Origin of the sequence: Shewanella sp. S1-58-MNA-CIBAN-0166 (assembly GCF_040310085.1) — a bacterium.
In the GTDB taxonomy this organism is placed as follows: Bacteria; Pseudomonadota; Gammaproteobacteria; order Enterobacterales; family Shewanellaceae; genus Shewanella.
The window spans coordinates 115,344-207,940 of sequence record NZ_JBEOPN010000004.1 but is presented as its reverse complement, the minus strand read 5'-3'; the positions used below and the strand labels follow the sequence as shown (position 1 = coordinate 207,940).

The 92,597-nt window shown below is 41.4% G+C and carries 82 protein-coding genes and 2 other annotated features (1 of these 84 only partly in view); of the genes, 43 read left to right on the top strand and 39 right to left on the bottom strand.

Features of this window, described 5'->3' with window-relative positions; all coding sequences use genetic code 11:
• Positions 1-216: 216 nt before the first annotated feature.
• Both AAEY99_RS04735 and AAEY99_RS04730 read right to left on the bottom strand, forming a co-directional pair.
• A complete protein-coding gene (locus AAEY99_RS04735) occupies positions 217-483 on the bottom strand; it encodes an Lpp/OprI family alanine-zipper lipoprotein (RefSeq protein WP_011638433.1) in 267 nt (88 codons plus the stop codon).
• Between the two features lie 268 nt (positions 484-751).
• A complete protein-coding gene (locus tag AAEY99_RS04730) occupies positions 752-1,996 on the bottom strand; it encodes a multifunctional CCA addition/repair protein (RefSeq protein ID WP_351009383.1) in 1,245 nt (414 codons plus the stop codon).
• Positions 1,997-2,126: 130 nt separating this feature from the next.
• On the opposite strand from AAEY99_RS04730, the gene AAEY99_RS04725 reads away from it, so the two are divergent.
• Positions 2,127-3,794 carry an ExeA family protein gene (locus AAEY99_RS04725; protein ID WP_182744255.1) on the top strand — a complete coding sequence of 556 codons (1,668 nt, stop codon included), beginning with the start codon at positions 2,127-2,129 and terminating at the stop codon, positions 3,792-3,794.
• Complete coding sequence (locus AAEY99_RS04720) at positions 3,794-4,963, top strand: general secretion pathway protein GspB (protein WP_335692723.1); 1,170 nt, start codon at positions 3,794-3,796, stop codon at positions 4,961-4,963. Before AAEY99_RS04725 ends, AAEY99_RS04720 begins: the two co-directional genes overlap by 1 nt.
• Before the next feature lie 78 nt (positions 4,964-5,041).
• Here AAEY99_RS04720 and nhaD read toward each other — a convergent pair whose 3' ends face one another.
• The 4 genes from nhaD to AAEY99_RS04700 all read right to left on the bottom strand — a co-directional run bounded on the left by nhaD (position 5,042) and on the right by AAEY99_RS04700 (position 11,184).
• Positions 5,042-6,289, bottom strand: a complete 1,248-nt coding sequence (gene nhaD, locus AAEY99_RS04715) for a sodium:proton antiporter NhaD (protein ID WP_335692725.1) — start codon at positions 6,287-6,289, stop codon at positions 5,042-5,044.
• Between the two features lie 323 nt (positions 6,290-6,612).
• On the bottom strand, positions 6,613-7,899 hold the full coding sequence (hemL, locus tag AAEY99_RS04710; protein WP_162023705.1) for a glutamate-1-semialdehyde 2,1-aminomutase: 1,287 nt from the start codon (positions 7,897-7,899) through the stop codon (positions 6,613-6,615).
• A gap of 26 nt (positions 7,900-7,925) precedes the next feature.
• Entirely contained in the window at positions 7,926-8,945 is a 1,020-nt protein-coding gene (locus AAEY99_RS04705) for an aspartate carbamoyltransferase (RefSeq protein ID WP_101088833.1), read from the bottom strand.
• Between the two features lie 514 nt (positions 8,946-9,459).
• Positions 9,460-11,184: a chloride channel protein gene (locus AAEY99_RS04700; RefSeq protein WP_351009380.1), complete on the bottom strand. Its 1,725-nt coding sequence runs from the start codon at positions 11,182-11,184 to the stop codon at positions 9,460-9,462.
• Positions 11,185-11,505: 321 nt separating this feature from the next.
• Between AAEY99_RS04700 and AAEY99_RS04695 the strand changes: the two genes are divergently transcribed.
• Together AAEY99_RS04695 and erpA are read left to right on the top strand one after the other, a co-directional pair.
• Positions 11,506-12,279, top strand: a complete 774-nt coding sequence (locus tag AAEY99_RS04695) for a DUF6776 family protein (protein WP_162023704.1) — start codon at positions 11,506-11,508, stop codon at positions 12,277-12,279.
• Positions 12,280-12,300: 21 nt separating this feature from the next.
• Entirely contained in the window at positions 12,301-12,651 is a 351-nt protein-coding gene (erpA, locus tag AAEY99_RS04690; RefSeq protein WP_011638424.1) for an iron-sulfur cluster insertion protein ErpA, read from the top strand.
• 137 nt (positions 12,652-12,788) lie between these two features.
• Here erpA and AAEY99_RS04685 read toward each other — a convergent pair whose 3' ends face one another.
• The 4 genes from AAEY99_RS04685 to AAEY99_RS04670 form a co-directional block, all read right to left on the bottom strand.
• The gene (locus AAEY99_RS04685) at positions 12,789-13,253 is read right to left on the bottom strand and encodes a hypothetical protein (protein ID WP_182744259.1); all 465 of its coding nucleotides are present in this window, start codon (positions 13,251-13,253) and stop codon (positions 12,789-12,791) included.
• A 6-nt stretch (positions 13,254-13,259) separates the two neighbouring features.
• Entirely contained in the window at positions 13,260-13,646 is a 387-nt protein-coding gene (locus AAEY99_RS04680) for a DUF2750 domain-containing protein (protein ID WP_351009378.1), read from the bottom strand.
• Positions 13,647-13,760: 114 nt separating this feature from the next.
• Entirely contained in the window at positions 13,761-14,873 is a 1,113-nt protein-coding gene (locus AAEY99_RS04675) for an anhydro-N-acetylmuramic acid kinase (protein ID WP_351009377.1), read from the bottom strand.
• Positions 14,874-14,909: 36 nt separating this feature from the next.
• Complete coding sequence (locus tag AAEY99_RS04670) at positions 14,910-16,448, bottom strand: peptidoglycan DD-metalloendopeptidase family protein (RefSeq protein WP_351009375.1); 1,539 nt, start codon at positions 16,446-16,448, stop codon at positions 14,910-14,912.
• A gap of 125 nt (positions 16,449-16,573) precedes the next feature.
• Between AAEY99_RS04670 and tyrS the strand changes: the two genes are divergently transcribed.
• Positions 16,574-17,770: a tyrosine--tRNA ligase gene (gene tyrS / locus AAEY99_RS04665; protein WP_351009373.1), complete on the top strand. Its 1,197-nt coding sequence runs from the start codon at positions 16,574-16,576 to the stop codon at positions 17,768-17,770.
• A 95-nt stretch (positions 17,771-17,865) separates the two neighbouring features.
• Here the strand turns inward: tyrS and AAEY99_RS04660 are convergent, their stop codons facing one another.
• The 14 genes from AAEY99_RS04660 to AAEY99_RS04595 form a co-directional block, all read right to left on the bottom strand.
• Positions 17,866-18,276, bottom strand: coding sequence for a nuclear transport factor 2 family protein (locus AAEY99_RS04660; RefSeq protein ID WP_081430168.1), 411 nt, complete (start codon positions 18,274-18,276; stop codon positions 17,866-17,868).
• A 67-nt stretch (positions 18,277-18,343) separates the two neighbouring features.
• Positions 18,344-18,970: a trimeric intracellular cation channel family protein gene (locus AAEY99_RS04655; protein WP_101088841.1), complete on the bottom strand. Its 627-nt coding sequence runs from the start codon at positions 18,968-18,970 to the stop codon at positions 18,344-18,346.
• The gene (locus tag AAEY99_RS04650) at positions 18,967-19,356 is read right to left on the bottom strand and encodes a DUF2721 domain-containing protein (RefSeq protein ID WP_101088842.1); all 390 of its coding nucleotides are present in this window, start codon (positions 19,354-19,356) and stop codon (positions 18,967-18,969) included. The genes AAEY99_RS04655 and AAEY99_RS04650 overlap by 4 nt, the downstream gene beginning before the upstream one ends.
• Positions 19,357-19,554: 198 nt before the next feature.
• A complete protein-coding gene (locus AAEY99_RS04645; RefSeq protein WP_350978694.1) occupies positions 19,555-20,562 on the bottom strand; it encodes a cobalamin biosynthesis protein CobD/CbiB in 1,008 nt (335 codons plus the stop codon).
• A gap of 83 nt (positions 20,563-20,645) precedes the next feature.
• Positions 20,646-21,338 carry a 5'-methylthioadenosine/adenosylhomocysteine nucleosidase gene (locus tag AAEY99_RS04640; RefSeq protein WP_350978692.1) on the bottom strand — a complete coding sequence of 231 codons (693 nt, stop codon included), beginning with the start codon at positions 21,336-21,338 and terminating at the stop codon, positions 20,646-20,648.
• 332 nt (positions 21,339-21,670) lie between these two features.
• The gene (locus AAEY99_RS04635) at positions 21,671-22,756 is read right to left on the bottom strand and encodes a methyl-accepting chemotaxis protein (RefSeq protein WP_192114389.1); all 1,086 of its coding nucleotides are present in this window, start codon (positions 22,754-22,756) and stop codon (positions 21,671-21,673) included.
• Positions 22,757-22,973: 217 nt separating this feature from the next.
• Positions 22,974-23,786 (bottom strand): sterol desaturase family protein, encoded by an 813-nt coding sequence (locus tag AAEY99_RS04630; protein ID WP_182744264.1) that lies wholly within the window; start codon positions 23,784-23,786, stop codon positions 22,974-22,976.
• Positions 23,783-24,448 carry a CDP-alcohol phosphatidyltransferase family protein gene (locus AAEY99_RS04625; RefSeq protein WP_192114390.1) on the bottom strand — a complete coding sequence of 222 codons (666 nt, stop codon included), beginning with the start codon at positions 24,446-24,448 and terminating at the stop codon, positions 23,783-23,785. Before AAEY99_RS04625 ends, AAEY99_RS04630 begins: the two co-directional genes overlap by 4 nt.
• Before the next feature lie 167 nt (positions 24,449-24,615).
• Positions 24,616-25,284: an ATP-binding cassette domain-containing protein gene (locus tag AAEY99_RS04620; protein WP_351009370.1), complete on the bottom strand. Its 669-nt coding sequence runs from the start codon at positions 25,282-25,284 to the stop codon at positions 24,616-24,618.
• A 2-nt stretch (positions 25,285-25,286) separates the two neighbouring features.
• A complete protein-coding gene (locus AAEY99_RS04615) occupies positions 25,287-26,999 on the bottom strand; it encodes an ABC transporter permease (protein ID WP_351009367.1) in 1,713 nt (570 codons plus the stop codon).
• Positions 26,996-28,285, bottom strand: coding sequence for an ABC transporter substrate-binding protein (locus AAEY99_RS04610; RefSeq protein ID WP_351009397.1), 1,290 nt, complete (start codon positions 28,283-28,285; stop codon positions 26,996-26,998). The genes AAEY99_RS04615 and AAEY99_RS04610 overlap by 4 nt, the downstream gene beginning before the upstream one ends.
• A 115-nt stretch (positions 28,286-28,400) precedes the next feature.
• Positions 28,401-29,147: a DUF547 domain-containing protein gene (locus tag AAEY99_RS04605; protein WP_351009395.1), complete on the bottom strand. Its 747-nt coding sequence runs from the start codon at positions 29,145-29,147 to the stop codon at positions 28,401-28,403.
• A 295-nt stretch (positions 29,148-29,442) separates the two neighbouring features.
• A complete protein-coding gene (locus AAEY99_RS04600; RefSeq protein WP_351009364.1) occupies positions 29,443-31,596 on the bottom strand; it encodes a dihydrolipoyl dehydrogenase family protein in 2,154 nt (717 codons plus the stop codon).
• Positions 31,597-31,607: 11 nt separating this feature from the next.
• A complete protein-coding gene (locus AAEY99_RS04595; RefSeq protein ID WP_502959491.1) occupies positions 31,608-33,980 on the bottom strand; it encodes a TonB-dependent receptor in 2,373 nt (790 codons plus the stop codon).
• Between the two features lie 239 nt (positions 33,981-34,219).
• Between AAEY99_RS04595 and AAEY99_RS04590 the strand changes: the two genes are divergently transcribed.
• Entirely contained in the window at positions 34,220-34,633 is a 414-nt protein-coding gene (locus AAEY99_RS04590) for a hypothetical protein (RefSeq protein WP_101088851.1), read from the top strand.
• 128 nt (positions 34,634-34,761) lie between these two features.
• Here the strand turns inward: AAEY99_RS04590 and AAEY99_RS04585 are convergent, their stop codons facing one another.
• Positions 34,762-36,690 (bottom strand): cytochrome c/FTR1 family iron permease, encoded by a 1,929-nt coding sequence (locus tag AAEY99_RS04585; RefSeq protein WP_351009362.1) that lies wholly within the window; start codon positions 36,688-36,690, stop codon positions 34,762-34,764.
• A gap of 726 nt (positions 36,691-37,416) precedes the next feature.
• Here AAEY99_RS04585 and AAEY99_RS04580 point away from each other — a divergent pair.
• On the top strand, positions 37,417-38,085 hold the full coding sequence (locus AAEY99_RS04580) for a flagellar brake protein (RefSeq protein ID WP_101088853.1): 669 nt from the start codon (positions 37,417-37,419) through the stop codon (positions 38,083-38,085).
• A gap of 192 nt (positions 38,086-38,277) precedes the next feature.
• Here the strand turns inward: AAEY99_RS04580 and AAEY99_RS04575 are convergent, their stop codons facing one another.
• The gene (locus tag AAEY99_RS04575) at positions 38,278-39,684 is read right to left on the bottom strand and encodes a glutamate synthase small subunit GltD family protein (protein ID WP_162023696.1); all 1,407 of its coding nucleotides are present in this window, start codon (positions 39,682-39,684) and stop codon (positions 38,278-38,280) included.
• A gap of 5 nt (positions 39,685-39,689) precedes the next feature.
• Positions 39,690-44,138, bottom strand: a complete 4,449-nt coding sequence (gltB, locus tag AAEY99_RS04570; RefSeq protein ID WP_101088855.1) for a glutamate synthase large subunit — start codon at positions 44,136-44,138, stop codon at positions 39,690-39,692.
• A 522-nt stretch (positions 44,139-44,660) separates the two neighbouring features.
• Between gltB and mnmL the strand changes: the two genes are divergently transcribed.
• The 3 genes from mnmL to oxyR all read left to right on the top strand — a co-directional run bounded on the left by mnmL (position 44,661) and on the right by oxyR (position 47,403).
• Complete coding sequence (gene mnmL / locus AAEY99_RS04565; protein WP_101088856.1) at positions 44,661-45,629, top strand: tRNA modification radical SAM protein MnmL/YtqA; 969 nt, start codon at positions 44,661-44,663, stop codon at positions 45,627-45,629.
• 296 nt (positions 45,630-45,925) lie between these two features.
• Positions 45,926-46,291, top strand: coding sequence for an Hpt domain-containing protein (locus AAEY99_RS04560; protein WP_101088857.1), 366 nt, complete (start codon positions 45,926-45,928; stop codon positions 46,289-46,291).
• A 194-nt stretch (positions 46,292-46,485) separates the two neighbouring features.
• Complete coding sequence (oxyR, locus tag AAEY99_RS04555; protein WP_101086335.1) at positions 46,486-47,403, top strand: hydrogen peroxide-inducible genes transcriptional activator OxyR; 918 nt, start codon at positions 46,486-46,488, stop codon at positions 47,401-47,403.
• Between the two features lie 201 nt (positions 47,404-47,604).
• Here oxyR and AAEY99_RS04550 read toward each other — a convergent pair whose 3' ends face one another.
• Positions 47,605-48,627, bottom strand: coding sequence for an adenylate/guanylate cyclase domain-containing protein (locus AAEY99_RS04550; protein ID WP_220487333.1), 1,023 nt, complete (start codon positions 48,625-48,627; stop codon positions 47,605-47,607).
• Between the two features lie 524 nt (positions 48,628-49,151).
• On the bottom strand, positions 49,152-49,820 hold the full coding sequence (gene mutH / locus AAEY99_RS04545) for a DNA mismatch repair endonuclease MutH (protein WP_162023691.1): 669 nt from the start codon (positions 49,818-49,820) through the stop codon (positions 49,152-49,154).
• Positions 49,821-50,582: 762 nt separating this feature from the next.
• Here mutH and rppH point away from each other — a divergent pair.
• The 3 genes from rppH (at position 50,583) to AAEY99_RS04530 (ending at position 54,254) form a co-directional block, all read left to right on the top strand.
• A complete protein-coding gene (gene rppH / locus AAEY99_RS04540) occupies positions 50,583-51,101 on the top strand; it encodes an RNA pyrophosphohydrolase (protein WP_011638393.1) in 519 nt (172 codons plus the stop codon).
• Between the two features lie 24 nt (positions 51,102-51,125).
• Positions 51,126-53,366, top strand: coding sequence for a phosphoenolpyruvate--protein phosphotransferase (ptsP, locus tag AAEY99_RS04535; RefSeq protein ID WP_162023690.1), 2,241 nt, complete (start codon positions 51,126-51,128; stop codon positions 53,364-53,366).
• 87 nt (positions 53,367-53,453) lie between these two features.
• Positions 53,454-54,254 (top strand): sulfite exporter TauE/SafE family protein, encoded by an 801-nt coding sequence (locus tag AAEY99_RS04530; protein WP_101086339.1) that lies wholly within the window; start codon positions 53,454-53,456, stop codon positions 54,252-54,254.
• 81 nt (positions 54,255-54,335) lie between these two features.
• Here AAEY99_RS04530 and AAEY99_RS04525 read toward each other — a convergent pair whose 3' ends face one another.
• Positions 54,336-55,187, bottom strand: a complete 852-nt coding sequence (locus AAEY99_RS04525) for a thymidylate synthase (RefSeq protein WP_101086340.1) — start codon at positions 55,185-55,187, stop codon at positions 54,336-54,338.
• 216 nt (positions 55,188-55,403) lie between these two features.
• On the opposite strand from AAEY99_RS04525, the gene nhaA reads away from it, so the two are divergent.
• The 5 genes from nhaA (at position 55,404) to AAEY99_RS04500 (ending at position 58,802) form a co-directional block, all read left to right on the top strand.
• Complete coding sequence (gene nhaA, locus AAEY99_RS04520; RefSeq protein WP_101086341.1) at positions 55,404-56,579, top strand: Na+/H+ antiporter NhaA; 1,176 nt, start codon at positions 55,404-55,406, stop codon at positions 56,577-56,579.
• Positions 56,576-56,962 (top strand): hypothetical protein, encoded by a 387-nt coding sequence (locus AAEY99_RS04515; RefSeq protein ID WP_101086342.1) that lies wholly within the window; start codon positions 56,576-56,578, stop codon positions 56,960-56,962. The genes nhaA and AAEY99_RS04515 overlap by 4 nt, the downstream gene beginning before the upstream one ends.
• Positions 56,963-57,146: 184 nt before the next feature.
• Positions 57,147-58,070 (top strand): transcriptional activator NhaR, encoded by a 924-nt coding sequence (gene nhaR, locus AAEY99_RS04510; protein WP_101087191.1) that lies wholly within the window; start codon positions 57,147-57,149, stop codon positions 58,068-58,070.
• 29 nt (positions 58,071-58,099) lie between these two features.
• Positions 58,100-58,348: an FAD assembly factor SdhE gene (locus AAEY99_RS04505; RefSeq protein WP_101086343.1), complete on the top strand. Its 249-nt coding sequence runs from the start codon at positions 58,100-58,102 to the stop codon at positions 58,346-58,348.
• Positions 58,329-58,802, top strand: a complete 474-nt coding sequence (locus tag AAEY99_RS04500) for a protein YgfX (protein WP_101086344.1) — start codon at positions 58,329-58,331, stop codon at positions 58,800-58,802. The genes AAEY99_RS04505 and AAEY99_RS04500 overlap by 20 nt, the downstream gene beginning before the upstream one ends.
• Before the next feature lie 30 nt (positions 58,803-58,832).
• Here the strand turns inward: AAEY99_RS04500 and nadB are convergent, their stop codons facing one another.
• The gene (gene nadB, locus AAEY99_RS04495; RefSeq protein ID WP_101086345.1) at positions 58,833-60,449 is read right to left on the bottom strand and encodes an L-aspartate oxidase; all 1,617 of its coding nucleotides are present in this window, start codon (positions 60,447-60,449) and stop codon (positions 58,833-58,835) included.
• A gap of 234 nt (positions 60,450-60,683) precedes the next feature.
• On the opposite strand from nadB, the gene rpoE reads away from it, so the two are divergent.
• The 12 genes from rpoE to AAEY99_RS04435 all read left to right on the top strand — a co-directional run bounded on the left by rpoE (position 60,684) and on the right by AAEY99_RS04435 (position 71,633).
• Positions 60,684-61,262, top strand: coding sequence for an RNA polymerase sigma factor RpoE (gene rpoE / locus AAEY99_RS04490; protein WP_011638383.1), 579 nt, complete (start codon positions 60,684-60,686; stop codon positions 61,260-61,262).
• Between the two features lie 26 nt (positions 61,263-61,288).
• Positions 61,289-61,906, top strand: coding sequence for a sigma-E factor negative regulatory protein (locus AAEY99_RS04485; protein WP_101086346.1), 618 nt, complete (start codon positions 61,289-61,291; stop codon positions 61,904-61,906).
• 40 nt (positions 61,907-61,946) lie between these two features.
• Positions 61,947-62,879: a MucB/RseB C-terminal domain-containing protein gene (locus AAEY99_RS04480; protein WP_101086347.1), complete on the top strand. Its 933-nt coding sequence runs from the start codon at positions 61,947-61,949 to the stop codon at positions 62,877-62,879.
• Between the two features lie 199 nt (positions 62,880-63,078).
• Positions 63,079-63,549, top strand: a complete 471-nt coding sequence (locus AAEY99_RS04475; protein ID WP_192114455.1) for a SoxR reducing system RseC family protein — start codon at positions 63,079-63,081, stop codon at positions 63,547-63,549.
• A gap of 417 nt (positions 63,550-63,966) precedes the next feature.
• The gene (gene lepA, locus AAEY99_RS04470; protein ID WP_101086349.1) at positions 63,967-65,757 is read left to right on the top strand and encodes a translation elongation factor 4; all 1,791 of its coding nucleotides are present in this window, start codon (positions 63,967-63,969) and stop codon (positions 65,755-65,757) included.
• Positions 65,758-66,222: 465 nt separating this feature from the next.
• Complete coding sequence (lepB, locus tag AAEY99_RS04465; RefSeq protein WP_351009356.1) at positions 66,223-67,137, top strand: signal peptidase I; 915 nt, start codon at positions 66,223-66,225, stop codon at positions 67,135-67,137.
• A complete protein-coding gene (gene rnc / locus AAEY99_RS04460) occupies positions 67,137-67,817 on the top strand; it encodes a ribonuclease III (RefSeq protein ID WP_101086351.1) in 681 nt (226 codons plus the stop codon). Before lepB ends, rnc begins: the two co-directional genes overlap by 1 nt.
• Positions 67,814-68,818, top strand: a complete 1,005-nt coding sequence (gene era, locus AAEY99_RS04455; RefSeq protein WP_101086352.1) for a GTPase Era — start codon at positions 67,814-67,816, stop codon at positions 68,816-68,818. The genes rnc and era overlap by 4 nt, the downstream gene beginning before the upstream one ends.
• Before the next feature lie 45 nt (positions 68,819-68,863).
• The gene (gene recO, locus AAEY99_RS04450; protein ID WP_351009390.1) at positions 68,864-69,577 is read left to right on the top strand and encodes a DNA repair protein RecO; all 714 of its coding nucleotides are present in this window, start codon (positions 68,864-68,866) and stop codon (positions 69,575-69,577) included.
• Positions 69,578-69,686: 109 nt separating this feature from the next.
• Positions 69,687-70,424 carry a pyridoxine 5'-phosphate synthase gene (pdxJ, locus tag AAEY99_RS04445; protein WP_351009353.1) on the top strand — a complete coding sequence of 246 codons (738 nt, stop codon included), beginning with the start codon at positions 69,687-69,689 and terminating at the stop codon, positions 70,422-70,424.
• Positions 70,424-70,804 (top strand): holo-ACP synthase, encoded by a 381-nt coding sequence (gene acpS / locus AAEY99_RS04440; RefSeq protein WP_351009351.1) that lies wholly within the window; start codon positions 70,424-70,426, stop codon positions 70,802-70,804. The genes pdxJ and acpS overlap by 1 nt, the downstream gene beginning before the upstream one ends.
• Before the next feature lie 304 nt (positions 70,805-71,108).
• Positions 71,109-71,633 carry an Mpo1 family 2-hydroxy fatty acid dioxygenase gene (locus tag AAEY99_RS04435; protein ID WP_162023685.1) on the top strand — a complete coding sequence of 175 codons (525 nt, stop codon included), beginning with the start codon at positions 71,109-71,111 and terminating at the stop codon, positions 71,631-71,633.
• Positions 71,634-71,694: 61 nt separating this feature from the next.
• Here the strand turns inward: AAEY99_RS04435 and AAEY99_RS04430 are convergent, their stop codons facing one another.
• Together AAEY99_RS04430 and AAEY99_RS04425 are read right to left on the bottom strand one after the other, a co-directional pair.
• Entirely contained in the window at positions 71,695-72,975 is a 1,281-nt protein-coding gene (locus AAEY99_RS04430) for an HlyC/CorC family transporter (protein ID WP_101086357.1), read from the bottom strand.
• A 152-nt stretch (positions 72,976-73,127) separates the two neighbouring features.
• The gene (locus AAEY99_RS04425) at positions 73,128-73,916 is read right to left on the bottom strand and encodes a cytochrome C assembly family protein (protein ID WP_101086358.1); all 789 of its coding nucleotides are present in this window, start codon (positions 73,914-73,916) and stop codon (positions 73,128-73,130) included.
• A 281-nt stretch (positions 73,917-74,197) separates the two neighbouring features.
• Here AAEY99_RS04425 and ffh point away from each other — a divergent pair, with 281 nt between their 5' ends.
• From ffh to rplS, 5 genes are all read left to right on the top strand, one after another.
• Complete coding sequence (ffh, locus tag AAEY99_RS04420; RefSeq protein WP_101086359.1) at positions 74,198-75,571, top strand: signal recognition particle protein; 1,374 nt, start codon at positions 74,198-74,200, stop codon at positions 75,569-75,571.
• A gap of 229 nt (positions 75,572-75,800) precedes the next feature.
• A complete protein-coding gene (rpsP, locus tag AAEY99_RS04415) occupies positions 75,801-76,052 on the top strand; it encodes a 30S ribosomal protein S16 (RefSeq protein ID WP_011638368.1) in 252 nt (83 codons plus the stop codon).
• 21 nt (positions 76,053-76,073) lie between these two features.
• Complete coding sequence (rimM, locus tag AAEY99_RS04410) at positions 76,074-76,604, top strand: ribosome maturation factor RimM (RefSeq protein ID WP_011638367.1); 531 nt, start codon at positions 76,074-76,076, stop codon at positions 76,602-76,604.
• A gap of 15 nt (positions 76,605-76,619) precedes the next feature.
• Positions 76,620-77,366, top strand: coding sequence for a tRNA (guanosine(37)-N1)-methyltransferase TrmD (gene trmD, locus AAEY99_RS04405; protein WP_059744051.1), 747 nt, complete (start codon positions 76,620-76,622; stop codon positions 77,364-77,366).
• 33 nt (positions 77,367-77,399) lie between these two features.
• Positions 77,400-77,753, top strand: coding sequence for a 50S ribosomal protein L19 (gene rplS / locus AAEY99_RS04400; RefSeq protein ID WP_011638365.1), 354 nt, complete (start codon positions 77,400-77,402; stop codon positions 77,751-77,753).
• A gap of 3 nt (positions 77,754-77,756) precedes the next feature.
• On the opposite strand, the gene AAEY99_RS04395 is transcribed toward rplS, so the two are convergent.
• Positions 77,757-78,179, bottom strand: a complete 423-nt coding sequence (locus tag AAEY99_RS04395) for a hypothetical protein (protein ID WP_351009346.1) — start codon at positions 78,177-78,179, stop codon at positions 77,757-77,759.
• Between the two features lie 179 nt (positions 78,180-78,358).
• Between AAEY99_RS04395 and AAEY99_RS04390 the strand changes: the two genes are divergently transcribed.
• The 3 genes from AAEY99_RS04390 to AAEY99_RS04380 all read left to right on the top strand — a co-directional run bounded on the left by AAEY99_RS04390 (position 78,359) and on the right by AAEY99_RS04380 (position 81,076).
• Positions 78,359-79,450 (top strand): 3-deoxy-7-phosphoheptulonate synthase, encoded by a 1,092-nt coding sequence (locus AAEY99_RS04390; RefSeq protein WP_011638364.1) that lies wholly within the window; start codon positions 78,359-78,361, stop codon positions 79,448-79,450.
• Positions 79,451-79,461: 11 nt separating this feature from the next.
• Positions 79,462-80,601: a bifunctional chorismate mutase/prephenate dehydrogenase gene (gene tyrA / locus AAEY99_RS04385; protein ID WP_162023684.1), complete on the top strand. Its 1,140-nt coding sequence runs from the start codon at positions 79,462-79,464 to the stop codon at positions 80,599-80,601.
• Positions 80,602-80,731: 130 nt separating this feature from the next.
• A complete protein-coding gene (locus tag AAEY99_RS04380; RefSeq protein ID WP_011638362.1) occupies positions 80,732-81,076 on the top strand; it encodes a hypothetical protein in 345 nt (114 codons plus the stop codon).
• 106 nt (positions 81,077-81,182) lie between these two features.
• On the opposite strand, the gene pheA is transcribed toward AAEY99_RS04380, so the two are convergent.
• Complete coding sequence (pheA, locus tag AAEY99_RS04375) at positions 81,183-83,129, bottom strand: prephenate dehydratase (protein WP_351009343.1); 1,947 nt, start codon at positions 83,127-83,129, stop codon at positions 81,183-81,185.
• A 58-nt stretch (positions 83,130-83,187) separates the two neighbouring features.
• Positions 83,188-83,309, bottom strand: a sequence feature (Phe leader region).
• Between the two features lie 123 nt (positions 83,310-83,432).
• The gene (hpf, locus tag AAEY99_RS04370; protein ID WP_101086362.1) at positions 83,433-83,786 is read right to left on the bottom strand and encodes a ribosome hibernation-promoting factor, HPF/YfiA family; all 354 of its coding nucleotides are present in this window, start codon (positions 83,784-83,786) and stop codon (positions 83,433-83,435) included.
• A 495-nt stretch (positions 83,787-84,281) separates the two neighbouring features.
• Between hpf and AAEY99_RS04365 the strand changes: the two genes are divergently transcribed.
• The gene (locus tag AAEY99_RS04365; protein ID WP_182744772.1) at positions 84,282-84,947 is read left to right on the top strand and encodes a cytochrome b/b6 domain-containing protein; all 666 of its coding nucleotides are present in this window, start codon (positions 84,282-84,284) and stop codon (positions 84,945-84,947) included.
• A gap of 103 nt (positions 84,948-85,050) precedes the next feature.
• On the opposite strand, the gene AAEY99_RS04360 is transcribed toward AAEY99_RS04365, so the two are convergent.
• Entirely contained in the window at positions 85,051-85,500 is a 450-nt protein-coding gene (locus AAEY99_RS04360; RefSeq protein ID WP_101086364.1) for a c-type cytochrome, read from the bottom strand.
• Between the two features lie 315 nt (positions 85,501-85,815).
• Here AAEY99_RS04360 and trpR point away from each other — a divergent pair, with 315 nt between their 5' ends.
• Positions 85,816-86,094 carry a trp operon repressor gene (gene trpR, locus AAEY99_RS04355; protein WP_101086365.1) on the top strand — a complete coding sequence of 93 codons (279 nt, stop codon included), beginning with the start codon at positions 85,816-85,818 and terminating at the stop codon, positions 86,092-86,094.
• Between the two features lie 309 nt (positions 86,095-86,403).
• Here the strand turns inward: trpR and AAEY99_RS04350 are convergent, their stop codons facing one another.
• Both AAEY99_RS04350 and slyD read right to left on the bottom strand, forming a co-directional pair.
• Positions 86,404-86,781, bottom strand: a complete 378-nt coding sequence (locus tag AAEY99_RS04350; protein ID WP_351009340.1) for a hypothetical protein — start codon at positions 86,779-86,781, stop codon at positions 86,404-86,406.
• 246 nt (positions 86,782-87,027) lie between these two features.
• Positions 87,028-87,594 (bottom strand): peptidylprolyl isomerase, encoded by a 567-nt coding sequence (gene slyD, locus AAEY99_RS04345; protein WP_011638355.1) that lies wholly within the window; start codon positions 87,592-87,594, stop codon positions 87,028-87,030.
• 543 nt (positions 87,595-88,137) lie between these two features.
• Positions 88,138-88,260: a sequence feature (Thr leader region), on the top strand.
• A gap of 62 nt (positions 88,261-88,322) precedes the next feature.
• On the opposite strand from slyD, the gene thrA reads away from it, so the two are divergent.
• The 3 genes in view from thrA to thrC are tightly spaced (at most 46 nt apart) and all read left to right on the top strand, a layout consistent with a single transcriptional unit that may run on beyond the window.
• On the top strand, positions 88,323-90,791 hold the full coding sequence (gene thrA / locus AAEY99_RS04340) for a bifunctional aspartate kinase/homoserine dehydrogenase I (RefSeq protein WP_192114408.1): 2,469 nt from the start codon (positions 88,323-88,325) through the stop codon (positions 90,789-90,791).
• Complete coding sequence (gene thrB / locus AAEY99_RS04335) at positions 90,788-91,747, top strand: homoserine kinase (protein ID WP_351009336.1); 960 nt, start codon at positions 90,788-90,790, stop codon at positions 91,745-91,747. Before thrA ends, thrB begins: the two co-directional genes overlap by 4 nt.
• Positions 91,748-91,793: 46 nt before the next feature.
• Positions 91,794-92,597, top strand: the 5' portion of a protein-coding gene (gene thrC / locus AAEY99_RS04330) for a threonine synthase (protein WP_351009334.1). It continues 480 nt past the right edge of the window; the window shows 804 of its 1,284 coding nt (coding positions 1-804); the start codon lies at positions 91,794-91,796; its stop codon lies off the right edge, out of view.

Sequence of the window (92,597 nt, the reverse complement as noted above, 5' to 3'; positions counted from 1 at the left end):
ACCGCTTGATACCGCTTGATACCGCTTGATACCGCTTGATACCGCTTGATACCGCTTGATACCGCTTGATACCGCTTGATACCGCTTACTATTACTTTTCTACGCGAAGCACAAATAATTAAGGCTTGATGTTGAAGTACTACTTAGAGTAGTGGTATCAACAATCAAGCCCTAATAATCAACCTATGTAAATAAGCTAATTTTTAATAACTATTCTTACTTTTTGTAAGAAGAAGCCATGTTGTCTAAACGGTCGTTAGCACGTTTAGCTTCGGCTTGTGCGTCCATAGAAGCAGCTTTAGCGCCTTTAACATCAGCAGATAGCTTGCTTTGCTCAGACTTTAAAGAACCAACTTGTGCTGATAGTTGATCAACTTTGTTACCTAGGTTTGCTACGCTTTCTTCTAAAGCAGTAGTGTTAGCACAACCACCTAATAAAGCAGTCATCGCAACACCAGCAATCATCAGTACTTTCTTGTTCATGGGTAAATCCCTTAATATATAGGTTGTTAAATAGTGCAACGGCATGTGCCTTTGCAACGGCGTAATTATGTCACAGATTTTTTTATTTGCTATAGGCAAATATAAGATTGTTCATTTAAAATAGCGAAATAAATGAAAATTGCAAGTCTACCGGGCCAAAAGCATCATTAATTGCCGAATTTATATAAATCTTAGTGATTTATTGCTTATTCCCTGTTAAAAAATGCTTTTTTCCGCTTTTTTTCATAAAACCCTAAATAGGCAATAGCTAATGTAGCTGCTTGCTTTCAATGTATTGTATTTTATAGTTATTAATCGTTTCGGCTCGATTTAGCTGAAGTTGACTTTTAATCTGTGATCCTTGGTAACCCGCGGCAATAATCGATTGCACATCGACGTTGCTCGCTAACTCATAGCAATGTAGTAAATATTCGGCTTGTGGATAGGGTGCTTGTTCAAATCCAGTTCGTCCTCTTAAGTCGCCATGACAACATAATAGTAGCTCTGTTAAGCGTTGAGGTTTTCGCCAAAAATCACCTTTATCAAATAATTTGACGATGGTTTCTGCTCTTAGTTCAAACGCGTTATGAATGTTTTGGTGTTGATCGCTGACTAATAATGCTAAATCACGGTATTCGTTTGGCACTCTAATTCGTTCACAAAGCTTTTTAATGACCGGCAAACCTTTCTGCCCGTGGCCATAATGCTTCGGCCAATCTTGTTTTGGGGTCAACGCTTTACCTAGATCGTGAACTAGAGCGGCAAAACGTACTGCTTTGTTGTCACTTAACAGACTCGTTTGCTCGAGAACCATGAGGGTATGAATACCGGTGTCTATTTCAGGATGCCACTTTTCAGGTTGTGGCACGCCAAACAACGCATCAATTTCAGGAAATAACACTGTTAATGCTTGGCATTGCTTTAATACATTGAAAAAAACCTGCGGACTTTGACTGCTTAATGCTTTATCACATTCTTGCCATACGCGTTCTGGGGTGAGGTGATCTAATTCACCGCTATTAGCTATGTCGGTCATTAACTGTAAGGTTTCAGGTGCAATAGTAAACCCTAAGTGGTGAAATCGAGCGGCAAAACGAGCCACTCGTAACACGCGTAAAGGATCTTCAACAAAGGCATCTGACACATGGCGAAGTATTTTAGCGTTAATGTCTGCAATACCGTGGAACGGGTCCGTCAGTGTGCCGTGCTCATCTTGCGCGATGGCATTAATGGTTAAATCACGGCGCAATAAGTCTTCGGCGAGGGTGACATCTTTATTGGCGTCACAACTGAAACCTTGATAACCCTTACCGGTTTTTCGTTCTGTTCTGGCTAACGCATATTCTTGCTGAGTTTTAGGGTGTAAAAAAACAGGAAAGTCTTTACCGACTTGCTGATAACCCAATGTGAGCATTTCTTCTACGCTGCTGCCAACAACCACATAATCTTTATCAACGACAGTTTGTTTAAGAAGGGTATCGCGTACGGCCCCGCCTACTAAATAAATCTTCATGGCGTACCACAACGTGTAATAATAAGTTGCTTAAATCTTATCAGAGTTAGATTTTTACGGCTAACTTTTGACAAGCTGTCATACAAGCATTAACGTGAGCCGTCAGTTTCAAATAAGGATTTTTGGTCGAATGTATAAAGCCTTCTATGGATTAAACGATAATCCATTTTCTATCGCACCTAACCCTCATTATATGTTCTTAAGTGACCGTCATCGTGAGGCGTTGGCTCATTTAACCTACGGCCTAGGTGAAACCGGTGGCTTTGTATTATTAACGGGTGAAGTCGGCACTGGAAAAACCACTGTTTCTCGCTGTCTATTACAACAAATACCCGATAATACCGACACCGCGTTTATTCTAAACCCATCGTTAACAGAGCTTGAACTCTTAGCCACCCTATGTGATGAGCTGGAAATTAAATACGGTGAAAATCCGACGTTAAAGCAGTTGACTGATTTAATCAGCATGTACTTACTGAATAATCACAAAAATGGTCGTAATACGGTGCTGATTATTGATGAAGCACAGCATTTGCGTTCGGAAGTATTAGAGCAGCTGCGTTTATTGACCAATCTAGAAACCAACACCAAAAAACTGCTGCAAGTGATTTTGATTGGCCAGCCAGAATTACAACAACTGCTAAAGCGTCAAGACTTACGTCAGTTAGCACAGCGGATCACCGCTCGCTATCATTTATTACCGCTAAATAAAGATGAAATTGCTCTATATGTGTTGCACCGTTTGCAGGTTGCCGGTAGGCATGAACCGCTATTTACACGTAAGGCGATAACCGCGTTACATAAACATTCTGGCGGTATTCCGCGTTTAACCAACTTATTATGTGAACGTGCATTAATGGCTGGTTATGGGCAAGCTAAGGTTCCGATCGATCACAAAATGGTTAATCAAGCTGCGGTCGAAGTATTGGGTGATATTGATGTACCAGGCGATAAACGCTGGCCATTTATTGCCGCTACTGCGTTGGTGCTCGCTTTTGGTTTATCATTTTATCTGTTTAATCGTTCAGCCATTGAAAACAATATGAATGCGAATGCGGCGATAGCAGATGTTCAAGCGCAATCTAGCCTAGCCAATCAAACGCCTGCAGTTATGCCTAGCCAGATAAACCAAGCTGCACAAACTCAACAAGTACAAGCAGCAACTCCAGTTGCCAATGCACAACAACAAATTATGCGCCAAGCAATGCTACAAAGCAGTAGCATTGATAATGCCTTTGCCGGATTATTTGGCTTGTGGAATAAACAGCCTATTATCGGCTTGTCTGCCTGCCAAGCTGCGCAGCAACAAGATTTAGCCTGTTATCAGCAACAAGGTAATTGGCACAGTATTATGCGTCTTAATTACCCCGCAGTTGTTTACTTGCAAGATACGCAAACGAACGTGTTTTATGGCGTAATTGTTGAGCGTCAAGCCGAACAGATTTTATTGCAACTGGGCGAGCAACAATTTTGGGTGAATAAAGATTGGTTTGACCGCCACTTTAGCGGCACTTTTGAAATTTTGTGGCAACCAGATAGTGTCTTGCCGCGTGAGATTGGTCAGTCCTCTAGCTTGGCACAAGTGCAATGGCTCGAAAATAGCTTAGCGTTAGTCAACAAGCGACGTGCACGGCTACTGACGCAGTTTGATAGTGATTTAGAGCAACAATTAATGAATTTTCAACGTCAGCATGGGTTAAAGCCAGATGGTATAGCAGGCAATCAGACTTTGGTGCAACTTAACTTATATTTGAGCCAGCAAGGCCCACGTTTAAGTGCCTCTGAGGTGCGCAGTTAATGTCAATTTTATTAGATGCGGTTAACCGTAAAAAGCAGCAACAAGGTGATGTTGTCGATATTATGTCGACGCAGCCGCCTCAATATACATCGCAATCTAACAGCTCAAATAAGTTGAATAAGTATAGTGTATTGGCTGTAGCCATTGCTTTGGGCATTGGCGCTGCATGGGGCATGAGTGTGCTATTACAGTCACCGTCTGCATCGTTATCAACTATCCAGCATAATGGCGTTAATGCACAACAAACTGTCACGGCGCCAGTTGCTGTTGTTACACCACATAAAACACCTGAAGCATTAGCCGGTAACAAAAATGAATCTGCGGTACAAAATAACGATGATATTCGTTTAGCGGGTAAGGTGGCATTACCTATTGCCAAACCTTTCAATACGAATGCAATGAACACGCAAGCGGCAAGTTATAATAACAATGGTTACGCTGAGTCTTCTGGTGTGAATGAACCATATCTGCAAGCAAATGATGGCCAGCGCAATTTTCAACAAGCTAACTCCCAGCAATTCAACTCTCAACAATTTAGCTCTCAACAAACCAACGCCCAACAAGCCAATTTTCAGCAACCAAGCTATCAGCAGCAAGCAGGTTATGAACAGGATAATTATCAAAGCGGGCAAGATAGCAGCGTTGATGAATATCAGACACAAGAGAGCAATCGTCAACAGGCGCAGCAGCAAGAAGCTATTGCATTGGGTGCTAAGGCTAATCGCCGAGGTTTAGCAGAGCTTGAGGCATTGCGCTTGCAAGTAAATGCTGCCGCAGAAGACGTCGATTTTGCCTCTGTTAAAGCACCATCAATTAAAGAGCAGAGTAATTTGATTGCTGCGTTTGAAACTGCGCTTAAAGACGTTGAATATGAACAGTCGGCGAATCAGCAAGTGACGTCAGCAAAATTAGATCCTATCCCTCGACCTTCCAATCAGCAAATTCCTAAGTATGGTGACTTACCCGCGAGTGTGCAGTTGCAAGTACCGGAGTTTAATATTAATGCTCATGTGTATTCGACAGAACCAAGTAACCGTTGGTTAAATGTCGATGGGGTAGAATTACAACAGGGCGATATGATCAAGAATAAGCTGACGATTGTAGAAATTCGTCCTCGAGATATCGTATTAGAAATTGATGGTGAGCAATTTAGAGTGCCAGCAATTTAAGGCGATGTTGGAATGTTAGGCATAAAACAAAGGCGCTATTAGCGCCTTTGTTTTATCTGAAAAACCCTCGTACTAATATTAGCCGTGAATGTTATTGGCTAAAAACAGCGTTAATCCATAACCTATGCAGTAGCATAATAGTAATGCTGGAACATATTTTAAGTAGCTTACGAATGTCAGTTCTTCAACTTTACTCATCGCGATGATGCCAGATGCCGAACCGATGATTAATAACGATCCGCCTACACCAACCGAATAAGTTAAGCCTAACCATTGTGCTGTTGTCAGTACGGGATCTGCTTTTAATAATGCTGCGGTTAATGGCACGTTGTCTAATAATGCAGAACCGACACCGGTAAAGAAGTTAGAAATGCTTGGGTTATACATGCCATAGACTTCTGTTAATAGGTTAAGCGTACCAATCTCTTTAAGCATACCAACCAGTAACAAGATACCTAAGAAGAACAGCAGGGTATCGAACTCAACTTGGCGAATGTATTCTAATACCTGAACTTCTTCGGTTTTACTCTTATGGGTAGTGCCGACTAAGAACATTACTGATAAACCGAATAAAAAGGTCAATACCGGTGGAATACCAAACAGCACGTTAAGTACCATGGTTAATACGATGGTGGTGAAGAAAATCAAGCCAATGACGATATCAACGGTATTGTAGTTTTGCTCAATTGGCGATGTGCTCACATGCCCTTCGGCTTTGAGTGAGAACAATATTGCTAGGATCATAACGCTGATGCTGGCAGGAATGAACAGAATTAATAATTCAGAAATATGCACTTTACCGGCAAGGAAAATCATCAGAGTCGTTACATCGCCGGTGATTAATGCAACCCCACCAGAGTTCACCGCAAAGATAATGAGCACTGCCATACGGCGACGCATTTGTTTGTCTAAATTAAAGGTGGTCAGTAAACCTAACGACACCAGTGTGGCTGTCACGTTGTCACAAAAAGTCGACAGTACTAATGAAAACATCCCAACTTGTATCATCAACATGCGAACAGATACTTGCTGCGGAAATATTTTTTGCACCAGTACTTGGATCATACCTTTAGCGTTAAGGTAAGCAACAAAGGTCATAGTAGACATTAAAAACAGCCATAAGGTGGCAATTTCTAATAAGTTTTCATTGAGTTCGTCACCGACCAGTTTACTTTTCTCTGGGCTACCAGAGGCAATAAATAAGGTGATCCAAGCAATACAGCCAAGGAACAGGGTGGTTTTGGCTTTATTAATATGGGTAATTTCTTCGAGCACGATACTTAACAGCGCAAGCACTGCAAGTGAGATAAGAAAGGTATGTAGCATGACTGCAATTCCAACTTTGTGTTGTAGGTAATCAACATCATTACCATGAATTTTTGCTAACCTAATTCAGCCTTTTTTTTAAGGTTCAATTAAGCTTTCCGTTTGGCGGGGCGATCACATCACACCACGGGCATTTTCGCAATATAGATCACAGTTTTTTCGTCAATTATCGACCAAAGTCGTGGATAAAATAATTAACACAGAGAAAGGTAATAGGAATTTGTTAACATAAATAAAAATAGGATAAACAACGTAGTTATTTATCCTATTTTTGTTACCAACAGTTTGCTTAACCTAAAAAGAGGTTAACTGATGAAGTTGAGCTATTTCATTGCCGCAAAAACGCGATCAACAGCAGCTAAAGTATATTCAATTTCAGCATCACCATGAGCCATAGACATGAAGCCTGCTTCATAAGCACTTGGCGCTAAATAAATACCTTCATCTAACATGGCATGGTAGAAATGACGGAAATGCTCCATGTTGCATTTTGTGACTTGGGCAAATGACGTCATTGGCGTGTTATCTTCAGTAAAGAAGAAACCAAACATGCCGCCCACATAAGTAATATTTAATGGAATACCATGTTTGTCTGCTGCGGCTTTAAAGCCTTCAGCAACACGTTTAGTTTTGTCTGCAAGCGCTTCATACAAACCGGGTTCACATAAAGCGTCCATTTGCGCTAAACCTGCAGTCATTGCAATTGGGTTACCTGATAATGTACCCGCTTGATAGACTGGACCTGTTGGTGCGATAAATTGCATAACGTCTTTACGGCCACCAAATGCGCCTACAGGCATGCCACCACCAATGACCTTACCAAGTGTGGTTAAGTCTGGCGTTACGCCATAGTGACCTTGTGCGCCACTCATAGAGACACGAAAGCCCGTCATCACTTCATCGATAATCAATAATGCACCGAATTCGTCACAAATTGTACGTAAGCCTTGTAAAAAACCTTCTACTGGCGGGATACAGTTCATGTTGCCCGCAACGGGTTCAAGGATGATACAAGCGATATTGTCTGGGTTCTGTTCAAATATAGCGCGTACAGAATCAAGGTCGTTATACGTCGCGGTTAAAGTGTGCTTGGCAAAGTCTTCTGGAATACCAGGTGAACTTGGCTGGCCTAACGTTAATGCGCCTGATCCCGCTTTAACCAACAAGCAGTCAGCATGACCGTGGTAGCAACCTTCAAACTTTAAAATATCATCACGGTTAGTAAATCCACGGGCTAAACGGATTGCACTCATGGTAGCTTCGGTGCCCGAACTTACCATACGAACTTGTTCCATCGATGGCACCATTGAAATGACTTTTTCAGCCATTTTTACTTCAAGTTCAGTCGGTGCGCCAAATGATAAGCCGTTTTCGACAGCAGCTAACACTGCTTGACGAATTTTAGGATGATTATGGCCTAAAATCATCGGTCCCCATGAACCCACATAGTCGACATACTTTTTGCCATCGGCATCAAAAATATAAGCGCCATCAGCTTTTTCAATGAACAAAGGTGAACCACCGACACCATTAAAGGCACGTACAGGTGAGTTAACGCCACCAGGAATGGTTTTTTTAGCCTGTTCAAATAAAACTTCGGAACGGGTCATGTCTAATCCTTAATATTGTGTGCCAATTATCTATCGGCTTTACGTGAATACCAGTTTACTGGGCACTCATACTTTTCGAGTTGGTTTTCAACTCCAAGTGTTAATGCAAAAAGTGCCATACGTATAAGTAAGCCGTTGTCGGCTTGTCTAAAAATAGCCAAACTTGGATGGCTGTTTAAATCATTGTCGAGTTCATTTGCTTGCGCGCGTGAATCACGAGGTAATGGATGCATAATCACCGTATTTGATTTGCAATGTTGCGTATAAATATTGTGATTTAAGCGAAACTTACCCCGGTATTTATTGGCTTCTTCCTGTGACGGAAAGCGCTCTTCTTGAATACGGGTAAGATATAAAATATCCGCGTTATGTAAATTACCTTCAAGTTGTTCGGTTATTGTGATCTTATGGCCAGCATTTTCAATGTCGGCGATCACATAGTCAGGCATTGCTAGCTCACTTGGCGATATCAATGTGAACTTAATGTCCTTATGCATACAAAGTAAGCGCGAAAGTGAATGCACAGTGCGACCATATTTTAAGTCACCTACCATGGCAATATGCATACCATCGATACCCATACCTGAATGGCTTAATTCTTTTTTGATGGTAAATAAGTCCAGCAAGGCTTGAGTTGGATGTTCATTTGGTCCATCACCGCCATTGATCACTGGCACTCGGCTGCCTTCAGCAAACTCTTTGACGGAGTAGGCATCTGGGTGACGCATGGCAATCACATCTGAGTAAGTTGATAGTACTCTAGCCGTGTCATACAAGGACTCGCCTTTTGATAATGACGATGATGCCATTCCGGTGGTTTCTCGTACATGTCCGCCAAGCAAATTGAAAGCGCAGCCAAAGCTGACACGAGTACGGGTGCTAGGTTCAAAAAAAAGATTGCCTAAAATGGCACCTTCCAACACTTTGGTGCGTTTTTCACGCAAAGCATAAGGGGTCATTTTGTTAGCAACATTAAAAATAGTGTTAATCGAATCCAGATCTAACTGGCTTACTGAAAGGATATGTGAACCTTCGAACTGTGTCATCAGCCTGATTTCCAAAGTTTAGGGGCAAAATATTCACCAGAACAGCATGCTATTTTACCGTATTATTATATAGGGCATTATATAGAGTGTTATATAGGTTATGTGTAGGGTGGCTGAGGCAAAATTGTAGCAGAAAAGAACTGCCAGATAAATATAATAACCGTGCTGAACTTTGAGATTCACTTGCTGCTATGAAGAACATTCGCAGGGCTTTAGTTTACTTTTTAATGGAATTAAGTTGCGCGCCTTTATGACTCATTCAGCACTGAATGAGCGGCATACTGACCGAGCTACCTCAAATTTCATTGTGCTATAGCAGCCCTTGTATGGGTTAATGAATATTTGTTAAAGCATTTCGTCTCACTATTTAAGCTGTCTAACTTGCTAATAAAATTATCGCTTTCAAGGTGTTAATACGTATTGTTAGCCAATAGACCTATTTTGAAAATAGGTTGATTGAATAGGTACATTCCTTCTTCACTCGGTGAGAGCTTATACCGAGGATAGGCTGGGACTATACCTGCCCGGAGCGGATTTCTTGAAGTAAATTAGCCCAACTTATTACCCCAACGACTTTCTGATTAGTGCCTCGATAGATATACACTTCACCGGAGCGTTTCGCGACCAGCGCTTCATAAGCTTCATTTAGGGTGGCCGTGTCTGGTAACCCCGGCATAGGGAGGCGTGATAGCGTGGTTGAATCTTCAAATGACTGCATTTCAAGGCGCAGCATTTCAATTTCTCCCTCAGCATTACGCACTAGTACTGGGCGACCTGCTGCCCGTTTGAGTACTTCAAGTAGCAGTTCGTCATCATCATTAACAATGACAAAGCGTTTATCCATCAGTACCCTCACACCTTTCTTTTGTAGCCCTTGGTTAAGCGGAGCAATTTTGTAACCAAGCCCCATAATATCAAGTTGTTTTAGCAAGATAGAATTGGTATTAAATCCCTGATACGCCACCAAAAATGCTGGGATGGTGACAAACATGGCCGGTAAAATAATCGAAGCATCGTTGGTTAATTCAAGTAATGCAACTAATGCTGCTAGGGGCGCACTCAGGCAAACCCCCATCATCGCCGTCATCCCAATCACGGTATATAAGCCAACATAAGGCGCAATTGACGGGAATATTAGGCTACTGACTAGAGCTAGAATTGCTCCGATTAAGGCGCCAATACCATAGAGCGGACCGATAAGTCCGCCTGGTACGCCAAAGCCAATAGCAGCAATGGTCGCCAACATTTTTGCTAATAACAGCGCGATTAAAAACAACAAACTAGGATGCTCACTAATGGCTTCATTGATGGCAAAATCGCCTGAGCCTAATGCCTGTGGCATGACTAAACCAACTAGAGTGGTGACTGCTGCAGCAATGAGCAGACGATAAATTAATGGCCAGTGCTGGCCAGTGGCAGTGACTTTCATCAGTGAAAAGTTAAACAGGGCAGCGACACATCCCAGCGCAAGTCCGCCAATGAGTAAAATAGGATAATGATCGAGTGGAATGTGGATCACATTGATCAAATCGTATTCGTGAATATTACCAAATACAAGTTGGCTTGATACCGCGCCGCAAATAGCAGATAGCATAATAGGGAAAAAGTAATGAATTTTGTACTCTCGTACAATGACTTCAAATACAAACAAAACCGCAGCCAGCGGTGCGTTAAAGGTGGCAGCAATACCCGCGGCAATACCACTAGCACACATAATGCGCACGCTATTGTCTGGTAACGAGAACTTCTCAGCCATAACACTTGCGCTCACCGCACCTAAGTGAATCGCTGGGCCTTCTTTTCCGACAGAAAAATTGGTCATCAGTGCGATTAATGCTTGAAAAAACTGTCCAGCAGCTGATTGAAGCGGTACCTTACCGTAGTGCAATTTAAATCGATGCAATACATAAGCAATGCCCATGCGCCGGTAACGCTTTGACCCCAACAATGACAGCAACCAAATAAGCAGCGCGCCGATTAAAGGTAAGTAAGAGCGCCAATCGCTTAAGGTTGAGCTAAGGCTCATGGAATCTGCATGCAGATATTGTTCTGCCCACACCAAGCTTAACCGGAATAAGATAATCACTAATGAGGCGATGATGGCAAATAACAGTGCGAGTGCACAAAGTTGCACACTAATTTTAGCCTGAGATAACTTATCTCTAAATTCGTTACGTAGATATTTGCGCGTAGTTCTTTTGGCGTGAATAATAGCGGCTTTATTTATCTTAAATTGCACGGTTTGACTCTAAAGTCTGTTGATATTTTAGGGTTATGTTTGGCAATTTTTTATTGATTGACCGATAACGCGTATGTGTCATGTTATGACTCTCCATCAATTTGCACTAACGCCTTTTAACAGGTCAAAGTACTGCCTGCGCATGTTTTTTAGCTCTTTACGTTGGCTGGTAAAGCTTTATTTGGCAAGCAAATTATTATCATTAGAACCTTATTTACAATGCATAGGATTTGAACAAGATGTTAAGCTCTACAGAAATATAAGCCCTAAGCAAATAAGCTTCATCAAGCATACTGTATTTTATTAAAAGGTTGTAACGTAATGTTAAATTATCACCGCTGGTTAGACAGACTGCAAGTTTTAGAACGCAAAAACCGGACATCAAGCATATACTTAATAGGGTTAATGGTAGTGTGTTTTTTGCTGGGAGCGATAAGTTTTAACCTATGGCTTTCATTTGCACCAGAGGCTACACCAAATAGCGCCAGTGGTAAGCGTAAATTATTGCAAGAACTAGAGACTCAAGCGCAAGCGCTTGCCAGTCGAAATTTAGCCTTAAGTATTGCTGATAATGCCAACAAAGAAATGCAAGAAATGTTTAGTCAGCAATTATCTGCACAGAAAGCGTTAGAAAAAGAATTAGCATTTTATCGCAGTGTTATGGTTACCGATGCTGATGTTGAAGGGGTGGCAATTCATGGAGTGGAATTATCTCAAGGTGTAGCTCCCGAGCAATATCAGTTACGACTAATCTTAACTCAGTTGCAAAAACGCAAAGTAAAAGTGAAAACCAACGCCACTGTATTGTTGCTTGGCACACTAAATAACCAGCCGGCCGAACTGTCTTTGAGCAAGTTAATTAATAAAAAGCTGGATTTTGAGTTTAATTATTTTCAAATAATGGACAGCGATTTTGTGCTGCCAAGTGGTTTTAATTTACAACGAATTATGGTTAAAGTGAAGGTCGCTGCGAGTCGTGGGGTGAAAGGCGGGGAGATTGAACAAGTCTTTAATGTGCCAGAGCTGTTGATGGGTGAAAAAGAACTGCGGGTAATACTTGAACAAAATAGTCAGGTAAAGGATAATTCTCAGTAGACACCGAAGTAAGAGGTAGTAATGACTGAACAAGTTGATGCAACAATGCCGATCCAATTTACCGATGCGGCGGCGATAAAAGTAAAAGGTCTGTTAGAAGAAGAACAGAATCCTGAATTAAAGCTACGTGTATATGTAACAGGTGGCGGTTGCTCTGGTTTCCAGTATGGCTTTACATTCGATGAAAAAGTCAACGAAGGTGATTTCACCATTGAAAAGCAAGGTGTGCAGTTGGTTGTTGATCCAATGAGTCTTCAGTACCTTGTTGGTGGTGAAGTGGATTATACATCGGGTCTTGAAGGTTCACGCTTTTTTGTTAAAAACCCTAATGCGACCACCACATGTGGCTGCGGGGCTAGTTTCTCGGTGTAATGAGTCTTACAGCAGCGATAAACCACGCGATAAATGAGATAACAATCTCACTGTAGAATGGATTTATATAATAAAAAGCCGTCTTTCGACGGCTTTTTTGATTTCTGGACAACATCTCTAAATAATACAACCGATGATTAGCTACTCATAATGTTGAGGTTCATCCGCGGTTTAAACCACGCTTTCACTTTGGCATTAAAGCTAATCCACACTTGTATAATACCTAGGGTAATCAGCACTGAGTATATAAGCCAATCAGGCACTACGGCTTGAAATAAACCAAAATCAAATGTCGTTGGTCCGGCAACCAAATTATCTGGGTCATACATTATGATCGGTAATAGGCTATACAACAGCAGTTGCAACAGACAATAAACCCGCAGTAGATATAAACCTGCTTTCTGGCGACCGATAATTGCCAATACCATCATCAAGGTCAAAATGCATAACATTGCACTTAACTCTGATAGTGAGCTGGCGGCCATTAATCCACTGACAGACGATAATGTATAAATAACCATTAAACCGATAAGTCGTTTTGGTAAACGTGGTTTGACCGTTACTTTATCTATTTGGTTTGATTCCGAGCTGATTATTGTCATAACACATTAATGCTTTTGTTGTTTCTTTGGCGAAATACGTTCGTTCATTTCAAACGGTGGCACAACGACACCTAAGTCTTCTTGTACTGGGAACACAGCGATAAATAAATCATCATCTTCCATGCCGTTCACCCAACGTTCTTGAAACTCGTCTAGTGGAATGGCTAATGGTTCACAGTCTTTCCATTCATCAACGGCCCAAAGTGCAGCCGTTTCTTCAGATGGCCACATTGGAATACAATCTTCATCTTCAGTGGTTAGCATGACGCAACCATCTTGATCTTGAAGTGTCCAAATGATTTTTTCTATTTTAATTTGCTCAACCATATAATCGTAACGGCCTTCTGGCGTAAGATTCATCAGTTCAGACACACTTTTGGTTTTGTTGCTCATATTGACTCTCATCTTAAGTTACGGCTTTGCCCAATTTCAAACGATTGGGCAAATTTGTGGGCATCATAACATTGAGGCCACAATTGCAAAAGTAAACCGTACATATTGGTGTGTTTATCTCGCTTTAAAGCGGCCACCTAATATAGCCGTGCGTGACGCACCCGTGACGGCCGGTAAGTTGGCGGGTAAATCATGGTGATAACGCATTGCTAGCCATGCAAAGGCAATCCCTTCAACCCACTTAGCATCAACACCTAAGGCGCTGGTAGTATCGACTTTATAACCGGGAACTAAATTGGCTAGTCGCTGCATTAAGGCTTTATTTAACGCACCACCGCCGCAAACAAACAATTCGCCAGTCGGTGACAATTTATTAATGTCATTAGCAATACTGTGACAGGTAAGGTCAAGTAAAGTGGATTGAATGTCTTGTTGATCTAAATGGCTATAGTCAGCGAGTTGTTGTTCAAGCCAAGCTTGATTAAATAACTCTCTGCCAGTGCTTTTGGGATAGGCTAGTGAAAAATAAGAGTGTGATAATAGCTGCTTGAGTAAGTCTGGGTGGGTGGTGCCAGAATCTGCCCAGGCACCATCTTCATCAAAAGGTTGGTTTAAGTTTTGTTGAATAAAGGCATCGATTAAATTGTTACCTGGGCCAGTATCAAAGCCTAATACTTGCTCACTATTGCCGGGTAAATAAGTAACATTGGCAATGCCGCCAATGTTTAAAATAACTCTTGAATGACCAGACTGAGCAAACACTTGTTGATGAAACGCCGGAACTAACGGTGCGCCTTGGCCGCCAAGGGCGATATCTTTACGTCTAAAATCAGCAATAACATCGATATTGGTTTCAATGGCAATGGTGTTTGGATCGCCAATTTGCAAGGTAAAACCCATTTCTAAATTGGGCATGTGACGCACGGTTTGTCCATGTGAACCAATCGCGATCACCTCAGCGGCAGTCACTGTTGATTTTGCCAATAAGTGATTTACTGCCTGAGCAAACAGTTTGCCGACACTGCGATCGAGCCTACCTAAGCGGTTAATTTCATCTGTTTCGGGTTGACATAAACGCTGTAAGCCTTTTAATAAATGCGCAGGAATGGCTTCTGTATGGCTGGCGATTAGCACAGGATGTTCGGCCGAAAAATCAACCAATACTGCATCTACACCATCCATGCTTGTGCCTGACATTAGACCGATAAAATACTCTGGCTTAGACATGAAGTGACTCTCTGTTAACAGCAATAAAACCGCTTATTAATTACTTGCCAATTGCTGTTGTTGATTTGATTTTAATTGCGTCATCAATTGCTTGCTGAGTGCAGCGAATTTGTTCTTCTCTCTGCTATCAATTGGCATTGATTTAGGTAAATCGATGGTTCGTGGATTGCGGTGAACCCCATTTACAATAAATTCGTAATGTAAGTGAGCGCCAGTGACTCGGCCTGTTTTACCCAGAGTACCGATTATTTGGCCTTGTTTAACCGTTTCACCACGGTTTACTTTGCGCTTAGTTAAATGCAAATACTTAGTGGTGTAGGTTTCGTTGTGCTTAATGAATACATAGTTGCCATTAAACTGGTTATAACCGGCCTCAACCACTTTACCTTTACCTGCTGCTTTAATCGGCGTGCCAATGGCAGCAACATAATCGACACCGCGGTGGGCTTTAACTTGGCCTGTTACCGGATGTAAGCGACGGGGGTTAAAATTAGAACTGACGTATTTAAAGTCTACTGGCGAACGCAAAAAAGCTTTACGCATGCTACTGCCATTTTCAGAATAGTATTCACCGTCGGTATAACGTACTGCGGTGTAGCGTTCACCTTGGTTAATAAACTCTGCTGCGAGAATATTGCCATTACGCAAAAATTGACCGTCGGCGTATTCTTGTTCAAATAACAACGAAAAGTGATCGCCTTTACGAATATCTAGAGCAAAGTCGACATCCCAACCAAAAATATTGGCCAATTCCATAATGTGGTTACCAGACAAGCCTGCATCGGCAGCGGCATTCCAAAAGTTACTTTTGATATTGGCGCTAATAAACGAGGTGCGATTAACGACTTCTTTAGTGTTAACCGTTTCTTTGTATTGCTCATTGTGTTGACTGATAATTAATGTCGACACTTTATCCATGCGATAGGTTAATTCTTGTAATTCACCTTGAGCATTTTTACTGATGGCGATTTCTTCGCCCGGCATGATTTTTAGTAGATTCTTTTTCGCTAAGGGTAATTGGGTAATGTCATAAACATCTTTCGCGCTGAGTCCTGCACGGCTAAATAAACCGCCTAAGGTATCGCCTTTAGCCACTTCATAGTATTCAACGCTATAATCATCATTAGCCGCTTGTTGTTTTAATTTGGCTTTTTGAGTGGCAACTTGCTGATCGATATCATTGATCATGCCATCAATATCAGAGGTACTTGTTTGCAACATGGCAAGATGATGGGCAAACGCTTCATCGTCAGGGGTTTCGCCGCTGTTTACCTCTTCGCTATTATCACGTGATGCAAGGGCATCATTTGATATGAAATCAATCGATTCATCTTCAGCGGCACTGTCATTATTACCCGGTGGTGTTGGGCTGCGAAAGGCTAACGGAATATCATAACGTTTATTGGTTTCTATGTCTGATTTGTCAGCAGATTGACTTACCAGTTGGGTTTGTTTAGATGCTTGAGCGTCTTCCGATGGAAACATCAGAATAATTGTCGTTAGAATCACCAATAAAGATAATGTGATTTGATGTGCTTTTGGCAGCAATGTGAATAAAGTAAGAAGCTTTGCCATTGACTCTGTTACCAATTTCTCTCTTTCGTTATTATCGGCTAAGTGTACACTCTTTCATTTGCTGTGGCTAACAAGTAACATAGACCTCTTTATTTTTTGTGCAAGCCCTGGGAGTTGCAGTAGAGATGGCGAATTTAGATCAAGTATTGGCAGAGATTAAGCGCGGTACCGATGAGATATTACTTGAAGCGGATTTGCTTGAGAAACTGAAAGAAGGGCGTCCCTTACGCATCAAGTTAGGTGCAGATCCTACCGCTCCAGATATTCACTTAGGTCACACGGTCATCTTGAATAAAATGCGTACTTTTCAAGAGCTTGGTCACGAAGTGATTTTCTTGATTGGTGATTTTACCGGTATGGTCGGTGATCCTAGTGGTAAAAACAGCACCCGTCCGCCACTGACTCGTGAACAAGTGCTTGCTAACGCCGAAACCTATAAAGAGCAGGTCTATAAAATTTTGGACCCTGCAAAAACCCGCATCGAATTTAATTCTAGCTGGTTAGAGCCATTAGGCGCTGCTGGCATGATCCGCTTAGCATCACAGCAAACTGTTGCCCGAATGATGGAACGCGATGACTTTAAAAAGCGTTATGCATCAGGTCAATCGATTGCGATTCATGAATTTATGTACCCTTTATTACAAGGTTACGATTCGGTTGCATTGAAAGCCGATGTTGAATTAGGCGGTACAGACCAAAAGTTTAACCTGCTTATGGGTCGTGAACTGCAAAAATCTGAAGGCCAAAAGCCGCAGACTGTCATCATGATGCCATTACTTGAAGGGTTAGATGGCGTTAAGAAAATGTCTAAATCGGCGCATAATTATATTGGTGTGAGCGAGCCTGCCAACGAAATGTTTGGCAAACTGATGTCGATTTCTGATGACTTAATGTGGCGTTATCTTGAACTGTTGTCATTCCGTCCGTTAACTGAGTTAGCCCAATTCAAGTTAGACGTTGAATTGGGCACAAATCCACGCGACATCAAGATTTTGTTAGCCAAAGAAATCATTGCTCGTTTTCATGATGAAGAGCAAGCACAAGCGGCGCATCAAGCTTTTATCGACCGTTTCCAAAAAGGTGCCATCCCTGATGACATCGAAGAAGTGGTATTAGAAGCGGGCGACGGGTTAGCTATTGCTAACTTACTTAAAGATGCAGGCCTTGTGGGTTCAACCTCTGACGGTATGCGGATGATTAAGCAAGGCGCAGTTAAAATGGACGGCGAGAAAGTTGAAGACAGTCGCCAAATTTTTAATGCAGGTCTTGAAGCGGTATTCCAAGTGGGTAAACGCAAATTTGCTAAAGTGATTTTAAAGTAATCACGGATGTTAGCGAATAAAAAACGGCTTATAATGTAAGCCGTTTTTTTATGTCTGAACCATGGTTAATTTATGGCTAATTTATATTTGCAACACTACTGAGACTCAAGTTGATCAGACATGGTTTGATAGTCCATTAAGTCCATTTGCTCAATTAAACGCTCAGTATTGTTATCAAATTTTAGTGTGGTGACACCTGGTACCGCAAGGTCGATAATTTTACCGGGTTTACCATATTGATCGCCGGGGCCTCGTAATCGATAACTGCCTATTATCACCACGAGAGAGCCGGTATTAAACATGTGTTCTACGTTTAAACGGTATTCTAATACACCTTCATGAGCCCGCTGTAAAAACGCAATAATATGCCGACCGCCAGTGTAAGTAGTATTGGCTGTTTTATCGTAAAATACCGTGTCGCGAGAGTAGAAACGACGCAGGACGGTATAGTCATGATCCGTAAGCGCTTCCATGTATTGCATCGCGAGTTGTTGTTCTCGTGGCATATCACCAATATTGGCTTTGCTCGGAAAGCTCAATAGCAAACAGCATAATATGAAGATTATTCGCACATTAAATTCTCTTTGTTTTCAAATCAAAAGCCGGTAAAGATAAGTGCCAGCGGATAGCACTCAGACGGATGATTAGCGTGCTGAACATAGCGATCAACATCGATGTCATGCTATCCATGCCGACAAATATGCTTAAGGTATAACAGATCCCTCCAACGATGGAAGCGGTTGCGTAAATTTCCGTTCGCAACACCATTGGAATTTGCCTACATAACAAATCTCGGATAATACCACCACCGACACCGGTTATTAATCCCATTACCACCGCGACCATACCAGATAACCCGAGTAATAAGGCTTTTTCCGCACCAATTACGGTAAATAGTGCTAAACCGAGTGCATCGGCAATAGATAATGAGCGTGGCGGTAATTTATGCGGTTTACGCACTAACACTAAGCAGGTTATTACTGTCGCAAGAATGACAAGAATATAGTTAGGATCGCGGATCCAAAAAACCGGTGTAGCACCTATTAGCGCATCGCGAATACTGCCACCGCCAATTGCTGTAACAGAAGCCAACACGATAACGCCAAAGGGGTCCATACGATGTTTACCCGCGGCTAACGCTCCCGAAAGGGCAAATACCGCAGTACCACATAAATCAAAAAAGTAGATCCACTGACTCATTTACTTAACTCTTCAAGGTGAATGGTCAGAGCATCTACTGAAATACGGATCTCGATTACAGATAAAATTAACGAATATAATAACAACAATAAACTTAACCCAAAAACTATCGAACCAATTTGGTTAAAACCAACATAAATCAAAATCATACAAAACACACATAGGGCAAAGCTGCTGACACCGGCTTCTTGCATTTTTCGGATGATAATGATGCGTTGGCGTAAATTTTTAATTTGCTCGCCTTGCACTGGTTTTTTGTCGTTACTGAGTTGGCGGATTAATGCCGCTAATGAAAAAAATCGATTTGTGTAGGCCAATAGCAATAAGGAAATTGCCGGGAATAATAATGCCGGAGTCGTTAACGATACATGTAAGTTGTTCAACAAAGCGATATTCCTAAACAGGTTTTTAAGCAGACAATAATCAATTTTTTGTTATTTAAAAGGTTAATATGTTGTAAAAATGCAATGAGCTTGTGATGTAATATTCTTATATTAACAAGCGAATATGACGCACAGACAAAATAGACAAATATTGATTCATAATTGCTAAATAATAGCCTGTTTAAAACAAGATTTATACGTTTAAAGTAATCTTAATCCTGTCCATATTAATGGCAATAATAACGTTAAGCTTATCCAAAATAGGTTAGCGGTTTGTGTCACTGTGATTGCTTGGCTTATGTAGCGATGATCTGGCAAGGGACCCGCTTTTACTTTCGGTAAATCGACCCGAATTGTCTTACCATTTTCGATAAATTGCTGGGGGCCACCAAGCTCTATCTTCAATAACTTAGCCGCTAATGCATAACTGCTGTAATGATTATTCAATTGATTTTTATTGGCTTGAGCTGATATTGGCTGCGAAAAAATAGACCTAATACCCAGTTGCCCAAACTGAATCGCTAACGAGCAATGCCATAATAAGGTTGGTATGAAAAAAATTACCCGATTGAATTGGCCTACAAAACTCGAAAAAATGTGAAAATGTGGATGATATGGTGGCCAGCAATGTTCTAGTTGTCTTAACATCCGCACCACTAATGCCATGGTAGCGCCGCCTAAGCTAAAAAACAATATAGTCGCTAAGGTGCCGTAAATGGGAGTGGTAAAAAGTTTTTCAATGGCGGTTTTACTTAAACCGACTTCAGATAACACTTGAGTATTCTGACGTACCCATGGGGTGAGTAGTTGTTTTGCGTCTTGCTTATTACCAGTTTTTATTGCTGTAACGACCTTTTCAGCCACGGGTTTAAATGCTGAGTCGCATAAACAAAAATACAAGATGATTAGCTCAAAAAACCATGGGTAGGCGGCAAGGCTGAGTAAAAAACTGACGATAATCCCGCTAGGTACTATCAAAATAAGTGTGGCTAAAATCCCAGCGATAAGTTGTTGGCTCACCGCTCGGTCTGGGTGGTTAACCTTACTGGAAATTAATACCGCTAAACGGTTAAACCATAATAATGGTTGCAGCTCTCTAGGAATAGGAGCAAACCGAGCCAATATTAATGCGCAAAATAAAATACAACAGCTCTGAAGCAATCCGCCGTCTTGGCTCAGTAATTGAGGATTGAATAATTGATTGACCATAGAGACTCAATAATGTGCTGTTGTATTGTTAATGAAGCCTGCTTAGCTCGGCCCATAGCGAGTCCGAGCTAAGTGTAGACCGATTACAGCTGTTGTAATAGCGCGATAACCATCATTGCTGAATGCATACCTGCTTTGATAATGTACGAGTCAAAATCAACGGGTGAGTCATTGTTTGCATTGTCTGATAGCGAGCGAATAACCACAAATGGCACGTTAAACTGGTGACATACTTGTGCAATCGCTGCGCCTTCCATCTCACAAGCTGCCATCGTTGGAAAGTTTTCACGCATGATTTTTGTGCGTACAGGATCGCAAATAAAGCTGTCGCCAGTACAAATTAACCCTTCAATAGCCTTAACTTCACCTAATTCAGCGACAGCACTTTTGGCCGCATTGACTAAGGTGCTATCTGGCATAAATGCCGCAGGTTGCTGAGCCATTTGGCCAATTTCATAACCAAATGCTGTGACGTCTACATCGTGATGACGCACTTCTGATGAAATGACAATATCGCCAATTGCCAATGAATCGACAAAACCGCCAGCAGAACCGGTGTTAATCACATGGGTTGCGGCAAACTTTTCGATTAATAATGTGGTTGCAATACTGGCTGCTACTTTACCGATACCTGAGCGGGTCACAACCACGTCTTTACCGGCAATGGTGCCGCTAATAAATTCGATGCCAGCAATTGTTGTATGTACTGGTTCTACAATAGCTTGAACTAAATGAACAACTTCTGGCTCCATTGCGCCAATAATACCGATTTTCATGTGTAAACCTTAACTGAATAAGCAAATTCGAATGGGCGCTAATATACCATGAGCTCGATAAATTAGTGAAAACTGACAGTGATTTTATTGACCCATTAATTGGTTATTTGTGGCTAAACCTCGTGTTGATATTATTCTATTATGGCTAATTTAATCCATAGTAATTGGAAGTGATTGCTCTTTTTAACCTTAATTAATGACAGCACAATAACCTCAATCCAAGGCGCTAGCCTCAGGATTGCAGATTAAAGTGTCATTGACGTTATTTAGAGGGGAAATCATGCAACACGATATTATTTATTTTGTAGGCTCATGAAGTTGTGAGGTTAATTTTACTGCTGGCTTTGCGTGAGCAAATGATCGATTGCGCGAACCACATTGATACTGGCCTGTTCCATGGTTTCAAGATGAGCCAAAATAGTCGACTCATTACCCGACTGCATGGCTATAACAGCTGCTTTACCTGCACTGTGTACGGTTGTATGTGGTTGTTCGATAGTTTTAAAACTGGATAAACTGGCAAAATTTTGACCTTCGCCTTTGTAATACCATTTACCAAGTCTGCATTCAGTGTGGCTATTAACACTGGCATTTAGATCTTTATTTGCCAACACGCTGTATACATTACTTTTCCATACGCTGTGATCTAGTTTTACCGTGGTTAAGAAAGCGGTCATAGAGGCTTCTCCAATGACTCGTTTCATCACGCCTGAGCTTTGTAATACATCAGTCACCACTTGATCAATTTGTTCTGAAGATACAGCAATATCCCTAGAGCAAGTTTGGTTGGTAATGACTACATTCTTAATTTGTTCAGTTTGTTCAATAACTGTGGCGACTAATTTTTCAATATTAGCGCTGGCATCATGAGCATTACTGGCCAGTTGGCGCACTTCGCTTGCCACCACTGCAAAGCCACGGCCTGCATCACCAGCTCGTGCTGCTTCAATGGCTGCATTAAGAGCGAGTAGATTGGTTTGTTCAGAAATTTGCTGGATAGATGAAACTAAACTACTTATTCCATTAGCCGAAAGACTTAATTCTGCGGCAGTAGCCATGCTTTTTTCTGCATGGTCATTTAGATGCCCAGCTCGTTTTTTTAAGTTGCCAATCGCGACATGTGTTTGATTAAATAACTTATCTAATTCAGATAGCATTTGTTTTTCTTCGTCTAACTTAATTGAGTTTGCCAAGGTGGTGTCGCGAATATCATTGAGCATTGTTGCGCCCAGCAATTGTAAATTAGCGCGTGCGGTATCGTATTCAGATTGGCTATTAGAATGGTTTAATTGCTGGCTTAATTGCGTAATAGTCTGTTGTAATTGATTTAATTCATCTGAATGTTGCTGTTTATGAGTGACTAATTGGTGTTCTAAGTCGGCTATTTTAGTTTTCAAACTTTGGGTAAAACCGATCATAGTCTCTTTATCCTTTAGCAATATATTAATAATATTTTGATAAACTATCATCGATTAATCAAGTGCTTCAGCAGTCACATATCACAAAAATGCATAATAAATACTTCTAATCTTTGACCTTTAACCGTACCAAGTCCTATTTATAAATTAAATAAGATCGTAGTATTATTCTGTTTATTGCTTAATCATTAGTGCTGATCAAGATCAAAGTAAATCGTTATTTTTTATGGGTAAACGGCATCCATAGCAACCCTGTTAACCAAGCGTTTTGTTTCGCGTTTTGGTATTCAATTAATCCTATGTCGATATCCTCGTCTGCTTTACTGGCCTTAGCAGAATACGTACCAAATAGACGATCCCACCACACAATACTAAAACCAAAGTTGCTGTTGGTTTCGCACATTATTTGGCTGTGATGAATTCGGTGCAATATTTGAGTTATTAATACGGTTCTGACGACGCGTTCTAGCCTTGGTGATAGTCGGATATTGGCATGGTTAAATATGGCTAAACCATTTAATAAAATCTCAAATAAGATCACTGCACTGGCTGGTACCCCTAGTAGGATGATCGCTAATGCTTTAACCCCAATGCTGGCGATAATTTCTAGTGGGTGAAATCGCAACGCAGTCGTACTGTCGACATGAACGTCAGCATGATGAACTTTATGTAATCGCCACAATAATGGGACACGATGAAACAGCCTGTGTTGCCAATAAATAAGCAGGTCTAATAACAATAAGCTTATGGTGATGCTAGCCCAATCAGGTAATGCAATATAATTGAACAGTCCCCATTGTTGTTGCTGACAGTACAGTGCAATACCTGCTAATCCTATTGGTAATACCATTCGGGCTGCTACTGCTGAAATAACCAATATACCGATATTGCCTACCCAACGCGTAGCTGGTTTCGGTGCGTTGGCTCTATTGGGCAAATGCCTAGCAGGCAACCAAAACTCCAGTAAAAGCATGATTATCAATATCGTTAAAAATGCCCCGAGTCGAATGGATGAAATATCGTCCATCATGTTGATTTACCTCGTTGAGATTGATTAACTGAAGTGTTTTTTTTCAACGTATGATTTTTCAGAGTGTGATAGCCACCATGTATACGGGTGAAAATGGTAATTGCGCCTAAAAATGCAAAGCTATAGGCAAGTTCTGGGAAATAAGCCGGCCACAAACAAAATGCGACAAAGAAGGCGATGGTTTCGGTGCCTTCAGTTAAGCCGTTTAAAAAGTAAAAGCTCTTATTGGCAAATTGTGGTCGAGGCAGATTCAGCTTTTCGGCCGGTATGGCAAAGGCTAAAAAGCTTGAGCCTGTGCCAATGAATACGGTTAACAACACTGCCGCGGCTAAGGCATTTTCATTAGGGTTGGCCAAGGCGAATCCTAGCGGAATGGCCGCATAAAATAGAAAGTCGACACAAATATCTAAATAGCCACCTGCGGCACTGGTGTGTTTTTGGTGGCGAGCAAGGGCGCCATCGAGTCCGTCGATAATCCGATTCAGTGCGATAAAAAACAAGGCGCCATACCAAAGTTGTAATGCCAGTAACGGCACTGCCAGCATGCCTAAACCGAAACCGACTAATGTGAGCTGATCGGGATGGACATTCTTTTTGTCTAGTAGCAGCACAACTGGGGCTAACAGTGGCTTTATTACTGGGGTGATAAATCTATCTAGCATGATGTCATTCCAATTAATCTCTTGATTATCTTTTCAATTTTTTAAAGTCGCGAGTTTGTTATGTCACGACTTATCTATTTTTTAGCTATCTGTGTATTACCTACATCAGTACAGTTGATTACAGTACTTTCTATTTGAGTAGGGTTTTAGCCATTTAGTACCACAACTCAAAGTGAGATGACTTTACCTTGAGCGGCATCGGCATCTGTTTGATCGTGAGTCACCATAATGGCAGGTAGCTGATGCTGGCGTATTTGATCAAATACTAATTGTCGGGTTTCTTGACGTAACTGACTGTCTAGCTTACTAAAGGGCTCGTCTAATAATATGGCTTTGGGTTGGCTAAGCAATACCCGCAGCAATGCCACCCTAGCTTGCTGACCGCCAGATAAACTTTGCGGGTCACGTTGTTCTAATCCACCCAGACCCACTTGGGTTAACGCTTCACTAATTGCGGCTTGTCGCTGTGCTTTGGGGCTTGGCGGCATGGCAAAGCCGATGTTTCCTGCCACTGATAAATGCGGAAATAATAATGGGTCTTGGTAGAGCAAACCAATATGGCGTAAATGACTGGCTGTTGTGGTGATATTTTGGCCGTTTAAATGCAGCTGACCTTCAGCACTAAAGCCCGCTGGCAACATGCCTGTTAACCAGTTTAATAGCGTTGATTTGCCGCTGCCAGATGGGCCCATAATAGTCAATATTTCACCGCCACGAATGGTCGCGCTTAATGATAATAAGCTTTGTTGCTGGCGACGCAAGATCAGCCCATCAATGGTGAGTTCTGATGTTGAGGTGGTATTTGAGCCGTTGGCTGTACTCACGAATGTTTGCATTATTATCCTTGTTGGTGGCGTTTGACTAACATTTTTGGCAATAGCCAAGCCAGTAAAAAACCTAAAGCTGGGAGGATCATTTGCATTAACGCATATACTGCACTGATCCTGCGGCTTCCACCATTGGCGAGCGAAACAGCTTCAGTGGTAATGGTATTGATGCGTCCACCACCAGTGAGTAAGGTTGGTAAGTATTGGCTAAAGCTAATGGCTAAACCTAATGCGCAAGCAATGAATATCGGCCCAATTAGCATGGGCAGTTTAATCCGGAAAAATATTTTTGCTTTGGTGGCCCCAAGACTGGCCGCAACAATACTAAAGCGTGGGTCTAAACGACGATAGCTACTGGCCAGCGATAAAAACACATAGGGTAATACAAATAACAAATGGGCCAGTACCACATTGATAAAGGTATGTTGACTGTTTACTTGCTCAAGTAACCACACCAAACCAAATAAAAACGCGATACTTGGAATAAGCAAGGGCAGATAAATTAATACACTGCCCAGCAGCGATAGCGGTTTTCCGCTGTGCTGCTCCGCTTCTAAAGTGAGTAAGGTTAAGGTTATCGCAAGGGCGGTTGCGCAGAGGGCAATCAGTACCGTGTCGATAAGTGGCGTGTGCATTTGTTGCAATGCCGTTTGCCAGTGCAGCATTACAAATTGTTGCGGCAAGGCATCAGGGAAATGCCAAAAGCCAGCAAAAGACCACAGCAGCATTCCCACTAATGCCAAACCTATGATGGTCAACATTAAGGCGGTGATGACATGGGTTATCTTTTGGATGATAGCGCCGCCGTATTCGCGCTGGCCATTGGTTAACATCGATTGAGCGAATCGACTCACCAAGCGTTCCAGTAACCACCAGCAGGCTAATACGAATAACGTCAGTTGAATTTGTAATATCGCCCCCGCAGACGCTTTGATCCGTAAACTTAAATCCACGTCATGAAACCACTGCATAATCGCTACAGCCAATGTCGGCGGATTGTTGGGGCCTAAAATTAAGGGGATTTCTACACTGGCACTGGCGTAGGCCAATACTGCCAATATTGGCAAGCGTAAGTGAGGATACAGGCTTGGCAACACCACTTTTAAAAATGCTGTCATTGGGCAATAACCTAAACTCAATGCCACTTTATGTTGCGCCCGTAGTGTTTGCCCAAGGTCGGGTTGTGCTAATACGCCTAGCGCCATCAGTAATAAAAAAGGCAGTTCTTTTAAGGTCACGCCTAGAATAATACTCAGTCCCATCGCATCGTGTGGATATAGCCAATCGGGTGGTGCATCCCAACCACTTAACCAAGGCGATACCAAGCGAGACAACATGCCCGACGGGGTAATCAGAAATCCAATAGCAATGGCCGCGGCAGCATGAGGGATAACCAGAATTGGCCCTAAAAGGCGTTGAATATAACCCAGCCAAGGGCTGGTAAAGTAACTTGCTAGGATCAATATTGTGATTAAAAAGGCCAACAAGGTGCTAACAAAGCTGGTGGTGATACTCAATAACGCCATGTGGCCAATGCCTGGTGTTTGCCATAATTGGCTAAAACCATTCAGGCTAAAATGGGTTTGATCCAGTGCTGGGATCCAACCAAATGCAGGCAGAATAACGCCAATTAACCCACCCAATACCGGGATCAGTAACAAAGCCATCATCATAAATGGACTGAAGCGCACAATTGGATTGAACAACTTGGCTACCGTGTTCATTGCATCACTCCATAGCGTTGTAACCATAGCTTTGTAATAACCTTACTCCAACTTGGATCTGGCTCACTTAACGCTGGGCTGATTGCTTGGTTAGCAATAGTGGCACTGGGATGTGACTGAGCGGGTGGCTCAAACCAAGTTTGCTGTTCGGCTGTTAGCTTTGATAGTGCTAACACGCTGGTGTCGCCCCATATATTCGCTTGCTGTTTGTGTGCTTGAGCTTGTGGACTCAGTAAAAAATTGACTACCAATTTAGCGCTGTCCAGGTGAGCGGCATTATAGGGAATGGCGATAAAGTGAATATTACTCAAACTGCCATCTTGCATACGATAACTACGACTGCTGTCGGGTAATTCAAAACGTGCAACGGCCGCGGGAATTTCGGCGGCTGAAAAGGTAAACGCTAGGGCAAGTTCACCATCGCCGATTAAGCGACGTAGCTCCATGCCACTGGACATAAAGTGTTGACCTTTGCGCCATAGATGCGGATGTAGCTCATCTAAATATTGCCACAATACCGGTAATAACAAAGCCTGGCTTTGCTTTGTTGCGGGTTGATAAAGCAGATTTTTAATCGCCTCAGGTTGTGAGTTGTTCAGTACAATTAAGGCGTACTTTAAAAAGCTGGTGGCTAAAAAGTCAGGTGGCTTAGGGTAGGTGAATCTGCCTGGGTGTTGTTTGGCCCATAGGCTTAGTTGTTGCAAAGTTTGCGGTGGTGATGTGGTCACTATGCTGTCGTAGTAAAACGTCAGCGCAGCTTTACCCCATGGTGCTTCCATCCCTTGTGTTGGCACGCCAAAGTCACGGGTCATCGCGGGATTGTTATCTGGATCGGTTAAACCAAAGTTGGGTAATTGCGTAACCCAATTTGGCGCTAGCAGTTGATGCTTGGCCATGGCGGCAAAATTTTCACCGTTAATCCACACTAAATCGACTTGTCCTTGATGATCATTGCTTGCTGATTTTTCGGCTAATACTCGGCTGACCGCTTCGCTGGTGTCAGTGAGTTTTACATGGTGTAAATTGATCTGATATTGCTGCTTAACTTGTTTCGCGGCCCATTGAATATAACGATTTATTTGCGGATCGCCACCCCAAGCATGAAAGTACACATCTTGATTAGCGCCTCGAGATTCAACCTCTGGCCATGATGACTGTGATGTTTGTGATGTTTGTGATGTTTTAACTGATGCTTGAGCAGACTCGCGGATTGATGTTGATGTTTGAATTCGTGCTGACGGCTTGTCTGCAACATTTACAACACCGTTGCCAGATGCATTAGCCATACCAGCCCAAAGACTAGCAGTAAGCAAAAAAGCACTAAACCCAAAGCTTACTGCAATCTTAGATTTTATAAGGTTGCAGTAAAAGGCTGTGCTAACGATATGCTGCCAGCGTAAATTAGCCAGCAACATTAAGTGACCAGTCATAATCTAAAAATTCAATATCAAGTTGTTGTTTTTCTGCCGCTTGACGCTGTGCTGGCGTAAGTGTCAGAACACCTTTATCACTATTAGAATAAAGCAGTAAAAACGCTTCAATCGAATGAGTGTTACGAAACCCTTTGGTAAAGTCATCGCCATACCATTTAAAGATAGAAGACAAATACAAGCTGTCTCCCTTGGCATAATTTCGGCTATTATCGGCAAGAAAACGTTCAGTTTGCTCGGTTAATTGCAGTTCGAGTTTAGCGCCTGTGTAGGCTTCTTCACGCAGTGCAGGGCAACCAATGCTGGCACAGTTTACCGCGAAGTGGATCCTTGGGTCGTTGTAACGATCGCTACCACGAATGAGTGTGTGCTCAATATCATTAAGGCTGCGGGTTTTACCTAATAATGGAATAAAACTTTTATCCCAAGGTGAGCTAAATAACCCGCCTAACTCTTTGATTGAGTCTATATCAGGGTATTTAGTTAAGATAAGTTCAACGGTCCACGCGTTGTAAGCATTGATTAAAAATGCCAATTGCGATGCTTTGTCCCAAGCATCAAATTCAGCTTGGGTTATCAGACTCAGTTGGTTGAGATACCTGGTCAATATGGCTCGATCTTGTTGTATTGCTGCGTAATCTATCGCGCTACTGTGACCTGAATTAATCGGTTTAACATGACGGTTGAGTAAGGTGTTCCACTCATCATGTAGCACCATTTTCGTCTGGGTTTCCACAAGACGATTCGCATCAGAAAGAGCCTCAGACTCATCCACTGCAGCAATAGCCGCATTACTGCCAAGCAAGCTCAGAAATAGACCGACTGTCAGTACAAACGATTGAGTACATCGTGTTAATTTTTTCATTCTCTGAGACCTACTTTGAGTTTGTAAGAACCGTTATCTCGAGTTATTTTCTAAGCGTCATAATCAAGAGCATTTACTTAAGTTTCATCTTTTTAGGAGCTATAATCTAAGGCCCATTTTCACGAGCCTTAGCGATTACTCTGTATAGTTAGCCACGACGCCAAGTGTGGTATTTTTCTAACCAGCGCAATACAGTTTCTGGTGCGTGGTTACGCTTCCATTCACCCGCAGCGTACTTGTTGCCTTCGGCCCATGTTGGGTAACTGTGTATGGTGCCTAAAATCTTGTTAAGCCCTAATCCGTGTTTCATCGCCAATACAAATTCAGCAATTAAATCACCAGCGTGTTCAGACACGACCGTTACACCTAAGATTTTATCTTTACCTTTAGGGGTAATCACTTTAATAAACCCTTCGGTAGCACTGTCGGTAATGGCACGATCAAGCTCGGCAAAATCAAAGCGTGTCACTTCGTAATCAATACCTTGCTGTTTGGCTTCGTATTCATTGATACCCACACGAGCAACTTCTGGATCGATAAACGTAGTCCATGGGATAACGCGGTAATCCACTTTAAACTTTTTCAAATGACCAAACAGTCCATTGACTGCCGCGTACCAGCCTTGATGTGCCGCTACGTGAGTAAATTGATAAGGCCCAACAATGTCACCTGCCGCATAGATATTTGGGTATAAGGTTTCTAGGTATTCATTTGTGACGATAGTACGGTTGGTTTCAATACCTAACTCTTCTAAGCCGTAACCGCTTAAGCGAGCACTACGACCGACTGCACATAATAGTTGGTCGTATTCTAACGCTAACTCTTGCTCTTGATGTTTAACGATAAGATATTTTTTACCGCCCTGCAGTTCGCAGCGCAGCGCTTGGTGTGAGGTTAAAATATTCACACCACTTTTTTGCAAGGCTTGGGTGGCAAACTCAGACACTTCAAGATCTTCTTTGATCATGATGCGCTCAGCCATTTCAACTTGAGTCACTTGTGAGCCTAGACGGGCAAAGCTTTGTGCTAGTTCAGAGCCAATTGGGCCGCCGCCTAGTACCACTAATTTTTGTGGTGCTGTATCGAGTTTTGCAAACTCGTCCCACAAGGTATCACTGGTGACATAACCAACTTCTTCTATGCCTGGTAACGGTGGCACAAACGGACGAGCACCTGTGGCGATAACAATGCTGCGCGCGGTTAAGCGGCTGGTGTGACCGTCTGGGTGGCTAATTTCAACTGTCCATGGGTCGACTAATTTGGCATAGCCTTTAACTACGTCGACACCTAAGTTGGTGTAACGCTCAACACTGTCGTGGGGAGCAATATCGGCAACCACTTGATGCACGCGGGCCATGACTTTTTTAAATGAAAATTCAGGAGTACTGTCTTCTAAGCCGTAATGATGGGCGTTTCTTATTTGTTGAGCAATTTTAGCGCTCTTAATAATCGCTTTACTCGGCACACAGCCATAGTTTAAACAGTCGCCGCCCATTTCGCCGGCTTCAATTAAGGTCACTTTAGCTTTTACTGCGGCAGCAATATAACTGGTTACTAGGCCACCAGCACCTGCACCAATCACAATCATGTTGCGATCAAATTTAGCTGGCTTGGTCCATTTGCTGTATACGCGACGTTTTTTGATCATGTTAACAATACCTTTTGCAATAATGGGGAATAAACCTAATAGTGCAAACGACACAATAAGGTTAAACGATAAAATGTTCGATAAGCTGTCAATTTGCGCCAGCTGGGTACCCGCATTAACGTAAACAAAGGTGCCTAAAAACATACCAACTTGGCTTACCCAGTAAAAAGTCCACGATTTAAAGGCGGTCACACCCATTAACATGTTGATTAAAAAGAACGGGAATATTGGTACCAAACGTAAGGTAAATAAGTAAAAGCCACCTTCTTTTTCAATGCCGGCATCAATAGCCGCTAAGCGCTCAGGAAAACGTTGTTTAATTGAATCCCTCAATAAATAACGCGACACTAAAAATGCTAGTGTTGCGCCGATACTAGAGGCAAACGACGCAATAATTAATCCTTCGACGATGCCAAATAAGGCACCCGATGCAATGGTAAGAATCGCGGCACCAGGTAAGGACAATGCTGTTACTGCCACATACAATAAAAAGAACCCGCCAATAACCAACAAAGGTGACTCTTCACGTAATTGACTAAAGTCATTCATCGAGCTTTTTAAGCCATCTAAGGTCAGTAATTGATGCAAGTTAAAGTGGAAAAATAATCCCACTAATGATGCAGCAATCAGTAATAACACAATTTTTTTAAACATAATTTATAGCCTTAAAATGAGTGCTGTAAGGTAAGGGTAGCGTTAACAGGTAGTTCAGGAAAAACCAATGTTGATCCGAAATAACCGCCTTCAAACACCGGACGCCAGTTCTTTTGGTTAGTCACGTTATTGACGTCAAGCCTTAAACTTGTTTGCTCGGTAAAATCATAGCGAGTGTTAATGTTAAGCGTGTATTGATCGCGAATATACACAGTCGCTAAATAGTCCAATGGATAACTCTTGGTATATAGACCGGAGAAACCGGCTTTCCATTTCTCAGTAATTGACATTCCGCCATTAATTGTGAACGTTTGTTCAGGTAAGCCTTGTACTCGGCGGTCCGACGGTGCAAATGAAGCGAAGTTTGGTGCGCCAATACCTGTGCCTTGAATGATATCGGGTCTTGAGTTATCAAATGTATCGGCAACTTGTACCGTATCTTGGCTACTGGCTGAATCATCATAGCGAGCGTCTAAATAACTGTAGCCCGCGCTTAACCAAAACGGATCGGCATCATAAAAAGCTTGGGCTTCAAAGCCTTTAGTGCGAATGCCGGTATTGCTGCCATCACGGTTACGTAGACTGCGTTTTTGGTCAAACACTGCAGCGTCAACATACCAAGCACTGTCCGTGGGTGAATATTTAATGCCCACTTCGGTTAAGGTATTTTCGGTGGCAAAGTTTTGGCTACTAATTTGGTTGTTGGCGCCTAACGTGGTGCCGCCAGCCATGCTGTTTGAAGTTGATTCGTTATAACTGGCACTGGCATAGGTAGTGATATCGTCACTAAGGCGATAGCTCAAACTGACTTGACCAGATTCAAGCATTTCACTTATCGAATCGCTAGCAGCAACTTGTCCTTGTGGGGCAATAGCATCGCGCGCATCTACATTATAAAAATCGGCACGATAACCTACGCTGGTGGAAAACTTATCTGTCCATTGGCTGTTATGCTGAATGGCTAGACCGGTTTGCCAGCTGGTTGAGTCAGTGGTGTCAGATAATGAAAAATCGCCGCTGCCATCGGCATTGGTATCGTACTGCGCACCGGGTGACACAAACACACCAGGGCGCAGTTCAACTAATCGACCTTGTTGTGCTGCAGTAAGCGGAATACGGCGGTTTTCAATGGGGCCAGTTAAATCGATAGGTAAGTCAGCTTCGGTGGTAAATTGACTGTAACCTAACACTTTGTTGTAGCGGATATCCACCGCAGTAATGGTGCTTTGAGCATCGCTCCATTTATAGGCTAATTCAACTCTGTTTTGTGCAGTATCTGCACCATCAATAATTTCAACAAAACTATTTTGAGCAATTTCTTCACGTTCTAAATGCTGATAATAGGTAATGTTTTTAAAGGTCGCTTTATCGCTTAACTCACGCACATAAGTACTGTGAAGTAAGAAGGTTTGGGCGTTATTGATATTGTCTGGGTCGGTTAATACTTGGCTGCGATCTATCTCAACTAACCCTGTTGGCGATACGATAGCATTGGCGCCAGCAATAGTACTGCCGTTAGGTTGTACACCTTGACCTGTAACGTATAACCCGTTGTCGATTAATGCTTGAGTTGGACGGTTAATCCCCGCGTTGTCGGTAAACTCAACATCATAGTATTCGACATTAATGTCCCAGGTGCTGGCATCGTCTGGCAGTAAACGAAATGCCACAAAAATACTGTCGCTTTTAAAGCCTGAATAATCGTAGTAGCTGCCATTATCGATATGTTCTGCACTTAAGCGAACACCGCTTTGATTGGCGACAATGTCAGTGCCAACATCTATTTGAGCTCGGTAATGATCCCAACTGCCGCCAGATAGGGTGAGCTTATTAAATTGCTCGTCAGTAGGCGCGACTTTAGAATGTATGTTAACAAATCCACCGTTACGTTGGCTGGTGCCTAATAGCACTGGCGGCGCACCTTTTACCACATCAATTTGCTCGACAGCGTTAAATGACATGGGTACACCAAAGCCATTGTTGCCCGCTTGGCGACGCACACCGTCTTGATATAACTCACCTAACTGACCACGAATAGTGGGTAGGCTTGATGCGCCAAAGCCGCTGGCTGAATAACTGTTTGGGCTGACTTTTTGTATGTCAGATAAATCAGTGATGTTGAGCTGTTCAATCATTTCACTGGTGATAGGCGTAACCGAACGTGCGATATCTTTCAATGCTATTCCATCACCAAATGGGCCATCAACATTGCTGTTTTTAGGTGACATGCCTTTATCGTTAATCGCTTTACCTGATACTTGAATGACTTCAATAGATTCAGGGTTTTCGGCTGCTGTAGCCATTGATGACGTTATTGATGAGTACAGGGCTAGGCTAATAGCGAGTGCGGTAAGTGAACGATTAGGATAACGATAAATAGGCATAATTTTTTCTGCTGTAATGAACTTGGTGAAAGAGACCTTGTTGTTAACAAGTTTATTTCAATCATGTTATGCCAATTTTCATTGTGTTAGATCTAAATGGCATAACTGCTAGTGCAACATAGTTGCGTTTTACTCGGTCAATTAACGGCTGATGATTTTCAGTAATAGTCAGTTTAGCTTATTTAGACGGTCAACAGACCCTAGATGATGTTATTTTATATATTTTTTAAGGAATTAAGATGCAAACATCAATTAGCAATGATACTCAGAAAAAACTGCAGTGGTCGTTACTTTCTTTACGCTTAGGCGTGTTTGTGGTGATGCTGGTATGGACATTAGATAAGTTTGTCAATCCTGGCCATAGTATGAAGATTTTCGAAAAGTTTTATGGCATCGGCGGAATGAGTGAGGTTGCTGCTTATGTTATGGGCGCACTGCAATTAGCCTTAGTATTTGCGTTTGTATTAGGTATTAAAAAGCGTATTACTTACGGGGTTATCTTTCTGATGCATGGCGCTTCAACATTATCGGCATTTAATCTATATTTTGATGCATTTAATAATTTATTGTTTTTTGCAGCATGGCCAATGTGGGCCGCGTGTTTTGCGTTGTACATGTTAAGAGATGAAGACACTAAGTTTACAGTGAAATAAATTACTAACGATTTATCGACACAAAAAGGCCAGCTAAATATATTTAGCCGGCCTTTTTATTAGACGCTCAATGTTAAACGCTAATGCTAAGCGTTAAGCACTCAAGGTTTAGTTGTCAAAGCTAAACCTTATTTGGTGTCACGATTACGGATAACCAAAAAGCTAAATAACACTACAATCACCATTTGCGTACTCAAGCCTTGCCATGTTGATGCAATACCTAACCAGCTAATCGACACATCTATAGGGAAGGGAGTAAGGCTAATTACTGCTGCTTCTTGTAGCGCTGAAATCCCTTTTCCTGCCAAGATAAACGCTAAAATAAGCATGAAGTAAGAACTCACCGCAAAGAAGCGGGCTAATGGTAATTTAACTGAGTAGCGCATCATTAACCAAGCAATCACCGCTAAAATAGCCATACCTGCTAGCAAGCCGTAAACCAAGTAACTGACTTGTTCATTGCTGCTGGCAGAGCCTATGGCTTGTGTCAGTAATGATTGATAGAACAAAATCGTTTCAAAGACTTCACGATAGACCGAAATAAATGCCAGCCCAGTGAGACCCCATAAGGTGCCAGTGTTTAAATGGCGGTCGACATTATTTTTAATGTAACTTTGCCATTTGGAACCTTGGGTTTTACTGTGCATCCAATAACCAACATAAAACAACACCAAAGCGGCTAGCAATGCCGCGCCGCCTTCCATTAACTCCCTTGAGGCTCCGCTAATACTAATTAGGTTATCTGCTGCCCACCAGGTTAATACGCCAGCAGCGAGTGCTGATATCCAACCAAAGTGAACAAATTTAATCGCATCTTGACGTTCGGTTTTAATTAACACTGTCATTAAAGCAATGATAACGAGCAGTGCTTCTAATCCTTCGCGTAGCAGGATGATTAATGCAGCCGAAAACATGGCGTTATTCGATAGTGATTGCCCTGTTAATAAGGTGTCGGCTTGGTCTAGTTGAGCCAATATGCTGGTCAACTGTTGATTTACCTGGCTGTCCTGTCCTGCTGTTTTTAGGATGTTTCTAAAATTAAGCAGCTGGCTTTCGATTGATTTACGTAAACTACTGTCATGAGCATCTAAATTGTTTTCAATTAATTCAAAACCGTCGAGATAGGCGCTCACTGCTAAGGTTTGTGCTTGAGCAAACTCATTGGCTTTATATGCTTTTACAGCAGCCTGCAAGTTAGTACGCGCGACTGAAATAGGTGAGTCAGCATGTTGAAACAGTCGCTCAGGTTGTGAGCGTAGTAATGATAATTGGGTTTTATCAATTCCGACATTTTGCTGAATTAACTGGGTTGGATTGCTATTGACCCACTGTTGTAATTCAATATTCGCATCATGCTTGATGTGCTCCGAGGCAGTAGCTGTTGGCTCAAAAGCTAAACTACCTACATAGAAAGCCAGTGACCAACGCTGTTGATCATTTAACTCACTAAAAGCACGCATAGCACTGCCATCTAAACCGTCGGAAATCGCATCGTAAAGTCCCAATAATGAACGATTCATTGCTCGTTCGTGATCGGTGAAATTGGTTGGCTCTGGTGACAATGATTTTGCCAGAGGCCCATCGCCTTGGCCTAAATCACCATGACAGGTCGAACAATTTTCGATAAACAGCTGTTTAACATGGTTTTTGGCTAATAGCTGTGTTGGTAACACTAATGCTGGAGACTGGCTTAATAACTGGTTACGTATTTTTTGGCTAAGCCCTTGAATAACATCCAGTGATGTTTTTTCTGCAATGGCTTGCTGTAATTGCAATGCATCGGCTGTTAATGAATTTGGCACATCATTGGCGAGCAGGTTAGTTTTTTCGATAATGATGCTAGCAAATTGCTGCATTTCAGCAAATTCATCAGGATTAGAGATACGACCTTCGGTCACCGCTTCTGAGTAATCAACACCAATGTATTCAGCTAATTGAAGAATTTGTCGTGTTTGTTTTAAGAGATCTTGCGATGTCTCTGGTGATATATCTTGTGACGAGACTGCCGGGCTCTGTGCCCATAAAGAAGTTGAAAACACCGAAGTAATGACAATCAATAGGCATCTATTGAAGACCGAAGATGTGAGCTGTTGTCGCCATAACGTGAAGCTGCTTAAGAAAGTATTCAAGGTATTGCCTTAATAGGAATGAAGGAATTATTCTTTAAACTAAATTAAATAAATGATAATGATTTCTATTCTACTTTCTTGCTTGAGGCTAATCAATCACTCTGAAGGTTTGTTAGATAATACTGTCAGTGTAAAAAGCGATTTGAGATGAGATTGTTGGCCATGGATAATTATTTCGAGACAGTATTTAAATAGATATTGTCTATTTATAACAATTAGATAATTGTTATATTGGTACCATATAAGCATTAGCCTTGTGCCTTGCTGATATACAATAGTCAGTATTAATTATTGCTGTTTGGTATAAGTGACCTTAGATGTTTATAACTGAAGGTTATGAAACAGCCTTTGTGCTGTTATCTGCATTTTATGGACTTACTGTAGGTTAACGATTGATGTGCCAATACGTATTATTAATAAAATACATGCCAAATTTGCTATCATAATTTCGACATCAGCCAGTCTCGAAATAATTATCCATGGCCGCTAATGATTTTTGTATCGATTGCTCAGGCTTGAGGTTAGCTAGGATTAGCACTACGCTAGTTACTAGCAAACTAAACCTGATATATTAATGTTATTAAGTGTTATTGGAGTCGATAGATTGATAGAAATGAGGTCCATTATGATGAGTAACACTATGGTAAATAACCAATGACAACGCCAGTAAGTGCTTCGTTGTATGCTGATCTTCGCCTAATTGACATAGGTATGGAATTGTTTATTGAAATTCATTTTGCCAATGGTAAAACAGTGCAGTCACGTTCGAGCTTAATTGGTTATCAGGTTGGGCGGTTTATCTTGATTGAGTATCCCAATAAAGGTTTTTCTGAGGCTTATCAACATATGCTAGTGAATGCTGAAATTGTGGTAAGGGCGATGACGAATAGTGGTTTTAAAGACATTATTGCTTTTAAGTCGACCATATTCTCTGTGGTTAATCAACCGATTAGAATGCTGTGCCTTAGTGTGCCTAAAACCATCATCAAGAAAAAAGTCAGAGAGCAGTTGCGAGTTAATATCGAGCAAGAAGTGTTTATTATGCACAATGACAATAAAATCAGTGCAAAAATGCTCGACTTTTCTTCTACTGGCTGTTTACTGACGGTAGACGCCAAAACAGTGAATATTGAACAAGGCGAAGAGATACATGTGGCTATCTCTATTAACACTGATCTTTCAGGGATTTTAACGGGTAGCATGGTTAAAGTTCAAAACATTGAAGGTGTATTGAATATTGGGGTGAAATTTTCAGATGAGCATCCACAATTAAAAGATAATATTTTCAGCTATTTTTTAGTCAGTTCAACTACAAAATCATGACCCAAAGTGAATCCTAGTTGTGGACTATCAGTGTGAATCATCGTCCTTAAAAAAGATAAAAAAAAACGCATCAAAAGATGCGCGAAAATTCACAAGCAAACACGGTATTACAGCTTTTATTGTTAGTCTGAAAGTAGGCTAAAGGTAAGCTACCTTTAGCCTGTTTTTAGCCCTATATAGGCTAGCAAGCTGTTAATCTAAATAGTTTAAAATGCCTAATGCAGCATCTCGTCCTTCTGCTATGGCAGTTACAACGAGATCAGAACCTCGCACCATATCACCACCGGCAAACACTTTAGGGTTAGTGGTTTGGAAAGGGTTGTCGTCGGTTTTCTTGGCCTTAACTAATCCCCATTCGTTGGTTTCAATGCCAAAATCACTAAACCAAGCAGCAGGGCTCGCTTGGAAACCAAAGGCGATAATCAGCGCATCGGTTGCTAATACTTGCTCACTACCAGCAATGATTTCGGCGCGTTGACGTCCACTAGCATCAGCTTCACCCATTTGAGTTTCAACACATTCAATCCCGACTACTTGACCGTTTTCAGCTTTAATTGCCACTGGTTGACGATTAAATAAGAAGTTAACGCCTTCTTCACGCGCATTTTGCACTTCACGGCGAGAGCCCGGCATGTTGGCTTCGTCACGACGATAAGCACATGTCACGCTCTTCGCGCCTTGACGAATGGCTGTACGCACACAATCCATTGCAGTATCACCGCCGCCCAACACCACCACATCTTTACCTTCAAGGCTTAGATAGGGTGTAGCGTCGTCTTGAGTACCCATAATGTGATGAGTATTGCCAATGAGATACGGTAACGCTTGAATCACGCCTTGAGCGTCTTCATTGGGCAGTTTAGCTTTCATGGCGGTGTAAGTACCCATACCCAGAAAGACAGAATCGTACTCGTCTAATAGGCTTTGAAAACTCACATCCTTGCCGACAGTTACACCCATTTTGAATTGAATGCCCATGCCTTCAAGCACTGAACGGCGAGTGGCCATAACATCTTTATCAAGCTTGAAAGAAGGGATGCCATAAGTGAGCAAACCACCAATTTGTGGGTATTTATCATACACCACGGCTTGCACACCATTACGAGCCAACACATCAGCACAGCCAAGACCCGCAGGACCCGCTCCAATAATGGCAACACGCTCTTTACGTGGCGTCACATCCTTCATGTTTGGGCGCCAGCCTTGGGCAATTGCAGTATCGGTAATGTATTTTTCAACACTGCCAATGGTGACCGCACCAAAGTCGTCGTTTAAGGTACAAGCACCTTCGCATAAACGGTCTTGTGGGCATACCCGGCCACATATTTCTGGCAGAGTATTGGTTTCATGCACCAAGTCTGCCGCTTCCATAATGCGACCTTCTTCTGCCAGTTTTAACCAGTTTGGAATGTAGTTATGCAGTGGGCACTTCCATTCGCAATACGGGTTACCGCAGTCAAGACAGCGATCGGCTTGTTGTTTTACTTCTGGTTGCGTAAACGGCTGATAAATTTCAATAAATTGTGTAGCACGTTTTTTCGCTTCAAGTTTAATGGGGTCTACTCGACCCACTTCTATAAATTGAAAGTCATTGCTCATAATAATTACCCTGCCTTTACTACTAATTCCGGACTCTTCTGCTCAATTTTTAGCAGGTCAGCAACGGCAATATTCTTTGGTTTAACTAATACGAAACAATCCAACCAGTTTTCAAAATCACTTAAAATCATATGAGCATGTTCACTGCCGGTTTCAGCATAGTGAGTTTCAATCAGGCCTTTTAAGTGTTGCTGGTGGATGGTCGATTCTAATTTTTGAGTGTCGACCATTTCGGTGTTTACTCGGCGATTAAAGCGACCAAACTGATCAAATACATAGGCAAATCCGCCAGTCATCCCCGCACCAAAGTTGACCCCCGTTTTGCCTAGGATAACCACGATACCACTGGTCATGTATTCGCAACCATTGTCACCCGTTCCTTCAACGACCGCGATGGCCCCTGAGTTACGCACAGCAAAACGCTCACCCGCTTGACCCGCGGCAAACAGTTTGCCGCCAGTAGCACCATACAAACAGGTGTTCCCCATAATGGCACTGCGTTCACTTTGGAACGGGCTACCAATAGGTGGGTGAATAACGATCTTACCGCCAGACATACCTTTGCCGACATAATCATTAGCATCGCCGCACAGCTTAAGTTCAAGGCCAGGGCTATTCCATACGCCAAAGCTTTGGCCTGCACTACCGCTAAAGCCAAGTTTGATTGGTTGTTTTGCGCCTGCGACACCAATTTTAGTTGCAATATAACCAGATAATGCCGCGCCAACTGAACGGTCGGTATTGTTGATTGCATATTGACCTGAATACGGTTCACCCGCATCAACTGCAGCACTGCAATCTGCAACCAATGTTTGGTTTAACTTGCCAATATCAGATGGAGGGTTAATTTCTTTCCATGTGAGTGACGAGTTTGCCTGCACTTTGGGTTTATATAAAATTGGCGCAAGGTCAAGACCACGTTGCTTGTCTGTTTGACCTTCAAGTGTATATAACCAGTCGCTTCGTCCGACTAAATCTTCGAACTGAGTTACCCCTAATGCAGCCATCCATTCACGCACTTCTTGAGCCACAAATTCAAAGTAGGTCATGACACGTTCTGGTAAGCCGTGATAATGGTTTTCGCGTAAGTTTTTATCTTGGGTTGCGACACCTGTCGCACAGTTATTAAGATGACAAATACGTAAGTATTTACACCCAAGCGCAATCATCGGCACTGTACCAAAGCCAAAGCTTTCGGCACCCAATAAGGCTGCTTTAATAACATCGGTACCGGTTTTTAACCCGCCATCCACTTGTAGACGGATTTTATGACGTAAACCATTTTCTACTAGCGACTGATGCACTTCCGCTAAACCAAGCTCCCAAGGAGAACCGGCGTATTTCACCGAGGTGATAGGGCTTGCGCCAGTGCCACCGTCGTAACCTGATATGGTGATCATATCGGCATAGGCTTTTGCAACACCTGTTGCAATGGTGCCAACACCGGGTTCTGATACTAGCTTGACCGACACCAAGGCTTTTGGATTGATTTGTTTTAAATCGAAAATCAGCTGAGCTAAATCTTCAATTGAATAAATATCGTGGTGCGGCGGCGGTGAAATCAAGGTCACACCAGGACGAGCATGACGAAGTCCTGCGATTTCAACGCTAACTTTATGGCCAGGTAATTGCCCACCTTCACCCGGTTTTGCACCTTGAGCTACTTTAATTTGCAACACATCAGCGTTAACTAAGTAATGCGCGGTCACGCCAAAGCGACCCGATGCAATTTGTTTGATGGCCGAGTTACGTTCGCTATTGAAACGGCGTGCATCTTCGCCACCTTCACCTGAGTTTGAGCGTCCACCAAGACGGTTCATCGCAACCGCTAACGCTTCATGAGCTTCAGGGCTTAATGCACCGATACTCATGGCTGCGCTATCAAAGCGAGAGTAAAGCTTTTCAGCGCCTTCTACCGTGTCTATTTCAATGGCGTTAAGTTGACCTTTAATACCAATTAAATCACGTAAAGTGGCCACTGGGCGATCATCAACTAAGTGAGTAAACTTTTTGTACTCAGCGTAGTTTTTGTCTTTTAATGATGCTTGTAAGGTATTCACTACGTCTGGATTAAAGCAGTGATATTCACCACCTTCAACGTACTTTAATAAACCACCTTGTGGTAACGGTACATGGGCTCGATAGGCGGCGGTATGGAGTATTTTCTGGTCATCGGCAATATGGTTAAAACTGACACCTTCAATACGGCTTATCACGCCTTTAAAACATAACTCAATCACATCACTGGCTAAACCCACAGCTTCAAATTGTTGGCTACAACGATATGAACCTACGGTACTAATGCCCATTTTAGACATGATTTTACGTAAGCCTTTTTCAATGCCGTAACGGAAGTTAAGCATTAAATGGGTTACATCATCGACTTGATGCAGTTTTGCCATCGCTGAAATAGATTCATAGGCGAGGTAAGGGTAGATAGCCGTGGCACCAAAACCAATTAATACCGCAAAATGATGCGGATCGCGTGCTGAAGCGGTTTCAACAATAATGTTAGTGTCGCAACGTAGGCTTTTATCGACTAATCGAGTTTGCACAGAACCCACAGCCATAGCGGCAGGGATAACTTGAGCACTTTTCGCTACTGCACGGTCAGACAATACTAACAATGTTGTGCCGCTGCGAGCTAAGCGTTCAGCTTCGTCGGTAATACGGCGAATAGCCTGCTCTAGTGTTTCATTGGCATCATAGTTTAAATCAACTGTGTTGGCGCGATAGTTAGTGCTGTCTAATCCCAGTAACTGATTAAAATCACTGAATAACAAAATCGGTGAATTGAACATCACTCGGTAAGCATTACCGGTGGTTTCGCTAAATAGATTTTGCTCGCGACCGACGCAAGTGGCTAACGACATCACGTGTTTTTCACGTAATGGATCAATAGGCGGGTTGGTTACCTGAGCAAATTTTTGACGGAAATAGTCGTATAGTGAACGCGACTTTTTCGACAATACTGCCATAGGCGTATCATCACCCATTGAGCCAATGGCTTCTTCACCTTTGCTCGCAAGTACCCAAATAACTTGTTCTAATTCTTCACGGGTAAAACCAAACTGTTTTTGATATTGCAGTAATGTTTTACTATCAAAACCACTTGAACCTTGTTTGGTTGGAGCCATATCCTCAGCAGGGATCAATGTCTGACTGTTTTTAGCCATCCACTCTTTGTAAGGATGGCGACGCTTTAAGTCATTATCAATTTCAAATGAATGATACAAACGACCATTTAAGGTATCGAGTACTAGTAACTCACCGGGCCCAACGCGGCCTTTTTCAATCACTTCATCGGCGGAATAATCCCAAATACCGACTTCAGACGCTAAGGTGAGGATACGATCCTTGGTTATAACGTAACGAGAAGGGCGTAGACCGTTACGATCTACCGCACAGGCAGCATGGCGACCATTGGTCATTACAATGCCTGCAGGGCCGTCCCACGGCTCCATGTGCATTGAGTTAAAATCATAAAAGGCTTTTAACTCGTCATCCATTTCAGGATTTGATTGCCATGCAGGTGGAATAAGCAAGCGCATGGCTCGATATAAATCCATCCCTCCAGATAACAACATTTCAAGCATATTGTCTAAAGAAGACGAGTCTGAACCTGTTTCGTTAACAAAAGGGGCGGCTTGTTGTAAATCTGGTAGTAAAGGCGAATTAAACTTATAGGCGCGCGCTCTTGCCCATTGGCGGTTACCGGTAATGGTATTGATTTCGCCGTTATGAGCGAGGTATCGAAACGGTTGAGCTAATGGCCACTTTGGCGATGTGTTAGTTGAAAAGCGCTGGTGGAATAAGCAAATCGCACTTTTCAAACGAATATCTGCTAGGTCGGTATAAAATGATGGCAGATCTGCTGGCATCATTAAGCCTTTATAGACAATGACTTGTCCAGAAAGGCTGGCGACATAAAAGTCTTTGTCATCGGTGATCTGTTGTTCAAGACGGCGACGAGCCATATATAGGCGACGCTCAAGATCTTTTTCCCGCCAGCCTACCGGTGCGTTGATCAATACTTGATAAATTTGTGGCAAGCTTTCCCGGCCAATCTCCCCCAAGACATCCGGATTAATCGGTACTTTACGCCAGCCAGCGACACTGAGTGTTTCTCGTTGTAGTTCTTTTTCTAAGATAAACTTCGCTTCATCAGCGCGTTGCTCATCTTGGCTGAGAAATAGCATACCTACGGCAAACTTTCGGCTTAAATGCCAATCGTTTTCTGCCGCAATAGCTTCAAAAAAATCTGTAGGCATTTGCATTAATAAACCACAGCCGTCACCTGTGCGTCCGTCAGCTGCAATACCACCACGATGCTTCATTCGATCGAGACCATGAATCGCGGTACGCACAATGCGGTGACTCGCGTCGCCGTCCATTTGTGCAATCAAACCAAATCCGCAATTGTCACGCTCAAAACTGGGATGATACAAGCTCATACAAAAAACCCCCTAAACCTCTACTTGATACGACTCGGGGTAAATTTGAAGAATATCCATAGATATGCACCCGAACCATTCAAATTAAACTGAGAATGAATAAAGGTCAAACCAAAAAAATGCAACAAACTGAAATATTATTACTAAAAAAACGTTATAAGTCACCAACCTTACGTTAACGTAAACTGTGATATGTCACCTATAACGTTCTGAATAAAAAGAATTTTAGAAAATATTCAAACAATTGTTTACCTTTTTGCAACAACAATAGGGAATTATTTTTGAAATAAAAATAGTGAATTTTATTTCAAATACAGTCTTTGGGTAAAAAATTATTCTAAATGACTAAATATTCATTTTAGGTGATGTATAAATTACTTAAATTGTTTTAAACGTTTTTTGAGTTTGTGCACAACTTTAGCGAGCGCTTGAATTGATAGAGCATTTATTGATTTAGCACCAAGACAGATGTTTATCGTCTGACTACACTGGCGAACTTTGGAATGATGATGAGAGTAAGTTGTGGGTTTAGATGATTACGTTAATACGTTTGGGGCACATTGCAAACATTTATATGGCCAAAGAGTAAAAAAATTAACTATTGATGGCCAATTTACCTGTCCCAATCGAGATGGCACGTTAGGGGTAGGCGGTTGTACTTTTTGTAATGTTGTTTCATTTAGTGGCGAACAAGGTAGAGAACAGCCGATTGCGATGCAGTTAACCGAAGGTAAAGTACGCGCCCAATCTGCAAAAAAATGTACTACCTCTGCGGATATTAATTCTATTCCTACCGCTAAATACATCGCTTATTTTCAAGCTTATACCAGTACTTACGACGAGTATAAAGTGCTAAAGCAAAAGTATGATCAAGCACTTGAAGATGCCGATATTGTCGGGCTTCATATAGGTACTCGTCCTGACTGTGTACCCGATGAAGTACTTGATTTACTCGTTGAGTATCAACAAAGAGGTATTGAGGTGTGGTTGGAACTTGGCCTACAAACGGCCAATAATCACACGTTAAAACGGATTAATCGTGGTCACCAATTGTGTGAGTATCGTCAGACAGTTAAAAAGGCTCGCGCTAAAGGCATTAAGGTGTGTACCCATCTAATATTAGGGCTGCCGGGTGAAACATCTGCTGATTATTTTAATAGTTTACAAACCGTATTAGGAATTGGCGTTGACGGACTAAAACTGCACCCTTTGCATATTGTAGAAGGCAGTATTATGGCGAAACAATGGCGCTATCATCCTATGCCGCTAATAAGTCTTGAAGAGTATGCCTATGAGGCGGCAAAGCTTATCCGCCACACCCCAAAAGAGATTATCTTTCACCGCGTAACCGCCTATGCCAAAAAACCAATGTTACTCGCCCCTGATTGGTGCGCATTTAGATGGGATGGACTAGTGGCCATTGTGGATGAGCTTAAAGAATACGGTGGCCAAGGCAGTGCATTAATGTTTAGCCAAAGTAAAACGGCCTAGTGTGGTGTATTTAGGCAGATATATTATGTCTCTGCTGAATATGGACAAAGTAAAGATAGCGCTAGGTTTTGTGAAGATGTATCAGACTAATCGCTATTATTAGTTATATATTGGACGAAACATTACCAAAGTGAGTGTTTTTTAAACATTGGTAATACCAGTTGAGTAGTTATGTTGTAAAAATGTGATTTTTTACCATTAAATAGCGGCTAAATATTGGCAAGCCTTGCATAGGGTATTTTACTCGGTATCATATTTGTAATTTTATAGAGTTAGATTTTGATAGAGGTGCCTTTATGGCCACAACGCAGTTAGACTCAATATTGGATCTCAATACGCTTGAGCAATATATCAGTGCCATTGGTGCTGGAACGTTATTGAAAAGCGTAGTGTTATTCGAGCAGTTAATGCCTGAGTATGTCAGTAGCCTAGTGAAAGCTGGCGATGCAAATGATAAAGAAACGTTATGTGCAGAAGCTCATAAATTTAAAGGTGCAGCAGGATCTGTTGGCCTTAAACGCATTCAGCAATTTTCACAGTTACTACAACACGGTGAAGAAGCTAAATGGGAAACAGAACATAAAGTATGGCTTGCTGAAATCGTTGCGCATGCTGCACAAGATTTACAACAACTGAAAGTTTACTTAGAAGCGAAAGCGTAATTACGAGTAGAGTAGGCAGCATAATCAGTTTAGATTAACATCTACATTAGTGCCTACAATCGGTTTGTTGAAATGCCTCTTTATTGAAGAGGCATTTTTTATGGCCGTTTGTTCAATATTGACCATCAGTGTCTTGTTATTTTGGCTAAATTAATTCATTATTTGAATTAATATGGATAAGGGTAATCGTTTATATGAAAAATCTTCCTAGCCTCAAGAACCTTTATTATTTGGTTCATTTACATCAAGAGCAAAATTTTAATCGTGCTGCTAAGATGTGCTTTGTGAGTCAATCGACTTTATCTAGTGGTATCCAAAACCTTGAAGAACAACTGGGTTATCAGTTGATTGAACGTGATCATAAATCATTTATGTTTACCGCTATCGGTGAAGAAGTGGTTGAGCGTGCTCGAAATATTTTAACTAATGTTGATGACTTAGTTGAATTAGTGAAAAATCAAGGCGAACCGATGACCGGAGAAATTCGTTTAGGCTGTATTCCCACTATCGCGCCTTTCTTACTTAGCCGAGTCGTTAAGTTATGCCAGCAAGACTACCCCAAACTCAGTTTATTATTAAAAGAAGACACGACCGAGCGTCTATTAGATGCCTTAGCAAAAGGTGAGTTGGATTTATTAATATTAGCGTTACCTGTCGACACCAGTGGTTTTCATAGCATGAAAGTCGGCATCGATCCGTTTAAAATGGTGATGCATAAAGAGGTATCGCAACAATTTTTGCAACCCATTGACTATCAAAAAATGCCAGACGAAAGCATCTTTTTACTCCAAGCTGAACATTGCATTACCGGTCACGCGATAACAGCATGCCAATTGGGTGATAGTGCCAAAATCAATCCATTTGCTGCAACCAGTTTGCATACCTTGGTGCAGATGGTAAACAGTAAATTAGGCACCACATTTTTACCCCAAATGGCCATTGATACCGGTATTTTAACTGATACTGATCTTGTTGCAATGGATCCGCCGGGTGAAGCTCCTTATCGTGATATTGGCTTAGTTTGGCGTCAAACTACCAGCCGTATTTCAACGTTTAGAACCTTAGGCTTAGCGATTCAACAAAAGCTGCTAGCACAATCGTTACCAGGTTAACCGCAACTTGGGATAAATGAGAGATGGGATGAATCGATAAAATGGTTTATTTCAGGTTAGCAATATCAAAGGTGCGATTTGTGTCGTTAATAAGGCTATTGAAGCGTCAATAGCCTTTTTGTCATCTGTCGCGTAGCAATGTGCGTTTCAGGCATGTTTATGATTGAAATTGAGCTTAACTAAACTCAATTAACCTCAGTTTTAGGCGTTGGTCAGTTTTATCGGTGCAACGCCATACACTTCAGTCGGATGTTTTTTACCTTTAAGCATGATTGGGCCTAAATCAGTCAGGTCATATTGACTATTTTGCTGCTCAAGTCGATGCACAACATCTCCAGATAGCAACATTCGTTGACCGAGCGGATTACATTGGTCTTGTAGCCGTGCCAAGGTATTTAATACATCACTGAAAAAACTAATCTCTTGTTTATGTACGCCGACTACCGCAGCTACAACTTGGCCACAATGCGCTGCAGCCTTGAATTTTGGCACAAAACCATATTGTTGTTCAAAATATTGCCTTTGCCACTGCAATTGCTGGCAAAATTCGAAATAGATATTCATACAACGGTCTTGTTTAATACCTTGCTCTAATGGCCAGTGGATAAGTACGGCATCACCCATGTAACGATAAATTTCAGCTTCATTATCGGTTACTGTGTCCGCTAACATGCTAAAGCTATCTTGAATTAGGCGGCTAAAGCGATAATCACCTAAGGTTTCTGCATGAGCTGTTGATGAGACCATATCGATAAATAAGAATAATTGTTGCTCGTAACGTGGTTTGTGGTATTTGCCAAGGCCTATATTGAGCAAGACTTTAGGGCCAACCAACAGTGACATTTGTTCGATAAAAGCTAAGCTGACCCTTACCACAACAAGATAAACCACTAATGCCTGAAACGATGGGCTATAAATAATCTGTACTGTGAGCATTTGTCGTAATGTCACCATGTGGTTCTCTATGGCCCACATGTTTAAAAATTGTGTCACATACGCCAAGGTTGTTGCCCCAAGGAGCAAAAACAATCCTTTAAACACCACTGAAAATAAATAAGGTAAACGGCTGATGGCGCTAAAATCTGCAATGAGATTGGACATCCAATGCAAGCCGCCAAATACAACACCCATCATTATGGCAAGCGTGGCGAGATCGGCATTGCCAACAGCCCATTCAGGCAGTTGCGATGATTGTGAGTAGCGAAAAAAAACGAAAGAAGCCATTGCTACACACCAGGCAAAAATAGCGAACAATAATTTTTGAGTTTGACGGCGTGCTTTCACGGAGGATGTGGTTGCCCAAATGACTTAGTATATAAGGGGGGTAGTCTATAGAAAATTTGCTTACATGTGATAGTTTATTTGTGATTTAGATCAATAGAAGTGAAGAAATATGTGTACTAACGCAAAGTTTTTTCAACATTACTAGGGCTTGTTGAACTTTAGTGGCTGAAATTTGTTCGAGATAAACGGCTTGTTATTTATTTAACAAGGCGGCATAAATATTAGAGACGAAACTTCCAATTAGGCTAACGGTTTGTCACCAATTTATTCGATAAAGATTAAAAACACCCTTTAGCCGGTTCGTTTGAGCTGCATTTGTGGTTTGTTTCTGTGTGTTATCGCTTACTCATGTTGTATCACGAGATGTCGTAAGCTCTGCTTTGTAAAACATTGCCATGTACCACTGAAAAATTGATGTTAATGATCAACAGACCCTAGATAGCAAGCAATGTAACAATGGCAGATTATGAAAAGGCATTGGTTAATATCTGTTGAGTAAAATCAATTTTAAGGTAAAAGCCTCGGGGATTAGATAACTGAATGCTGCCGTCTTCGGCGATGCTTTCGGTGAGTATTTTGCTATTAGCTGCTTTTGGACGTAATTGCAGTACTTCACCATGACGTGCAGTAATTTTATCAACTTGACCTAGTGCAATTAACTCCATTATCTCTTCCCAATCTTGTTGCAACTGTCTGGCTTGTGCCGTATTCGGTTGCCACAATATTGGGGTGCCTATACGACGATCACCGACTGGGATACTACGTTCGCCTTCAATAGGAACCCATAACACTCTCTGCAATTTATGATAAACCAAACTGTTTTCCCAAGTCATACCCTGAATGTTTGTCAGCGGTGCCACGGTGACATAAGTGGTCTCAAGCGGTTTGCCTTTGCGATCAATCGGGATCGTTTTGAGTTCAACTCCTAAATGTAAAAAGTCTTGTTCAGGCTTTGATCCTGCCAGCGCGCCTAATTCAGATTCAATCAGTTGGCCTACCCAACCTTTATCTCGGCGTAAATCGGCTGGTACAATGATGTCATTATCGGCCGCAATATCAGCTAAACGAATGCCAGCCATATTGTGCGCTCTTTGCATTAATTCGCTTATATCTAATGGCGATGATTTAGCCATGGATGAGTATTTTCCTCTGGAAAAAAGAATGAATAGACGATCAAAATCAACAGGCTATGCTATCAAGTAATATTCGTCGAGAACAAGTTTAGTTAGTTATTTGCGATGTGGTTGAAAAACGACCATGTTTTAGTTGGTTAAAGTTATTTGATTGAATTCCTTTGTAATCGGTTGTTTTAAAAGTTCTTTTTAGGTTGTGGTTGTTTTTATATTATACTTGTCCCGAGTTACACTCGTTTTTCCCCTACATTTCACACATACTTATCCACAGATTTAATGGATAAGTGTAATAAAACCTGTCTTTAACTGATTAAAAACACCAAGTCAACGCAATAAAACAGCTTTTTAGCGGGTTTAATTTAAAATAAGCCTTGTTATTTGTGTATAACTTAAGTTGCTAAATGAGTGATTGGCTATCTTAATTGGTGTTGTTTGTTTTTTGTACGATAGCGGCGATTTGCTATAATGTTAATTTACAGTTTTTTTTAAGTTACTAATTATATTAGAGTATATTATAATAAAAAGCAGTTTACCTTAGAAAGGGTGCAACTAAATTTTAGCCTGTTATCAAGCTTTAGCAAAGTTTCGAACAGAGATATCCACAGATTTTGTGGATAATCCACAGGGTAGCTTGGTTTAATTGTTGATAATTTTGATTTATTAACATTGTTATTCAATTATCCACAGTAAATAGAGGTTTGCCGATAGGCATGCTTTGTGAAACAATCAGACGATATAAAATTTGTTATTTTTGGAGTCCATGTGATTGATAGCGACGGCTTTCGCGCAAATGTGGGCATCATTATCTGTAATAAATTTGGACAAGTTATGTGGGCCAGACGTTTTGGTCAACATTCATGGCAGTTTCCACAAGGTGGGTTAGATGATGGCGAATCAGTAGAAGAAGCCATGTATCGCGAACTTTACGAAGAAGTGGGACTCAGACCTGAGCATGTTCAAATTTTAACATCCACTCGATCTTGGTTACGTTATCGGTTACCCAAGCGTTTGGTACGCCAAGAAAGCAAACCTGTTTGCATTGGCCAAAAACAGAAATGGTTTTTACTACAATTGAAAGGTCACGATAATACTATTAACTTGAATTCTTCTGGTCATCCTGAGTTTGATGATTGGCGTTGGGTGAGTTATTGGTATCCTGTTCGTCAGGTTGTGTCTTTTAAGCGCGACGTATATAGAAAGGTAATGAAAGAGTTCGCATCGACGACATTAGCGCTGCAAACGCGCGAGTTTAGTAAAAAACGAAGCAAACAACGGAGTTAACTGATTTCAAAGAGGATTGAAACAGTGTTAAATATGCTCAGGGATATCACTCAAGCTGTTGCCAGAGCCAGCAGCCTTGAAAGTGCATTAAATATATTAGTGTCACAAACTCGATTAGCGATGGCTACTCATTGCTGTTCTATTTATATCCTTGAACAACAACATCTAGTGTTATCCGCTACCGAAGGTTTACAGCAATCTGCCGTTGGCCGAGTGAGCATGCCATTATCGCAAGGTTTAGTAGGCTTAGTTGCTGAGCGTGAAGAAGCCGTTAATCTTGCCGATGCCCGTATTCATCCTCGTTTTAAATTATTTCCCGAAGCTGAAGAAGAAGAATATCGTGCATTTTTGGCTGTGCCGATTATTTTTCAAAAACAGGTTGTGGGTGTTATTGTGGTGCAACAGCCAGAAGCCCGTCAGTTCAGCGAAAGTGAAGAAGCATTTTTAATGACCTTAGCCGCTCAGTTGGCGGTGGTTGTGCGCAGCTTGAAACACAAAGCGGCTGTTACTAATGTGCAACAGCAAGTGGTTTTCAGTGGTGTTAATGCATCAAGTGGTATTGCGATTGCTCATGGCTTGGTATTAGGCGGTGTTATTTCTCTGGAACAACCCGAGGTCAGCTGCTTCGATATAGATGTTGAAATTCAGCGCTTAAAGTTGGCCATGCAGCGTTGTAAAGACATGTTGTCGTCTATATCGCAACGTTTTGAGCGTGAAAAGTCTGCTGATGTGGCCTCTATCTTTACCGCATTTCAATTATTGCTAGACGACTCTAGCCTTGGTGGTGAATATGCCCGTGAAGTCGCTTTAGGCTGGCAGGCTGAGTCTGCGGTAAGCCGAGTGTCATTGCGCTATATCAAACAGTTTTTAGAAATGGAAGATCCATATCTAAAAGAGCGCGCCAGTGATATTCGTGAGCTTGGGCAAAAACTACTTCGACAGCTTATTGAACCGGGTCGGTTAGAGTTAGAGCCAGATAAACCGGTTATTTTAGTCGCTAAAGAAGTGGATGCCACTTTATTGGCTGAGTTTCCACGGCAAAAGCTCGCTGGTATTGTCACTGAGCGTGGTGGGGTTAATGCTCATGCGGCTATTTTAGCGCGAGCCCTGGGTGTACCTGCCATTGTTGGCGTTGATGATGTGTTATCAATCGACATCGATCAAAAACTATTAGTCCTCAATGCGAATCGTGGCCAGCTATTGGTGTCGCCATCGCCAGCAGTGATTGAAGAGTACCAATTACTGATTGATGCCGATGTGGAAAAGCAAAAGCAATTTTCTGCCGAATTAAACCTACCATCAGTGACTACTGACGGCCAGCGGATCCATTTGTATTTAAATGCAGGTTTATTGAGTGGTATCGCTTCTGAAATTGCTGAATGCGCAGATGGTATTGGGCTGTATCGAACTGAAATTCCCTTTATGCTCCATCAACGCTTTCCGAGCGAGAGTGAACAAATCAATGTATATCGTCAGGTATTGAGTGCCGCTGGTGATAGACCTGTTGTCATGCGTACATTGGATGTTGGCGGCGACAAACCGTTACCGTATTTTCCAATTAAAGAAGACAATCCGTTTTTAGGTTGGCGTGGCATTCGTTTATCGCTTGATCATCCTGAGTTGTTTTTAGTGCAATTGCGCGCGATGCTGCAAGCTGCTGGAAACGGCAATCAATTGCAAATATTACTACCAATGGTGAGTAATCTGGATGAGATAGATCAAACATTAAAATATTTAGAGCAAGCGTTTACCGAACTAAGCCAAGAACTAAAGACTATTTTAGTGAGGCCGAAGGTCGGCGTTATGCTTGAAGTTCCTGCATTGTTGTATCAATTGCAAGATGTGGCAAAACGGGTCGACTTTGTGTCGGTGGGCAGTAACGATTTAACGCAATATTTACTGGCCGTCGATCGTAATAATCCGAGTGTGAGTTCGTTATTTGATAGTTATCATCCAGGTATTCTTAGGGCACTTAAACGAGCTGTCGATGAGTGTAAATTGTATGATTTAGATGTGAGTGTTTGTGGTGAACTTGCGGGTGAACCTTATGGTGCACTGCTTTTAGTCGCAATGGGCTATAACAAACTTAGTATGAACCAAGGCAGCTTAGCCAGAATCAATTTTTTACTCAGGCGTGTATCAAAGCAAGAGCTCACTGAGTTATTAGGATCTATTTTACAACAGTCAAATGGAAACCAGGTTCGCGGCTTGTTAGCCAGTTTCTTGCGAAAACATAACCTTTTAGATTTAATCAACATCGATTAGCAGTACGATTGAATCTGCTACGGAAAATCTTAAATGATTTCCCTAGTGGTTCGTAACATAATCAAGCGTCATTTTAAGGATGTCATCGTGGATAGTTTACTGCAGGTATTTTTAATTTGCCTTGTTTTAGGTTCTGTCGTGGGATTTTTGGCTGGGCTGTTAGGTATTGGTGGTGGGTTAATTATTGTGCCTGCGCTATTGTATATTTTACCTTCAGTAGGTATCAGTTCAACCCAAATTACTCATGTCGCTATCGCTACGTCACTGGCATCGATTATTTTAACGTCTATGTCATCAGCCACCGCGCATCACAAACGTGGAAATATACCTTGGGAGCTATTTAAGCCTATATTTCCGGGTATTGTAATAGGGTCGTTAGCATCAGCTTTTGTGTCTGAGCAAATTGCATCAGATGATTTGCAACAGGCTTTTGCTATTTTTGTGGTGTTAATGGCTGTACAAATGGCATTTCCGTTTAAAGTCAAAACGGGTGGCAGTATGCCAAATTTTGCCGTGTTACTGGTGATATCGACAGCGATAGCGTTAATTGCTGGTTTAATGGGCATTGGTGGCGGGGTACTGCTGGTGCCATTTTTAAGTTATTGCGGTTTGCAAATGCGTCAAGCTGTTGGGTTTTCGTCGGCAACCGGGATGCTTATCGCAGTATCCGGTACCATTGGTTATATTATCGCAGGTTTCGATGTACCCAATTTACCCGAGGGCTCGGTTGGGTTTATTTATTTGCCGGCATTAATCGGCATTATCATTAGTTCCATGTTGTGTGCGCCTATTGGCGTAAAAGCGGCGAGTTCTTGGCCGACACCAGTATTGAAAAAAATATTTGCTTGTTTGCTTGTTGTGGTAGGGCTAAAACTACTATTAAGTTAATTCTAAATTGTTCTAAATGATTACAAAAACGCCTTTGTTCAAGTAGTTGAACAAAGGCGTTTTTAGTTAACCTAACAGCTATTACACAGCGAAAGGATACTTAATCGCATCGTGATGTTGATAGTCTTCAACGCTAAAGTCATCCAAGGTTACCCAGGTTTCGATGTCTTTTAGGGTTTTAATCTTTGGATTGATGATTAACTTAGGCGATGCAAAGGGTTCACGCGCGAGCTGAACATCTCGCATTGGTTCGAGTTGATCTTCGTAAATATGAGCATTGACTATCTTATGGTATGCCTTGCCCGGTTTATGGCCAGTAATCTGAGCCATTAACGCAAGCAATACATATACTTGTACCATATTAAAGTTTAACCCTAGCGGAACATCACAACTGCGTTGTGTGCTGTTAAGGTATAAAGTATCACCGAGTAATGAAAAATGGTGCTCGTACATACATGGTCGTAAGCAGCCTAAGTCAAATGCGCCAGGGTGCAAAAAGGTTAAAATTTCACCACGATTATCTATACCGTTACTGAGATCATCGACGATTTGTTGCAGTAAATCGACATGACCACCATCAGGCTTTGGAAATGCACGCCCTAACGCTCCGTATATCAGTCCCATATCATCGGGCCCTTTACGGTTTGGGTTATCTAGCCATGCTTGGTTTTCATTGGCGTTAGCGTCCCATGTTTTAGTGCCTAATGCCCTAAAATCGGCCGCATTTTGGTAGCCACGTAAATAACCGAGGATCTCCGCTATGGCAGACTTCCAGAAGCTTTTACGTGTGGTCACCAAAGGGAATTGATTGTTACCAACATCATAAACTAAGTCGGCATTAATGACAGTTAGGCACTTTTTGTTTGTTCGTGCATTATTAACCCATTCGCCTTCTTCGACAATGCGTTTACACAGGTCTAAATACTGTTTCATTGGTCCCAATTCCTTTTTTGCTTTTATCGATTATACCTAATCAAGGCCGGCAAATCATTGCCAAATGAAATGCAGGTTCAATTAATTATTTTTACTTTTAGAGCTAACTTTACGATCGACACCTCGGTTAAGCCGAGTTAACATCAAGAAACAATCGATTATTATTGTTTGAACATATCAGATAGACTGATCCCATTGTTTTTTTAGGAGTGTTATATGGAACGAGCAATTAAGAACTTCTTAAGCCAAGAGTCTGCGGGTGGCATTTTATTAATCGTTGCCGTCGCATTGGCGATGATTTTAGCCAATTCACCGTTAGCGGGTGTATATCAAGATTTCTTAGGCACCGAAGTGCAGCTTAGAGTAGGTGATCTTGATATCGATAAGCCGCTTTTACTGTGGATCAATGATGGCTTGATGGCATTATTCTTTTTATTAATCGGTTTAGAAGTAAAGCGTGAATTACTTGAAGGTGCGCTATCGAGCGTAGCTAAGGCATCATTGCCCAGCTTTGCTGCGATTGGTGGCATGGTGTTTCCGGCATTATTTTACTTAGCATTTAATTACTCAAACCCAGAAACTCAGATCGGATGGGCTATTCCTGCTGCTACTGATATCGCCTTTGCGCTAGGTATTATGGCACTGCTCGGTAGTCGTGTGCCCGTGGCGTTAAAAGTGTTTTTGTTAGCACTGGCAATTATTGACGATCTAGGAGTCATTGTTATTATTGCTCTGTTTTACAGCACTGATTTATCAATGCTTAGTTTGGTTATTGCCGCAGTATCGATCGTGCTGATGGTCGCACTGAACAGGAAAGGAGTCAGTTCAATTCTGCCTTACGGTTTACTCGGTTTTATTCTTTGGGTTGCAGTATTGAAGTCTGGAGTACATGCGACATTGGCCGGAGTGATTATTGCATTTTGTATTCCACTTAGAGCAAAAGATGGTTCCTCGCCATCTGAGCATTTAGAGCATAAGTTGCACCCTTGGAGCACCTTTATGATCCTGCCGGTATTTGCTTTTGCCAACGCTGGTCTGTCATTAACTAATATGTCATTTGATACATTTGCTGAACCTATCACCCTAGGTATCATCATGGGTCTGTTGTTGGGTAAGCCGATCGGGGTGCTGTTATTTAGTTATTTAGCAGTAAAACTTAAGTTAGCTGAACTACCACCTGGGATTGGTTGGAGGCATATCATACCGGTTGCTGTTATGTGTGGTATCGGCTTTACCATGTCGGTGTTTATTGCTTCGTTAGCATTTGAGAACTCACCCGCTGCATTTGGTGATTATGCAAGACTAGGTATTTTAACAGGATCGTTATTTGCGGCTGTGATTGGCTACTTTTGGTTGGCCAAGGTACTGCCTGAAAATGGAGTAAAATCATGAAATTGAATAAATTAACCTTTGGAATACTACTGACCAGTTTTGTTATTCCTGTATCGGCTGAATCATTTAATGTTTGTTTAGAATCATCTGATTCACCGACTTGCCAAAGTTATCTAGAAGGTGTGGTAGATGGTGCACTAATGTATCGTGATGATTTGGCAAAGAAAAGAATAGATCCTAACGATTACGAGTCAAGAGCACTAAAATACCGAGCAGGAAAACGTTATCAATCGGCGAATTTGAATTATTGCGCTAGTCATATACCGGTGAAATCTGAAATTGTATCAGCACTCACAGAGCAGGTGTCGTTGAACAATGTCAATAACAGTGATGAGCTTGAGTCAGTGATCACTAGTTTGATGGATTGCCGACGGAGTCAGTAACTACGTCTTTACTTAACGCAGCCATTTGGCTGCGTTTTTTTATGACTAATCTTGGCTAATCAATATGGTGAACTACCTATGGTGAACTAATATTGTCGTTGATTGGTATAGATTAATGAGCAATAGAAGTAGCGGTTTATTTGCTATAGTAGTGTGAGTAAATTTTGTTAGGTTAATGATTGATATGCAGCATTTAAATTATAACCATTTATATTATTTTTGGATGGTACAAAAAAAAGGCTCAGTGACTAAAGCGGCTGAAGCATTGTGTTTGGCCCCGCAAACCATAACGGGGCAAATTCGTGCATTAGAAGAGCGATTAAAAGGCACGTTATTTAAGCGTGTCGGTCGTAACTTAGTTGCTACAGAGTTGGGCGAATTAGTATTTCGTTATGCCGATAAAATGTTTAGCTTGAGCTATGAAATGCTCGATATACTTAATTATCAAAAAGATGATTCACTGCTGTTTGAGGTAGGTATTGCTGATGCTTTATCTAAAGCTTTAGTGAGTAGAGTGTTGTTAACTGTTATTCCAGATGATGGTTCGGTTCATTTGGCGTGTTATGAATCAACCCACGATAGCCTTATTGAGCGTTTACGTGAGCATAAGCTTGACATGATTTTATCTGATTGCGCTGGCGGCTCGTTAAAATTCCCTGAAATTTTATCGAAAAAGCTTGGTGAATGTGGTGTCAGTTTCTTCTCGGCTGAAGCGATTCCAGTCCCTTTTCCCGCCTGTCTTGAGCAGCGTAAATTACTCATACCGGGTAAGCGGACATCATTAGGACAACAGTTACACGGTTGGTTTGCTGAAAAAAGTCTTAATGTTAGTATCTTGGGTGAATTTGACGATGCCGAAATGATGAAAGCATTCGGCTATTTTAATCAGGGAATTTTTGTCGCACCGTCTATTTATCGTCATGATATACTCTCTCAAGGTATGGTGTTACTTGGTGAAACCACCGATATTAAAGAAGAGTACCATGTGATGTTCGCTGAGCGAATGATCCAACATCCGGCGGTAAAATCATTACTGGCAACGGATTTTAGTGATTTATTTGCAGGACGAGATCTACAAGTACAAGATTTTGAAAACCGTATAAGCTAGCTTGTGATATAGACATCAGGAGATTTGTGTTGGAATTAATGAATATAGCTCGTGTACGCTGGGCATGCCGTCGCGGAATGTTAGAATTAGATATATTGTTTCAACCCTTTGTCGAAGCCCAATACGAAGCCATGAGCGATGATGATAAAAACACTTTTATTCGTTTATTGGAGTGTGAAGATCCGGAGTTATTTGCTTGGTTTATGGGCCATGAACAATGTTCAGATCCATTGTTCGCCAATATGATAGTCAAAGTCCGTGGAAGAGCAGCACCTTAACCCGCCTGTTGATGTATTGGTCAGTACTAGCACTCATATGCAACAATTTGCATTGAGTGCTTCATTTTTGCAGCGTGGTGCCTTAGTGGTATCGTTTGCTGTTGTATTAACGAGCTTTTTAGCTTGGCCTTATTATCCTTCCTTGATATACCACGCCATTCAAATGTTGTTATTCGTTACCATTATCTTCATTTTTTTTTACAGCTGGCGCAGAGTATCTAGTTGGCGTTGTTTGCTTACTTTAGGTGACAAGGGGGCTGGTACATTATTGCAAGGTGAAAATGGAAGTCTCAATAAAATAACACTCACTAAAAAACCGTTTATTAGTCCATTAATGTGCATTATTTATTTACAACATCTTCAAACGGGCGAGAACAGAGTATTGCTGGTGTGGAGTGATATGTTAGACGACACAGCATATCGTAATCTGTGTCGTCTATTATTAAGCCATTAATGATGTGAAGTTGAGTGACGTTGACAGCGTTTAACTGCTCGGTTGTAAAATGGTTGGTTTAGGATTGTCGATTTGTTCAGGATAATCAATATTATAATGAAGGCCTCGACTTTCTTTACGTTCCATTGCACATCGAATAATTAATTCTGCAACTTGCACCAAATTACGCAGCTCTAATAAATTGTTACTGACACGGAAGTTTGAATAGTACTCTTCAATCTCTTGTTGAAGCATCAAACATCTTCGTAGTGCTCGTTCTAATCGTTTATCTGTTCTGACAATACCGACGTAATCCCACATAAATAGGCGCAGTTCGTGCCAATTATGGGCAATAACGACTTCTTCATCAGAGTTAGTTACTTTGCTCTCGTCCCATAAAGGTATTGGGCAAGGCATCGGTATTTTATGCAACAAACCTTCAATATCTTGTGAGGCCGCACGGGCAAAGACTAAACACTCCAGTAGTGAATTGCTCGCCAGTCTATTAGCGCCATGTAAGCCTGTGTAAGCCACTTCGCCAATAGCATATAAGCCATTAATATCGGTTTGACCATGAAGGTCAGTCATCACACCACCACATGTATAGTGTGCCGCTGGAACCGCTGGAATTGGGTCTTTGGTGATATCAATACCCAATTCAAGACAACGTTGATAAATGGTTGGAAAGTGTTTAATGATAAAGTCAGCAGGTTTATGGCTGATATCTAAATACACACAATCAACACCTAAACGTTTCATTTCATAATCAATGGCGCGAGCAACAATATCGCGAGGAGCGAGTTCAGCTCTTTCGTCGAAATCGGGCATAAAACGGCTGCCATCAGGACGACGTAAATAAGCTCCTTCACCGCGTAATGCTTCCGTTAATAAGAAGTTTCTGGCATTAGGGTGAAATAAACACGTTGGATGGAATTGATTAAACTCCATATTGGCAATTCGACAACCTGCGCGCCATGCCATTGCAATACCATCGCCACTGGCAATATCAGGATTCGAGGTGTATTGGTACACTTTTGAGCTGCCGCCAGTTGCTAACGCAACAAATTTGGCTCTGACGGTTTCTACATGTTCCTCATCGCGATTCCACACATAAGCACCAAGCACACGGTTACCCGGTCGATGCAATTTACGCGTGGTGATTAAATCAATCGCATTGTAACGTTCAAGCACTTGTATGTTTGGGTGAGCGATTGCACGTTCTTGTAATGTAGTTTGTACCGCTTTACCGGTAGCATCGGCAGAATGCAGAATACGACGATGGCTATGCCCTCCTTCACGGGTTAGGTGGTAGGGGGCTGTACTATTATCGACTCCAGCTAAGGTTTCTTCTTTATCAAATGCCACGCCACAATTAATTAACCATTGCATTGCACTTTTGGCATTTTCTGCGGTGTAGGTCACAACTGATTTATCGCATAATCCGGCGCCAGCGATTAAGGTATCGTTGACGTGGGACTCAATTGTGTCGCCTTCATCGAAAACAGAGGCGATTCCACCTTGAGCGTATAATGTTGACCCTTCTGATAATGGGCCTTTAGAAAGAAGAATTACTTTTGATTTTTCAGCAAGATGTAGTGCTAAAGTTAGTCCTGCAGCACCGCTGCCGATGACCAAAATGTCAGATTGGTGTTCAACTGCTTGTTTCATCAGGTATCATGGTGTGGCTATGTGGTTTGATCATAGTAAATCAAATTACTACGACAGGGTACTTTTACAGCGTATTTTATTGTGATTTTGCTTAGATATTTTGTTTATATGTAAAATAAATTAATTTTTTTTAATTCAATATCGAACTTTCTTCATATCAGTAGGTCTACTTATATGAACAGGATTCGAGCGACTGAGAAATCAGTATTACAGATTTAGGAGTAGTCGGCTCGGATGAGTGGACAATATAGTGATCAACAATTAGTTGAGCGAGTACAGCAAGGCGATAAAAATGCATTTAACCTGTTAGTGCTGAAGTATCAAAATAAAGTGATGAGTTTGATTTCTAGGTATGTACGCAATCAAGCGGATGTAGCGGATGTGACACAAGAAGCCTTTATTAAAGCGTATAGAGCGTTAGCAAATTTTCGTGGTGAAAGTGCATTTTATACTTGGTTGTATCGTATTGCGGTAAACACCGCAAAAAACCATCTTACATCGCAAGGGCGCAGAGCACCTGCAAACGATGTTGATATAGAAGATGCAGAATATTATGAAGGCAGTGATGCGTTAAAAGAGTTTGCATCACCAGAGCGATTATTAATGAAAGATCAAATGAGTAAAGTGATCTTTGATACGCTCGACACTCTGCCTGAAGAGTTAAAAATGGCAATATCGCTCAGAGAGCTAGAAGGAATGAGTTATGAAGATATTGCTAATATAATGGATTGCCCTGTTGGTACGGTAAGATCGCGTATCTTTCGTGCTCGAGAAGCAATCGACAAACAGCTCCAGCCTTTGCTGGAAAAGTAACAGCCTTAACCTTAGATAGGTGAATAATGCTTAAATCAAGTCAAGAGTGGGTATCTGCAGCAGTTGATGGTGAAGCCGATGATAAAACATTGGCGCAGCTTTCTGCCGACGTTGATTCACATGATGAATGGCAACGCTATCACATGATAGGCGATGCAATGCGCGGCGAGTTGCCGACAGCCATTGACTTAGACCTTTTTGCTAGCATCACTGCAGCAATTGAGCTTGAACCGACAATTATTATGCCTCAAGCCAAGCAAAGTGAATTAGTCGAGCCAATTAGCACTCCACAGCAAGTTGCAGTGGGTTCAAACGTGGTGCCATTTTTCAAACAGTTTGGCCAATATGCTATTGCAGCAACAGTTGCTATGGTGGCCATTGTTGGGGTGCAAAATTATAACCAAACCAGTGATGCAGAGTCACCGTTACCGGTATTAATGACTCGTCCTTTAGTGGGGAGTGTGTCACCGGTAAGCTATCAGACTGGTGCGGTACAAAATCAACAAAGCTATTCTAATGAGCAAGTTATAGAACAGCGTCGCCGTATTAATGCTTATATCCAAGATCACATGTTACAACAACGCTTGAATCCAGGTGTTGCTGTTGATGATAATAGCGTGCAAGATGCCGCGGTAAATCCATAATCCGCCGGCAGAACCTTGTCTTACCATGTTAGGAGTTAGCTTGCGCCTTATCCTGCTAGCACTGTTAGTGTTAACCTTTCCAACACACGCTGAAGAAGATTTATCTGCTAAAGCTTGGCTTAAGAATATGAGCCAAGCAATGCACGATAAACAATACAAAACCTCTATTATTCAGCTACAAGCCGACCATATCCGTCCGCTTGTTTACATTCATGGCATTGTCGATAATAAAGAAGTCGCTTTACTTGAATACCTTAATGGTCCGCCGAAAAATGCAGTGCGAGTGGGTAATACGGTTACGTTTATAGAACATGACCAACCGGCTTACAGTGTGGTAGCGCCTCGTATTCAGGGAATTTGGCCAGCAGCTTTAGCGGGAGATTTAAGCCAGCTTGAAAAAGGCTATCAGTTTGTTATTGGTGGTCGAGGGCGTATTGCTGGACGTCCTGGACAAATGATCCGTTTACTCGCCAATGATGACAATCGTTATGATGCTCAAGTGTGGATTGATATGGACACTTATTTGCCATTACGTTTTGACTCTCTCAATAAAGAAAAACAATTACTTGAACAAACCATGGTCATTGAGCTGATTGAATTAACCGAACCTGCGAACATTTTAATTGAAGCCGCAAAGCAAGAGTGGCCAGCAGTGATGAACCAAGCGGAACGCACGGATGGTAAAAACTGGCAATTTACTTGGTTACCAGAAGGATTTGATGTGGTTGTTCGCGATCATCATCGTTTGATAGGTATTCACGAGCCGGTTGAATATGTGGCGTTAACGGATGGATTAGCCAATATTTCTGTTTATGTCGCGCGAGCGGGAGAAAATCCGATGCCCAATGAGCTGCTTATTCGTAATGGTTTATCTATGGTAGTTGTTAAAGTGGGTACGCTTGAGGTTGTAGCTATCGGTAAGGTGCCTTCTGAAACGTTAGACAGGATAGCCAATAGTTTAGTATTAAAATAAACAATGCTCGTTAACAAGCAAGCCGTGACAACAATATTTTGTGTCACGGCTTTCGTGTTTCTAGTGGCAAATTAGAAATGATATAGCTTAGCGGTAAACTTGCTTAGCCAATGAGCGGCATTGTGCTAAAATTGAATCATTATTTATGGTTTGAGCTGATTATATGAATAGCCACATGTCCGAGTCATCCACATCCACTATGATGGAAGAAATTGCCCGCGTGGTTGATTATCAACAAGGCTGGGTAACTGTTGAGGTTGAATTAAAAAGTGCATGTAACCATTGTGCCAGCAGTGAAAATTGTGGCACATCGACGATCGCTAAAGCTTTTTCGGTTCATACACAACGTTTTTCATTACCGAGTGAAAGACCTTGCCATAGCGGTGATTTGCTTAAAATAGGTTTACCTGAAAGCGTCATCATTAAAGCGGCTGCATTGGTGTATTTATTGCCGTTAATTGGGTTGTTTTTATCGGCAATGATAGGGCATATGCTGGCTGCTGGAATAGGATTGAGTACCAATGGTTTTGCTATGGCTTTTGGTGCATTAGGCGCATTGGTTGCCTGGTTTATTGGTAAGCACTTCGCCACTGAACTAGAGGCTCACGCCACACCCGTTATCATTACCTATTTAGGCCAAGAAGTGGGCATTATCAGTGCCAGTCATTAGTTAGCCTGATCTCGGGATAACAAACTGCTCGCCCTTTGTTTTACTAACTGCGTTGAATGAACTTGCAATAGGCCAGATATACGCGCGTCAATTGGCCTTGTTAGTAAAAAATGACAATTTTGATAGTGGTTAACTTCTAAGTTTATGATCTTTATAATCATATTCTCATCTCTTATCCCTAATTCAGGTTAGTGAATATTTTCCACATTTATGCTGATGACCTATGATGCCGTGTAACATGTTTAACCATCTCTTTTAACCTGAAAATGTGTGTACAGAGCCTCGAAAACCTCCTGTAATGGTTAATAATCGCCCCAAAATGGATACTATTGTTTAATCTGATTGGTATTACCCCCCCAATCAGGTACAATTTGCCACCTTAATTTTCATCATTTTAGTAGTAGTCATTGCAGCATAATGAAACACATTAGAAACTTCTCGATTATTGCCCATATCGACCATGGTAAATCAACTTTATCCGATCGCCTGATTCAGGTATGTGGCGGCTTAACTGACCGTGAAATGGCTGCACAGGTTTTAGATTCAATGGATCTAGAACGTGAGCGTGGCATTACGATCAAAGCCCAAAGTGTCACCTTAGATTACCATGCAAAAGATGGTAATACTTATCTACTCAACTTCATTGATACACCAGGCCACGTTGACTTCTCTTATGAAGTATCACGTTCTTTGGCTGCATGTGAAGGTGCACTATTAGTAGTTGATGCTGGTCAAGGCGTAGAAGCTCAGACATTAGCAAACTGCTATACCGCACTAGAAATGAATTTAGACGTAGTTCCTGTATTAAATAAAATTGACTTACCTCAGGCTGAACCAGACCGTGTAGCAGCAGAGATTGAAGATATCGTTGGCATTGATGCCATGGATGCTGTGCGTTGTTCAGCAAAGACAGGTGTTGGCGTTGATTTAGTACTAGAGGAAATTATCGCAAAAATTCCTCCGCCAGTGGGCGATGAGTCTGCGCCTTTACAAGCGTTGATTATTGACTCATGGTTTGATGCATACCTTGGTGTTGTTTCTTTAGTACGTATTAAGAATGGCATACTTAAGAAAGGTGAAAAATTTAAAGTGATGTCCACTGGACAAAACTATAACGCCGATCGCGTAGGCATTTTTACCCCAAAAGAAAAAGACAAAACAGAGCTTCGTGCCGGTGAAGTGGGTTATGTGATTTCTGGTATTAAAGAAATTCACGGTGCGCCAGTAGGTGATACCTTGACCCATGCAAAAAATGGCGCGGACAAACCTCTTCCAGGCTTTAAACGTGTTAAGCCTCAGGTTTATGCCGGTGTATTCCCAATTTCTACCGATGAATATGAAAGCTTCCGTGATGCGTTAAATAAATTAAGTTTGAATGATGCATCACTGTTTTTTGAACCTGAAACTTCATCAGCGTTAGGTTTTGGTTTCCGTATAGGTTTTCTCGGCCTTCTGCACATGGAGATTGTCCAGGAGCGTTTAGAGCGCGAATATAATCTAGATTTGATCACGACGGCACCCACAGTGGTGTACGAAGTTATCATGAACAATGGTGAAACGATTTATGTCGATAATCCTTCAGGCCTACCTGCGCTGAATAATATCGAAGAAATTCGTGAACCGATTGTTGAAGCCAATATATTAGTGCCAAAAGAATACTTAGGTAACGTGATTACCTTGTGTATTGAAAAGCGCGGTTCGCAAACCAATATGGTTTATCACGGTAATCAAGTGGCCGTGACTTATCATTTGCCGATGGCTGAAGTGGTCATGGATTTCTTTGACCGTCTTAAGTCAACGAGTCGGGGTTATGCGTCATTAGAGTATAACTTTATTCGTTTTGATCCTGCAGATATGGTGCGACTGGACATTTTAATCAATGGCGACAGAGTTGATGCATTAGCGATGATTATTCATCGCAGTAATATTCGTCATCGTGGTTTGGCATTGGTTGAAAAGATGAAAGAACTGATCCCTCGCCAAATGTTTGATATTGCTATTCAGGCTGCTGTTGGTAGTCAGATTATTGCTCGTTCAAGTATTAAAGCATTACGTAAAGATGTAACCGCTAAGTGTTATGGTGGTGACGTTTCACGTAAGAAGAAACTACTTAACAAGCAGAAAGAAGGTAAAAAACGCATGAAGCAAGTCGGTAACGTTGAAGTGCCACAAGAGGCATTCTTAGCGGTATTGAAACTTAACGATTAATTATAATTAATTGTTTTAGTGTGCTAGTGCCTGTTGATGTTTGCTGGTTAAATTTTGTTCGAGATAAAAACGTTTTAATCGAGGCGAGTGGATTGCTGCCTAGTAATCTAAGCACCACTTGATTCACAAAGAATCACTCAATAAAGAGTAAAACGTTTTTAGCCGAACCCTTCGGGCAGCGTTTGTTGGCCATTTTTACTGCGTTATCGGCTTTTTATGTAGAATAACTACACTACAAAGCCTCTGCCTTGTATAAATGACCAACAATTCGCTGCAAAAAAAAACTTGAAAGATTAACCGACACTAAACGCCGCGTATTGCGGCGTTATAGTTATTTTTACTATATATTTTGTAACACTCAACTGGGTGAATGTTTATTCGTTAATCACCATACTGGATTGAGTTATTCTGAGCCTTTGCTCAAGCTATATGGATCCAACACACCCAGCAGGAGATAAATCAGTAATGGCAGCCTATTTTTCGCTCATTTTAGTACTCGTAACCTTAGTCAGTGGACTTATTTGGTTAATTGATGTGGTATTTTTTGCGCCTAAACGCCGTGAAAGCTTATTAGCAGCACAAGCTAACTCAACTCAGTTAAGTGCAGATGCGATAGATAAAATCATTCGTGAGCCTGTGTTAGTTGAAACTGCACATTCGATTTTTCCGGTTATCGCCTTTGTGATGATTTTACGTTCTTTTATTTATGAGCCATTTCAAATTCCATCTGGTTCGATGATGCCGACACTCTTAGTGGGTGATTTCATTCTGGTTGAAAAGTTTAGTTACGGGTTACGCGATCCTGTATGGCGCAGCAAACTAGTTGAAACCGGTGAACCTGAGCGCGGAGACGTATTTGTATTTAAATACCCTGAAAACCCAAAAATTGACTATATAAAGCGTGTGGTTGGTTTACCAGGTGACAAGATATTTTATCGTAATAAACAACTGATGATCCAAGAAGCGTGTGTCAATAAATCTGACTGCCCAGCTGCTCATACGATTGAGCATGTAGAAATTAATCGTGGTGAGTTTAGCCAAAATGACGTGCCATTAATTCGTTTCAGTGAGCAATTAGGCGATGTAGAACACGATATTTTGCTTAATCCATCGCGCCCTGATTTCAGACAGCACTTTTATCCTCAAGCGGGTCTTCCTGCTGGTGAGTTCGTTGTCCCTCAAGGAATGTATTTTGCCATGGGTGATAACCGTGATAATAGTACCGATAGTCGTTTTTGGGGCTTTGTACCGGAAGAGAATCTTGTCGGTAAAGCCGTTGCAATTTGGATTAGTTTTGAATTTGATCGTAAACCGAGTGATGTGTTACCAACGTGGGTACCGACCGGAGTACGTTTTGATAGAGTAGGTGGAATACATTGATGGAACCCATTAAAAATTTGCCGCGTTTGTGCCGTACTTTAGGGTATGAGTTTAATAATATTGAATTACTCATTCAGGCCTTAACACATCGCAGCGCAGCAAATAAACATAATGAGCGTTTAGAGTTTTTAGGCGATTCGATTTTATCGATAGCTATTTCAGATGCCTTATATCATCAGTTTCCAAAGGCGACTGAAGGTGATTTAAGCCGTATGCGCGCTACTTTAGTCAAAGGTGACACACTGACAATTATCGCTCAAGAGTTCAAGCTAGGTGATTATTTGTATTTAGGCCCTGGTGAACTCAAAAGCGGTGGCTTTAGACGCGAATCTATTTTAGCGGATGCCGTAGAGGCTATTATTGGTGCAGTTTACCTTGATGCCGATATTGAAGTGTGCCGTAAGCTATTATTATCATGGTATCAAGAGCGTTTAGCTGAGATAAAACCGGGTATTAATCAAAAAGATCCGAAGACAATTTTGCAAGAATACCTGCAAGGTTTTAAAAAGCCATTGCCAGATTACCAAGTTGTTGCGGTAGAAGGTGAAGCGCATGATCAAACCTTCACCGTAGAATGTAAAATTAGTGAATTAGATAAAGTTGTCACCGGTGTGGCAAGTTCAAGAAGAAAAGCTGAACAGCTTGCCGCTGCTCAGGTATTGGAGCTACTGAATAAATGACCAAAAAAACAGACTTGCCAGCAGGTGATAACCAAGAGCCTAGCTTAGATGAACTGCTGGCAAGGATGAACCAAGCAGCACCAACGGCTACAGCCAAATACGATGTAACTTATTGTGGCATGGTGGCTATTGTCGGTCGTCCCAATGTGGGTAAATCAACACTTTTGAACAAGTTACTTGGTCAAAAGGTGAGTATTACCTCAAAAAAACCGCAAACAACTCGTCACCGTATCATGGGTATTCATACCGATGGTCCAAGCCAGATTATATTTATTGATACTCCTGGTTTACACATCGAAGAAAAGCGTGCGATAAACCGCTTGATGAACCGTGCGGCTGCCAGTTCATTAGCTGATGTTGCTATGGTTATTTTTGTTGTTGATGGTATGACGTGGACTGCCGATGATGAGATGGTGCTCCAAAAAATTCAACATCGTAATGATGATCGAAAAATTATTTTAGCCATCAACAAAGTTGATAACATTAAAGATAAGGAATCATTGTTCCCTTATTTAACGGAATTGGCTAAAAAGTTTGATTTTGATGAAATTTTGCCAATATCAGCCAGTAAAGGCACCAATGTGCAACGCATTTTGGATATGGCACGTGAATCATTGCCAGAAGCCCCATTTTATTTCCCTGAAGATTACGTGACCGATCGCTCACAACGCTTTATGGCATCTGAAATTGTCCGTGAAAAGCTAATGCGCTTCCTTGGGGATGAACTTCCTTACGACGCAACGGTAGAGATTGAACAGTTTAAAATGATGGAAAATGGCGTCTATCAAATTAATGCGTTAATTCTGGTTGAGCGTGAAGGCCAAAAACGGATGGTGATTGGCAATAAGGGTGAGCGAATTAGAACGATTGCAACGCAATCCCGTCTGGATATGGAAACCTTATTTGACAATAAAGTATTTCTTGAAGTGTGGGTCAAAGTGAAATCAGGTTGGGCTGATGATGAACGTGCATTGAGAAGTTTAGGCTATGGCGAAAGCTAAATTGGCTTTAGCGTTATTGATTAAGTATTTATAGGCATGGCCACTATGAAACGTGGCTATGTGCTTCATCATCGACAATTTCGTGAATCGAGCGTGATCGTTAATTTGCTGATAGAAGGTGTTGGGCGTGTTGATGCCATTACTCGAGTCGGTTCTGGTAAACGGTCGATTAAAAGTATCTTACAACCTTTTCAGCCGCTGATTATCCAATTTAGTGCCCAATCCGAAGCCAGAAATTTAGGATTGAAAAATATTACCCAAATTGAAGCCGCTGCACCTGCTATGCCGCTGAGCGGTAATAGTCTTTATTCTGGTTTTTACCTAAACGAAATATTAGTTCGCCTATTGTCAGTCGATCACCAAGCTGAAGGTCTCTTTCTCGATTATCATCGTGCACTACTGGCGTTAGCTAAACAGTTTTGTTCAAGCCACCTGCGTTATTTTGAAATGGCTTTATTACTCGAGTTAGGTGCGTTGCCGTCTCTTGCTTACGACACCCAAGGTGACTCGTTAGATGACAGTTGCCACTATCGGTTTATTGCAGAGAGTGGTTTTATCCCTATAGCAACCACTCAAGAAAGCTCTTTTTCTCATGGTAAAGGCTGTTTATCTGGGGCAATGTTGCTAGCATTGGCATCACAAAACCTGCAACCTGAACAGTTTAATCAAGCTAAAGGATTAATGCGTTATTTACTCACACCATTGTTGGGTAATAAGCCGTTATTAAGTAGGCAGTTATTCAGTAACAAATCGGATTAGCATATAATCTATTTTAAACCCAACACATGGACCAAACACTTGTAAATTAGTGCATAACTTTGGTTATCGTGTGCCTCATTGTGTTATTTATTATTTTAAGGAGCTCGATGTGAGCGGAATACTATTAGGCATTAACATCGATCATATCGCGACATTGCGTCAGGCCCGCGGTACTCATTATCCTGATCCCGTACACGCAGCTGCAGTAGCAGAGCATGCCGGCGCCGATGGTATCACCATACATTTGCGTGAAGATCGTCGCCACATTCAAGATCGTGATGTGTATTTATTGGCAAAAACATTGAAGACCAGAATGAACTTCGAGTTTGCTGTCACCGAAGAAATGATCGCTATCGCCTGTGATATCAAACCAGCGTATGCGTGTTTAGTCCCAGAAAAGCGTGAAGAGCTAACAACTGAAGGCGGTCTTGATGTCGCAGGCCAGTTAGAAAAAATCCGCTCAGCCGTCACACGTTTGGCTGCAGAAGGTATTAAAGTGTCATTGTTTATTGATGCTGATAAAACTCAAATTGATGCCGCAGTGTTATCTGGCGCACCTTATATTGAGATCCATACTGGTTGTTATGCTGATGCCATCACCGATGCTGAGCAGGCAAATGAATTAGTTCGTATTACTGAAATGGCACAATATGCTCACAGTAAAGGTTTAGTGGTTAATGCTGGGCATGGATTGCATTATCACAATGTTAAGGCTATCGCGGCTATTCCTGAGCTTTATGAGCTTAATATTGGTCATGCTGTGATTGCTCGAGCCGCTATTGATGGTTTGGACACTGCAGTACGGGATATGAAGAAGTTGATGCTTGAAGGCCGCAGAGGCGAATAATGGCGATTGTAGGGATCGGTACAGACATTGTTGAGATTGCCCGCATCAGTGAGCAGCGAGAGCGCCTAGGTGACAGGTTAGCCAGAAGAGTGCTGACCGAGTCAGAGCTTACTACTTACTTGCAATCAAAACAGCCTGAGCGATTTTTAGCTAAGCGTTTTGCCGCCAAAGAAGCTGCAGCAAAAGCCTTAGGCACAGGAATTGGTAGAGGTGTGTCGTTTCAACATATCCATATCGACAATGATGATAATGGCGCGCCCCAGGTACGTTTTACCGATGGCGCGCTAGCACGGCTTGAACAGTTAGCGGGCAAGCAAGGTTTTATCAGTATTGCAGATGAAAAACATTATGCTGTAGCCACTGTGGTGTTAGAAAGTTGATGTGAACCATATTAGGCTATTTATTAAAGGCGCATTAGCGCCTTTTTTGTGAGCTTTTAAAATTGCCGTAAGTGGGGTAGATTAACAAGATATCAACAACTCATCTCAGAACGAGATGATAACTGACATCAAACAGTCTTTTTCTATACTAATACGACGACATCACACTAGATTAATATTGGTAAATCAATACGGATTGTTAGCAAAAATGATCCACTAGATATGAATTAGATCGAATATCATGATGCCAGTTTACCTACCTCATTCCTTCTTTTGAGCTGAGGTTAACTAGAGAGAATCAAAAATGAAATCGGCAGTAGAACAACTTTCAACTTATAAAAGCGTGCACTTAAATCCACAAAATATAAAGACGCATTTTGTCGGCGTTCCTATGATTATTTGGTCGGCATTTTTGATGCTGGGGACTCTTCGCTTTGCATGGCAAGATTATCAAGTGAGTGTTGCAATGATATTAGCTGTGGTGGTATTGGGCTACTATATGGCACTTCATATGCGCCTAGCGTTTGGATTAGTATTGTTCATTGTGCCGGTGTTATACACCACAGAGCTGGTTGTTCATACCTCACATCCTTTTATCATTGCCATTAGTATTTTTATTATTGGCTGGGTTATTCAGTTTATTGGCCATAAATATGAAAAGGCCAAACCTGCTTTTATGGATGATCTCAATCAGCTTCTGATTGGGCCATTCTTCTTGATGGCAGAGTTGTATTTCATATTAGGTTTGGAAAAAGACTTAGCCGCAGAAATTACCCCAATAGCACGTGATAAACGACGTGCTTTAGAGGCTAAGCGTCGTGCATCGTAATGAATGACTAATTCATGGCAATAAAAAAGGCGCTTGCAGCGCCTTTTTTATGTGTAAAAATTTACTCGTTATCATCAATTAACGTTAAATTGCTGGGTAAAACTCTGACTGTTTTAATCATATTATCTGCAACATCGATGACTTCTATTTGATAATCAACGATGCGTAAGCTGGTGTTTGCTGCAGGAATATCTTCCAGGAATTCAATGATCAGGCCATTTAAGGTTTTAGGGCCATCAATCGGAAGATTCCATTTCATTTCTTTATTAAGGTCACGAATGTTAATCGTGGCATCAATTAAGAAACTACCATCTTGTTGGATATTAATGTCTTCACTTGCCGTGGTCAGCATTGAGGTTGTGAAGTCACCGACAATCTCTTCTAAAATATCTTCAAGTGTGACTAAGCCCTGAATATCACCGTACTCATCAACAACTAACCCTATGCGTTCTTTATTTTGCTGGAAATTAGTCAATTGAACGTTTAGTGGTGTACCTTCAGGAATAAAGTATAACTCCTTAACAGCCCTTAATAATGATGACTTACTGAATTGCTCTTTGGATTGTAAGCGCAAAGCATCACGTAAGTGAATAAACCCGACAGCATCATCGATGTTGTCGCGATAGACTAACACTCGAGTATGAGGACTTTGAACCACTTGCTTATTTATCAATTTAAAATCGTCATTGACGTTAATAGCATAAATATCTGAGCGCGAAATCATAATGTCTTCGACTGTGACTTTTTCTAAATCTAAAATCGACAATAACATTTCTTGGTGACGCTGTGGGATTAGTGCTCCAGCTTCATGCACAACTGTGCGCAGTTCTTCTTGGCTTAACGCGTCACTTGTTTTGACGGTTTTAATGCCCATTAAACGTAAAAACATTGAGGTAATTAAGTTGATTGCTTTCACTAATGGCGACAGCAATATTAATAACCAACCTAATAAAATACTCGATGGAAATGCAATACGTTCAGGGTGCAAAGCCGCAAACGTTTTTGGTGTGACCTCAGCAAACACTAACACCACTATAGTCAGAACACCGGTTGCAATAGCAACACCCATATCACCAAACAAGCGCATACCGATAATAGTCGCAATTGCAGATGCAAGAATGTTAACCAGATTATTACCGATGAGAATTAACCCAATGAGTCGATCTGGGCGGTCGAGTAACTTTAAGGCGCGCTGTGCACCTTTGTGGTCATTGGATGCAAGATGTCGTAAGCGGTATCGATTGAGGCTCATCATTGCGGTTTCTGAACCAGAAAAATAAGCAGAAATCACGATTAAAACCAAAAGGAAAATAAGGAGTGCGCTGGTAGATATAGCGTCCAAAAAAGGGGCCCCATAAAGTGGTGTGAAATTGACCTATTGGCCAAATTGTCAGAAATTTAACGGCCATTATTTATTATTGGCCGTTAGTGTCAAGTAATCTTGGTTATTTTTCAACAGAATAGAAAAGCATATTCAGCGTAAAGATATTAAAATTAGTTTAATATCAATTCTTTAACAACTCTAGCACCAAAATACGCGAGAGATAGTAAGCCTGCACCCGATAAGCTATAAATCACTGCGGTACGGATTCTACAGCCAACAGTATATTGTTGCCACAACATCGCAGCGTAAACCACCCAAGCTATTATTGATAATATTGCCTTATGGCCTTTACCGTCGCCAAACATATCTTCTAAAAATACAAATCCAGTTACGAGCGATAAACTCAGTAAAATAAATCCAATAATGATGAGGTGATAAAGTTGCTTTTCAACCGTCATTAATGGCGGCATTGCTGGGCTCATCATCATTTGCTTTTTCTTCAGTTTATTCTGGATAAACCATAATTGAATGGCGTACATAGCCGCTATCATCAATGCGCTATAGGCCATGAGTGATAACACTACATGTGCCAGAAGTTCAGGGTGTATTTCAAAATGAGTAATAAACTGCGGCGGCACTAACCATAGAAGTGCTACTGACAATATTGAGCAGGCATACACAACGGGCACTACAATGATGACTTTAAGTCGAGGCATTGTAATCGTGAACGTTAATGCAATAATCCAGTTAACCAATGAAATTACGTTGGTTAAACTAAAGTTTTGTCCATCGACAGTAAAAACCGCATTCGAAAGTGCAAACCCGTGCATGATGACGGCAATACCAGAAGCCAGCATAACGGCCTTACGATTAGGCCCTTCAACATGAAAAAGTCTGCTTGTTACTAAAACCAAAGCTAAACAATAAAACAGCATGGCTGCCGCTGAAAAAATAACCATTGAGACTCAACCTATCATAGTAATTAATGCTGAAAAACTGCGCTGTGAGTGTTGAACAATACTATCAAAGCATCACATTTTCATTATTTTATTAGATTAACATGATCAGGGCCTAATATGGCAGTGACCTAAGACCCAAAATTTAACAGTTTCCTACCTTTAGCTACAATAATTTACTCAAAATGAGTCAGTGTTTACGTTCTTCGCGTTGCAAGTATCGTAATTTAGAGTGGCTTGGGTATAATGGGCTCAACTATCGATATGCTTAAAAGAGCCGCTCAATGTTTGAAAATTTATCTGACAGACTTTCACGCACACTAAAAAACATTAGTGGCCGTGGTCGCTTAACAGAAGACAACATTAAAGAAACCCTGCGTGAAGTGCGTATGGCGCTGCTTGAGGCGGATGTAGCTTTACCTGTTGTTAGAGACTTCGTTAACAGCGTAAAAGAACGCGCTGTGGGTCAAGAGGTGTCAAAAAGCTTAAGCCCAGGGCAAGCCTTTATCAAAATTGTCCAAAACGAACTTGAAAAAGCCATGGGTGAGGCGAATGAAGCCCTCGACTTAGCGGCAATACCTCCGGCTGTGATCATGATGGCGGGTCTTCAAGGCGCGGGTAAAACAACCTCGGTAGCCAAATTAGGTAAATTTTTACGTACACGTCATAAAAAATCAGTCCTTGTCGTCAGTGCGGATGTATACCGTCCTGCGGCAATTAAACAACTTGAAACATTGGCTGCAGAAGTTGAGGTTGAATTCTTTCCGTCTGACGTGAGCCAAAAGCCAGTTGATATTGCTAAAGCCGCAATAAGCTATGCAAAATTAAAATTCATTGATGTGGTGATTGTCGATACAGCAGGTCGCCTGCACGTTGATGAAGCTATGATGGATGAAATCAAACAGCTGCATGCTACTGTAAATCCGATTGAGACCTTATTCGTTGTTGACGCGATGACGGGGCAAGATGCGGCCAACACAGCTAAAGCATTCAATGAAGCGTTACCTTTGACGGGTGTTATTTTAACCAAAGTTGATGGTGATGCTCGCGGTGGTGCAGCGTTATCGATTCGCAGTATCACAGGTAAGCCAATTAAATTTTTAGGTGTTGGTGAGAAAACCGATGCATTAGAGCCTTTCCATCCAGACCGTATTGCTTCGCGTATTCTCGGTATGGGTGATGTGTTGTCATTAATTGAAGAAGTTGAACGTGGCGTCGATAAAGACAAAGCGATGAAGCTGGCTTCAAAAGTTAAATCCGGCGGCAGTTTCGACCTAGAAGATTTTCGTGAGCAATTGCAGCAAATGAAAAACATGGGCGGAATGATGAACATGCTTGAGAAGCTTCCAGGTGTAGGACAATTACCACCAGAAGCATTGGCCCAGGTTCAAGACGGTAAAATGACCGGACAAATGGAAGCCATTATTAATTCAATGACTTCTAAAGAACGTAAGAATCCAGATTTGATTAAAGGATCTCGTAAACGTAGAATCGCTGGCGGTTCAGGTACCCAAATTCAAGATGTAAACCGCTTATTGAAGCAATTTACCCAAATGCAGAAAATGATGAAAAAGATGTCTGGCAAGGGTGGAATGAAGAAGATGATGCGCGGAATGGGCGGAATGTTACCACCAGGAATGAAGTTTCCTGGTCGATAATAACAGCATCTTTCAAGAGCAAAACTAGTAATTTTTAAATTCAATCAGTTGGTTAGGTTATATTTTTGACTTTATTGCAACAAAATGGGTGAGCTAAAAATCATCAGATTTGGTTGCAATAGTTCAAAAGTCAGGTAAAATCTTCCGGCTTTCTTTCTGGGACTCTTCGCGAACACGGAGTTCCAGTTTTTATTTTTGCTTCTAGCAAATCATTAGAGGAATAAAACGCATGGTTACCATTCGTTTAGCTCGTGGCGGCGCAAAAAAGCGTCCATTTTACAATATCGTTGTTGCTGATAGCCGCAATGCTCGTGACGGTCGTTTCATCGAACGTGTAGGTTTCTTCAATCCATTGGCCCGTGGCCAAGAAGAAACTTTACGTTTAGATCTTGATCGTGTTGAGCACTGGGTTGCTACTGGCGCTGCAACATCTGAGCGTGTTGCAAAACTGATTAAAGACGCGCGTAAAGCTGTTGCTTAATTGCGTATAAGGTATAGATAGATGAGTAGTAACCAAGAGCTAGTTGTACTGGGTAAGTTAGGTTCCAGTCATGGTATTAAAGGTTGGCTAAAAATCACTTCCTATACCGATTCTGTTGAAGGTATTTTCGATTATTCGCCTTGGCTGATAAAAGAACAAGGCGTTTGGCGTGAAGTTAAGGTCGCTCAGTGGCGTTTTCAAGGTAAAGCTGTCGTGGCTGAACTAGAAGGTGTCGCTACCAGAGAACATGCGCAAATGCTCACAAATTGTGAAATTGCGATCATGCCTGAGCAAATGAAAGATTTGGATGATAGTGAATTCTATCATCGTGATCTTATCGGCTGCGAAGTGACCAATATAAACGGCTATAACATGGGTATTGTTGACCAGATCGTGGAAACAGGATCAAATGACGTACTACTGATTAAAGCTAATGCCAAAGATGCCTTCGGCAAAGCGGAACGTATGATCCCCTTTGTCCCTGAGCAGTTCATCAAACAGGTGGACTTGCAAGGGAAACAGATTTTAGTGGATTGGGATCCTGACTTCTAAGTCGAGGTACAACATATGTGGTTAGGGGTAATCACCCTGTTTCCAGAGATGTTTCGTGCTGTTACAGACTTTGGGGTTACGGGTCGAGCCGTGAAAAACGGCCTGCTAGAGTTGCAAACGTGGAATCCTCGAGATTTCACCCATGATAGACATAATACTGTGGACGACCGACCTTATGGTGGTGGGCCCGGTATGTTAATGATGGTGCAACCTCTGCGTGATGCTATCCATGCAGCTAAAGCAGCTGCAGGTGATAGGGCAAAAGTGATTTATCTATCTCCTCAGGGACGCAAGCTGGATCAGCATGGCGTTACTGAGTTAGCTAAATCAGAGTGTTTGATTTTAGTGTGTGGTCGATACGAAGGTGTTGATGAACGCATTATTCAAACAGAAGTTGATGAAGAATGGTCTATCGGTGATTACGTACTTTCGGGTGGTGAGTTACCGGCAATGACGTTAATCGATTCAGTGGCTCGTTTAGTACCTGGTGTACTGGGCAAGCAAGCGTCAGCAGAGCAAGATTCTTTCTCTGATGGTTTACTGGATTGTCCTCATTATACGCGCCCTGAACAATTGGATGGTCTTGACGTACCCGCAGTGCTGCTAAGCGGTGACCACGAAAAAATTAGACTCTGGCGTTTACAACAAAGTATCGGAAGAACTTTTTTGAGACGACCAGAATTATTTGAAAATCTAGCTCTGACTGACGAACAAACGACTTTATTAGCGCAGTTCGTGAATGAAACGGACAAGTCCGCATAGTCAACGCTCAGTTATTACTAGGATGGAGTAATTATGAACAACATCATTAAAATGCTCAACGATGAGCAAATGAAAACAGATGTGCCTGATTTTGGTGCTGGTGATACAGTAGTAGTTCAAGTACGTGTTAAGGAAGGCGAAAAAGAGCGTCTTCAAGCTTTTGAAGGTTTGGTAATTGCTAAGCGTAACCGTGGTCTGCATTCTGCATTCACAGTACGTAAAATCTCTAATGGCGAAGGTGTTGAGCGTGCTTTCCAGACGCATAGCCCGCTAATTGCTAGCATCGAAGTTAAGCGTCGCGGTCGTGTACGTCGTGCTAAACTGTACTATTTACGTGAGCGTTCAGGTAAGTCTGCACGTATCCGTGAAAAATTGGCAACTAAGTAATAGTTACCAATACAGAATAAAGATGCAGTGTTCGCACAACAACCCGCCGAAAGGCGGGTTTTTGTTTGTGGGGCTTTTAAAAATAATAAAGGGATAACAGCGAATAGAGCGGTAACAGCGAACAGAGCGATAACAACGAATAGAGCGATAACAACGAATAGAGCGATAACAACGAATAGAGCGATAACAACGAATAGAGCGATAACGACGAGTAGAGCGATAACGACGAGTAGAGCGGTAACAGCGAGTAGATCGGTAATAGCGAACAGAGCGGTAATAGCGAATAGAGCGGTAATAGCGAATAGAGCGGTAATAGCGAATAGAGTGGTAATAGCGAATAGAGTGGTAACGACGAGTAGATCGGTAATAGCGAACAGATCGCGTACAAGATGTATGACTGGGGTTGTTTTTTGTACGATATATCATCGGTTATATGATTTTTTACACTTTGTGTAAATAAGCCTTGCTCTAGGACCTTTGCGCAGGCATAGTTGCTTTTAAGGTGTAATGGTGTAGCGTTACAAAAATACAGATTGTATTATCCAATACCTAAAAAATAAATCTATTAGTGACCTTTGGTCTGTCGTCAAAAGAGAGTGATAAGTATGCAACAAGATACCATTAATAATGTGCACATCAGTTCAGAACAAGTGCTAGTGACTCCTGCAGAGTTAAAGCAAGAACTTCCATTATCAACTCATGCTTATCAATATATTCTAAATGCTCGTAAGCAAGTATCAGATATTGTCCATAAACGTGATAATCGGGTGCTTGTGGTGACGGGGCCATGTTCTATTCATGATATTGCCGCGGCAAAAGAGTATGCATTAAAGCTGAAAAAGTTACATGATGAACTCAGTGATGATTTCTACATTTTAATGCGCGTGTATTTTGAAAAGCCTCGCACAACTGTCGGTTGGAAAGGGTTGATTAATGACCCTGATATGGATGAGTCATTTGATGTCGAGAAAGGACTCAGAATGGCTCGAGAACTCATGATTTGGCTTGCTGAACTTGAATTACCTATCGCCACAGAAGCGCTGGATCCGATCAGTCCACAATATTTGTCCGAGCTAGTTACTTGGTCTGCAATTGGCGCAAGAACCACAGAATCGCAAACTCATCGAGAAATGGCTTCAGGTTTGTCGATGCCTGTTGGTTTTAAAAATGGCACAGATGGTAAGTTGGAAGTGGCTATTAATGCATTAAAATCAGCTGCCAGCAGCCACCGCTTTATGGGCATTAACCAAGAAGGTCAAGTTTCTTTGTTGCAAACGGCCGGTAATCCAGATGGACACATTATTTTACGTGGCGGTTTAGCACCTAACTATGATGCAGACAGTGTTGCTCAGAGTGAAGCCCAAATTCATAAGGCGAAACTCAGTGCTCGTTTAGTCGTCGACTGCAGTCATGGTAATTCATCAAAAGATCATCAACGTCAAAAAAACGTTTGCGAAGATGTATTTAACCAAATTGAAGCAGGTAATAAATCTATCATCGGTGTTATGCTTGAAAGTAACCTCAATGAAGGTAATCAGAGTTCAGATAAACCGTTAGCAGAGCTAAAATATGGTGTTTCTGTCACTGACGCATGCATTGATTGGGAAACTACTGAAACCATTTTAAGACAAGGCGCTAACCAGTTGTCTGCAGTATTACCAACGCGTTTTGAGACGCTGCAGGTTGTTAACGGTTAATGGATAAACAGATGAATGAAAAAACCACAGCAGGCTTAGAGCATCTTCGTGATTTAATTGATGGCGTGGATCAACAATTACTGCATTTATTACGTAAACGTCTCGATTTAGTGGCGCAAGTTGGTGCCGTAAAACATGCGGCTGGTGTACCTATTTATGCCCCACAACGTGAAGCATCGATGTTAGCTAAACGTCGAGACGAAGCACAAAAAATGAATGTCTCACCACAGCTAATCGAAGATATTTTACGTCGACTTATGCGCGAATCTTACCTAAATGAAAAAGATGTTGGGTTTAAGCAGATTAAGCAAGATCTGGGTCATGTGGTCGTTGTGGGTGGTCAGGGCAAACTGGGACAGTTATTTAGTCAAATGTTGGTTCTTTCTGGCTATGAAGTTAAAAGTATAGATAAAAATGATTGGCAAGATGCCGCTGCCATTTTTGATGGTGCAGGATTAGTGATTGTTACCGTACCCATAAATGTGACCTGCGAAGTGATCCGTGACAAGTTAACCCAGCTACCTGAAAATTGTATTTTAGCTGATCTCACCTCGATTAAAGAAGCACCTTTAGCGGCAATGTTAGCTGCGCATAAAGGTCCTGTAGTGGGTCTGCATCCTATGTTTGGCCCAGATGTTGGTAGTCTCGCTAAACAGGTGGTGGTGGTGTGTCATGGCCGTCATCAAGAAGCGTATCAATGGTTACTACAACAGATTGAAATTTGGGGGGCGCGAATAGTTGAAGCTGAAGCAGAGCGTCATGATAAAGCGATGCAACTTGTACAGGCTATGCGTCACTTTTCAACATTCGTATATGGCGTCAACTTGTGCAAAGAAGAAGCTGATATTGGTAACTTATTACAGTTTAGCTCACCGATTTATCGTTTAGAGTTAGCCATGGTTGGTCGTTTATTTGCTCAAGATCCCGAGCTTTATGCCGATATTATTTTTGCCCAACCTGGCAGCCAACACGCGATTAGTGATTATCTAGATAATTATCGTGATGCATTAACAATGTTGCAAACCGGTAATAGGCAAGCCTTTGTGGAGCAGTTCCAGCGTGTCGCTAAATGGTTTGGTGACTTTGCGCCGCAGTTCCAACATGAAAGTCGCGCCATGTTGCAATCTGTTAATGATATGAAAGCTGGATAACGCTAAATGAAGCATTATTAATTGAACTAATTATTGCGAAATAGTGACACAAAGCTTATGTTTAGTTAATACGGTAGCCAAATAACGCTGTGTTAGCTCAGTAAACTTAGTTACCTTTGGAGGATACCCCATGTCGATGATGCCATCGAATATGCTACCTGTTCAACAGGTTGAAGATAATTCCTTAGGGCATTTTCTTTACGGCTTAATGAGTGCTTTTCCATTATTTTTTGTGCCTGTATTATTGAGTTTTTGGCTTAATTTGATCCAAAAGAACGTCAACCCAGACTCTGTGTTGGGTAGTCATCTACGTTGGCAACGTATGAGTATTATTGGCCTATGTCCATTTTTTATTGCAGGATATTGGCTTAGTCCTTTATGGCTGAGTTTACCCATGTACTTACTGGGTGTTAGTTGGTTCAGTTATCGTATTTTTAAAGGCTGGATAAGTTTAAATGATGGCCTAGCAGTATGATTATTGAATAGCCTTGAATAACTAATTACCTTTTACAATTACGAGTAATAAAATGCCGAGAATATTCTCGGCATTTTTATGTGTGTCATTCCCGGTTATTTAATCGTTACTTTGCTTGGTATAAACCATGAATAATATCAGCTTGCGATACACCATCTTGATGTAACAATATAATTCCGTCAGCATTAAGTTGCTTAACGGCATTTGCATGAGTAGTTAACAGTGCAGCATTAATACAGAAGCTCGTGTTAACGATTACAGGTAAATGACTGCGGGATTTCACTTCAACCAATCCGGCTAAATCGAGGCTTAACTGCTCTGGGTGCGTGAAACTACGTACACCTGATTCGCATAGCCCGAGTTGTTGATTACCGTGACTAAGGACTGCATCGGCAGCTTGTAGCCAATCATCGATACTAGCCATGGTGTTTCTTTCTAATATTACCGGCAAATTGACGGAACCAATTAAGGTTAACATGTCCGGGTTGTACATTTGTTTACCACTTAATATCAGCATATCTGCTAATTGGCTAGCAACGATAAACTCTTGTTCTTGATCTATTTGCATTACACATAATAAACCAGCTTGTTCGATGACCTGTGCATGCTGTTTTAATTGTTGTTCATTGAGTTGTTGTTTTAAATCATTGAGCACAATGGCTTGAAAGCCTGATTCTTTGATGTGCTTTGCTTGCGTAGCCAGTTCGGTATTATCTATCGGTAAGTTAATTTGCTGTAATGCGCTAAATTGTCCGGCGCCTATTTGTAAGTGCTGACAGAACAATTGAGTATCTTGTGATTTATAGTCGCGTGAATGCTTAGCTTGGCTATTTGGTATAGATTTGATTGGCTCTTGTTTAGAGCTACCGGGTTCAATTAATAATTGAGCTTGCGATAGTTGTGTAGGTTTAACGGTTTCACATGGATAACAGCCTAATACTTTGATAAAACGAGTAAGGCGCTCTAACTCTTTAATCGCTTGTTGTACTTCGGTAGTAGCCAAGTTGCCATCAATATCGAGGTAAAACATCTCCTCCCATGGTGTTCCAGGTATTGGACGAGATTCTAACTTACTCATATTCAAATTATGAGCTTTAAGTACCAATAATGCTTCTACTAATGCTCCTGGCTTCTGTCCTGTCGCCATGATCAAGGTGGTTTTTGCTGGCAGCTGAGAAGGCACCGCAGAGGCTTTTCGAGCGACAACAATAAATCGACTCTGATTGATTTTTTGGTTCGCTAAGCCTTGCTCCATTGCAATTAACTGATACAGGGCTCCGCCTTCTGCACTGCCTATGGCTGCGACAGTATTGCTGTCCGCCTCGACAACTTTTGTCATGGCTTCAGCACTACTAGAACAATATTCAAGTTTGATATGAGGATGTTGACTTAAATAGCGACTGCATTGACTGATCGGCTGCGGGTGAGCGTAAATAGTCTTGATATCAGATAGTTTACTGTTGGGTTTAGTGAGTAAACAATGACTCACTTCAATAGTTGTTTCGCCAACAATTGACAGCGTTGTATGTTGCAGTACGTCATACACTTCATTGATAGATCCTGAAGAGGTATTTTCAATCGGTAAAAAACCATAATCGGCATGACCAGATTCAACGGCATTAACAATTTCATCAAAACTTTTGCAGCCGAAATCAAGCATTTCGACTTGACGGCGTGAACAGTAACGGCTTGCAGCTAAGTAAGAGTAAGAACCCCTAGCACCTAAATAAGCCACAGTATATTGCTGCTTTTGAGTGTCTGGGTTAGCTCTACCATGAAGATACGTTTGTTGAAATAAAACCGAGTCTTCAATAATGCTTTGATAAAGTGATATCACAAAATGTGCATCAAGTCCTTGGTCGCGCCCTTGCTGTACCAGTCTTTCAAGTAGTTCTTTTTCTCGTTGTGTATCTCGTATAGGTCTAACATCAACTTCTTTGCTGCGTGCAACATTTAGGCTCAATTGGCGGCGCTGAGATAATAACGCTAATAAGGATTTATCCAAGGCAGTTATCTGTTCACGAGTTTGACTTAACTCAGGTGGTTTTTGCATATTGACCTCAATGTGACGCTACATACTGGCGCATGACTAGATACGGCAGAGTTTATAAGACAAAAAAGCCTCCCAGTTGGGAGGCTTTAGAATTTTCATTTTCGTTTTTACACAGAAAATCCGCCTCCAGAGGTGGGCTGAATAAAAAAGAAAATAAAAAGGCTGAATATTTTTTTGTTCATGGAGTAAAACTAAAGCTCTGACAGGCGACTGTCAACGTAAATTTACTCATCAAGGCTTGAGTATTGGATTATAGACAAAAGAAAGCGCACCCGAAGGTGCGCTGGTGAGAGATAAATAATATCAAGCGGCGTTTTCCTCCTTATAAACATACTCAAATTCGCTTTCTGTGTCATTTGGTAATGATACATGGCGTTGAGCCTGGGGTTTGTGGGTCAGGCGATTTAGCTGTTTTTCCAGCTTTTGTCCCATTGCAGTAATTGCTGCGTATAGGTTTTCACTTTTTGCCTGGGCGAATAAATCTCCACTAGGTAATCCAACTGATGCCTCTATTTTAAACAACTGCTTTTCTTGAGTAATAATGACGTGCGGGTTAATTAATTGAATATCATGTCGACTTAATTTTTCTAATCGTCCTTCAATACGTTCACGGATAAGGGCAGTGACTTCAAGTTGTTTGCTAGTGATTTTCAGCATATTTAGAACCTTCTTGTTGTTTGCTTAACTCCAGATTACCAAGGTTAACCATAAAATTCGTGATCTACATCACACTTTTACCGGCTTTATATATCGAGTGCTGCATATTTGATCTCTTAGACGTTTTGAACAAAAAAGCCATTAAATATGCTTGTAATGCTGTCAGTATAGGCTCATATTTGTATGGATAAGTTAATACTTAATTAGCTTTGTTGAGGTTTTTTCATACAATTTCAAGCACGATTTTGTATGGGGTTGTCTTATTCATAAACGCTCTACAAGCATGCTCCTTTATCCTATGTTACTGGTTACTTAGCTGACATTGATTTATTACTTCTCGTTAGGTTCATCCTCTTTATAAAGCAAAGCTTCTTTGGTTGTCTTTTTTAGCTACGTAAGCATGTTTATTTGTATTAGTTTGTAAACCTTCTTGTTTTATTTATTACTGATGAGTTTATAATTTGTCAGTAAAGAATAGTAATAAGCAGGTTATTAATGAGTATAGAACAACAAAAAATAAAGGTATGGGATTTTCCAACACGTTTTTTCCATTGGGCTATGGTGTGTTTAATTGGCGGATTATGGTGGACAGCCGAAATAGGTGAAATGCAGTGGCATCAGATATTGGCGTATCTATTGATGACTCTGATTACATTTAGATTAATTTGGGGCTTTATCGGAAGTGACACCGCTAAGTTTACACATTTTTTTGTTGCACCTAAAAAAGTTATCGCTTACGCGAAAGCCCAGCCTAAACCTTCGTCACTTGGGCATAATCCACTAGGTGGTTATATGGTGATTGTGTTGCTGGGATCGCTTGTGTTGCAGTTAAGTACCGGTTTATTTGCAACAGATGATATTTTTACTGAAGGTCCGCTGATATATCTCGTTTCGTCAGATACTGCGGGGTGGCTAACCTGGCTGCATAAAACTAATTTCAATCTTATTTTGGTTTTGGCTGCGGTACATATTATTGCCGTGTTAGTGCATGTTTTTAAGGGTGACAATGTACTTAAAGCCATGTTCAGCGGTTATAAACAAGTTACCGAGCAGGTCACTTCACCTACATTGCGTTCGCCTTGGATGGCGTTAGTTATCGTGTCAGTTATTTTTGCTGCTATTTGGTGGTTGTTACTCGAACCTGTGGTCAGTTTTTTATAATTCCAGGTTAATTAAAGCCAATAAAAAAGCCCATAAAGATGGGCTTTTATCATTTTCACTATTGAGTAGAGCTACTTATACTCACCAGAGCTAACGAATCAAATTAGTCTTTTTTGTAAACGTCGTGACAACCTTTACAGCTTTTACCAGTGTTAGCAAAAGCTTGTTTAATGCTATTTTTATCGCTTGATTTAGCTGCAACAGCTAATGCCGCGGCATTATCTTGAAATGCAGTCATTTTGCTATCAAAATCGGCTTTATCTTGCCAAATTTTAGCTAGTGCTTCGGTATCGCCTTTATCTGAACCAGCAATAAAACCTTCATGTGGTATTTTTGATAGCGCTGCAACATTATCTGCACGAGCACTAAATACAGCAGCATCAAAAGGTTTTTTACCTTTTAGCATAGCGCCCATATCACCAAAGTTATAAGCAATTAAGCCGAAAGCAGCTTGGCGGTATTCAATGGCATCTGCAGGTTCTTCAAAATTATTCGCAAACACAGCAGGGATCATCATTGCGGTTGCCGCAACCGTTAGTAATATCTTTTTCATCGTCATCCTTCACTTTTTTGTGGGTGGTACCGGTTCCATAAGCACGGATATCCACATAATTATGCTAAATTTTAACTAAAGTGCTAACCATTAAGTGTTCAGCCTACTGCTTAGTCGAGTTTTTAGCGCTTAGTTATGAGGGTATTACATCTCATTCTACACAATTTTATAAGCATTTTGCGATATCTTTCATCAATAGCATCCCGCAGTTATTTTTCATTTTTCATTACAAGTTTATCGGTAGCAATTTTGCTAATCGACGTCGTTCCTTGGTACACTTGTAATGTCTGGGCATTACTAAAAAGAGAAAAAACAATGCGTGCCAATTGGAATTTAGTGGTAGAAAAAATATTAACCCATGCAAATGAAGATGATTTGTCGGTGTTGTTTCATTTATTATTAACCGAAGAAGAGCGAAGTGCAGTTTCTGGGCGTTTACAGGTGTTCCAAACGTTATTAGCAGGGGAGTTGAGTCAGAGACAAATTGCTGCAGAACATCAAGTGAGTATTGCAACGATTACACGGTGTTCAAATTATTTAAAAAATATGCCAGTAAATCAAAGAGACTTAGTTAAAAAATTGATTCTAGATTAACAATTGATTCTAGATTAACAATTGATTCTAGATTAACAATTGATTTTAGGCTAAGCAATTGGTCATCGATTCGCATCGACACAATATTTCAGTCCTCAATGCTGATAATTCAGTGCTGATAAATCACCAATATAACTGACTCGATAGGTGTCTTTTATTACCTATCGAGCCTAAAGCATTGCTCATAAAATCAAATAGACACCCATCGATTTTAATTACATTAGGTTCACCATTAACACCTACTAATCAATTCATTATGCTGTTTTGTTCAGTTAACCTTTTTGATCCTCATTGCAATAATAAATCTGACTATTGGCTAACTCCCCGCGGTAATCTGTGATGACGATAACTTAAACGTCTTAAAAATAGGTATCCACCATACGTGGTTAGGCACAGAGCAAAAAGTGTGCTCGAATCTCTAGGGTAAAAACGATAAAGGCTCACGGCACTTAATACGTAAATAAAGGGTAATAAACCATAAATCGTTTCGGGGATTAATCCTGATTTGCGTTTACGTTTGGGATCGGTTCTACGGTTCTTGGAACGTAAGTTGTAAATATGTGCACCATATAAATACACTACAATTGAAGCAATAAGTGCATAACTAGGTTCAAGAAGAAAAATACTGACACTGCCTACAAGCATGTAAGTGAACGGCAGTAATTCATACAGCGGTTTAATTAACATAAGCACTCCGTCGCTAGGTATTAATTATTATATTGGTTGTCAATTAGTGAGGATTGTACCGCCTAGTTATCCTTAACGGTCGATACAATAAATCTGACTAATTGATGTGACTAACGAACTAACTATAACCTAAACAAAAAGGCACTGCCTAGTAACTAGACAGTGCCTTACGATGTTTCAACCTTTTTACTGACAAATAGACATTAAAAATAGAATGAGTCACTTATCTATTTAATCAATAATGAATTAACGACAGCCACAGCCGCCATTCCCATCACAGCCAGGTTTCTCTGTGCCACATGATTCATGGTCGTGTCCGTGATCGTGTCCATGGCTACCACAGCCGCCTTCTGCATGGATATGTCCATGAGATAGCTCTTCTGCTGTTGCTTCTCTTACAGCAATAACTTCGACACTAAAATGCAGTGACTGACCCGCTAGAGGGTGATTACCATCAACAACGATGACATCATCTTTCACTTCAATTACTTGAACAGGGCGTTGACCCATTTCAGTTTCAGCGATAAAACGCATACCTGGAACGATATCTTCGACATCACCAAATGCACTGACAGGAACTTCTTGCTTTAAACCTGGGTGATATTCGCCATAGGCTTGTTCCGCAGGGATCTTTGCCTCGATATTTTCACCAACAGTTTTACCTTCCAAAACTGATTCAAGTCCAGGAATTAAATTTTCAGTGCCATGTAAGTAAACCATTGGTTCACTTTCAAATGAACTTTCTACTAATAGACCTTGCTCATCAGATAAGCGGTAATGAATAGTGACCGCCGCATGTTTTGTAATTTTCATATCGCCTCCAATTGTGATGTGAGTATCATACCGTATTTTGATATAAGGCTGCGATGACTAACATCAGTTTTTGGTTATTGAATCACAGCTTTTTTTGTTTTGTCTTATGCTGCATGTTTTACATCGACTGATGGTGAAAATAAATCATTTAATTGGTGTAGGAAATAGCTAAGGCGGATAAATCATCTTGGTTACACATTTATTGGCAATCTTTTTATGAATACATATTAAGTTACTACTTCTATCATCATGAAATTGTTGTATTTACTTAATTTTATTTATTACTCTTACGTCTACGTTAACGTTGGATAAGGCAATCAATAATGGTTATCACTACTCATTATTGATTTTTAACAACTTAATTATTAAAAAAATCAACTCAACTTAAAAAATAACTAGTAAATAAACTGTAATGAGGGGTTGACAACCTTAGGTTAAAAAAGCAATTCTGTTAGCCAACGTGGATCAGCTATTTAATCTAATTAAATATTATCGGCAGTTAACATTTAACTTAACGAAGAGAATCATCAAATGTTTACCCTCATGCTCGTTGTAATTACAACCATTACAACCACCACTATTACCATAGTGGGGGCGGGCTGATTACACCCTAAAAGATTTTGCATAAAAAGCCCGCTTCTAACAACTGAAGCGGGCTTTTTTGTTTTTATTCTAATCATTTGATTTTAATTTAATGTTGTCACTTTATGAGTGACAAGGAGAGCGACATGAAAGTAATGAAATTTGGTGGAACATCGCTAGCGAATTGGCCTCGTTTTTCGATGGCGGCAGATATTATTGCTGATACGGCTTTGACAGAATCTGTTGCTACAGTGCTTTCAGCTCCTGCCACAGTGACCAATGCGCTTTTAGAAATGGTAGATATAGCAGTTGAACAACATGATTATCAACCGGTATTAGATCATATTCATTTGGTCTATAGCGGGCTGTTTTCTGACGCGGCGGCATCACTTATTACGGCTCTTCAACATGAACTGCTGATTGGGAAATTAACGGCACAAATGCAAGTTTGGAAAGATAAACTTTACGGTATTAAACTGCTAGGCGAATGCCCTGATAGTGTTCGTGCTGAAATAGTGGTGACGGGTGAGCGTTTATCTGCGGCATTAATGGAACAAGTTATGTTAGCGAAAGACATCACTTCAGCACAATTAGATCCAGTGGCGTTATTTTTAGCTCATGGTCAGCCGTTGGAGTCTGTAGTCGATATTGCGGTGAGCAAGCCTCGCTTTACCTTATTGCCGCTTGATCAATACCGAGTCTGGGTGATGCCTGGATTTACTGCCGCAGATGCTCAGGGCAAGATCGTCACATTAGGCCGCAATGGTTCTGATTATTCAGCTGCGGTACTGGCAGCATGTTTAGATGCCTCAAGTTGTGAAATTTGGACTGACGTTGATGGGGTTTATAACACAGATCCTCGAGTGGTTGCTGATGCTAAATTGTTATCGCAGCTAAGCTATCAAGAAGCGATGGAGCTCTCGTACTTTGGCGCCAAAGTGTTGCACCCTAAAACGATTGCGCCAATTGCTCAATATCAAATTCCTTGTTACATCAAAAACAGTTTTAATCCGTCAGCTCCCGGTACATTGGTGTCTAATGATGATGATAAAACAGGGCTACAAGTTAAAGCTATTTCAAATTTAGACAATCAAACCATGTTTAACGTCTCTGGCCCAGGAATGAAAGGCATGGTCGGCATGGCAAGCAGGACTTTAGCGGTTATCTCTCGCAGTGGCATCTCGGTATCGCTTATTACCCAAAGCTCATCTGAATACAGTATCAGTTTTTGTGTCTCTACTTCTCAAGCAAATAAAGCCAAATGGGCACTAGAACAAGAATTTGAGCTTGAATTAAAAAGTGAATTACTTGAGCCGATTGAATTGCGTCAAGATTTGGCGATAGTGTCTTTGATTGGTGATGGTATGAAAACCCATAAGGGCGTAGCGGCTAAATTTTTTACAGCACTAGCTAAAGCCAGTGTCAACATCGTTGCTATTGCGCAGGGGTCATCTGAGCGTTCTATTTCTACTGTTATTCAACAGAAAAAAACCAAACATGCTATTGGAGCATGCCATCAAGCATTTTTCGATGTTCAGCAGTATCTTGATGTTTTTTTAGTCGGTAGCGGTAATGTGGGGGCTGGATTACTCGATCAAATCAAGCAGCAAAGTGCGATGTTAAAAGAACAACACATTAGTATTCGTGTATGTGGGATCGCTAATTCGAGCCAAATGTTGTTGAATAGTGAAGGTATTGAACTTGGCGAGTGGCAGTCATTACTGGCCGAGAAGGGCCAAACGTATGATTTAGCTAAGCTACTTGAGTGGGGACAAGAGCAGCAATTACTTAATCCTGTACTAGTTGATTGTACATCAAGCGAGTTAGTGTCAGACCGTTACCTTGATGTGATGAATGCCGGTTTCCATGTTGTCACGCCAAACAAAAAATCGAACACTCGTGATTATGCTTACTATCAAGCATTGCGTAAAACGGCTTTAACTCAGCGTCGACAGTTTTTGTATGAAACGACGGTAGGAGCTGGTTTACCGGTTATCGATAACTTGAAAAAACTCATGTACGCCGGTGATAAGCTACATAAGTTTAATGGTATTTTGTCTGGGTCATTATCCTACATTTTTGGTATGTTAGATGACGGTATGAGCTTATCGCAAGCGACTGCGATTGCGCGTGACAAGTGTTTTACTGAACCCGATCCTCGTGATGATTTAAGTGGTATGGATGTCGCTCGTAAAGTACTCATTCTTGCTCGTGAAGTTGGCCTGCCATTAGAGCTTGAAGACATTAATATTGAATCTGTATTGCCTGCTGATTTTGATGACTCAGGCGATGTTAATCAATTTATGGCCAATCTTGCTTCATTAGATGACCTTATCTCTGCTCGAGTCGCGGCGGCTAAAACCGAAGGTAAAGTGCTGCGTTATGTTGGCCAAATTGAAGATGGGCAATGCCATGTCAGAATTGTTGAAGTCGATGCAACGGATCCATTATACAGTGTTAAAGGTGGCGAGAATGCGCTGGCATTTTATAGCCGTTATTATCAACCAATTCCCTTTGTATTAAGAGGCTATGGTGCTGGTACCGATGTTACTGCTGCCGGGGCTTTTGCTGACGTATTAAGAACCTTAAACTGGACTCGTGAGGTTGGGTTATGAATCAAACGTTAAAAGTAAGCCAAGACACGCTTACTGTGTATGCTCCAGCGTCTATGGGTAATGTTGGTGTTGGCTTTGATTTGCTAGGCGCTGCATTAGCGCCGATTGACGGCTCATTATTGGGCGATAGAGTGATGATTAGCGCTGCTGCCAGCGGGGTTGAATATAGCCAAACAGGTGAATGGGCACATAAATTACCGAGCGATGGTAAGGATAATATTGTTTACCAATGTGCTGAGTTTTTTTTAGATAAATTACAACGACAAGATGGTGTCACTGTTTGTCTAGAGAAAAACCTTCCAGTCGGCAGTGGGTTAGGCTCTAGTGCCAGCTCTGTAGTCGCTGCGTTATATGCCTTAAATGAACATTTTGGACAGCCTTTTAACCAGCAAGCCTTATTAGCATTGATGGGCGAGTTTGAAGGGAAGATATCTGGCAGCGTGCATTATGACAATGTAGCGCCATGCTATTTAGGCGGCATGCAGCTAATGCTTAATGCCAGCAACAAAGCATGCGCTGCTATTCCAAGTTTTGATAACTGGTATTGGGTTATCGCTTACCCGGGAATTTCATTATCTACTGCCAAAATGCGCGAATTGCTGCCGCAGCAATATGATAAGTCTGTAGCCATCGATTTTGGTCGTTATTTAAGTGCATTTGTTCACGCGAGTTATCAGCAAGACGCTGCTTTGGCAATTGAAATGCTGAAAGATGTTTTGGCCGAACCTTATCGTGCATCCGCAATACCTGGTTATACCGAAGCACGAGCAGCATTAGCTGAATTAGGCATGCTTACTAGTGGTATTTCTGGCAGCGGCCCAACATTGTTTAGTGTAACCGACGATTTAGCCACCGCAGAAAAAGCCAAAAACTGGCTGATGCAACATTATATTTCGGAGCAAGGTGGTTTTGCTCACGTTTGTAAATTAGATAAACTTGGCACGCGCTGCGTGTAACGCTCTCTTTCACATTATTGATATTGAAATTTAAAAGGCAGTCGCAATGGAATTATATAATTTAAAACACCCATCGCAGGTAGTTAACTTCAGTCAAGCGGTTCAGCTGGGTTTAGGTAAAGATAGAGGATTGTTTTTCCCAAAGTCCATTCCTGTACTATCCAATATAGATGCATTACTGGCATTACCCTTTGCTGAGCGAAGCAAAAAAGTCTTGGGTGCTTGGTTAGCGGATGAACTAGGGCAGGAAAGTGTTGATAAGCTCGTTGATAAGGCATTTACCTTCGATGTACCACTCGTTAAGGTTGATGATAAACGCGCTTGTTTAGAGCTTTTTCATGGCCCGACATTAGCGTTTAAAGATTTTGGCGCACGGTTTATGGCCCAATGTGTTGATTTACTTGCTGGCAATAAAAAACTGACCATTTTAACCGCAACATCGGGTGATACTGGCGCTGCAGTAGCGGATGCATTCTACGGTTTAGATAACGTTAATGTAATGGTGTTATACCCAAAAGGTAAAATTAGCGAACTACAAGAGAAGATGTTTACCACCTTAGGTAAAAATATTCATACTGTGGCAGTAACGTCTGACTTTGATGCGTGTCAGCATCTGGTAAAACAAGCTTTTGATGACAGTGATGTTCGCGATGGCTTAGCGTTAAATTCTGCTAATTCGATTAATATCAGCCGTTTATTAGCTCAGATATGTTATTACTTTGAAGCGGTAGCGCAAGCAAAGCAAGCTGGACATAATGAGCTTGTGATGTCTGTACCCAGCGGTAATTTTGGTAACTTAACGGCCGGGTTATTTGCTAAAGCCATGGGGTTACCTATTAAACGTTTTATT

Coding starts and splice junctions, on each gene's coding strand:
- AAEY99_RS04735 (WP_011638433.1), bottom strand. CDS start 483: ATGAACAAGAAAGTACTGATGATTGCTGGTGTTGCGATGACTGCTTTA.
- AAEY99_RS04730 (WP_351009383.1), bottom strand. CDS start 1,996: ATGAAGATTTATTTAGTAGGCGGGGCCGTACGCGATACCCTTCTTAAA.
- AAEY99_RS04725 (WP_182744255.1), top strand. CDS start 2,127: ATGTATAAAGCCTTCTATGGATTAAACGATAATCCATTTTCTATCGCA.
- AAEY99_RS04720 (WP_335692723.1), top strand. CDS start 3,794: ATGTCAATTTTATTAGATGCGGTTAACCGTAAAAAGCAGCAACAAGGT.
- nhaD (WP_335692725.1), bottom strand. CDS start 6,289: ATGCTACATACCTTTCTTATCTCACTTGCAGTGCTTGCGCTGTTAAGT.
- hemL (WP_162023705.1), bottom strand. CDS start 7,899: ATGACCCGTTCCGAAGTTTTATTTGAACAGGCTAAAAAAACCATTCCT.
- AAEY99_RS04705 (WP_101088833.1), bottom strand. CDS start 8,945: ATGACACAGTTCGAAGGTTCACATATCCTTTCAGTAAGCCAGTTAGAT.
- AAEY99_RS04695 (WP_162023704.1), top strand. CDS start 11,506: ATGTTAAATTATCACCGCTGGTTAGACAGACTGCAAGTTTTAGAACGC.
- erpA (WP_011638424.1), top strand. CDS start 12,301: ATGACTGAACAAGTTGATGCAACAATGCCGATCCAATTTACCGATGCG.
- AAEY99_RS04685 (WP_182744259.1), bottom strand. CDS start 13,253: ATGACAATAATCAGCTCGGAATCAAACCAAATAGATAAAGTAACGGTC.
- AAEY99_RS04680 (WP_351009378.1), bottom strand. CDS start 13,646: ATGAGCAACAAAACCAAAAGTGTGTCTGAACTGATGAATCTTACGCCA.
- AAEY99_RS04675 (WP_351009377.1), bottom strand. CDS start 14,873: ATGTCTAAGCCAGAGTATTTTATCGGTCTAATGTCAGGCACAAGCATG.
- AAEY99_RS04670 (WP_351009375.1), bottom strand. CDS start 16,448: ATGGCAAAGCTTCTTACTTTATTCACATTGCTGCCAAAAGCACATCAA.
- tyrS (WP_351009373.1), top strand. CDS start 16,574: ATGGCGAATTTAGATCAAGTATTGGCAGAGATTAAGCGCGGTACCGAT.
- AAEY99_RS04660 (WP_081430168.1), bottom strand. CDS start 18,276: ATGCCACGAGAACAACAACTCGCGATGCAATACATGGAAGCGCTTACG.
- AAEY99_RS04655 (WP_101088841.1), bottom strand. CDS start 18,970: ATGAGTCAGTGGATCTACTTTTTTGATTTATGTGGTACTGCGGTATTT.
- AAEY99_RS04645 (WP_350978694.1), bottom strand. CDS start 20,562: ATGGTCAATCAATTATTCAATCCTCAATTACTGAGCCAAGACGGCGGA.
- AAEY99_RS04640 (WP_350978692.1), bottom strand. CDS start 21,338: ATGAAAATCGGTATTATTGGCGCAATGGAGCCAGAAGTTGTTCATTTA.
- AAEY99_RS04635 (WP_192114389.1), bottom strand. CDS start 22,756: ATGATCGGTTTTACCCAAAGTTTGAAAACTAAAATAGCCGACTTAGAA.
- AAEY99_RS04630 (WP_182744264.1), bottom strand. CDS start 23,786: ATGATGGACGATATTTCATCCATTCGACTCGGGGCATTTTTAACGATA.
- AAEY99_RS04625 (WP_192114390.1), bottom strand. CDS start 24,448: ATGCTAGATAGATTTATCACCCCAGTAATAAAGCCACTGTTAGCCCCA.
- AAEY99_RS04620 (WP_351009370.1), bottom strand. CDS start 25,284: ATGCAAACATTCGTGAGTACAGCCAACGGCTCAAATACCACCTCAACA.
- AAEY99_RS04615 (WP_351009367.1), bottom strand. CDS start 26,999: ATGAACACGGTAGCCAAGTTGTTCAATCCAATTGTGCGCTTCAGTCCA.
- AAEY99_RS04610 (WP_351009397.1), bottom strand. CDS start 28,285: ATGGCTAATGCATCTGGCAACGGTGTTGTAAATGTTGCAGACAAGCCG.
- AAEY99_RS04605 (WP_351009395.1), bottom strand. CDS start 29,147: ATGGTGCTACATGATGAGTGGAACACCTTACTCAACCGTCATGTTAAA.
- AAEY99_RS04600 (WP_351009364.1), bottom strand. CDS start 31,596: ATGTTTAAAAAAATTGTGTTATTACTGATTGCTGCATCATTAGTGGGA.
- AAEY99_RS04595 (WP_502959491.1), bottom strand. CDS start 33,980: ATGCCTATTTATCGTTATCCTAATCGTTCACTTACCGCACTCGCTATT.
- AAEY99_RS04590 (WP_101088851.1), top strand. CDS start 34,220: ATGCAAACATCAATTAGCAATGATACTCAGAAAAAACTGCAGTGGTCG.
- AAEY99_RS04580 (WP_101088853.1), top strand. CDS start 37,417: ATGACAACGCCAGTAAGTGCTTCGTTGTATGCTGATCTTCGCCTAATT.
- AAEY99_RS04575 (WP_162023696.1), bottom strand. CDS start 39,684: ATGAGCAATGACTTTCAATTTATAGAAGTGGGTCGAGTAGACCCCATT.
- gltB (WP_101088855.1), bottom strand. CDS start 44,138: ATGAGCTTGTATCATCCCAGTTTTGAGCGTGACAATTGCGGATTTGGT.
- AAEY99_RS04560 (WP_101088857.1), top strand. CDS start 45,926: ATGGCCACAACGCAGTTAGACTCAATATTGGATCTCAATACGCTTGAG.
- oxyR (WP_101086335.1), top strand. CDS start 46,486: ATGAAAAATCTTCCTAGCCTCAAGAACCTTTATTATTTGGTTCATTTA.
- AAEY99_RS04550 (WP_220487333.1), bottom strand. CDS start 48,627: ATGGCTTCTTTCGTTTTTTTTCGCTACTCACAATCATCGCAACTGCCT.
- mutH (WP_162023691.1), bottom strand. CDS start 49,820: ATGGCTAAATCATCGCCATTAGATATAAGCGAATTAATGCAAAGAGCG.
- AAEY99_RS04525 (WP_101086340.1), bottom strand. CDS start 55,187: ATGAAACAGTATTTAGACCTGTGTAAACGCATTGTCGAAGAAGGCGAA.
- nhaA (WP_101086341.1), top strand. CDS start 55,404: ATGGAACGAGCAATTAAGAACTTCTTAAGCCAAGAGTCTGCGGGTGGC.
- AAEY99_RS04515 (WP_101086342.1), top strand. CDS start 56,576: ATGAAATTGAATAAATTAACCTTTGGAATACTACTGACCAGTTTTGTT.
- nhaR (WP_101087191.1), top strand. CDS start 57,147: ATGCAGCATTTAAATTATAACCATTTATATTATTTTTGGATGGTACAA.
- nadB (WP_101086345.1), bottom strand. CDS start 60,449: ATGAAACAAGCAGTTGAACACCAATCTGACATTTTGGTCATCGGCAGC.
- rpoE (WP_011638383.1), top strand. CDS start 60,684: ATGAGTGGACAATATAGTGATCAACAATTAGTTGAGCGAGTACAGCAA.
- AAEY99_RS04485 (WP_101086346.1), top strand. CDS start 61,289: ATGCTTAAATCAAGTCAAGAGTGGGTATCTGCAGCAGTTGATGGTGAA.
- AAEY99_RS04475 (WP_192114455.1), top strand. CDS start 63,079: ATGATGGAAGAAATTGCCCGCGTGGTTGATTATCAACAAGGCTGGGTA.
- lepA (WP_101086349.1), top strand. CDS start 63,967: ATGAAACACATTAGAAACTTCTCGATTATTGCCCATATCGACCATGGT.
- lepB (WP_351009356.1), top strand. CDS start 66,223: ATGGCAGCCTATTTTTCGCTCATTTTAGTACTCGTAACCTTAGTCAGT.
- rnc (WP_101086351.1), top strand. CDS start 67,137: ATGGAACCCATTAAAAATTTGCCGCGTTTGTGCCGTACTTTAGGGTAT.
- era (WP_101086352.1), top strand. CDS start 67,814: ATGACCAAAAAAACAGACTTGCCAGCAGGTGATAACCAAGAGCCTAGC.
- recO (WP_351009390.1), top strand. CDS start 68,864: ATGAAACGTGGCTATGTGCTTCATCATCGACAATTTCGTGAATCGAGC.
- acpS (WP_351009351.1), top strand. CDS start 70,424: ATGGCGATTGTAGGGATCGGTACAGACATTGTTGAGATTGCCCGCATC.
- AAEY99_RS04435 (WP_162023685.1), top strand. CDS start 71,109: ATGAAATCGGCAGTAGAACAACTTTCAACTTATAAAAGCGTGCACTTA.
- AAEY99_RS04425 (WP_101086358.1), bottom strand. CDS start 73,916: ATGGTTATTTTTTCAGCGGCAGCCATGCTGTTTTATTGTTTAGCTTTG.
- ffh (WP_101086359.1), top strand. CDS start 74,198: ATGTTTGAAAATTTATCTGACAGACTTTCACGCACACTAAAAAACATT.
- rpsP (WP_011638368.1), top strand. CDS start 75,801: ATGGTTACCATTCGTTTAGCTCGTGGCGGCGCAAAAAAGCGTCCATTT.
- rimM (WP_011638367.1), top strand. CDS start 76,074: ATGAGTAGTAACCAAGAGCTAGTTGTACTGGGTAAGTTAGGTTCCAGT.
- trmD (WP_059744051.1), top strand. CDS start 76,620: ATGTGGTTAGGGGTAATCACCCTGTTTCCAGAGATGTTTCGTGCTGTT.
- rplS (WP_011638365.1), top strand. CDS start 77,400: ATGAACAACATCATTAAAATGCTCAACGATGAGCAAATGAAAACAGAT.
- AAEY99_RS04395 (WP_351009346.1), bottom strand. CDS start 78,179: ATGATATATCGTACAAAAAACAACCCCAGTCATACATCTTGTACGCGA.
- AAEY99_RS04390 (WP_011638364.1), top strand. CDS start 78,359: ATGCAACAAGATACCATTAATAATGTGCACATCAGTTCAGAACAAGTG.
- tyrA (WP_162023684.1), top strand. CDS start 79,462: ATGAATGAAAAAACCACAGCAGGCTTAGAGCATCTTCGTGATTTAATT.
- AAEY99_RS04380 (WP_011638362.1), top strand. CDS start 80,732: ATGTCGATGATGCCATCGAATATGCTACCTGTTCAACAGGTTGAAGAT.
- pheA (WP_351009343.1), bottom strand. CDS start 83,129: ATGCAAAAACCACCTGAGTTAAGTCAAACTCGTGAACAGATAACTGCC.
- hpf (WP_101086362.1), bottom strand. CDS start 83,786: ATGCTGAAAATCACTAGCAAACAACTTGAAGTCACTGCCCTTATCCGT.
- AAEY99_RS04365 (WP_182744772.1), top strand. CDS start 84,282: ATGAGTATAGAACAACAAAAAATAAAGGTATGGGATTTTCCAACACGT.
- AAEY99_RS04360 (WP_101086364.1), bottom strand. CDS start 85,500: ATGAAAAAGATATTACTAACGGTTGCGGCAACCGCAATGATGATCCCT.
- trpR (WP_101086365.1), top strand. CDS start 85,816: ATGCGTGCCAATTGGAATTTAGTGGTAGAAAAAATATTAACCCATGCA.
- AAEY99_RS04350 (WP_351009340.1), bottom strand. CDS start 86,781: ATGTTAATTAAACCGCTGTATGAATTACTGCCGTTCACTTACATGCTT.
- slyD (WP_011638355.1), bottom strand. CDS start 87,594: ATGAAAATTACAAAACATGCGGCGGTCACTATTCATTACCGCTTATCT.
- thrA (WP_192114408.1), top strand. CDS start 88,323: ATGAAAGTAATGAAATTTGGTGGAACATCGCTAGCGAATTGGCCTCGT.
- thrB (WP_351009336.1), top strand. CDS start 90,788: ATGAATCAAACGTTAAAAGTAAGCCAAGACACGCTTACTGTGTATGCT.